Source organism: Isoptericola sp. GX10416, assembly GCF_056590155.1.
The window spans coordinates 1-103,971 of the sequence record NZ_JBWPVO010000013.1 but is presented as its reverse complement, the minus strand read 5'-3'; the positions used below and the strand labels follow the sequence as shown (position 1 = coordinate 103,971).

86 protein-coding genes, 3 tRNA genes and 1 pseudogene are annotated in these 103,971 nt (G+C 70.3%); 48 read left to right on the top strand and 42 right to left on the bottom strand.

Going from position 1 to position 103,971, the window contains the following annotated elements:
• Positions 1-217: 217 nt before the first annotated feature.
• Positions 218-3,841: a replicative DNA helicase gene (locus ACWAT2_RS16590; RefSeq protein WP_480049156.1), complete on the bottom strand. Its 3,624-nt coding sequence runs from the start codon at positions 3,839-3,841 to the stop codon at positions 218-220.
• A gap of 304 nt (positions 3,842-4,145) precedes the next feature.
• Between ACWAT2_RS16590 and ACWAT2_RS16585 the strand changes: the two genes are divergently transcribed.
• Both ACWAT2_RS16585 and ACWAT2_RS16580 read left to right on the top strand, forming a co-directional pair.
• On the top strand, positions 4,146-5,459 hold the full coding sequence (locus tag ACWAT2_RS16585) for an MATE family efflux transporter (protein ID WP_480049155.1): 1,314 nt from the start codon (positions 4,146-4,148) through the stop codon (positions 5,457-5,459).
• A 178-nt stretch (positions 5,460-5,637) separates the two neighbouring features.
• Complete coding sequence (locus tag ACWAT2_RS16580) at positions 5,638-6,657, top strand: type IV toxin-antitoxin system AbiEi family antitoxin domain-containing protein (protein WP_480049154.1); 1,020 nt, start codon at positions 5,638-5,640, stop codon at positions 6,655-6,657.
• Positions 6,658-6,882: 225 nt separating this feature from the next.
• On the opposite strand, the gene rplI is transcribed toward ACWAT2_RS16580, so the two are convergent.
• From rplI to ACWAT2_RS16555, 5 genes are all read right to left on the bottom strand, one after another.
• Complete coding sequence (rplI, locus tag ACWAT2_RS16575; RefSeq protein WP_480049153.1) at positions 6,883-7,332, bottom strand: 50S ribosomal protein L9; 450 nt, start codon at positions 7,330-7,332, stop codon at positions 6,883-6,885.
• Positions 7,333-7,349: 17 nt separating this feature from the next.
• On the bottom strand, positions 7,350-7,586 hold the full coding sequence (gene rpsR, locus ACWAT2_RS16570) for a 30S ribosomal protein S18 (RefSeq protein ID WP_068203247.1): 237 nt from the start codon (positions 7,584-7,586) through the stop codon (positions 7,350-7,352).
• Positions 7,587-7,656: 70 nt separating this feature from the next.
• On the bottom strand, positions 7,657-8,211 hold the full coding sequence (locus tag ACWAT2_RS16565) for a single-stranded DNA-binding protein (RefSeq protein WP_480049152.1): 555 nt from the start codon (positions 8,209-8,211) through the stop codon (positions 7,657-7,659).
• Positions 8,212-8,331: 120 nt separating this feature from the next.
• Entirely contained in the window at positions 8,332-8,622 is a 291-nt protein-coding gene (rpsF, locus tag ACWAT2_RS16560) for a 30S ribosomal protein S6 (protein ID WP_480049151.1), read from the bottom strand.
• Between the two features lie 189 nt (positions 8,623-8,811).
• Entirely contained in the window at positions 8,812-11,316 is a 2,505-nt protein-coding gene (locus ACWAT2_RS16555) for a transglycosylase domain-containing protein (RefSeq protein WP_480049150.1), read from the bottom strand.
• A gap of 331 nt (positions 11,317-11,647) precedes the next feature.
• On the opposite strand from ACWAT2_RS16555, the gene ACWAT2_RS16550 reads away from it, so the two are divergent.
• From ACWAT2_RS16550 to ACWAT2_RS16535, 4 genes are all read left to right on the top strand, one after another.
• Positions 11,648-12,307 (top strand): PadR family transcriptional regulator, encoded by a 660-nt coding sequence (locus ACWAT2_RS16550; RefSeq protein WP_480049149.1) that lies wholly within the window; start codon positions 11,648-11,650, stop codon positions 12,305-12,307.
• A complete protein-coding gene (locus ACWAT2_RS16545) occupies positions 12,304-13,395 on the top strand; it encodes an inositol-3-phosphate synthase (protein WP_480049148.1) in 1,092 nt (363 codons plus the stop codon). The genes ACWAT2_RS16550 and ACWAT2_RS16545 overlap by 4 nt, the downstream gene beginning before the upstream one ends.
• An 88-nt stretch (positions 13,396-13,483) precedes the next feature.
• Positions 13,484-14,830, top strand: a complete 1,347-nt coding sequence (locus tag ACWAT2_RS16540; RefSeq protein ID WP_480049147.1) for an MFS transporter — start codon at positions 13,484-13,486, stop codon at positions 14,828-14,830.
• 136 nt (positions 14,831-14,966) lie between these two features.
• Complete coding sequence (locus ACWAT2_RS16535) at positions 14,967-16,451, top strand: MDR family MFS transporter (RefSeq protein ID WP_480049146.1); 1,485 nt, start codon at positions 14,967-14,969, stop codon at positions 16,449-16,451.
• 96 nt (positions 16,452-16,547) lie between these two features.
• Here the strand turns inward: ACWAT2_RS16535 and ACWAT2_RS16530 are convergent, their stop codons facing one another.
• Both ACWAT2_RS16530 and ACWAT2_RS16525 read right to left on the bottom strand, forming a co-directional pair.
• The gene (locus ACWAT2_RS16530; RefSeq protein WP_480049145.1) at positions 16,548-17,786 is read right to left on the bottom strand and encodes an MFS transporter; all 1,239 of its coding nucleotides are present in this window, start codon (positions 17,784-17,786) and stop codon (positions 16,548-16,550) included.
• Positions 17,787-17,851: 65 nt separating this feature from the next.
• Entirely contained in the window at positions 17,852-19,324 is a 1,473-nt protein-coding gene (locus ACWAT2_RS16525; RefSeq protein WP_480049144.1) for a CCA tRNA nucleotidyltransferase, read from the bottom strand.
• Between the two features lie 134 nt (positions 19,325-19,458).
• Here ACWAT2_RS16525 and ACWAT2_RS16520 point away from each other — a divergent pair, with 134 nt between their 5' ends.
• From ACWAT2_RS16520 to trxA, 6 genes are all read left to right on the top strand, one after another.
• Positions 19,459-20,070 carry an NUDIX hydrolase gene (locus ACWAT2_RS16520; protein WP_480049143.1) on the top strand — a complete coding sequence of 204 codons (612 nt, stop codon included), beginning with the start codon at positions 19,459-19,461 and terminating at the stop codon, positions 20,068-20,070.
• A gap of 8 nt (positions 20,071-20,078) precedes the next feature.
• On the top strand, positions 20,079-22,199 hold the full coding sequence (locus tag ACWAT2_RS16515) for a DUF6049 family protein (RefSeq protein WP_480049142.1): 2,121 nt from the start codon (positions 20,079-20,081) through the stop codon (positions 22,197-22,199).
• On the top strand, positions 22,196-23,935 hold the full coding sequence (gene murJ, locus ACWAT2_RS16510; RefSeq protein ID WP_480049141.1) for a murein biosynthesis integral membrane protein MurJ: 1,740 nt from the start codon (positions 22,196-22,198) through the stop codon (positions 23,933-23,935). Before ACWAT2_RS16515 ends, murJ begins: the two co-directional genes overlap by 4 nt.
• A gap of 94 nt (positions 23,936-24,029) precedes the next feature.
• Complete coding sequence (locus tag ACWAT2_RS16505; RefSeq protein ID WP_480049140.1) at positions 24,030-25,943, top strand: protein kinase family protein; 1,914 nt, start codon at positions 24,030-24,032, stop codon at positions 25,941-25,943.
• A 97-nt stretch (positions 25,944-26,040) separates the two neighbouring features.
• Positions 26,041-27,054 carry a thioredoxin-disulfide reductase gene (trxB, locus tag ACWAT2_RS16500; protein ID WP_480049139.1) on the top strand — a complete coding sequence of 338 codons (1,014 nt, stop codon included), beginning with the start codon at positions 26,041-26,043 and terminating at the stop codon, positions 27,052-27,054.
• A 29-nt stretch (positions 27,055-27,083) separates the two neighbouring features.
• Positions 27,084-27,410: a thioredoxin gene (trxA, locus tag ACWAT2_RS16495; RefSeq protein WP_480049138.1), complete on the top strand. Its 327-nt coding sequence runs from the start codon at positions 27,084-27,086 to the stop codon at positions 27,408-27,410.
• A gap of 763 nt (positions 27,411-28,173) precedes the next feature.
• On the opposite strand, the gene ACWAT2_RS16490 is transcribed toward trxA, so the two are convergent.
• The 8 genes from ACWAT2_RS16490 to rpmH all read right to left on the bottom strand — a co-directional run bounded on the left by ACWAT2_RS16490 (position 28,174) and on the right by rpmH (position 34,093).
• Positions 28,174-29,535: a ParB/RepB/Spo0J family partition protein gene (locus tag ACWAT2_RS16490; protein ID WP_480049137.1), complete on the bottom strand. Its 1,362-nt coding sequence runs from the start codon at positions 29,533-29,535 to the stop codon at positions 28,174-28,176.
• Positions 29,536-29,645: 110 nt separating this feature from the next.
• Positions 29,646-30,563, bottom strand: coding sequence for a ParA family protein (locus ACWAT2_RS16485; protein WP_480049160.1), 918 nt, complete (start codon positions 30,561-30,563; stop codon positions 29,646-29,648).
• Between the two features lie 476 nt (positions 30,564-31,039).
• Positions 31,040-31,678, bottom strand: a complete 639-nt coding sequence (gene rsmG, locus ACWAT2_RS16480) for a 16S rRNA (guanine(527)-N(7))-methyltransferase RsmG (protein ID WP_480049136.1) — start codon at positions 31,676-31,678, stop codon at positions 31,040-31,042.
• A gap of 108 nt (positions 31,679-31,786) precedes the next feature.
• Positions 31,787-32,299, bottom strand: a complete 513-nt coding sequence (locus ACWAT2_RS16475; protein ID WP_480049135.1) for a Jag family protein — start codon at positions 32,297-32,299, stop codon at positions 31,787-31,789.
• Between the two features lie 10 nt (positions 32,300-32,309).
• Positions 32,310-33,200, bottom strand: a complete 891-nt coding sequence (yidC, locus tag ACWAT2_RS16470; protein WP_480049159.1) for a membrane protein insertase YidC — start codon at positions 33,198-33,200, stop codon at positions 32,310-32,312.
• 99 nt (positions 33,201-33,299) lie between these two features.
• Complete coding sequence (yidD, locus tag ACWAT2_RS16465) at positions 33,300-33,596, bottom strand: membrane protein insertion efficiency factor YidD (protein ID WP_480049134.1); 297 nt, start codon at positions 33,594-33,596, stop codon at positions 33,300-33,302.
• Positions 33,596-33,952 (bottom strand): ribonuclease P protein component, encoded by a 357-nt coding sequence (rnpA, locus tag ACWAT2_RS16460; protein WP_480049133.1) that lies wholly within the window; start codon positions 33,950-33,952, stop codon positions 33,596-33,598. Before rnpA ends, yidD begins: the two co-directional genes overlap by 1 nt.
• Before the next feature lie 3 nt (positions 33,953-33,955).
• Entirely contained in the window at positions 33,956-34,093 is a 138-nt protein-coding gene (gene rpmH / locus ACWAT2_RS16455) for a 50S ribosomal protein L34 (protein ID WP_480049132.1), read from the bottom strand.
• A 325-nt stretch (positions 34,094-34,418) separates the two neighbouring features.
• On the opposite strand from rpmH, the gene dnaA reads away from it, so the two are divergent.
• From dnaA to ACWAT2_RS16400, 11 genes are all read left to right on the top strand, one after another.
• A complete protein-coding gene (gene dnaA, locus ACWAT2_RS16450) occupies positions 34,419-35,834 on the top strand; it encodes a chromosomal replication initiator protein DnaA (RefSeq protein WP_480049158.1) in 1,416 nt (471 codons plus the stop codon).
• Between the two features lie 537 nt (positions 35,835-36,371).
• Positions 36,372-37,505, top strand: a complete 1,134-nt coding sequence (dnaN, locus tag ACWAT2_RS16445; RefSeq protein WP_480049131.1) for a DNA polymerase III subunit beta — start codon at positions 36,372-36,374, stop codon at positions 37,503-37,505.
• Between the two features lie 81 nt (positions 37,506-37,586).
• Positions 37,587-38,480, top strand: a complete 894-nt coding sequence (gene gnd / locus ACWAT2_RS16440; RefSeq protein ID WP_480049130.1) for a phosphogluconate dehydrogenase (NAD(+)-dependent, decarboxylating) — start codon at positions 37,587-37,589, stop codon at positions 38,478-38,480.
• 18 nt (positions 38,481-38,498) lie between these two features.
• Positions 38,499-39,698 carry a DNA replication/repair protein RecF gene (gene recF, locus ACWAT2_RS16435; RefSeq protein WP_480049129.1) on the top strand — a complete coding sequence of 400 codons (1,200 nt, stop codon included), beginning with the start codon at positions 38,499-38,501 and terminating at the stop codon, positions 39,696-39,698.
• Positions 39,691-40,332: a DciA family protein gene (locus ACWAT2_RS16430; RefSeq protein WP_480049128.1), complete on the top strand. Its 642-nt coding sequence runs from the start codon at positions 39,691-39,693 to the stop codon at positions 40,330-40,332. Before recF ends, ACWAT2_RS16430 begins: the two co-directional genes overlap by 8 nt.
• A 251-nt stretch (positions 40,333-40,583) precedes the next feature.
• Entirely contained in the window at positions 40,584-42,671 is a 2,088-nt protein-coding gene (gene gyrB, locus ACWAT2_RS16425) for a DNA topoisomerase (ATP-hydrolyzing) subunit B (RefSeq protein WP_480049127.1), read from the top strand.
• A gap of 97 nt (positions 42,672-42,768) precedes the next feature.
• Positions 42,769-45,402 (top strand): DNA gyrase subunit A, encoded by a 2,634-nt coding sequence (gyrA, locus tag ACWAT2_RS16420; protein ID WP_480049126.1) that lies wholly within the window; start codon positions 42,769-42,771, stop codon positions 45,400-45,402.
• A complete protein-coding gene (locus tag ACWAT2_RS16415; protein WP_480049125.1) occupies positions 45,402-46,328 on the top strand; it encodes a DUF3566 domain-containing protein in 927 nt (308 codons plus the stop codon). The genes gyrA and ACWAT2_RS16415 overlap by 1 nt, the downstream gene beginning before the upstream one ends.
• Positions 46,329-46,445: 117 nt before the next feature.
• Positions 46,446-46,519 (top strand) — tRNA-Ile (locus ACWAT2_RS16410).
• 21 nt (positions 46,520-46,540) lie between these two features.
• A complete protein-coding gene (locus tag ACWAT2_RS16405) occupies positions 46,541-46,660 on the top strand; it encodes a DLW-39 family protein (RefSeq protein WP_480049124.1) in 120 nt (39 codons plus the stop codon).
• Between the two features lie 5 nt (positions 46,661-46,665).
• Positions 46,666-46,741, top strand: a tRNA-Ala gene (locus tag ACWAT2_RS16400).
• A gap of 141 nt (positions 46,742-46,882) precedes the next feature.
• Here the strand turns inward: ACWAT2_RS16400 and ACWAT2_RS16395 are convergent.
• Positions 46,883-47,722, bottom strand: coding sequence for a hypothetical protein (locus ACWAT2_RS16395; protein WP_480049123.1), 840 nt, complete (start codon positions 47,720-47,722; stop codon positions 46,883-46,885).
• Positions 47,723-47,820: 98 nt separating this feature from the next.
• On the opposite strand from ACWAT2_RS16395, the gene ACWAT2_RS16390 reads away from it, so the two are divergent.
• Both ACWAT2_RS16390 and ACWAT2_RS16385 read left to right on the top strand, forming a co-directional pair.
• The gene (locus ACWAT2_RS16390) at positions 47,821-48,360 is read left to right on the top strand and encodes a peptidylprolyl isomerase (protein ID WP_480049122.1); all 540 of its coding nucleotides are present in this window, start codon (positions 47,821-47,823) and stop codon (positions 48,358-48,360) included.
• A gap of 208 nt (positions 48,361-48,568) precedes the next feature.
• A complete protein-coding gene (locus tag ACWAT2_RS16385) occupies positions 48,569-49,261 on the top strand; it encodes a rhomboid family intramembrane serine protease (RefSeq protein WP_480049121.1) in 693 nt (230 codons plus the stop codon).
• A 57-nt stretch (positions 49,262-49,318) separates the two neighbouring features.
• On the opposite strand, the gene ACWAT2_RS16380 is transcribed toward ACWAT2_RS16385, so the two are convergent.
• A complete protein-coding gene (locus ACWAT2_RS16380) occupies positions 49,319-49,582 on the bottom strand; it encodes a cell division protein CrgA (protein ID WP_480049120.1) in 264 nt (87 codons plus the stop codon).
• Positions 49,583-49,768: 186 nt separating this feature from the next.
• Here ACWAT2_RS16380 and ACWAT2_RS16375 point away from each other — a divergent pair, with 186 nt between their 5' ends.
• Genes ACWAT2_RS16375 through ACWAT2_RS16360 form a run of 4 tightly spaced genes read left to right on the top strand, consistent with a single transcriptional unit; the run spans position 49,769 to position 52,162 of the window.
• Entirely contained in the window at positions 49,769-50,500 is a 732-nt protein-coding gene (locus ACWAT2_RS16375) for a DUF881 domain-containing protein (protein ID WP_480049119.1), read from the top strand.
• Positions 50,497-51,348: a class E sortase gene (locus ACWAT2_RS16370; RefSeq protein WP_480049118.1), complete on the top strand. Its 852-nt coding sequence runs from the start codon at positions 50,497-50,499 to the stop codon at positions 51,346-51,348. The genes ACWAT2_RS16375 and ACWAT2_RS16370 overlap by 4 nt, the downstream gene beginning before the upstream one ends.
• A complete protein-coding gene (locus ACWAT2_RS16365; RefSeq protein WP_480049117.1) occupies positions 51,348-51,512 on the top strand; it encodes a hypothetical protein in 165 nt (54 codons plus the stop codon). Before ACWAT2_RS16370 ends, ACWAT2_RS16365 begins: the two co-directional genes overlap by 1 nt.
• Positions 51,509-52,162: an aminodeoxychorismate/anthranilate synthase component II gene (locus tag ACWAT2_RS16360; protein ID WP_480049116.1), complete on the top strand. Its 654-nt coding sequence runs from the start codon at positions 51,509-51,511 to the stop codon at positions 52,160-52,162. Before ACWAT2_RS16365 ends, ACWAT2_RS16360 begins: the two co-directional genes overlap by 4 nt.
• A 162-nt stretch (positions 52,163-52,324) precedes the next feature.
• Here ACWAT2_RS16360 and pknB read toward each other — a convergent pair whose 3' ends face one another.
• The 7 genes from pknB to ACWAT2_RS16325 are packed head-to-tail and all read right to left on the bottom strand — an operon-like array spanning position 52,325 to position 61,424.
• Positions 52,325-54,391, bottom strand: coding sequence for a Stk1 family PASTA domain-containing Ser/Thr kinase (pknB, locus tag ACWAT2_RS16355; protein WP_480049115.1), 2,067 nt, complete (start codon positions 54,389-54,391; stop codon positions 52,325-52,327).
• Complete coding sequence (locus ACWAT2_RS16350) at positions 54,392-55,816, bottom strand: serine/threonine-protein kinase (protein ID WP_480049114.1); 1,425 nt, start codon at positions 55,814-55,816, stop codon at positions 54,392-54,394.
• Positions 55,813-57,270: a peptidoglycan D,D-transpeptidase FtsI family protein gene (locus ACWAT2_RS16345; RefSeq protein WP_480049113.1), complete on the bottom strand. Its 1,458-nt coding sequence runs from the start codon at positions 57,268-57,270 to the stop codon at positions 55,813-55,815. The genes ACWAT2_RS16350 and ACWAT2_RS16345 overlap by 4 nt, the downstream gene beginning before the upstream one ends.
• Positions 57,267-58,847, bottom strand: coding sequence for an FtsW/RodA/SpoVE family cell cycle protein (locus tag ACWAT2_RS16340; protein WP_480049112.1), 1,581 nt, complete (start codon positions 58,845-58,847; stop codon positions 57,267-57,269). The genes ACWAT2_RS16345 and ACWAT2_RS16340 overlap by 4 nt, the downstream gene beginning before the upstream one ends.
• A 17-nt stretch (positions 58,848-58,864) precedes the next feature.
• Complete coding sequence (locus ACWAT2_RS16335; protein WP_480049111.1) at positions 58,865-60,202, bottom strand: PP2C family protein-serine/threonine phosphatase; 1,338 nt, start codon at positions 60,200-60,202, stop codon at positions 58,865-58,867.
• A gap of 6 nt (positions 60,203-60,208) precedes the next feature.
• The gene (locus tag ACWAT2_RS16330) at positions 60,209-60,694 is read right to left on the bottom strand and encodes an FHA domain-containing protein FhaB/FipA (protein ID WP_480049110.1); all 486 of its coding nucleotides are present in this window, start codon (positions 60,692-60,694) and stop codon (positions 60,209-60,211) included.
• Between the two features lie 10 nt (positions 60,695-60,704).
• The gene (locus tag ACWAT2_RS16325; RefSeq protein WP_480049109.1) at positions 60,705-61,424 is read right to left on the bottom strand and encodes an FhaA domain-containing protein; all 720 of its coding nucleotides are present in this window, start codon (positions 61,422-61,424) and stop codon (positions 60,705-60,707) included.
• Between the two features lie 289 nt (positions 61,425-61,713).
• On the opposite strand from ACWAT2_RS16325, the gene ACWAT2_RS16320 reads away from it, so the two are divergent.
• Positions 61,714-61,797 (top strand) — tRNA-Leu (locus tag ACWAT2_RS16320).
• A 251-nt stretch (positions 61,798-62,048) separates the two neighbouring features.
• Here the strand turns inward: ACWAT2_RS16320 and ACWAT2_RS16315 are convergent.
• The 3 genes from ACWAT2_RS16315 to ACWAT2_RS16305 all read right to left on the bottom strand — a co-directional run bounded on the left by ACWAT2_RS16315 (position 62,049) and on the right by ACWAT2_RS16305 (position 64,995).
• On the bottom strand, positions 62,049-63,749 hold the full coding sequence (locus tag ACWAT2_RS16315) for a hypothetical protein (RefSeq protein WP_480049108.1): 1,701 nt from the start codon (positions 63,747-63,749) through the stop codon (positions 62,049-62,051).
• Positions 63,668-64,558, bottom strand: coding sequence for a site-specific integrase (locus ACWAT2_RS16310; RefSeq protein WP_480049107.1), 891 nt, complete (start codon positions 64,556-64,558; stop codon positions 63,668-63,670). The genes ACWAT2_RS16315 and ACWAT2_RS16310 overlap by 82 nt, the downstream gene beginning before the upstream one ends.
• Positions 64,559-64,764: 206 nt before the next feature.
• Positions 64,765-64,995 (bottom strand): mechanosensitive ion channel protein MscS, encoded by a 231-nt coding sequence (locus ACWAT2_RS16305; RefSeq protein ID WP_480049106.1) that lies wholly within the window; start codon positions 64,993-64,995, stop codon positions 64,765-64,767.
• 958 nt (positions 64,996-65,953) lie between these two features.
• Between ACWAT2_RS16305 and ACWAT2_RS16300 the strand changes: the two genes are divergently transcribed.
• From ACWAT2_RS16300 to ACWAT2_RS16280, 5 genes and pseudogenes are all read left to right on the top strand, one after another.
• Positions 65,954-72,691 (top strand): DNRLRE domain-containing protein, encoded by a 6,738-nt coding sequence (locus ACWAT2_RS16300; RefSeq protein ID WP_480049105.1) that lies wholly within the window; start codon positions 65,954-65,956, stop codon positions 72,689-72,691.
• A 184-nt stretch (positions 72,692-72,875) separates the two neighbouring features.
• Entirely contained in the window at positions 72,876-73,238 is a 363-nt protein-coding gene (locus ACWAT2_RS16295) for a hypothetical protein (protein ID WP_480049104.1), read from the top strand.
• Between the two features lie 361 nt (positions 73,239-73,599).
• A pseudogene (locus tag ACWAT2_RS16290) lies at positions 73,600-73,914 on the top strand (integrase core domain-containing protein); the annotation flags it as partial.
• A gap of 164 nt (positions 73,915-74,078) precedes the next feature.
• Positions 74,079-74,573, top strand: a complete 495-nt coding sequence (locus ACWAT2_RS16285; protein ID WP_480049103.1) for an ankyrin repeat domain-containing protein — start codon at positions 74,079-74,081, stop codon at positions 74,571-74,573.
• 50 nt (positions 74,574-74,623) lie between these two features.
• Positions 74,624-75,100 (top strand): hypothetical protein, encoded by a 477-nt coding sequence (locus ACWAT2_RS16280; RefSeq protein WP_480049102.1) that lies wholly within the window; start codon positions 74,624-74,626, stop codon positions 75,098-75,100.
• A gap of 25 nt (positions 75,101-75,125) precedes the next feature.
• On the opposite strand, the gene ACWAT2_RS16275 is transcribed toward ACWAT2_RS16280, so the two are convergent.
• Positions 75,126-76,226 (bottom strand): epoxide hydrolase family protein, encoded by a 1,101-nt coding sequence (locus ACWAT2_RS16275; protein WP_480049101.1) that lies wholly within the window; start codon positions 76,224-76,226, stop codon positions 75,126-75,128.
• Positions 76,227-76,288: 62 nt separating this feature from the next.
• Positions 76,289-76,906 (bottom strand): TIGR03086 family metal-binding protein, encoded by a 618-nt coding sequence (locus ACWAT2_RS16270; RefSeq protein WP_480049100.1) that lies wholly within the window; start codon positions 76,904-76,906, stop codon positions 76,289-76,291.
• Positions 76,907-77,031: 125 nt separating this feature from the next.
• On the opposite strand from ACWAT2_RS16270, the gene ACWAT2_RS16265 reads away from it, so the two are divergent.
• The 4 genes from ACWAT2_RS16265 (at position 77,032) to sigJ (ending at position 81,925) form a co-directional block, all read left to right on the top strand.
• Positions 77,032-77,679, top strand: coding sequence for a TetR/AcrR family transcriptional regulator (locus ACWAT2_RS16265; RefSeq protein WP_480049099.1), 648 nt, complete (start codon positions 77,032-77,034; stop codon positions 77,677-77,679).
• A gap of 236 nt (positions 77,680-77,915) precedes the next feature.
• Positions 77,916-80,003 (top strand): purple acid phosphatase family protein, encoded by a 2,088-nt coding sequence (locus ACWAT2_RS16260; protein ID WP_480049098.1) that lies wholly within the window; start codon positions 77,916-77,918, stop codon positions 80,001-80,003.
• Between the two features lie 292 nt (positions 80,004-80,295).
• Entirely contained in the window at positions 80,296-81,054 is a 759-nt protein-coding gene (locus ACWAT2_RS16255; protein ID WP_480049097.1) for an SDR family oxidoreductase, read from the top strand.
• Complete coding sequence (sigJ, locus tag ACWAT2_RS16250; protein ID WP_480049096.1) at positions 81,044-81,925, top strand: RNA polymerase sigma factor SigJ; 882 nt, start codon at positions 81,044-81,046, stop codon at positions 81,923-81,925. The genes ACWAT2_RS16255 and sigJ overlap by 11 nt, the downstream gene beginning before the upstream one ends.
• Positions 81,926-81,964: 39 nt before the next feature.
• On the opposite strand, the gene ACWAT2_RS16245 is transcribed toward sigJ, so the two are convergent.
• The gene (locus ACWAT2_RS16245; RefSeq protein WP_480049095.1) at positions 81,965-82,864 is read right to left on the bottom strand and encodes an oxidoreductase; all 900 of its coding nucleotides are present in this window, start codon (positions 82,862-82,864) and stop codon (positions 81,965-81,967) included.
• Between the two features lie 53 nt (positions 82,865-82,917).
• Here ACWAT2_RS16245 and ACWAT2_RS16240 point away from each other — a divergent pair, with 53 nt between their 5' ends.
• Complete coding sequence (locus ACWAT2_RS16240) at positions 82,918-83,817, top strand: alpha/beta fold hydrolase (protein WP_480049094.1); 900 nt, start codon at positions 82,918-82,920, stop codon at positions 83,815-83,817.
• 4 nt (positions 83,818-83,821) lie between these two features.
• On the opposite strand, the gene ACWAT2_RS16235 is transcribed toward ACWAT2_RS16240, so the two are convergent.
• From ACWAT2_RS16235 to ACWAT2_RS16220, 4 genes are all read right to left on the bottom strand, one after another.
• A complete protein-coding gene (locus tag ACWAT2_RS16235) occupies positions 83,822-84,532 on the bottom strand; it encodes a Type 1 glutamine amidotransferase-like domain-containing protein (protein ID WP_480049093.1) in 711 nt (236 codons plus the stop codon).
• Between the two features lie 79 nt (positions 84,533-84,611).
• The gene (locus tag ACWAT2_RS16230; RefSeq protein ID WP_480049092.1) at positions 84,612-86,039 is read right to left on the bottom strand and encodes a pectate lyase family protein; all 1,428 of its coding nucleotides are present in this window, start codon (positions 86,037-86,039) and stop codon (positions 84,612-84,614) included.
• A 75-nt stretch (positions 86,040-86,114) separates the two neighbouring features.
• A complete protein-coding gene (locus ACWAT2_RS16225; protein ID WP_480049091.1) occupies positions 86,115-87,380 on the bottom strand; it encodes a threonine/serine exporter family protein in 1,266 nt (421 codons plus the stop codon).
• A 71-nt stretch (positions 87,381-87,451) separates the two neighbouring features.
• Complete coding sequence (locus ACWAT2_RS16220; RefSeq protein ID WP_480049090.1) at positions 87,452-88,267, bottom strand: GTP pyrophosphokinase; 816 nt, start codon at positions 88,265-88,267, stop codon at positions 87,452-87,454.
• A gap of 726 nt (positions 88,268-88,993) precedes the next feature.
• Between ACWAT2_RS16220 and ACWAT2_RS16215 the strand changes: the two genes are divergently transcribed.
• Positions 88,994-91,717, top strand: a complete 2,724-nt coding sequence (locus ACWAT2_RS16215) for a pectate lyase family protein (RefSeq protein WP_480049089.1) — start codon at positions 88,994-88,996, stop codon at positions 91,715-91,717.
• 101 nt (positions 91,718-91,818) lie between these two features.
• Here ACWAT2_RS16215 and ACWAT2_RS16210 read toward each other — a convergent pair whose 3' ends face one another.
• Positions 91,819-92,364, bottom strand: a complete 546-nt coding sequence (locus ACWAT2_RS16210) for a hypothetical protein (protein WP_480049088.1) — start codon at positions 92,362-92,364, stop codon at positions 91,819-91,821.
• A 155-nt stretch (positions 92,365-92,519) separates the two neighbouring features.
• On the opposite strand from ACWAT2_RS16210, the gene ACWAT2_RS16205 reads away from it, so the two are divergent.
• The 3 genes from ACWAT2_RS16205 to ACWAT2_RS16195 all read left to right on the top strand — a co-directional run bounded on the left by ACWAT2_RS16205 (position 92,520) and on the right by ACWAT2_RS16195 (position 95,126).
• Positions 92,520-93,161, top strand: coding sequence for a DUF3887 domain-containing protein (locus tag ACWAT2_RS16205; protein WP_480049087.1), 642 nt, complete (start codon positions 92,520-92,522; stop codon positions 93,159-93,161).
• 65 nt (positions 93,162-93,226) lie between these two features.
• Complete coding sequence (locus ACWAT2_RS16200; RefSeq protein WP_480049086.1) at positions 93,227-94,090, top strand: CPBP family intramembrane glutamic endopeptidase; 864 nt, start codon at positions 93,227-93,229, stop codon at positions 94,088-94,090.
• Positions 94,091-94,148: 58 nt separating this feature from the next.
• A complete protein-coding gene (locus ACWAT2_RS16195; protein ID WP_480049085.1) occupies positions 94,149-95,126 on the top strand; it encodes a hypothetical protein in 978 nt (325 codons plus the stop codon).
• A gap of 203 nt (positions 95,127-95,329) precedes the next feature.
• Here ACWAT2_RS16195 and ACWAT2_RS16190 read toward each other — a convergent pair whose 3' ends face one another.
• Genes ACWAT2_RS16190 through ACWAT2_RS16180 form a run of 3 tightly spaced genes read right to left on the bottom strand, consistent with a single transcriptional unit; the run spans position 95,330 to position 97,865 of the window.
• Positions 95,330-96,802 (bottom strand): NAD-dependent succinate-semialdehyde dehydrogenase, encoded by a 1,473-nt coding sequence (locus tag ACWAT2_RS16190; protein WP_480049084.1) that lies wholly within the window; start codon positions 96,800-96,802, stop codon positions 95,330-95,332.
• On the bottom strand, positions 96,802-97,065 hold the full coding sequence (locus tag ACWAT2_RS16185; protein WP_480049157.1) for a fumarylacetoacetate hydrolase family protein: 264 nt from the start codon (positions 97,063-97,065) through the stop codon (positions 96,802-96,804). Before ACWAT2_RS16185 ends, ACWAT2_RS16190 begins: the two co-directional genes overlap by 1 nt.
• Entirely contained in the window at positions 97,014-97,865 is an 852-nt protein-coding gene (locus ACWAT2_RS16180; RefSeq protein ID WP_480049083.1) for an ATP-binding protein, read from the bottom strand. The genes ACWAT2_RS16185 and ACWAT2_RS16180 overlap by 52 nt, the downstream gene beginning before the upstream one ends.
• 136 nt (positions 97,866-98,001) lie before the next feature.
• On the opposite strand from ACWAT2_RS16180, the gene ACWAT2_RS16175 reads away from it, so the two are divergent.
• From ACWAT2_RS16175 to ACWAT2_RS16165, 3 genes are all read left to right on the top strand, one after another.
• Entirely contained in the window at positions 98,002-98,325 is a 324-nt protein-coding gene (locus ACWAT2_RS16175; RefSeq protein ID WP_480049082.1) for a hypothetical protein, read from the top strand.
• Between the two features lies 1 nt (position 98,326).
• Positions 98,327-98,821 (top strand): DUF6328 family protein, encoded by a 495-nt coding sequence (locus ACWAT2_RS16170; protein WP_480049081.1) that lies wholly within the window; start codon positions 98,327-98,329, stop codon positions 98,819-98,821.
• A gap of 140 nt (positions 98,822-98,961) precedes the next feature.
• Positions 98,962-99,561, top strand: a complete 600-nt coding sequence (locus ACWAT2_RS16165; protein ID WP_480049080.1) for a hypothetical protein — start codon at positions 98,962-98,964, stop codon at positions 99,559-99,561.
• A gap of 203 nt (positions 99,562-99,764) precedes the next feature.
• On the opposite strand, the gene ACWAT2_RS16160 is transcribed toward ACWAT2_RS16165, so the two are convergent.
• The 3 genes from ACWAT2_RS16160 to ACWAT2_RS16150 are packed head-to-tail and all read right to left on the bottom strand — an operon-like array spanning position 99,765 to position 102,695.
• Positions 99,765-100,670, bottom strand: a complete 906-nt coding sequence (locus ACWAT2_RS16160; RefSeq protein WP_480049079.1) for an SDR family oxidoreductase — start codon at positions 100,668-100,670, stop codon at positions 99,765-99,767.
• Positions 100,671-100,714: 44 nt separating this feature from the next.
• On the bottom strand, positions 100,715-101,830 hold the full coding sequence (locus ACWAT2_RS16155; protein ID WP_480049078.1) for an alpha/beta hydrolase: 1,116 nt from the start codon (positions 101,828-101,830) through the stop codon (positions 100,715-100,717).
• Positions 101,831-101,885: 55 nt separating this feature from the next.
• On the bottom strand, positions 101,886-102,695 hold the full coding sequence (locus ACWAT2_RS16150; RefSeq protein ID WP_480049077.1) for a Nif3-like dinuclear metal center hexameric protein: 810 nt from the start codon (positions 102,693-102,695) through the stop codon (positions 101,886-101,888).
• 33 nt (positions 102,696-102,728) lie between these two features.
• Between ACWAT2_RS16150 and ACWAT2_RS16145 the strand changes: the two genes are divergently transcribed.
• Complete coding sequence (locus ACWAT2_RS16145; protein WP_480049076.1) at positions 102,729-103,898, top strand: pyridoxal phosphate-dependent aminotransferase; 1,170 nt, start codon at positions 102,729-102,731, stop codon at positions 103,896-103,898.
• The last annotated feature ends 73 nt before the right edge of the window (positions 103,899-103,971 follow it).

Here is a 103,971-nt window from a genome sequence, read left to right as displayed (position 1 = left end):
ACCTTCGAGGGGCGCATCAGCCCCTCGAGCAACTAAGGAACGCCGTGGCCCACCCACCGTTATTCGGACAGACCCGATCCCGACAGGGGTCGAGCCGTAGCCAGGCGCTTCCACGCGAAGGCAAGGTCACCACTCGGTCATGGAAGGGTGTCGGTTTTGCCATGCAGCATAGATGGAGGATTGTGCAATCTAGGCTGCATCTCGACAACAACAACGATCACATTTGCATGTCGGCAAACCGCTGATAGTGCCCCTGGAAAGCAACCGTGATCGTATCCGTCGGACCGTTACGGTGCTTCGCCACGATCAGGTCCGCCTCGCCAGCACGTGGCGATTCCTTCTCGTAGGCGTCCTCCCGATGGAGCAGGATCACGACGTCGGCATCCTGCTCGATGCTGTTGTGCGCCGCAATGCCGTTGGCGACGAGGTTGTGTCCGTCGAGCACGGTCGCGTCATAGACCTGCTTCTCCCCCATGGGCTCGATGGCGACGACCTCGTCCCACAAGAGGTCGTTGACCGCCATGATCTCCAGCTCTTCGCTCTCGAGGACCTTGGCGATCTTGCCAAGCCGATGCCTCGAGGGCGAGTTCTTCCACAACGCACTCCCGCAGAACTGTGTCCCGATCGCGGCAGCGAACTCCCGGTGCGTCATCTCCCGCTCGACGAGCAGGGCGCGAACGTCGTCCCACACCTGGCGCGGAACGGTGTCGACGTTGGTGTTCGACTTGGTCTCGCGGATGGTCTCCAGCAGCTTGTCTGCGATGTCGCCGCGGTCGCCGTGCACCCCGATCTCCTGGAGGAAGCGTCTCTGGTCGTCCACACCACTGATGTCGAGGGTGTACCCGGGCCGATAGGCGCCCTTGAGTGTCGCGCGATGAACTCGGGTCGAGATACCGAACCGGAGAAGCAGGCGCGACAGCCCATCGATGATCTCGCGAGACGTCGAGGCGTAGTAGATACGCCCGCTGCGCCCGTTCTTGTTGAGCGTGACGGACCCGTCGGTCGCCCAGATGTGCTTGATGAACAGGGCGATCTGCTGCTTCGGCAGGTGGAAGACGCCCGTCGGGATGAACTTCTCGTGGCTTCGGGCACCGAACAGTCCCAGGTCGTCGAGCCACTCCGCGATCGGGTTCCGACGGCCCCGCGCGAGGCGGTACGGAGCCGGCAACCGCAGCGTCGTCACCCGAGCAGCGGCGTACTCGTCACGGATGGGCGTGATCCCGAAGGCTGCGGCAGCCTCGGACACGACCGCCAGGTTCCGCTCGTCGATGGAGGCGTACCGGATGGGCTGCCGCTTGACGAACGACCCGTCGCCGAGCAGGTGCGCCAGCATGACGACCTTGCGGTCGTCCCACTCGGCGTTCTTCTCGGGGCCGGGGACGTGCCGCGGGACGCCGATGCGCGAACCGACCTCGAGCTCACCGAGCGGCGTCCAACCGTCATAGGTGAGGAACGGGTGGTTTGCCGTCGCCTCGATCTCCTTGCCGGACGAGAGCCTCATCTTGAAGACGGGCTTCACACCCGTGGGGAAGACGTGGGTGAGGTGACGGCGGACGTACTGAAGTCGCTCGTTGAGTGCCCAGACGGGAACGTCCTTGGCGTTGAGCGCGAACAGCTCACCCATCGTCGTCTCCGCGCCGGTGTCGGCGCGCAGGATCTTGGTGTCCTCGGTCAGGCAGCCCGATTCACGAAGGTCGCTCATCTGCGGCTTCTTGTCTCCGCGCTGTTCTGGTCCACGGTTCAGCTGCGAGATGGCGATCACGGGCACCTCGAGCTCCTTCGCGAGCAGCTTGAGTGCACGCGAGAACTCGGAGACCTCCTGCTGACGGGACTCGACACGCTTTCCGGACGACATGAGCTGGAGGTAGTCGATGACGACGAGCTTGAGGTCGTGACGCTGCTTGAGGCGCCGGCACTTGGCGCGGATCTCCATGAGCGACATGTTGGGTGAGTCGTCAATGAAGAGCGGCGCCTCGGACACCTTGCCCATGGTCCCGGCGAGCTTCTGCCAGTCGGCGTCGTCCATCTTGCCGGAACGCATGCGCGTGAGCGGAACCTTCGCCTCGGCGGCGAGGAGACGCATGGTGATCTCGTTGCGGCTCATCTCCAGGGAGAAGATGACGGACGCCATTCCATGGTGAACCGCCGCATGTGTGGCGACGTTGATGCCGAGCACGGAGTTGTGGGTAGGCACCAGGTTCCTGCTGGCCAGGTACAGGTGCGAGGGGTGATCGACCTCCACGCAGCGCACCGGGACCGACTCCACCGGACGAACGTCGACGACGAACCGCGAGGTCAGCTTGGCCGTCCCAGGACGCCGTCGATCCTTGTGGACAAGCCGCTTACGCTCGAGCTGGAACACGTCGTCGCTCGTCGTGAAGGTGATCGTGTGGGCCGTCGAGGTCGCCTCGCTACGCCCCTTGACGCGCCGCGTCGACCACCCTGTGCAGTAGCCGAGGGTGTGGATCAGCTCGCGGGTCTCGCGCGCCAGTCGCTCATCCGTCAGCGTGATCTGCACGCTGCCCTGAGGCGCGACCGTCCCGTCCGAGTCGAGCAGGCCCGCCAGCAGTTCCCGCCGTTGCGCCTCGCTCGCCCGAAGATAGGCCGTCGGGATGTGCTTGTTCTCCAGCACCCCGAGCGGCCCGAGCCGACATTCCGTCGGCTCGATGTCCTCGCCCAGTCCTTCGATCCGCATGGCGATCTCGGGATCGGCCGACGTGAACTCCGCACGCCGCGAGCTGCCGTCGCCCAGCCAGATGCCGAGCGCGTACGGGTGGATCGGGAGTTCCGCCTCGGGCAGGTCCAGCGGCTCCGCGGTGGCGATCGAGTGGTTCACGCGCCGGTCCGCCGTCGCACAGCGCACGGTGGCAGCCAGTTCCTCCGTCGTGCAGATCGACGACTCCGGCACCGCCCCACCACGCACCCGGCGGCGCTGCGCGCGGGTCGAGGTGACCCACTGGTGCTGAGCGTCCGCCACGATGACGGTGCCGTCGTCGAACTCGACCTCGTAGCAGGGCCGCCCGGTCATGACCTCGGTGGCCGCGACGACCCGCGTGGGGGTCCCGTCGGCGGAGACGAGCAGGTCGCCCACGGCGACCTCGCCCATCGTGGTCCAACCCGTCGGCGTGGGCAGCGGCGTGTCCAGAGCGAGGGCCTTGCCGATGGCCGGTCGCGCCGCCACGACGATCATCTGCCCGGCGTGCAGCCCGTTCGTCAGCCGGTCGAAGTCCGAGTACCCCGTGGGCACTCCGGTCATGCCCTCGCCGCGGCCCTGAGCGGCCTCGATCTCGTCGAACGTGGGCCCGATGATCTCGGCGAGCGGCAGGTAGTCCTCGGTGGTGCGCCGCTCGGTGACCGCGTAGATCTCCGCCTGGGCGTTGTTGACGACGGTGTCGACATCGCCACCGTCGGTCGCGTAGCCGAGCTGGACGATCTTGGTGCCGGCCTCGACGAGGCGGCGCAGCACGGACCGCTCGCGCACGATCCGCGCGTAGTAGCCCGCGTTGGCGGCGGTGGGGACGCCTGCCATGAGGTCATGGATGTAGGAGGCGCCGCCGATCCGCCCGATCTCGCCGCGCTTGGTCAGCTCGGCGACGACGGTGATCGCGTCGGCCGGCTCGCCACGCCCGTAGAGGTCGATGATCGACTCGTAGACGAGCTCGTGCGCGGGGCGGTAGAAGTCGGACCCGCGGATCTCCTCGATGACGTCGGCGATGGCGTCCTTGGACAGCAGCATGCCGCCGAGCACGCTCATCTCGGCCGCGACGTCCTGGGGCGGGGTGCGGTCGAACCCGGCTCCCGACGACGGCGTGTAGCCCGCCTCGAGCTCGTCGATCGACATGCGTTCCCCCTCTACCGGCTCCCGCCGGACTGCTGCGCCGGCCAGGCAGTTCATCTGCCGTCAAGCACTCGTTCTACCGTGCCCCACCGACACTCGGGACGACGCTAGGCGCGCCTGCCCGACTCCGCAATCGAGCCTGTGGACACAGGTGTGGACACACGTGTGGAAGACTGCCCACACCCTGTGCACGGGCGGTGGACAACTCTGTGCACAACTGGGGATATCTCCTGTGTACAACGGAAGAGTCCTGCCTGACCTGCACGAACGTTGTGCGCAGGATGTGGACCGAAGAAAGGTGAGTGACGTGCGTCGGCTCGACCGCGAGATCCTCGCGCTGGCGGTCCCCGCCCTCGGTGCCCTCGTCGCGGAGCCGCTCTTCGTGCTCGTCGACAGCGCCGTCGTCGGCCACCTCGGCACCGCCGAGCTCGCCGGCCTGTCGCTCGCCTCGACCCTCCTGGTCACCCTCGTCGGGTTGTGCGTCTTCCTCGCCTACGCCACCACCGCGGCGGTCGCTCGGCGCCTCGGCGCGGGCGCCGAGCGCGACGCTCTCCAGTCCGGCATCGACGGCCTGTGGCTCGCCCTCGGCCTCGGCGTCGTCCTCGCCGCCGCCCTCCTCGTCCTCGCCCCCGGGGCGGTGAGCGCCATGGGTGCCGACGACGACGTCGCGACGCACGCCGTCACGTACCTGCGGTGGTCGGCACCCGGCCTGCCCGGCATGCTGATCGTCCTCGCCGCGACCGGGGTGCTGCGCGGCCTTCAGGACACCCGTACGCCGCTGTGGGTCGCCGCCGGGGGCGCAGTCGCCAACGCGGTCGGCTCAGTCGCTCTCGTGTACGGCGTCGGGATGGGCATCGCCGGTTCGGCCCTCGCGACGGCGGCTGCGCAGCTCGCCATGGGCGTGGTGCTCGCCGTCGTCGTGGTCGCCGGGGCACGGGCCCGCGGCGCTTCGCTGCGCCCGCATCGCGCCGGCATCTGGGCGAACGCCGTCGCGGGCGCGCCGCTGTTCGTCCGGACGGCGTCCCTGCGCCTCGCGATCCTGATGACCGTGTGGGTCGCGACCGGCCTGGGGGCGGTCGCGCTCGCCGGGCACCAGGTCGTCAACAGCCTGTGGGGCCTGTCCGCGTTCGCGCTCGACGCGCTGGCCATCGCCGCGCAGGCGCTGGTCGGCCACGGCCTCGGAGCCGGTGACGTCGAGCGCGTGCGCGGGGTGCTGCGCCGCTGCCTCCAGTGGGGCGTCGGCGCGGGCGCCGTCCTGGGCGTCGTCCTGGCCGCGGCTGGCTGGTGGATCGCGCCGCTGTTCTCCGCCGACCCCGACGTCCGCGTCGCGGTCGCCGTCGCTCTCGCGGTCACGGGCCTGTTCATGCCGATGGCAGGCTGGGTGTTCGTGCTCGACGGCGTCCTCATCGGCGCCGGTGACGGCCGCTTCCTGGCGTGGGCCGGGATGCTGACGTTGGTGCTCTACCTGCCCTGCGCTCTGGCGGTGCGGGCGTGGGCGCCCGATGGCGCGGCGGGGCTCGCGTGGCTGTGGGCGGCGTTCGCGGGAGTGTTCATGCTGGCCCGCGCCCTGACCACCGGGCTGCGTGCCCGCGGCGAGCGCTGGATGACCACCGGCGCCTGAGGCACGGCATCCACCTGGTCGCTGTCCCCTTCCTCACCAGCCCCCCCAGCAGTCGACGGTTCTGATTCCCTTCACTCCGAGCGTCTTGCTGAAGGCGAGCCGGTCGCTCGGAGGCGCCGGCGCCGACATTTCCACAGGCCCGCAGCGGACACCCTCGCAGTTCTGGTGATATCGGTCCGTGCGGAGACCCGAACCCTTGCCGTCGACGGTCCTCGATGTCGCGCGCACGCAAGAGGGTCTCGTCGACACGCACCAGCTGCTCGGCTGCGGCCTGGCCTCGGCACGCATCACGCGCAACGTCCGGTACGGCACCCTCACCAGGGTGTTCAGGGGTGTGTACGACGTCGTGCCCGACCCCCCGTCGGCACGTCGCGAGGACCCGGACCCGGTCCGGGACGACGTCCACGAACATCGTCGCCGACGACGAGCGTGGCTGGGACTGCTCGCGCACGGTCCCCAGGCCGTCGCCGTCGGACAGACGGCGCTCGTCCTCCACGGCGTCCAGGGTCTACCCCTGCGTGCGCCCATCGAGGTGTCCCGGCTCGATCGTCGGCAACGCGTCTCACCGTCAGGCGTCACACTGCGCCGCTACGGGCCGCCTCGCTACGTGAGCACGGTCGGCGGTCGCATGCTCGCGCCGGTTCCGCTCGCGCTCGCGCAGGCACTTCCTACTCTGGCGCGGCGTGATGCCGTGGCCGTCCTGGACAGCTCGCTGCATCGTGGGATCGTCGACGCTGCAGGCCTGCGCGAGACACGAGAGCTTGCGCGCGGACGGCGGAACATCGCACGCACCCACCCCTGGTGGGAGCTGGTCGACGGACGTGCAGAATCTCCCGCGGAAACCTGGGCGCGTCTCGACTGCCTCGATCTCGGCGTCGCGCCCGACACCCTGCAGCGGGAGTTCGTCGACGTTCACGATCACCTGGTCGCACGGTGCGACCTTGCGTGGTGGCTCGGCGGAGGGCGATGGCTCGTCTGCGAGATCGACGGCAAGAAGTTCCACGAGGCACCCGAAGCGCTGTACCGCGACCGACGGCGTCAGAACCCCCTGGTCGCCGCAGGTCACGTCGTCGTGCGCTACTCAGGATCCGACGCCCGGAGCGGCATCGTGGGCGGCGAGATCCACGGACTGCTGCAGCGACTCGGATGGCGGCCCGGGCACTCGGTGCCGCCAGGCCCGACTCGGCTGCCGCACTGATCGTCCACCCCTGGACCCCCTCCCCACCGGTCTGTCTTCCTGAAGCGGCCGACGGTTCAGATTCCCTTCAGTATCCGCCTGGAAGTGAAGGCGATCAGAACCACCGGCACGACGGGGGGCGGGGGGCGGCGCGGGACGGGACGGGGCGGGGCGGGGCGGGGCGGGAACGCCGACGGCCCGGCCCCCCGAAGGGGGCCGGGCCGTGGCGTGCGAGACGAACCGGCGTCAGCCGGCGACGACCTCGAGCGCGATCTTCGCCGACACCTCGGGGTGCAGGCGGACCGACACGGTGTAAGCACCGGTCGACTTGATCGGCTGGCGGATCTCGATCTTGCGCTTGTCGACCTTCGGGCCACCAGCGGCGACGATCGCGTCAGCGATCTCCGCCGACGTGACGGCACCGAACAGACGGCCGGTGTCACCGGCGTGAGCGGCGACGGTGTAGGTCCGCGCCTGGATGGACTCGGCGGCGGCCTGGGCGTCGTCGCGCGAGGCGATCTCACGGGCCTTGCGAGCCTTGCGGATCGCAGAGACCTGCGACTCGGCGCCCTTGGTCCACGGCGTCGCCAGCGAACGCGGGACGAGGTAGTTACGGGCGTACCCGTCCTTCACCTCGACGACGTCGCCGGGCTCACCGAGGCCGGTCACCTCGTGGGTCAGGATCAGCTTTGCCATGATCTGGATCCTTCCGGTCAGCGGGCCGACGACGAGTACGGCAGCAGGGCCATCTCGCGGGCGTTCTTGACGGCCTTGGCGATCTGGCGCTGCTCCTGGACGGAGACGCCGGTCACGCGACGAGCGCGGATCTTGCCTCGGTCGGAGATGAACTTGCGCAGCAGAGCGGTGTCCTTGTAGTCCACCGACTCGATCTTGGCCGCCTTGAGGGGGTTGGCCTTCTTCTTGGGCTTGCGCACCACAGGCTTTGCCATGGTGGGTGCTCCTCTACAGGTGCAGTCCCTGCCGGGGCAGGGACGGGATGTACGTGGGTGTGGACGCCGATCAGAACGGGGGTTCGTCCGAGAACCCGCCGCCGGACGACGCGGGGCCAGCCGTGGCCCACGGGTCGTTCTGCTGACCGCCGCCGGAAGAACCGAAACCGCCGCCCTGTCCACCGCCGTTGCCGGGCCCGCCGGCGTTGCCGCCGCCGTAGCCTCCGCCACCACCGCCGAATCCGCCGCCGCCACCACTGCGCTGGGCGCGGGTGACCTTGGCCGAGGCGAACCTCAGCGACGGGCCGATCTCGTCGACCTGCAGCTCGACGACGGTGCGCTTCTCGCCTTCGCGGGTCTCGTACGAGCGCTGCGTCAGACGGCCCTGCGCGATGACGCGCATGCCCTTCGTCAGCGACTCGGCGATGTTCTCCGCAGCCTCGCGCCAGATGGAGCAGCGCAGGAACAGCGCTTCTCCGTCCTTCCACTCGTTCGACTGTCGGTCGAACGTGCGCGGGGTGGACGCGATCGTGAAGTTGGCGACGGCTGCACCCGACGGGGTGAAGCGCAGCTCCGGGTCCGCAGTCAGGTTTCCAACAACCGTGATGACGGTCTCTCCAGCCATGCCAAGCTCCTTCGTTCGTCCGCGAGAATCGGCTCTACTTGATGTCCAGGTGGCATCCCATCACGCGCTACCGACAGGTGTCGCGCCGGAAATGCCGGGTGTTCCGGTTCAGCAGGGTTCTCAGCGAGCGTTCGCGCGGAGGATCTTGGTACGCAGCACGGCCTCGTTCAGGCCGAGCTGGCGGTCCAGCTCCTTCGCGGTGTCCGACGTCGAGGTGAAGTCGACGACGGCGTAGATGCCCTCGGAACGCTTGTTGATGTCGAACGCCATCCGGCGACGACCCCAGATGTCCACGTTGTCCACAGAGCCACCCTCGGTCTTGATGACCGTGAGCAGCTTCTCGAGCGACGGGGCTACGGTGCGCTCCTCGACCTCCGGGTCCAGGATCACCATCAGTTCGTACTGACGCATGTGTTCAACCCACCTCCTCTGGTCTCAGCGGCCACGGTCGTTCCGTGGCAGGAGGGTTATTGCGTGCGTCGGCCGTGTCGTGGTTCGCCGCCCTGCGCTCGGTGAGCTGCGGGACGACGGCGACACGGCCAGTCGTCCAGGATACCCGCTGGGGGGTCCTGGGCGAAGTTCGTGGCCGGGTGGCGTCGCTCACCCCCAGCCGCCGGGCTCCTCGGTCGCCTCGTCGGTGGGTTGGTCGGTGGGCTCGTCGGTCGCGTCGGTCGGATCGGGCTCCGGTTCCTCGGTCTCCTCGGGCTCCGGTCCGAGCGACACGACGATCGTGACCGTCGAGTCGCGCTCGACCTCCGAGTTGACGCCCGGGTCGACGCCGATCACCGTCCCGGCGGGTGCCTGGTCGTGCTGTTCGGCGACGTTGACCTGGAGGCCGACCCGGCGCAGCTGCGCCTCGGCGCTGCCCTGCGGCTGCCCGACGACGTTCGGCACGACGACGCCCTGGGGCTCGTCCGACTCCCCGGTCGACACCCACAGGGTGATCGACGAGCCTGCCGGGACCCTGCCGGTGTTGCTGACGCTGATGACGGTGCCCTTCGGTGAATCGTCGTTCTGCGCCTGGGTGCTGACCGACAGACCGAGCCCGTCGAGCTGCGCGGTCGCCTGGGCGACGTCCATGCCGACGAGGTTGCCGGGGATCTCCACCCACTCGGGCGTCGACTCGCTCGGGGTCGGCGACGGGGAGTACGAGGGCTTCGGCGGGGTGTACTCAGGGAACTCCGCGACCTCCTGGCCGTCCAGCGCGACCTGCATGAACTCGGTCCACGCCTGGGCTGGCCAGGTGGAGCCGGTGATCTCTTTGCCGGCCCACTGTCCAAAGGGTTCGATCTTGCCCCAGCCCTTGAAGATTCCCTGCTCGGGGTCGATCTCGTCGTACTGCCGGATGTTGACGACCGTAGCGAGCTGCGGCGTGAAACCGGCGAACCACGCGGTCCTGTTCTCCGAGGCGGTTCCGGTCTTGCCTGCCACCGGACGGCGTTCGCCGTCAGGCCCGGTGAGCTCGAGCGCCGCTCGTCCCGAACCCTTCTCGACGACCTGCGTCATGGCGTACGTCGCCGGCGTGGTGACGTCCGACTCGAAGCGCCTCTCGGGGAGGACGTCGGGCTCGTAGAAGGTGCTGCCGTCGATGTTCTCGACGTGGTCGACCACGTGCGGCTTCACGTAGTAGCCGCCGCTGGCGATCGTCGCGTACGCGGACGCCATGTCGACCGGGTACACCCCGGCGTCGCCGAGCACATTGCCCCGGTTGTCCTGGAGCTCGTCGCTCTCACGGACGCCAAGCCGCTCGGCCACGTCGACGGTCCGCTCGGGGCCGATCTCCATGTTCAGCGCGACGTAGGCCGTGTTGATCGAGTCCTGCGTCGCCCTGACCAGATCCACCTGGCCGTAGGAGGCACCTCCGAAGTTCTTGGGCCACTCCTTCTCGGGGTCGTCGGGGTCGAGGTGGCCGGGCGAGTTGCCGTCGAACGTCTCGTTGAGCTCGTGACCGTCCTCGAGCGCCGCGATGAGAGTGAAGGGCTTGAACGTCGAACCGCCCTGGATCTTGTCCTGCCAGGCGGTGTTGAGGTTCTGGGTGACGTAGTCCTGCCCGCCGTACAGCGTGACGATCGCACCGTCCTCCGGGTCGATCGACACGATCGAGGGCCGGATGTTCTTGTTCGTGTCCTCGGGCATGTTCTTGACGATCTCGGCCGCCTCGCGCTGCAGCTTCGGCTTGATCGTCGTGTAGATCTGCAGGCCCCGGGACTCGATGTCCTCCGGCGAGACGTCGTTGGCCTCGAGCTCCTGGCGCACGGCAGCGAGGATGTAGCCCTTCTGGCCACCGAGGCTGTTGCCGGAGTTCTCCTCCTTCGGGACGAACTCGGGGAAGACGGCGCTGTCCGCCTGCTCGGCGGTGAGGTAGCCCTGCTCCTCCATGCGATTGATGCTGCGCTGCCAGCGGGCCTGCGCCTGCTCGAGGTTCACCGACGGGTCCCAGTTCACCGGGGACGGGATGATCCCCGACAGCATCGCGGCCTCGGAGTAGGTGAGGTCGGCGGCGTCCTTGGCGAAGTACGCCTGCGCAGCGGCCTGGATGCCGTTGGCCCCGCGACCCCAGTAGATCGTGTTGAGGTAGCGGCCGAGGATGAGCTTCTTGTCCTGGGTCTGCGTGATCTTCAGGGCGATGATCGCCTCTTTGGCCTTGCCGACCAGGTCCTTGGTGGTCCCCAGGTAGTACCGCTCGACGTACTGCTGGGTCAGCGTCGACCCGCCGCGCTGCGTGCCGCTGGTGAGGTTGCCGTACGCGGCGCTGGCGAGCGCCATGACGTCGATGCCGGGGTCGGTCCAGAAGGAGTCGTTCTCGGAGGCGACGACGGCGTTGCCGACGAACTTCGGCAGCGTCTCGAAATCGACGAGCTCGCGGGTCGTCTCCCCGTAGGTCCCGATCTCCTTGCCGTTGGCGTAGTAGACGGTGCTCGCCTGGTTGCGGACCTCGTCGAGGTCGTCAGGGACCTCGGTCGAGGTCCAGGCGGCGAAGAACACGCCCGCGCCGAGCGCGACGAAGCCCAGGAAGGTGCCGACGACGACGCGCCATGACGGCAGCCACCGCTGCACGAGGCCCTTGCCCCGTCGCGGATAGTTCCAGAAGCGACGTCTGCGCATGCTCGCCTCGCCCTGCCTTTCGAGAAGTTCTTGTCGACCGTGCTGTGGGGGTGCCGCCCGTGAGCGGACACGGCGAACCACCCCAGACACTAGGGGATCGACCTGGCGACCTGTCCAGGTCGGGGGCTCGCGACGGCGTTTCGAACCGGTTGTCCGCACACTTCTGGCGGCTGCTCCACGCGCTCTTCACAACTGGCCGAATCCCCCGGTGCCCGGGCGTGGACAGACGTGTCCCGTTGCTTGCCGCGGTCGACCGGGCCTATCCTCACGATGTATCGACTCGATACAACGAGTCGATCGCCCGTGGGTGACGAGAAGGAAGGGGGCCGGGGTGCGCAGTCGTTCGAACGTGCTGGAGACCGCCGTCCTCGGCCTGCTCAACTCGTCCCCGCTGCACGGCTACGAGCTGCGCAAGCGGCTCAACCTGCTCCTGGGATCGTTCCGTGCCTTCTCGTACGGCACCCTCTACCCCGCCCTGAAGTCCCTGGTGGCGCGCGGTCTCATCGAGACCACCGAGCCCGAGCCTCCCGTCGCCCGTGCGAGCGCGTCCGGGCGGACGGCGTCGGGCACCAAGCCGCTGGCAGGACGCCGCGGGCGCATCGTCTACCGCCTCACGGCGGACGGCAAGGAGCACCTCCAGACCACTCTCGCCTCCGCCGGGCCCGCGGCCTGGGAGGACGAGAGCTTCGACGTCCGGTTCGCGCTGTTCGCGCAGACGGACGCCGAGACCCGCCTCCGCATCCTCGAGGGCCGGCGCACCCGGCTGACCGAGCGCCTGGAGGCGGTCCGGGAATCCGCGGCCCGGACCCGCGTGCGGCTCGACGAGTACACGTTGGAGCTGCAGCGGCACGGGCTGGAGCAGGTCGAGCGCGAGGTGCGCTGGCTCGACGGCCTCATCACCACAGAGCGCGACCGCGCAAGCGGCCGCGAGAGCGACCGAAACGCCGAGGCGCACGACGCCCCGGCCCAAAGAAACAAGGAGCGAGGATGACCTCCGTCCGCGTTGCCATCGTCGGTGTCGGAAACTGCGCGTCTTCCCTGGTTCAGGGTGTGCAGTACTACCGCGACGCCGACCCGGCCAGCACCGTCCCGGGCCTCATGCACGTGCAGTTCGGCGACTACCACGTGAGCGACCTCGAGTTCGTGGCGGCGTTCGACGTCGACGCGAAGAAGGTCGGATTCGACCTCTCCGAGGCGATCAACGCCTCCGAGAACAACACGATCAAGATCGCCGACGTGCCCCCGACCGGTGTCATCGTCCAGCGCGGCCCCACGCTCGACGGCCTCGGCGACTACTACCAGGCCACGATCGACGAGGCGGCCGGCGACCCGGTCGACGTCGTCCAGGCGCTGCGCGACGCGAAGGTCGACGTCCTCGTCTGCTACCTCCCCGTGGGTTCCGAGGAGGCCGACAAGTTCTACGCGCAGTGCGCGATCGACGCGGGCGTCGGCTTCGTCAACGCCCTGCCCGTCTTCATCGCCTCCGACCCCGTCTGGGCGAAGAAGTTCGAGGACGCCGGTGTGCCGATCGTCGGCGACGACATCAAGTCGCAGGTCGGCGCGACGATCACGCACCGCGTGCTCGCCAAGCTGTTCGAGGACCGCGGCGTCGTGCTCGACCGCACGTACCAGCTGAACGTCGGCGGCAACATGGACTTCAAGAACATGCTGCAGCGCGACCGCCTGGAGTCCAAGAAGGTCTCCAAGACGCAGGCCGTCACCTCCAACCTCACCGGCCCGCTGGGCGGCAAGAAGGAGGACCGCAACGTCCACATCGGTCCGTCGGACTACGTGGCGTGGCTCGACGACCGCAAGTGGGCGTACGTGCGCCTCGAGGGCCGCGCGTTCGGCGAGGTGCCCCTGAACCTGGAGTACAAGCTCGAGGTCTGGGACTCCCCCAACTCGGCGGGCATCATCATCGACGCGATCCGCGCCGCGAAGATCGCCCTGGACCGTGGCATCGGCGGCCCGATCCTGTCGGCGTCGACGTACTTCATGAAGTCCCCGCCGGTCCAGATGGAGGACACCGAGGGCCGGGCGCAGCTCGAGGCCTTCATCCGCGGCGACAACCAGCGGTAGTCGATCCTGAAGGAGGCGCTGGGGAACGCGAGGACTCTCGCGGGCCCCGGCGCCTCCGTCGTCGCACCGGAGAGGGGAAGGTTGGTCGGTGGGGGCACTGCACGAGACCGTTCGCGACCTGCGTGACCTGCTCCGCCTGCCCAGATTCCGACGGCTCTTCGCCGTCCGGCTGGTCTCCCAGGCGGGCGACGGCATGTTCCAGGTCGGCCTCGCGTCGCTCCTGTTCTTCTCCCCCGAGCGCGCCGGGACGGCGGCGGGGGTCGCCGGGGCGTTCGCGATCATGCTGGCCCCGTTCACGATCGTCGGCCCGTTCGCGGGCGTGTTCCTCGACCGGTGGCGTCGCCGCCAGGTGCTCGCCGTCGGCAACGCCGTCCGGCTCCTGCTCACCGCCGCGATGGCCGCCGTCATGCTCACCGTCGGTCTCGACGGCGCCGGGAACGTCTGGGTCGTCGTCCTCGGACTCGCCGCCCTGAGCGTCAACCGCTTCCTCCTGGCCGCGCTGAGCGCCGGCCTGCCGCGCGTCGTCGACGGCCCGCTGCTGCTGACCGCCAACTCCCTGACGCCCACGCTCGGCGCGGGTGCCGTGTTCCTCGGGGGCGGGATCGGCTTCCTGCTCGGCCTCGGCATCCCGCCCGGTGGGGTGCACGACGCCGCGGCCCTGGTCTGCGCGTCCGTCGTCTTCGGTGCCGGGGCCCTGCTGGCCCTGCGGCTGCGACCCGACGAGCTCGGCCCGGAGCGGATCGCGCGCGGTCGGCTGCGCTCCGAGCTGTCCGCCGTCGCGCACGGCCTGGTCGACGGCGCCCGCTACCTCGTGGCGCGCCGCACTCCCGGCCAGGGCCTGCTCGTCATGGCCGCGCACCGGTTCCTGTACGGCGTCGTGTTCATCGCGGCGATCCTCATCTCGCGCAACCTGCTCGCGGAGCCCGGGGACACGAGCACGGGCCTGGCGAACTTCGCCCTCGTCATCGCGATGACGGGCGTCGGCGGCGCGTGCGCCGTCGTCGTCACGCCGGTGCTGTCGCGGCGCACGGGACCGCAGGGCTGGATCGTCGTCATGCTGCTGCTCGCGGCCGCGTCCCAGCTCCTGCTCGCGACCAGCCCGGCGCGGGCCGTCGTCCTGCTCGGAGCGGGCCTCCTCGGGCTGGCGGCGCAGAGCGCCAAGATCGCCGTCGACACCATCGTCCAGCGCGACACCCTGGACGCCTACCGCGGCCGGGCCTTCGCCTTCTACGACGTCCTCTACAACGCGGCGTTCGTCGGCGCCGCCGTCCTGGCCGCGTTCGTCGTGCCCGACGACGGCTGGTCGCGCGGGCTCTTCGTCCTCCTCGCCGTGGCGTACGTCGCCGTCGCCGCGCTGCTGTGGTTCCGCGGGGCGCGCACGCCCGTCGAGGTCGAGGAGACCGTGACGCCGTCGTCCCGCGAGGCCACCGCCTGACCGATGATTCCCGACCGATTATTCGGTCGACCCCCGCAGCGGGAATACCGCACCCTGGAACAGCACTTGAGTGGGCAGGTCTTCCGTGCGCAGCGTCGCCCGCGGCTCAGACAATCGATGAGTACCGGAGGGGCACATGACTGCACGCACGACGACGGACGCGCCACCTGGCCCGGTGGTGCCGCCCGCACGCGACGAGGGCAAGCTGTCCCGAGAGCACTTCAGCGTCATCGCGCTGCTGCTGGTCTCCGGGTTCGTGGTCATCCTCAACGAGACGACGATGGGGATCGCCCTGCCGTCCATCATGGACGACATCGGCATCACCGCCGCCGTCGGCCAGTGGCTGACGACGGCGTTCCTCCTGACGATGGCGATCGTCATCCCGACGACGGGGTGGCTGCTCCAGCGGCTCGGCACGCGGGGTGCGTTCATCCTCGCCATGTCGCTGTTCAGCGCCGGGACGCTGCTCGCCGCGCTCGCCCCGGCCTTCGGCCTGCTGGTCACCGCACGCGTGGTGCAGGCCACCGGTACCGCGATCATGATGCCGCTGCTCATGACGACCGTCATGACGCTCGTGCCGCCGCACCACCGCGGACGCGTCATGGGCAACGTGTCCCTCGTCATCGCGGTCGCGCCCGCGCTCGGCCCGACCATGTCCGGGGCCGTGACGGAGTCGCTCGGCTGGCGCGCCGTCTTCTGGGTGGTCCTGCCGATCGCCCTGATCGCGCTGGTCCTCGGCGGCGTCCTGGTCCGTGACGTCGCCACGCGGGCCCGCACCAGGCTCGACCCGCTCTCCCTGCTGCTGTCCGTCGGCGCCTTCGGCGGCCTGGTCTACGGCCTGTCCGCCCTCGGCGAGTCGGCACAGCACGAGATGCCGGTGAACCCGCTCGTCCCGGTCGCGATCGGCGCGGTGTCGCTCGCCCTGTTCGTCTGGCGCCAGCTCGTGCTCCAGCGCACCGACTCGGCGCTGCTGGACCTGCGGGTGTTCCGCGCTCCGGGTTTCGCTCCGGGCCTGGCGGTCCTCGCGGTCGCGATGATCGCCATGTTCGGCATGATCATCGGCCTGCCGCTGGTCCTGCAGGACGCGATGGGCCTCAAGTCCCTGACCGCCGGGCTCATCATGCTGCCGGGTGGCCTGCTGATGGGTGTCCTCGGGCCGGTCGTCGGGCGGATGTACGACCGCGTCGGTCCCCGCCCGCTCGTGCTGCCCGGCGCGGCCGCCGTCGGCGTCTCGATGCTGATGTTCTCGACCCTCGGCCCTGGTTCCGCCCTGTGGTGGGTGCTGGTCGGTCACCTCGTGCTGAGCCTGGGTCTGGCGTGCATCTTCACGCCGGCGTTCACCTCCGCGCTCGGCGGTCTCGTGCCGTCGCTGTACTCGCACGGGTCGGCGGCGATCAACACGGTGCAGCAGCTCGCGGGCGCCGCGGGCACGGCGCTCTTCGTCGCGCTGCTGACGATCCGCTCCGTGTCCCTGGCCGACGGCGGGGCCTCCGAGGCGGAGGCCACGGCCGGTGGCGCGCAGCTCGGCTTCCTCGTGGGTGCCGTCGTGATGGTCGGCGCCGTCGCGCTCGCCTTCCGGCTGCGCAAGGCCGACGCGGTCGAGGGCGCCGTCGCCCACTGAGCAGGAGCGGCCCGGTCGCGCGGACGCGCGACCGGGCCGTCCGCTGTTCCTCGCGCGCGACCGGGCCGTCCGCTGTTCCTCGGCGCGAGCGGGGCTCTACCTCGCGGCCGAGGTGTCCGCCTCGGAGGTCGGGGTCGTGGTGTCGGTCGGGGTCGTGGCGCCGCGACCGGCAGCCCGGAACGCCGGAGCGATCGCGACGACCCCGAGCGCCAGCACGGCCGGCACGAGGAACGCCCAGCGCAGGCTCGCCAGCTCGGCCACGCCGCCGATGACGGCGGCCCCCAGCACGAAGCCCACGTAGTTGAAGAGGTTCACGCGGGCGACCGCGACCCCGGACGTGTCCAGCGTCCCCGCCACGGAGAACGACAGCGGCACGACGACGCTGAGACCCAGGCCGGTAGCGCCGAAACCGAGGATCGCGGCCCACGGGGCCGGGGCCACGGCCGCCAGGGTGAGCCCGGCGGCGCCGACCAGGCCGCCGACGACGACCGGTCGCACGGCGCCGAACCGGTTGACCTGCGCATCGGCGGCAAGGCGTCCGACGAGCTGGCAGGCGAGGTAGGCGGCGAGCCCCAGCGGTGCCACGGCGTCGGCGCTGTCCAGCACGTCGGCGATGTACTTGGTGGACCAGCTGGAGACGGCAGAGTCCGCCAGGTAGACGATGGCGACGGCGGTGCCGACCAGCAGGATCGGGCGCCACGGCACGTGCCGGGCAGACCCAGCGACCCCGGGTGCGCCGTCCGACCCGGACGACCCCTCCGCGCCGGACGCCGCCTCGTCTCCGCGGCCCAGCAGCAACGGGGCGCCACCCAGGTCGACGAGGACCGCCACCGTCGCCACCAGTCCGAGGCCGCCCGCGAGGCTCCAGTCGAGCGAGTGCGCCAGCACGGCGGCCAGCGACCCGAGGATCCCGCCGACGCTCCAGGCGCCGTGGAACCCGTTGAGCAGGCTGCGTCCGTACCGTCGCTCGACGGCGACGCCCTGCATGTTCATCGTCGCGTCCACCAGGCCGAGCAGCAGTCCCGCGACCGCCACCAGCGGGTAGAGGACCGCCGTCGACGGCGCGAGCCCGACGGCGAGGATCGCCACGCCCACGAGCGGCCCGGCGACCCGCAGCAGGACGGCGCTGCCCGTCCGGGGCGCCACGGCCCCGGCGAGCACGCTGCCCAGCCCGGCCAGCACCGGCACGACGAGCAGGACGAGCGTCAGCTCGGCGTCCGAGATCCCCAGACCGCGCTGCAGGGTCGGCACCTGGGCCAGCAGCCCGGCGAAGCACAGGCCCTGCACGAAGTAGAAGGCGCTCGCACCCGCGCGTGCCCTGCGATCCGTTCCCATCCGGGCCTCCTCGCCGTGGTCCCGCCTGCCGGCGGCAACCCTGGCGACACCCTAGGGCCTGAGGGTCAGCCCTGGCGAGAGTCCCACCAAGTGCGCAGCTCCGCCGTCGCGCGCTCCTCGCCGAGCGGTCCGTGCTCCATGCGCAGCGCCAGCAGGTGCTGGTAGGCGGCGCCGACGTCGCGGCTCGGCCCGATGTCCAGGATCGCCATGATCTGCGTGCCGTCGAGGTCCGGCCGGATGGCGTCGATCTCCTCCTGCTCGCGCAGGGTCTCGATCCGCGCCTCCAGGTCGGTGTACGCGTCCGCGAGCCGCTTCGCCTTGCGCCGGTTGCGGGTCGTGCAGTCGGCCCGGGTGAGCCGGTGCAGGCGCTCCAGCAGCGGACCGGCGTCCGTCACGTACCGCCGCACGGCGGAGTCCGTCCAGGCGCCGTCGCCGTAGCCGTGGAAGCGCAGGTGCAGCTCGACGAGGCGCGCGACGTCCTTGACGACCTGCTTCTCGTACTTCAGCGCGCGCAGCCGCTTGGCCACGAGCTTCGCGCCCACGAGCTCGTGGTGGTGGAAGCTCACTCCCCCGCCGGACTCGAAGCGCCGCGTCGCCGGCTTGCCGATGTCGTGGAGCAGCGCCGCGAGCCGCAGCACCAGGTCGGGCGCGGGGACCGCACCGTCGGGCCCGGTCTCCTGGGCGATCGCCTGGTCGAGAACGATGAGCGAGTGCTCGTAGACGTCCTTGTGGCGGTGGTGCTCGTCGATCTCCAGGCGCAGGGCGGGCAGCTCGGGCAGCACCTGGTCGGCCATGCCCGTGTCGACCAGCACCTCCAGGCCGGCGCGGGGCGACGGCGAGCACAGCAGCTTGGACAGCTCGGCCTGGACCCGCTCCGCGGAGACGATGTCGAGTCGCGGCGCCATCGCCACGATCGCCTCACGCGTGGCGGCCTCGACGGCGAACCCGAGCTGACCGGCGAAGCGTGCGGCACGCAGCATCCGCAACGGGTCGTCGTCGAACGAGCGCTCCGGCTCGATGGGCGTGCGCAGCACGCCCGCCGCGAGGTCCGTGAGCCCCCCGAACGGGTCGACGAACGTCAGGTCCGGCAGGCGCACCGCCATCGCGTTGACGGTGAAGTCCCGCCGCGACAGGTCGCCGTCGAGCGAGTCACCGAACGCGACCACGGGCTTGCGCGACGTCGGGTCGTACTCGTCGGTGCGGTACGTCGTGACCTCGACGACGACGTCGTCCGCTCCGCCCTTGCCGTACCGGCGCGCGCCGATGGTGCCGAACTCCTTGCCGATGTCCCAGTGCGCGTCGCCCCAGCGCGCCAGCAGGCGCTGCGTGGTGTCGGGGTCGGCCGACGTCGTGAAGTCGAGGTCGTTGCTCGCCCGGCCCAGGAAGGCGTCGCGAACAGGGCCTCCGACGAGGGAGAGCTCGTGGCCCGCGGCAGAGAAGATCTCACCGAGCTCGACGGCGGCAGGCGCCATCGCGGTGAGGACGCTCAGCGCGCGACGAAGCAGCACGGCGGAGGCAGGAGGCTCAGGGGTCGGCACGACGTCCCATCCTCCCAGATCGACGGCGTCCCCGCGCACCCGCGTGGCGCGGCGCGCACCACCGACGCCGTCAGGAGCGGTCCCGGCCGTCGAGGCACGTCAGTCGGGGCGGGTGAACTCGGTAGGGTGGGCCCATGTCTTTCGTGGTACCGGCACCTGGGGCCCCCGACGGGCGTCCCTCCGTGCCGGTGCCCGTGCCACCCGGCGGGCACCCCCTGAAGGTCGACCCCGCCCGTCTGCACGGCGGCGCGCGCTCAGCGGCGAACGCGCCCGCGCTCCCGACGGGTCACCTCCCCGTCGTCGACGAGACGTCGGCGGGCGGCCTCGTCGTCGAACCACACTTCGGCGGGCCCCGTGCCGCCGTCATCCTGCGCCGCAACCGCGCCGGACGGCTGGAGATGTGCCTGCCCAAGGGGCACCTGGAGGGCCGCGAGACACCTGCCGAGGCGGCGGTCCGCGAGATCCACGAGGAGACCGGGATCATCGGGTCGGTCCGCACCACCCTCGGCGTCATCGACTACTGGTTCAGCGGCGAGGACCGTCGCGTCCACAAGGTCGTCCACCACTTCCTGCTCCGCGCCGAGGGCGGGGAGCTCACCGTCGAGGGCGACCCCGACCACGAGGCGGAGGACGCCCGCTGGGTACCGCTCGACGAGCTCCCGGACCGGCTCGCCTACCCGAACGAGCAGCGCCTCGCCACGGCAGCGCTGCAGGTGCTGAGCCGGACGCCGGACCTCGTCGAGTGAGCACCAGCGTGACGACCCCCCGCCTCGCCGGGCCGATGCTGCGTGCCCTGGCCGTGCTGCTGAGCCTCCTCGTGCTGTCCGGGCTGCTCGTCCTCGCGCCCACCGGCGAAGCGCTCGCCGCGGGCACCGACGAGCAGGACGCGGGCGTCTCCGCCGAGCTCGTCCAGGTCGCTCCTGCCGTCGTCGGGCCCGGACAGACCCAGACCGTCACGGTCCGCGTCACCAACAGAGGCACGACGGCGCTCACGGATCTCGGTGCGGAGCTCGGCGTGGGCTGGGCCATCGTCACCACCCGGTCCGCGGTGGCCTCCTGGGCGGACGCCGACAGCGCGCGCAGCGCGGCCGGCCAGCTCGACGCCCCCGTCGACGACCTGGCACCCGGGGCGTCCACGGACGTCACCTTCGAGCTGGACGTCCGCTCGCTCCAGCTCGGCGACGACGCGGAGTGGGGTCCCCGGCAGATGTCGGTGACGATCGGCGACGCCACCGGCACGCTGGCCATGCTGCACACCTTCATGATCTACGACCCCGACGGCGGGACGAAGGCCGCGGGACGCACCGCCCCCGCGCCGGTGGGTCTGACCGTCGCGGCCCCCCTGACCGGGCCGCCCCTCGACCCCGCCGACCCGGAGGGCTTCGACGACGTCGTCGCGGAGCGCGCGGCAGCCGGCGGGGAGTACGACCGACTCCTCGGCGCCGCCACCGCAGGAGCGCGCGGGCTCTCCCTGGTCGTCGATCCTGCGGTGGTCGCCTCGGCTGCGACCAGCACCGACGAGGTGGCCGGCACGTGGGCAGCGAGCCTCCAGCGCGAAGGCGCGGCCGACGTCGTCCAGCTCGCCCCGTACGACCCCGACCTCGGCGCCCTCGCCCACGCGGACGTCCGCCCGAGCGACGTCGTCGCCGTCACGGACGGCTCGGCGATCGTCGACGACTGGACCGCTCCGACCGCCTGGTCGACCAGGGTCGCCTGGCCCGCCGGCAGCACCGACCTGGCGACCCTCGCCACGGCCGCCGCCGCGGACCTGCGTCCCGTGGTCACGACGGACGGCCTGAAGACCCCCGACACCGACGTCCCGGTCACCTCCGGACAGGTCGCGACCGCCGCGGGAGACGTTCCCGTCCTCGTGTCCGACGACGCGGTCGGGGCAGCCCTGGCGACCACCCAGACGGCCGGCGGCACGTCGGCGACCGTCCAGCAGCTCCTGGCGGACACCGCCGTGCTCGCCGCCGACGCCGCCGACGCCGGGACCTCCGCGAACCTCCTGGCCGCCCTCCCCCGCGGATGGTCGCCCGACGTCGCGACCTTCGAGGCCGTGGTCTCCGCCGTCGTCGCCCAGGGTTGGGTCGAGGTCATCCCGCTGACCACCCTCGCCGCCGGCGAGGGCAGCACCGCGGTCCGGGCCGACGACGTCGTCCGGGACGACGCCGAGCTCCGGCCGTCCGCCGTCCGCGGGATCACCTCGATGCTCGACGACCTCGCGTCCTTCGCGACCGTCGCCAGCTCCCCCGAGGTGCTCACCGCCGACATCGACCGCGCCCTCGTCGCGCCGCTGTCCATCGCCTACCGGGCCGCACCGGAGGCGCGCGACGGCGCGATCCGGCTCGCGCAGGAACAGGCCCGCCAGGTGCAGTCCGGCATCTCCGTCGTGGACCGGGCCGACGTCACGCTGATCAGCGACTCGGGCAACCTGCCGGTGCGCATCCGCAACGACCTGCCGACCGACGCCACCGTCACCGTCACCCTGTCGCCCGACGACCCCCGCCTCGTCGTCGAGACGGCACCCACCCTCGTGATCCCGGCCGGAGAGTCCCGCGACGCGGAGGTCCGTGTCCGGGCGATCGGCTCCGGCGACGTCACGCTCGACGTCGCCGTCACCGCACCGAGCGGCGTCCCGGTGACGGACCCCGCCGAGTTCACGGTGAAGGTCCGCGCCGGCTGGGAGACGGTCGGCACGGCCGTCATGGCCGCGGGCGTCGGGCTGCTGTTCGTCGCCGGGATCTGGCGTACCGTGCGGCGCGGACGCTCCACCAGCCGCACCACCGGGGAGCAGGTGTCCGACGCCGCGGTCCCGACCGGGGCGCAGCACACCGCCCCGTACCCGGAAGACCCGGAGGACCCCGCACCATGACCGTCGAACCGCCCGCACCGAACGCCGCGGGCCCCTCCCCCGACGACTCGGGAGCACCCGCTGTCCCGGCGTCGTCCGGCGACCAGCCTGCGGTGCGGCGCACGAGCCTCGGCCGGGGCTCGCTCGCGATGTCCCTGGGGACGACGGCGTCGCGCGCCTCCGGGCTGGTCCGCACGATGCTGCTGGTCGCCTGCGTGGGTGCCACCGGTACCGTCGCCGACGCCTTCGACATCGGCAACAAGCTGCCGAACATCCTGTTCGCCCTGATCTCGGCGGGCGTCCTGCAGTCGGTCCTGGTGCCGCAGATCCTCAAGTCGATGCAGGCCACGAACGCCCGGGAGCGCCTCGACAAGCTCCTGACGATCTCCGGGCTCGGCCTGCTGTCCGGCACGATCGTCCTCGTCGCCTGCGCACCCGTCGTCGTGCACCTGTTCACCCTGAGCGGGAACTGGTCACCCGAGGCCCGCGAGCTCGCGACCGTCTTCGCCTACTGGTGCCTGCCGCAGGTCTTCTTCTACGGCCTGTACACGCTGCTCGGCCAGGTGCTCAGCGCGCACGGTCGGTTCGCGGCGTACGGCTGGGCCCCGGTCGCGAACAACGTCGTCTCCCTCATCGGGTTCGGCGTCTTCCTCGTCCTGTTCGGCTCCGCCCCGGACACGGGCATCATGGACCTGTCCGGCTGGACGTCGACGCAGTCGATCCTGCTCGCCGGGACCGCGACGCTGGGCATCGCCGTCCAGTCCCTGCTACTGGTGTGGCCGCTGCGCCGCGCCGGGTTCCGCTGGGGGTTCCGGCTCGGGCTGCGCGGCATCGGCCTGCGTTCCGCCGGCAAGGTCGTCGGCTGGACGATCGGCGCCGTCGTCCTGGAGCAGGTCGGCGTCCTGTACCTCACCAACGTGCTCGGTGCGGCCGGGCAGGCCGGCGCCGACGCCGGGGAGGCCGTCGCCGGTAACGCCGCCTACACCAACGCCATGACGATCTACCTGCTGCCGCACTCCCTCGTCGTGGTCTCGATCGTCACCGTGCTCTTCCCCCGGATGAGCGCGGCCGTGACCGCCGGTGACCTCGCGGGCGTCCGCAGCGACATGTCGCTCGGCCTGCGCTCGGCGGGCGTGTTCTCCGTCTTCTCGGCCACCGCGCTCATCACGCTGGCGCACCCGCTCGTCAAGACGCTCGTCCCCACGGCCTCCGACGTCGCCGTCGACGCCATCGCCCCGATCCTCCAGGCCATGGCGATCGGCTGCATCGCGCTCGGCGCCACCGTGCTCGTGCGCCGCATGTACTTCGCGTTCGAGGACGGGCGCGGCGTCTTCGTCATCCAGATCTTCGCCACCGTGTCGATGGTCGCCGCCCTGTGGATCGCCGTCGAGACGCTCCCCGTCGAGTGGTGGGCCGTCGCCGCCGGCGGCGCTTTCGCCCTCTCTACCTGGATCTCCCTGCTCCTGCGCGTGCGCGGCATGAACCGCAAGCTCCAGGGCATGGACGGCGCCCGCATCCTCGGGATGTACGGCCGGGCCGCGGTGTCGGCCCTGGTCGCCGGTGGGCTCGGCTGGCTGGTCCTGCACCTCATGGACTCCTCCGCCTCGTCGTCCTGGCCTTGGGCGGTGCTGGTGACCGCGACCGCGGGGACCGTCATGGGTGCGGCCTACCTCGCGATGCTCAAGCTGCTGCGGGTGCGCGAGGTCGACGACGCGCTCGCCCCGATCGTGCGGCGCGTCCGCAGGAGGTCCTCATGACCGACCCGTCCACCTACCATGGTCGGATGGAACGGAGCATCGGCAAGCCCCGCCGCGCTCCCCACCACCACCACACCACCACGGAGGCGTCCAGGTGAGCAACGTCCAGGCTGGGACCGTCATGGTCGACCGCTACCGGCTGACCCAGCCTGCGCCGACCGACCTCGCCGAGGCGGAGGCATGGCAGGCGCAGGACCAGATCCTCGACCGTGCCGTGCGCGTCACGTTCGTTGCCGGAGAACACGCTGCGTCGGCCCTCGACGCCGCGCGACGCGCAGCCCTCGTCGCCGATCCGCGGCTGTGCCGGGTGCTCGACGTGGGCACGACGAACCTGGGCGACGGCGACCGCTCGTACGTCATCACCGAGCCGTACACCGGTGAGTCGCTGACGCAGATCGTGTCCCGCGGCCTCGTGGACGCCCAGCAGGCCAAGGCGCTCATGGGTGAAGCAGCCTCCGCGCTCGAGGCCGCGCGTCAGCGCGGCGTCCACCACCTCGCGCTACGCCCGGAGGCCGTCCGCGTCGACGGGCACCGCGTCGTCGTCACCGGCCTGGGCATCGACGCCGGTCTGGCGGGCATCGAGGCCGCCCAGGTCGACGCCGGCGCGACGGACGCCCGTGGGCTCGTCGCCCTGGGGTACTACGCCCTGACCGCCCGCTGGCCCGCCGAGAACCTCGAGGCCCCCTGGATTGCCGCGGACGCCGTCCGTCCGCTCCCCGCCCAGGCCGGCGCAGACGGCGTCGTCCCGGTCTCTGCGCTGGTCCCGCACGTCGACGAGCAGGTCGACGAGATCGTGCGCCGCACGTTCGGTACCGGGGACGACGTCCCCTCGTCGCCGTCCGACGTCATCGCCGCGATCGAGCCCTGGGGGCAGGTGTCCGTGATGGCCGCCCTGCCCCAGTTCGTCCAGCCTGCGGCGCCGGAGCGCCCGGTCCGGGCCTCGGTGCTCGGTGCGGGATCGGCGTCCACCGTCGAGAGCCGACCCGGTACCCCGCCCCCGGCCCCGCCGGTCCGGCGTCCCAGCACCGGGCGGATCGCGCGGGCGGGCGCCGTCGGTGCCGGTGCGGCCGCCGGTTCTGCGTACGCGGCCCAGCAGACCCAGGCGTACGGCCAGCCCCCCGCGGGCGCGTACGGCCAGCAGCCCCCGGCCCAGACCGCTGTCCAGGCCTCGCCCGCGTACGCGGCCCAGCAGACCCAGGCGTACGGCCAGCCCCCCGCGGGCGCGTACGGCCAGCAGCCGCCGGCACCGCCCCAGCAGCAGGCCTTCGGCCACGGTGCGGCCGCTCCGGCGCCCGCACCGGCACCGGCCGGTGGTCAGGGCGGCTCCGGCAGCCCGACGACGGGCTCCTTCGCCTCGACCGCCGCGCCCCGACGTCGCGGGGTGAACCCGACCCCGATCGTGCTCGGCCTCATCCTGGTCGCCGTCGTGCTCGCTGCGGTGTGGGCCGTGACGCAGGCCATCCAGCCATACGACGACGCACCGCCCGTCGCCGAAGCGTCCCAGAGCCCGGCCGGTGAGAGCACGGACGGCGCCACCGGTGGCGAGGAGTCGGCTCCGGCCGAGGAGGAGACTCCCGACGTCCGCCCGATCATCGAGTCGGGCAGCGAGGCCGTGCTGTCCGGTGAGGGCGACAAGCCCGACAAGGTCGAGCTCGCCTACGACTCCGACCCGTCGACGTTCTGGTTCACCTACACGTACAACAACAACCCCGTGTTCGGCGGGCTCAAGGAAGGGCTCGGCTTCGCCGTCGAGCTCCGCGAGTCCGCGCCGGTCACCGAGGTCAACCTGGACACCAACAGCTCCGGCGGCGCCTGGGAGCTGCGCGACACCACGGCCGACGCGCCGAACGGCGGCACGGTCCTCGCCTCCGGAACCTTCGCCGACGAGACCGTCATCCCGCTCGACGAGCCCGTCATCCTGGACGGCTTCGTCCTGTGGATCACCGAGCTGCCGCCTGTCGGCAACGACCAGTTCCGGGTCGAGATCAACGAGATCACGCTCTCCTGACCGCTGGAACACACTGACCCTCCGAGGTGTTGGCACCTCGTGCCGGCGCTCCTCGGACCGTTCGAGACGCCGCACCCGACCAACTCCTGGAGCGAATGTGACCGACCAGTCGACCTCGACCCCGACGACGACCCACGACATCGTCATCGTCGGTTCCGGACCTGCCGGGTACACGGCGGCCATCTACGCCGCGCGCGCCGGGCTCGCTCCCGTCGTCATCGCCGGGTCCGTCACGGCCGGCGGCGCGCTCATGAACACCACGGAGGTCGAGAACTTCCCGGGCTTCCCCACGGGCATCCAGGGGCCTGACTTCATGGAGTCCCTGCGTGAGCAGGCCGAGAAGTTCGGCGCCCAGGTCCTCTGGGACGACGCCGAGTCGCTGGACCTGCGTGGAGACGTCAAGACGATCGTCACCGGCGGCGGCGAAACCTTCCGCTCCCGTGCCGTGATCCTCGCGACCGGGTCCGCCTACCGCGAGCTCGGGATCGACGACGAGAAGCGGCTCTCCGGACGCGGTGTCTCGTGGTGCGCTACCTGCGACGGGTTCTTCTTCCGCGACCAGCACGTCGTCGTGGTCGGCGGCGGCGACTCCGCGATGGAGGAGGCCACCTTCCTCACCCGTTTTGCCTCGAAGGTGACCGTCGTGCACCGCCGGGACGCCCTGCGAGCCTCGAAGATCATGGCCGACCGCGCCCAGTCAGACCAGAAGATCTCGTTCGCCTGGAACAGTGAGGTGATCGGCATCGACGGCGAGGACAAGGTCTCCGGGGTCCGCCTGCGCGACACCGAGACCGGCGCCGAGTCCACCCTCGACGCCACGGGCATCTTCGTGGCCATCGGCCACGACCCCCGCAGCGAGCTGATCAGGGACCAGATCGACCTCGACCCCGAGGGATACGTCGTGGTCCAGGGCCGTTCGACCCGGACCAACCTCGACGGGGTCTTCGCCTGCGGCGACCTGGTCGACCACACCTATCGTCAGGCGATCACGGCGGCCGGCTCCGGCTGCTCCGCCGCGCTCGACGCCCAGTCCTACCTCGCCGACCTCGCCGACATGGACGAGGCCAACCCCGAGGAACTCCCGCCCGCGCTCGACTCGATCGCCGGCTGAGCGCTCACCGCACATCCAAGGAGCTGAACATGCCCACCATCGCCGTCACCGACGACACGTTCAAGACCGAGGTCCTCGAGTCCGACGTCCCTGTTCTCGTGGACTTCTGGGCGACGTGGTGCGGTCCGTGCCGGATGGTCGCCCCCATCCTGGAGGAGCTGGCTGCCGAGTACGACGGCAAGGTCAAGATCGTCAAGCTCGACACCGACGCCAACCAGGCGACGACCATGGCCTACGGCATCACGTCGATCCCGACCCTCAACGTCTACTCCGGTGGCGAGGTCGTGAAGTCGATCATCGGGGCACGCCCGAAGCGTGCGCTCGCCGAGGAGATCGACGGCGTGCTCGCCTCCTGACCAGTTCGTTCGCCTGACGAGGGCCGCACTCCGCGACGGGGTGCGGCCCTCGTCGTGTGACCACACAGGGCAGCAGATCGTCCGCCCGAGTCCGACATGTCAGGGTCGTCCAGGCTCTCGGCTGCGCCGGGGTCCGGCGCCGAAGCCCACACGCGTGTCGCCTGGCGGCTCTCTGTGGGTCGGGCTCCGCCTGGCGGCTCTCTGCGGGTCGGGATAGCAGTGCGCACGGCGCAACGTTCTGCCCCGTTTTCGGCGTGAACGTCCCGACGGAGCGGAGGTCAGTCAGTGCCACCCATCTGACGTGGTGCGCGTGCGTCACCTACGACGCCGAGCCCCGGGCCCTCGAACCGCCTGATGCCCCTCGGTGAGCCTTCGGTGAGCCTCGACGAGCTCGACCCGTGGCGCCCTTGTCGGCCCGGGGACCCCGCACCAACTGGATTCGTTTCACGTGAAACGGCGCTCCATCTCTCCTTCCCGTCCCGCGAGCCGGTGGCTCTCGACGACGCCCCACATGGGCTCCGTAGCGGAGGAGGTCCAGACCCGTGGCACGCACAGGTGTCAATGCTCTCCGGCGATCGCCCGCTCCTGTTTCACGTGAAACACGCCGGTAGCGGCGTGATCGGCCCCGACCTGCCGCGATCCCCGTCCAAGAGGCACAGGACGATGCACGCGAAGCCACAGACCGCGGCTCGTCACGGAGGCAACACAAAGGCCCCTGGCGGGTGTTTCACGTGAAACACCCGCCAGGGGCCTTTGCGGGAGGTCAGGGCCGGAGCAACCCTGGGTCCTCCGGTGCGATCACACCCAGAATGCGGTTCAAGTCGTCGACAGAGGCGAACTCGACCGTCATGCGTCCCTTGGTCTTGCCGAGGTTCACCTTGACCCTCGTCTCCAGCCGGTCAGACAGTCGCGTCGCGAGCTCGTCCATCGCCTCGCTGCGCTGACCTGCCCGCGGTACGCGACGCTGGACCTTCTCCGGAGCACCATCGGCGAGGATCGTCACGATCTCCTCCGTTGCGCGGACCGAGAGCCCTTCGGACACGATCCGCTGCGCGAGCCTCTCGATCTCAGCGCCGTCCGAGAGCCCGAGCAACGCCCGGGCGTGCCCGGCCGACAGGACACCAGCCGCAACTCGCCGCTGGACGAGCGGCGGAAGCTTGAGCAACCGCAGCGTGTTCGAGATCTGCGGCCTTGACCTGGCAATACGAGTCGCCAGCTCCTCGTGGGTGCACCCGAAGTCGTCGAGCAGCTGCCGGTAGGCCGCCGCCTCTTCCAGAGGGTTCAGTGCAGATCGGTGGAGGTTCTCCAGGAGGGCGTCCCGGAGCATCTGGGAGTCTTCGGTCTCTCGCACGATCGCAGGTATGGCCTCCAGGCCAGCCTGCTGAGCGGCGCGCCAGCGACGCTCGCCCATGATCAGCTCGTACCCATCACCGCCCGGATACGGGCGGACGATGATCGGCTGGAGGATCCCGATCTCCGCGATGGAGTCGACGAGCTCGTCGAGGTCCGACTCGTCGAAGACCGTGCGAGGCTGCTTGGCGTTCGGTCGGATGTCGTGGATCGGGATCTCGGCGAAGTGTGCCCCGGGTACCGGGACGAGCTCGTCGTCGCGCGGCGACGCCTCCGGGGTAACCGCCTCGGTCGGGACGACCACGTCGACCACGGGATCGGCTGCCCGTTCGGTTCCCAGCACACGTTCGTCCACGGTGACGACCTCGATCGTCCCGAGCTCCGCGATCGTGTCGATCTCGACCGCCTCGGTCTCGAGCTGGGTCGCAAAGTCTGCCAACTCGCTCAGGGGGTCGACCACCGGGGTGGGGGCGTCGGCCTCCGACTCAGTGCCGGCCTCGGCACTCCCCCGCACCGCACCGGTGTTGATCGCCAACCGACCGCCGGCGATCGCAGAGTCCCACGACGCTGAGCGGCGATCGGACTTGGAGGCGCTGCTGGCGGACTCGTCCGGGTCGACGGCGTCGCGCTCGTCCGCCGGAGCGGTCAGGACGGAGCCGACGTCCTCCCGAGCTTCGCCACCGGCGAAGAACACGTCCACAGGCTTCTCCTGCGGCGGACCTTGAGGGATCAGAGCGCCCAATCCACGCCCGAGTCCTCGCTTCTTCTGGCTCATGCTCCACCAGCCTCCTGGTTCCGGACGGGGTCTCCGCGCCGAACCATGTCAGATCCTCGGTGCGTCGGCGACGCTACCTGCTGCCGTCCTCACAACTGATGCTACGCGCGTCACTGCAGGTCAGCGCGTTGAACTGCATACTCAGCCACCTCGCGTGCCGCCTCGAGATAGGCCAGTGCACCTGTCGAACCAGGATCGTACGTCATGACCGTCTGCCCATGGGAGGGCGCCTCGGAGATCCTGACGGAACGTGGAACCGTCGTTCGCAGCGTCTGCTGGGGGAAGTGGGTCCGCACCTCGTCTGCGACCTGCTGGGCAAGGTTTGTCCGGCCGTCGTACATCGTCAACAGAATGGTCGAGACGATGAGGTCCGGGTTGAGGTGCGCCTTGATGAGCTCGATCGTCTTCAGGAGCTGGCTCAGTCCTTCGAGCGCGTAGTACTCGCACTGGATCGGGATGAGCACCTCCCGGCCCGTGACGAACGCGTTGACCGTCAGCAGACCGAGGCTCGGCGGGCAGTCGACGAACACGTAGTCGATCCGCTCCTCTCCCCGTTCGACCCGCTCGCGGAGGTAGACGTCGAGAGCCTTGCGCAGCCTCGTCTCGCGGGACACCAGTGACACCAGTTCGATCTCGGCACCAGAGAGATCGATCGTTGCCGGCACGCCCCACAGGCCCTCAACGTCGGGGCAAGCCTGGACGGCCGAGGCAAGCGGCGCGTCCTCCACGAGGACCTCGTAGATGGACGGCGTGCCTGCCCGGTGCTCCAGGCCGAGAGCCGTCGACGCATTCCCCTGAGGGTCGTTGTCCAGGACCAGCACCTTGAGACCGGCCCGGGCGAGCCCGGCCGCGACGTTCACCGTCGTCGTCGTCTTCCCGACGCCGCCCTTCTGGTTGGCCACGGTGATGATCCGCGTCGACTCCGGTCGGGGGAATCGTCGACCGTCGAGCTCGATGCGCCGTCGAGCATCCTCGGCGAGCTGAGCCGCCAGCGGGGTGGACTCATCCATCTCCGGCAATGACTGCATCAGCGCCGCGCGATGCTGGTCGTTGTGCGGCGCCGCTACCTGCGCCGACCAGCGGTCCGAGCCCGTTTCACGTGAAACATCGGTCGCCACCGACTCCGACCACGAGGAGTCGTCGGACGAAGCGTCCGGGCGTTCGGTACTCATGCTCACGGTCGTCCTCCACGTCGCGACTTCATGCCGCGATCACTCTACGGCGTCACAGCGTGAGTACGCAGGTGACACCCACAGGTATCCGCGAATGCTGAGTTCGTTCCGGTCTGCTCGCGACCCACAGCGGACGGCGCGAAGGAACGTGTTTCACGTGAAACACGCGTCGCCAACCCTGGGTACTCCCGGTCGATGCGCGCCGATCCCCTCTCCGCCAGGAGTGGCGGTGCGGTCGCTCCCACGCGAGCAGCAATGCGTCGCGCCCTGTTTCACGTGAAACAGGTCATCGCGTTGAATCAGGTGGCTCGGAGCCGAGCGGCGCCCACGCCTCAGCCGCGACGAAGGCGGAGGATGGTCGTGGACTCGACGCCGGGCACCGTCGTCCCCTGAAGGATCTCGGGTTCCATCGCTTTGAACGACCGCAGCACCTTTCGCGCCGGGTCGATCTCCTGCTCGACGTTACGACCCTTGAGGATCACCATCTGCCCGCCCTTGCGGACGAGCGGCAGGCTCAACCGTGCCAGCTTCTGCAGTGCGGCCACTGCCCGCGACGTGACGGCGTCCACCTCGAACGCACCATGGAACTCTTCGGCCCGTCCGTGCTTGACCTGCACGTTCTGCAGTCCGAGGGCGTCGGAGACCTCCGTCAACCAAGCCACCCGCCGCTCCATCGGTTCCACCAGATAGACCTCGGCCGTCGGCCTCATCGCCGCGATGACGATTCCGGGCAGGCCGGCGCCTGACCCGACATCCGCGACGGACGCCGCATCGTCCAGGAACGGCACCACGGCGGCAGAGTTGAGCACGTGACGCTCCCAGAGGCGATCGACCTCTCTCGGCCCGATCAGTCCGCGCAGCTCCCCCTGCTCGCGGAGCAAGCCGTGAAACCGCGCCACGGTGTCGTAGGCGTCACCGAGGTACTCGCGCACCTCTGCGCTGGTGCCGATCGCGTCGTCCGTCGTGGTCATGGGCACATCCTGTCATCGTTGGTCACACGGTTCAGCGTTTCGCCGCTGCCGCCACAGAAACGAAGGACCCGCTATTTCACGTGAAACAGCGGGTCCTTCGTGCTTCGTTCAGTCGACGCTGGCAGCAGCAGGGTGCACGACGACGTGGCGGTTCGGCTCGGTGCCCGCGGAGTCGCTCACGAGGCCCTGACCCGCGACGACGTCATGGACCACCTTGCGCTCGAAGGCGTTCATGGGACGCATCGCCACCACGGCTGACGTCTCCTTGACGCGTTCGATCGCGCCGTTCGCCTCGTGCTCCAGCTCCGTACGACGCGACGCCCGGAATCCCGCGACATCCAGCATGAGCCGGCTGCGCTCGCCCGTGCGCGCCATCACGGCGAGGCGAGTCAGGTCCTGCAGAGCCTCAAGCACCTCGCCGTCGTGGCCGACCAGTGCCTTCAGCGAGTCCGGTGACTCCTCCGACACCACCTCGACCGCTGCGCGGTCGTGGTGGATGTCCAGGTCGATGTCCCCGTCGAGGTCGACGATGTCGAGCAGCTCCTCCAGGTAGTCCGCGGCGATCTCGCCCTCCTCCTCGAGGCGCTTGACCTGCGACTTCTCGGGTGATGCGTTCGTCATGACAACGACCTCACTTCTTCTTCTTGCGGTTCTTGCGCACAGGCTGCTGGCGCTGACCGGCGGGCTTCGGCGGCTCGATCTCGGTCTTCTCCTCGAGCACGAGGCCGTTCTTCGCTGCCTTGGCGGCCTTCCGCTCGTTGAGCAGACGCTCGGCCTCGGAACCCGGCGCGGGCATGCGCTTGATCGTGTAGAACTGCTGGCCCATCGTCCACAGGTTCGACGTCGTCCAGTAGATGAGGACACCGACGGGGAAGTTGACGCCGGAGATCAGGAAGATGACCGGCAGCGCGTAGAGCATGATCTTCTGCGTGTTGGCCATCGGGCCCTCGAGAGCGGCCTTCGGCATGTTCTTCATCGTCAGCTGGCGCTGCGTGAAGAACATCGTGGCGCTCATCGCCAGGATCAGAGCCAGGATGACGATCCGGACGCTCCAGTCGTCCGTCTGCATGAAGACGTCCGAGAGGTTCGCACCGAACAGGTCGGAGCTCTCGATGTCGGCCGCCACCGCCTGGTCGATCGGACCGATCGGCTCCTTGGCGCCCTCGGAGATCGGCTGCAGGTTGTTGAGAACCCGGAAGAGCGCGAAGAAGATCGGTGACTGCAGCAGCACAGGAAGGCACGAAGCAAACGGGTTGGTCCCGTGCTTGCGGTAGAGCTCCATCGTCTCGCGGCCCATGGCTTCACGGGACGAGGGATCCGTCTTGCCCTTGTACTTCTTCTGGATCGCCTGCAGCTCGGGCTGCATGATCTGCATCCCGCGGGACGCCCGGATCTGACGGAAGAACAGCGGGATCAGCACGATGCGGATCGCGATCGTCAGCATGACGATCGACAGGACCCAGGCCAGGCCCGGACCGTCGTCCATCCCGAGTGCCGTGAGGATCTGGTGCGACCCGTACATGATCCAGGCCACGACCCATTGGATCGGGTAGAGCAGTGTGTCGATCACGAATTGTCTCCTGTGTCGGAATACCTGGGTCCCGGTGGCGCGACCGGGAGGTCAGTGGGAATCGGCGCCGCGGTGCTCGTGCGAACGAGCAGCGGGGACGTCGTCCACTCCACCCAGGCTCCACGGGTTGCAGCGCAGGATCCGCCAGAGTGCGAGGCCGGTGCCCCGCAGGGGTCCGTGCGTCCGGATGGCGATCAGTGCGTAGTGGGAGCACGACGGGTAGTACCGACAGGTCGGGCCGGTCATCGGTGACACGACCGCCTGGTAGGCCCTGATGGCCCCGACCAGGACCATCGTCGGCAAGAGCCTGAAGATCTCGCGTCCGCGACCGAGCACGCCGGCGCTCATCACTGAGACCCTGCAGCCCGGAGCACGACCTTGGCGAAGCCGCGCGAGACGTCCCCGTCCAGCTGGGAGAAGTCGGCCTGCGCGGAACCCGGCAGTGCGCGCAGCACGACGAGCGCATCGCTCGGCAGCACGTCGAGATGACGTGCTGCGGCGGTACGCAGTCGGCGCTTCACGAGGTTCCGGTGCACGGCATTACCCACGGCCTTGGATACGACAAGACCGACCAGTGGTCCGTCCACCTCACCGGTGCTCCGGTTGAGGTGGACGACCACGGTCGATCGGCCTGCACGCGTGCCGCGGCGCACCGCCCGTTCGAAATCGATCGAGCGGCGCATTCGGTGCGCCGCGGGCAGCACGGCTCAGGCAGAGAGCTCGACGCGACCCTTGCGGCGGCGGTTGGCCAGGATGGCGCGGCCGGCGCGGGTGCGCATGCGCAGCCGGAAGCCGTGGGTCTTGGCACGACGGCGGTTGTTCGGCTGGAAGGTCCGCTTGCTCACGAGGTACTCCAAGAAACGTCGGGGAGGTACACCGTCTAAGTCCTCGACGATGTCGGTCAGGTTGCAGGCCGCTCCGTGCAGGTACAAGGTGGCGACCGGGCCGACCCGAGGTTCGCGTCCGGACGAGGGCGCGCAGAAGTACCTGGAACGGCTGTCCGACGTTACGTCGTCGGAGGCCTTCCGGTCAACTGCGGGCGACGTGACGACGGTGACACGGCGGGCCTCCGTCCACCGCTGTCCACATGGATGTCCACAGCCTCCACAGGGTGTGGAAAACTATGTGGACATCGCAACCGAGCACGCATGGAGGAACCCCGTGGCCCAGATGGACGTGAACATCGCAGACGTCTGGTCACAGACGTTGGCGGCGCTCGAGGCCCGTTCGGACATGTCTGCGCGGCAGCTCGCGTTCATCAAGCTCGCCAAGCCGATGGCGATCCTCGACGACACCGTCTTCATCGCCGTCCCCCACGAGCAGACCCGCGCGTACCTGGAGACGAGCGTGCGGGACCAGCTCGTCTCGGCCATGTCGTCGGCGCTCGGCCGCGACGTCCGCTTCGGCATCACCGTCGACCCGGAGCTCAGCCACGAGGCCCTCACCGGCCCGACGCAGGACTACGCCCCGCCCGCGGACCCCGTCCCGGAACCGATGGCGCCCACCAACGTGGCCCCTCCCCTGCCGGACCGCAAGGACCGCCCCGAGCCGACCCGGCTGAACCCGAAGTACATCTTCGAGACGTTCGTCATCGGCTCGTCCAACCGGTTCGCCCACGCGGCGGCCGTCGCCGTGGCCGAGGCGCCGGCCAAGGCGTACAACCCCCTCTTCATCTACGGCGACTCCGGGCTGGGCAAGACCCACCTGCTGCACGCCATCGGGCACTACGCCCACAACCTCTATCCCCACGTGCGCGTGCGGTACGTGAACTCGGAGGAGTTCACCAACGACTTCATCAACAGCATCGGCGACGGGCGCACGGGCGCGTTCCAACGGCGCTACCGCGACGTCGACGTCCTCCTCATCGACGACATCCAGTTCCTGCAGGGCAAGGAACAGACGATGGAGGAGTTCTTCCACACCTTCAACGCGCTGCACAACGCCGACAAGCAGGTCGTCATCACGTCCGACGTCCCGCCCAAGCAGCTGGACGGCTTCGAGGACCGGCTGCGCTCGCGCTTCGAGTGGGGCCTCATCACGGACGTCCAGCCGCCGGACCTCGAGACGCGGATCGCGATCCTCCGCAAGAAGGCGGCGAGCGACCGTCTCGACGTGCCGACCGAGGTGCTCAGCTACATCGGCTCGCGGATCTCCACCAACATCCGTGAGCTCGAGGGCGCTCTGATCCGCGTCACCGCGTTCGCCAACCTCAACAAGCAGCAGGTCGACCTGGCCCTGGCCGAGATCGTGCTCAAGGACCTCATCACGGACGACGACCAGGCCACCGAGATCACCCCGGCCGTCGTCATCGCCCAGACCGCCGCCTACTTCGGCCTGACGATCGACGACCTCTGCGGGTCGTCCCGCTCACGCGTGCTGGTCACCGCCCGGCAGATCGCCATGTACCTGTGCCGCGAGCTCACGGACCTCTCGCTGCCCAAGATCGGCCAGCAGTTCGGTGGCCGTGACCACACCACCGTCATGCACGCCAACAAGAAGATCGCCGGCCAGATGGCGGAGCGACGGTCGACGTACAACCAGGTCACCGAGCTGACGAGCCGCATCAAGCAGCAGCACCGCGGATGATCCACATATCCACATCTCTGTGGATATGTCCCCTTTCACAGGTTTACGCACAGGCGTATCCGCAGGATCCTGCGGGTACGCCTGTCGTCGTCCCCACCATGTGGATCTCCACGGTGGAAAACTGCAGGTCAGCCCTGGGTTCGCGGATTCACACCTGTGGATTCTCCTGTGGACGCCTGTGGAACACGCCCGAGAACCGGTGGACAGAGGACGGTCGATCGGTGGACGCCTGTGGGGACAGCCGACGTCGCCCACAGGCGGGCAGTGTTGCCCACAGGTTGTCCCCTGCCTGCGTCCACACCCAGAAATCACCGCTGACCAGCGAAGACACTCGATTTCCCCAGAATCCACAAGCCCTACGACGACGATGAACGTGTTTTCTCCGAGGGAATGATGACCCGCCTTCATGGCGTGGAGGAGCCGTTCGAGCCAACCCCTCCCCGGAGGACCTGGCGCGGTAGGGTTTGCACGGTGCAGCGCGTCGCTCGATGTACGCCGTCGCACGTGAGAGGTCGCACAAGGACACTGAGGAGTGGGATGAAGTTCCGGGTTGAGCGTGACGTCCTGGCGGAGGCCGTGACCTGGACGGCCCGCACCCTTCCCACCCGGCCCCCGGCACCCGTGCTGGCCGGCGTGCGGATCGAGGCAGACGCCTCGGGCTCGATCGTCCTGGCGAGCTTCGACTACGAGGTCTCCGCGCGGTCCGAGATCGCGGCCGAGGTCTCCGAGCCGGGCACCGTGCTCGTCTCCGGCCGTCTGCTCGCCGAGATCTCGCGTGCCCTGCCCAACAAGCCTGTGGACGTGTCCGTCGAGGGCAACAAGGTTGTCCTGACCTGCGGCGCGTCCCGCTTCACGCTGCTGACCATGCCGGTCGAGGAGTACCCGTCGCTGCCCGCGATGCCGGAGCTCTCCGGCACGGTCACCGGCGACGCCCTGACCCTTGCCGTCGCGCAGGTCAGCGTGGCCGCGAGCCGAGACGACACGCTGCCGCTGCTCACGGGCGTGCGCATGGAGATCGAGGGCGAGCGCATCACGCTGCTGGCCACCGACCGGTACCGGCTGGCGCTGCGCGAGCTCACCTGGACCCCCGCGACGCCGGGCTACTCCGCCGTCGCGCTCGTGCGTGCCCGCACCCTCAACGACGTCGCGAAGTCGCTCGGCTCCGGTGGTGGGCCGGTCAACATCGCGTTGTCCACCGGTGACGGTGTGGAGCTCATCGGTTTCGAGGCCGGCGGGCGGCACACCACGTCCCAGCTGGTCGACGGCGACTACCCGGCCGTGCGCCGCCTGTTCCCTGACGCGACGCCGATCCACGCCGTCGTCCCCACCCAGGCGCTCATCGACGCGGCCAAGCGCGTCTCGCTCGTGGCGGAGCGCAACACCCCGATCCGGCTCGCGTTCTCCGAGGGACAGGTCGTGCTCGACGCCGGTCAGGGCGACGACGCGCAGGCCTCCGAGGCGCTGGAGGCCGTGCTCGTCGGCGAGGACATCCAGGTCGCGTTCAATCCCCAGTTCCTGCTGGACGGTCTTGGCGCCCTCGGCACGGACTTCGTCCGCATGTCGTTCACGCACCCCAACAAGCCGGTGGAGTTCACGGGGCAGGGCTCGCTCGACGGCGAGGACTCCTCCGACTACCGCTACCTGCTGGTTCCCATCCGCTTCTCGTCCTGAGCACTCCGGACCGTCCCTGCCCGCGCGGGACGACCCGCCCTCGGCTTACGCTCGCTCCGACGCTCTCCAGGAGGTTTCCACATGGTCACCCACATGGGTCTGGTCGGACTGGGCAAGATGGGCAACAACATGCGCGAGCGGCTGCGCCGCGCGGGCATCGAGGTGGTCGGCTACGACCCGCGCCCGGACGTGTCCGACGTCGTGTCGCTGGCCGACCTCGTCGCCGCGCTCCCCAGCCCGCGCCGCATCGTCTGGGTGATGGTCCCCGCCGGTGACCCGACCCGCGGCGTCGTGCGCGAGCTCGGCACCCTGCTCGGGGACGGCGACATCGTCGTCGAGGGCGGCAACTCCCACTACCCGGAGGACCAGGCCCGCGCGGCCGAGCTCGCCACGAGCGGCATCGGTTACGTCGACGTCGGTGTCTCGGGCGGCGTGTGGGGCCTGGAGAACGGCTACGGACTGATGTGCGGCGGCACCGACGACGACGTCGCGCACCTCATGCCGGTCTTCGACGCGCTGCGTCCTGAGGGACCGCGGGAGGAAGGCTTCGTCCACGCGGGCGGCGTCGGGGCCGGGCACTACGCCAAGATGGTCCACAACGGCATCGAGTACGGCCTCATGCAGGCGTACGCCGAGGGTTACGAGCTTCTCGCGGCCAAGGACGTCGTCACGGACGTGCACGGGACGATGAAGGCCTGGATGCGCGGCACCGTCGTGCGCTCATGGCTGCTGGACCTCATGGTCAAGGCCCTGGAGGAGGACCCGAGCCTCGCGGCGATCGACGACTGGGTCGACGACTCGGGCGAGGGCCGGTGGACCGTGGACGAGGCGATCGACAACGCCGTGCCGCTCCCGGTGATCTCCGCGGCGCTGTTCGCCCGGTTCTCCTCGCGGCAGACCGAGTCGCCGGCCATGAAGGCCGTGGCGGCGCTGCGTCAGCAGTTCGGCGGTCACGCGGTCAAGCCCGCCACGTAGTCGCGCGAGACTGGGGTCATGTACGTCTCGCACCTGTCGCTGAAGGACTTCCGGTCCTACGAGACCGCCGACGTCGAGCTGGAGCCAGGGCCGAACGCCTTCGTGGGTCGCAACGGGCGGGGCAAGACGAATCTCGTGGAGGCGATCGGGTACGTCGCGACGCTCGGCAGCCACCGGGTCGCGAACGACGCACCGCTGATCCGTGCCGGTGCCGAACGGGCGGTGGTGCGCACACGCGTCGTCCGCGGCGAGCGGGCCTCGACGATCGAGCTGGAGATCACCGCGGGCAAGGCGAACCGTGCGCGCGTCAATCGCGGCCAGCTCGGCCGGGCGCGTGACGTGCTGGGGATTCTGCGCACGGTGCTGTTCGCCCCGGAGGACCTGGCTCTGGTGAAGGGCGACCCTGACGGTCGCCGACGCTTCCTGGACCAGCTCGTGGTGCAGCTCCTCCCCCGGGCCGCAGGGGTGATGGCGGACTACGAGCGGGTCGTGCGCCAGCGGTCGGCACTGCTCAAGTCGTTGCGGGGTCATCGTGCGGCGGGTCGCTCCCCGGACCTGTCCACCCTCGAGGTCTGGGACGGTCGTGCCGCCCAGCTCGGGTCGCAGATCTTGGCGTGGCGGACGGCGCTGGTGCGGTCGGCCCAGCCGCTGGTCGCCGCGGCGTACGAGCAGGTCAGCGAGGCGGACGGGCACGCGGAGATCACCTACCGCTCGGCGGTGCTGCCGGCCGGCGCGGACGGCGGCGCGGACGGCCCGACGTCGTCGGCCCTGGACCAGGCGGACCTGGAGAAGCTCCTGCTGGCGCAGATCGCAGAACAGCGAGGTGCGGAGATGGACCGAGGCCAGAGCCTCGTCGGCCCGCACCGTGACGACCTGGTGCTCACCCTGGGCGGGCTGCCGGCCAAGGGATACGCCAGTCACGGGGAGTCATGGTCGTTCGCGCTGGCCCTGCGGCTGGCGGCCTTCCGGTTGCTCGGCGGGTCGCAGGAACCTGTGGACACCATGTTCTGGGACCCTGACCACGGTTCGGACGCGGACCCGGTGCTGATCCTCGACGACGTCTTCGCCGAGCTGGACGTGCGGCGTCGGGAACGGCTGGCCGAGCTGGTGCTGCCCGCCCGCCAGGTGCTGGTGACCGCCGCGGTGCCGCAGGACGTCCCCGAGCAGCTTGCCGGGGTGCGGTTCGAGGTCACCCCGGGCCAGGTCCGTCGTGTCTGACGCGTACGGAGGCCGGGACGGAGCGGGCATCGGTCCGGACGGCGTGCCCGGAGAACCACGGCCGGCCGCCTTCGGCGCGGACGACGGGGAGGCGAGCGTCGCCCGCGACCCTCGGCCGATCTCGGAGCGTTCGGCGCTGACACCGCCCGCCGAGGTAGCCCGCGAGGCGCTGAACCGCGCGAAGGCGGCGGCCCGCGCGAAGGGCCTGCGTCCGGGTGCCCCGTCACGCCGGTCGCCGCTGGCCGAGCCGCGCAAGGACCCGGGCAAGGGTCCCGCTGCGCGGGACCCGCGGTTGCTCTCTGAGGTGGTGTCGCGACTGCTGCGCGACAAGGGGTGGACGCAGGACGTCTCGGTCGGCGGTGTCATCGGCCGGTGGCGCGAGGTCGTAGGCGACCAGGTGGCCGAGCACTGCACCCCGGAGACGTTCGAGGACAAGGTGCTCGTGGTGCGAGCGAGCTCGACGGCGTGGGCGACGCAGGTGCGCCTCCTGGTGCCGACGCTGCTGCGACGGCTGGCCGAGGAGGTCGGTGAGGGCGTCGTCGAGCAGGTCCAGGTGCTCGGTCCGGCCGGGCCGAGCTTCCGTCGCGGTCGGCGTTCGGTGCGCGGTCCGGGCCCTGGGGACACGTACGGCTGACCTCCGCGGCACGGGATGTGGAGAACCCTGTGGACAACGTGTGAGAACGCACACGCGCAGGGCCGCAGAACCCGCGGTTTCCTGCCGTTACGCGGTAGACTTGCACGGTGTTCCGGGGGGCGTCCCGGGGCCGATTCGAGCACCGACGAGCAGCCGGCACGCAACCCCCCGTGTGCCAACCCGTGCGCTGCAGCCCGGACGACGTCCGGGAGCCCTGTCGCGTGCGTGGAAGACGAGGAGTGCTCCAGCCTGTGGCTCAGCGATCCGACAGCGGCTACGACGCCGGGAACATCACCGTCCTCGAGGGTCTCGAGGCCGTCCGTAAGCGACCCGGCATGTACATCGGGTCCACGGGCGCCCGAGGGCTCCACCACCTTGTCTACGAGGTTGTGGACAACTCTGTGGACGAGGCCCTGGCCGGGCACGCCGACACGATCGACGTGACCCTCCTCGCCGATGGCGGCGTCCGGGTGAGCGACAACGGCCGCGGCATCCCCGTCGCCATCCACCCGACCGAGGGCCGGCCGACCGTCGAGGTCGTCATGACGATCCTGCACGCGGGCGGCAAGTTCGGCGGCGGCGGCTACGCGGTCTCCGGCGGTCTGCACGGCGTGGGAATCTCCGTGGTGAACGCGCTCTCGACGCGCGTCGTGACGGAGGTCGAGCGCGACGGCTTCGGGTGGCGCCAGGAGTTCGCCGACGGCGGCGCCCCTGCGGGCGAGCTCCAGAAGCTGGGGGCCACGGACTCCACGGGCACGACCCAGACGTTCTGGGCCGACCCGGAGATCTTCGAGACCACCGAGTACGACTTCGAGACGCTTCGGTCCCGCTTCCAGCAGATGGCTTTCCTCAACAAGGGTCTGCGGATCACGCTGACGGACGAGCGCGCCGAGCACGTCTCCGGGCCGGACGAGGTGACCGGTGCCCTCGACGCTCGCGAGGTCATCGCCGCGCTCGCCGCGCAGGACAACGATTCCGACGCCGCGGGCTCCCCGGACGACCAGGTGCACGACGCCGAGATCGTCGGCGGCGCGGTGCGGACGGTGACGTTCAAGTACGACGGCGGCCTCATCGACTACGTCAAGCACATCGTCTCGGCGAAGAAGTCGGACATCATCCACCCGGAGATCATCGACATCGAGGCCGAGGACACGGCGGCGACGATCTCGGTGGAGATCGCGATGCAGTGGACGACGTCGTTCAGCGAGTCCGTGCACACCTTCGCCAACACGATCTCGACGACGGAGGGCGGCACGCACGAGGAGGGTTTCCGTGCGGCGATGACCACCCTGGTCAACTCCTACGCCCGGGAGAAGGGGATCCTCAAGGAGAAGGAGGAGAACCTCACGGGTGACGACATCCGCGAGGGGCTGACGGCGGTGCTGAGCATCAAGCTCGGCGAGCCGCAGTTCGAGGGCCAGACGAAGACGAAGCTCGGCAACACCGAGGCCAAGACGTTCGTGCAGCGGGTCGTGCGCGAGCGCATGATCGACTGGTTCGACTCGCACCCCAACGAGGCGCGCGACATCATCCGCAAGGCGATCTCGGCGTCGCAGGCCCGCATCGCGGCCCGCAAGGCGCGCGAGGCGACGCGTCGCAAGGGGATCCTCAGCTCGGGCGGGATGCCCGGCAAGCTCAAGGACTGCCAGTCGACGCGACCGGACGAGTGCGAGGTCTACATCGTCGAGGGTGACTCGGCCGGTGGCTCCGCGGTCCGTGGTCGGGACCCGCACAACCAGGCGATCCTCCCGCTGCGCGGCAAGATCCTCAACGTCGAGCGTGCGCGCCTGGACAAGGCACTGTCGAACGCCGAGGTGCAGGCGCTGATCACGGCCTTCGGCACCGGCATCGGCGAGGACTTCGACATCGCCAAGCTGCGGTACCACAAGATCGTGCTCATGGCCGACGCCGACGTCGACGGCCAGCACATCTGCACGCTGCTGCTCACGCTGCTGTTCCGGTACATGCGTCCGCTCATCGAGCACGGCCACGTGTACCTGGCCCAGCCGCCGCTGTACCGGCTCAAGTGGTCCAACGCCCCGCACGACTACGTGTACTCGGACCGGGAGCGGGACGCGTTCCTCAAGCAGGGGCTCGCGGCCGGCAAGCGGATCCCGAAGGACAACGGGATCCAGCGGTACAAGGGTCTGGGCGAGATGGACTACACGGAGCTGTGGGACACCACGATGGACCCGGAGCACCGCACGTTGCTGCAGGTCACGATGGACGACGCGGCCGCCGCGGACGAGATCTTCTCGGTGCTCATGGGCGAGGACGTCGAGTCCCGCCGCAGCTTCATCCAGCGCAACGCCAAGGACGTCCGGTTCCTCGACATCTGATCTGTACGAGCGTGTACACAACGTGCGCGCGCAGATGTACAGATCTTGACGAGGCAGGATCCGCGCCCCCGGCGGCGCAGGAAGGAACGATGACACGGTGACGGACGAGACTCCTGGACCCGAGAGCACGGACGGCCCGGAGGGCGACGAGATGACCGCCCCCGTGGCGGTGCATCACGGCCGCATCGAGCAGGTCGACCTCCAGCTGGAGATGCAGCGCAGCTACCTCGACTACGCGATGAGCGTCATCGTCGGACGGGCGCTGCCCGACGTGCGCGACGGCCTCAAGCCGGTCCACCGGCGCGTGCTGTACGCGATGTACGACGGCGGCTACCGGCCCGACCGCGCGTTCTCCAAGTGCTCGCGCGTCGTCGGCGACGTGATGGGCAAGTTCCACCCCCACGGCGACACGGCGATCTACGACACGCTGGTGCGCCTCGTCCAGGACTGGGTGCTGCGCTACCCGCTGGTCGCGGGCCAGGGGAACTTCGGCTCCCCCGGCAACGACCCCGCCGCCGCCCCGCGGTACACCGAGTGCCGCATGGCGCCGCTGGCCCTCGAGATGGTCCGGGACATCGACAAGGACACCGTCGACTTCCAGGACAACTACGACGGCCGCACCCAGGAGCCGACGGTCCTCCCGTCGCGCATCCCCAACCTGCTGGTCAACGGGTCCGCGGGCATCGCCGTCGGCATGGCCACGAACATCCCGCCGCACAACCTGCGCGAGGTCGCCGAGGGCGTCCGCTGGCACCTGGCGAACCCGGACGCCACCAAGGAAGAGCTGCTGGCCGCGCTGCTCAAGCGCATCAAGGGCCCGGACTTCCCCACCGGAGCGCAGATCCTCGGGACCAAGGGCATCGAGGACGCCTACCGCACCGGTCGCGGCTCCATCACGATGCGCGCCGTGGTGAACATCGAGGAGATCCAGAACCGGATCTGCCTCGTCATCACCGAGCTGCCGTACATGGTGAACCCGGACAACCTCGCGACCAAGATCGCCGACCTCGTCAACGACGGACGCATCCAGGGCATCGCGAACATCCGCGACGAGACGTCGGGCCGCACGGGCCAGCGCCTGGTCATCGTGCTCAAGCGCGACGCCGTCGCCAAGGTCGTCCTCAACAACCTGTACAAGCACACGCCGCTGCAGGACAACTTCAGCGCCAACATGCTGGCCCTGGTCGACGAGGTGCCGCGCACGCTCAGCCTCGACGCGTTCGTCCGGCACTGGACGACGCACCAGATCGAGGTCGTGCGTCGTCGGACGGCGTTCCTGCTGCGCGAGGCCGAGGAGAAGATCCACATCTACGTGGGCTACCTCAAGGCCCTCGACGCGCTGGACGAGGTCATCGCCCTCATCCGTCGGTCCCCCAACGCGGACGAGGCCCGCGCCGGCCTCATGGAGCTGCTCGGTATCGACGAGGTGCAGGCGAACGCCATCCTCGCGCTGCAGCTGCGCCGTCTGGCCGCGCTCGAGCGCCAGAAGATCCTGGACGACCACGCCGTGCTCGAGGCCGAGATCCTCGACTACCGCGACATCCTCGCCCGGCCCGAGCGCCAGCGCGAGATCGTCCGCACGGAGCTCGACGAGGTCACCGAGAAGTGGGGCGACGAGCGTCGGACCACGATCCTGCCCTACGACGGCGACATGTCGGTCGAGGACCTCATCCCCGAGGAGGACGTGGTCGTCACGATCACGCGCGGCGGGTACGCGAAGCGCACCCGCAGCGACAACTACCGCGCCCAGCGGCGCGGTGGCAAGGGCGTGACGGGGACGAAGCTGCGCGAGGACGACATCGTCGACCACTTCTTCGTCACGACGACGCACAACTGGCTGCTGTTCTTCACCGACGCCGGCCGCGTCTACCGGGTCAAGGGCTACGAGCTGCCCGAGGGCGGACGGGACGCCAAGGGCCAGCACGTGGCGAACCTGCTGGCGTTCCAGCCGGGCGAGAAGATCGCCCAGGTGCTCGCGATCCGGGGCTACGAGGACGCCGAGTACCTGGTGCTCGCGACCCGTCGCGGCCTGATGAAGAAGACGCGCCTGGGCGACTACGACTCTCCGCGCAGCGGCGGGCTCATCGCCATCAACCTGCGCGAGGACGACGACGGCACCCCCGACGAGCTGGTCGCGGCGCGCCTGGTGAACGCCGACGACGAGCTCATCCTCGTGTCGCGCAAGGGCCAGTCGATCCGCTTCCCCGCCGACGACGAGACGCTGCGGCCGATGGGTCGGGCGACGTCGGGCGTCACGGGCATGAAGTTCCGCCAGGACGACGAGCTGCTCGCAGCGGACGTCGTGCGCCCCGGCACGGACCTGTTCGTCGTCACCGAGGGCGGCTTCGCGAAGCGCACCCGGATCGACGAGTATCGCGTCCAGGGCCGCAACGGCTACGGGATCAAGGTGGCCAACCTCGTGGAGGCACGCGGCGACCTCGTGGGAGCTCTCGTGACCGAGGACGACACCGAGGTGCTGGTCATCATGCAGCAGGGCAAGATCGTGAGATCGCGCGTCGACGAGGTGAATCTCACGGGCCGCACGACCCAGGGCGTCACGTTCGCGAAGCCGGGCAAGAACGACCGCATCATCGCGGTCGCCCGGAACGTCGAGCGTCGCGAGGAAGAGGAGTCGGCTAGCGTGGAGGAGCAGGCCGCCGATGGTGAGCCTGTGGACAACGTGCCGGTGGCGACGCCGGAGCAGGACGAGACCGGAGACGGGGACAGCTGATGCCCAGCGAGAACACCTCGCCGCAGGCGGGAACGAAGACGGCGGAGGCCGCGGACAGCACGCAGCCTCTCGCGCCGGTTCGTGCGCCCGGAACGGGCGACGCGAAGGGCGCGGCAGCGCCGAAGACGAGCTCTGCACCGACGAAGGCAGCCACGGCGCCGGCCGAGGCGCAGGCACCTGTCGACACGGACGACGACATCACGCATGTGCGCACCGTGGACAAGAAGGACCTCCCCGACGTCGCCGAGCCGACGACTGCGTCCACGACGTCGTCCGTCAAGGACAGCGCGGTGAAGGCGGCCGCCGCAGCGCTGGCAGCGGCGCGCACCGCGGCCAAGAAGGTGCAGTCGACCGCGTCGACGGCCTCGGCAGGCGTCCAGAACGGGTCGCAGACGTCGGGGACGCCGTCGAGCACCCCCCCGCCGCCGCCCGAGGCCGGGAGCAGCGCTCCCCGTCCGGAGATGCACTACACGGCCGGCGGCGTCCACGGTTCGGCGACCAACGCCTCCCCGGACCAGGGCGCCTACGCGCAGCAGCCCCAGGCGGCTCCTGCGGAGTCGCTGGGCAGCCCGCGGCGCGTCCGGCTGTCGGTCTCGCGGATCGACCCGTGGTCGATCATGAAGCTCGCGTTCCTGCTGTCGGTCGCCATCGCCGTCATGACGGTGGTCGCCACGATCGTCGTCTGGTACTCGCTGAACTCGTTGGAGACCTTCGCGACCATCCAGGAGTTCATGGTCGACACACTCGGTCCGCAGGCCGCGAACCTCACCCAGTTCGTCGAGTTCGAGCGTGTCGTGTCGCTCGCCACCCTGATCGCTCTGGTGAACATCGTGCTGATGACCGCCATCGCGACGATCATCGCGATGCTCTACAACATCACGGCGGCCCTGGTCGGCGGCGTGCACCTCACGCTGACCGACGAGTGAGTCGCTGACGCCCGGCGCGACGGACGTCACACCGGCTCCGCCCCCATGCGGTTTGGGGGCGGAGCACCCGGTACGGTAATGTTCCGTGCTGCACGCGCGTTCACGCGCTGCGTGCAAGGGGCTATAGCTCAGACGGTTAGAGCGCTTCCCTGATAAGGAAGAGGTCGGAGGTTCAAGTCCTCCTAGCCCCACCCCCGACGAGGAGGTCCAGCATGAAGAAGCTGATGGTCGTTCTGCTTGCCGTTGCGGCGGGCTACCTCGTATGGCGTCGAGTTTCCTCCGACGCGGCGGATCGTGACCTGTGGACCGAGGTCACCGACACCCTCGACTGATCCTCGGGGCCATGGCGCAATTGGTAGCGCACCTGCTTTGCAAGCAGGGGGTTGGGGGTTCGAGTCCCCCTGGCTCCACCACCGAAGACCCGGGCTGAACAGCCCGGGTCTTTCTCGTTCCCCGACCCTCGCGGGCTCTTCCCCGACCACGACGCACGAGTGCCCCCGACCCGCCGGGTCGGGGGCACTCGTCGGTCTCTCGGCCGGGAGCCGGCCGCGCACCTACTTCGTGTCGTCCTTGGCCTGCTCGGCGGCATCGACGACGGCGTCCTTCGCGTCGTCGGCCGCCGCTGCGACGTCGTCCGCCGCGTTCTCGGCGGCGTCGCCCGTCTTCTTGCGAGCACGCGACGCGCGGGCGGTGACGTCGTCCTTCACCTCGGCGGCCTTCTCGGAGAGCTTCTCGGTCGCCTCCCTGCCCTTCGCGACGGCGGCACCGGCGGCCTGGCCGACGGCCTCGGCCGCGTCCCCGGCGACGTGCCGGGCGTCCCGGGCCACGTGGTCGAGGTCCGGGCCACCGGACGTCTGCTCCCAGGGTTCGGCCCACGGGTCGGTCTGCGGCTGGGCGCGGCGGTAGAACGCGTAGCCGACGGCGGCCGTACCACCGAGGACGGCGGTCCACACGAGCGCCTTGCGTCGTCGACCCTTGCGCTGCGCCTTCTTGGCAGCCTTCTCGGCATGCTTGGCGGCCTTCTTGGCCGCCTCGGCGGCCTCCTCGGCCGTCATGGCGGCACGCTGGGCCGCTGCGTTGAACGCGGCCACGAGCTTGGGCAGGTAGTCGTCGACGACCTTCTCGTGGGCGGTGTCGACGAGCGGCCCCGCCTTCTTGGCGGCGTCCTCGATCTTGGGGGCGGCGACCTGGATGCTGTCGTTCCACGCCTTCTCCGCGCGCGGCCTGAGCCAGTCGACGAAGGCGTCCACGCGGGGAGACGCCCAGTCGATGGCCTGACCGGCGGCATCACGCGCGCCGTCGGCGGCACGGGAGCCCGCGCCGACCAGTGCGGCCGCGACCTCGGCGGCCGAGTCCTTCACCTTGTCTGTGTCGATCTTCGGGGTCTGCACCATGTGCCCACTCTGCCACCGGCGCCCTGGGAGCGCACCGTCACACGCCCGATTCGTTCCATGTGGACGCCACCCGAGGGACGGGTGCGAGAATGGGCGGCATGTTCGCAACCCTGCACACCTCCGCCGGTGACATCCGCATCGAGCTCCTGCCGAACCACGCGCCGAAGACCGTCGCGAACTTCGTCGGTCTGGCCACGGGCTCCAAGACCTGGACCGACCCCCGCACGGGCGAGGAGCGCAACGAGCCGCTCTACGACGGCGTGATCTTCCACCGCGTCATCCCGGACTTCATGATCCAGGGCGGCGACCCGCTCGGCACGGGCACGGGCGGCCCGGGCTACACGTTCGACGACGAGATCCACCCCGAGCTGGTCTTCGACCAGAAGTACCTGCTGGCGATGGCCAACGCGGGCAAGCGGCGCAACCCGGTCACGGGCGCCGTCGAGGGCACCAACGGCTCGCAGTTCTTCATCACCACGGCCGCGACGTCGTGGCTCAACGGCAAGCACTCGATCTTCGGCAAGGTCGCGGACGACGCCTCGCGCGCCGTCGTCGACACCATCGGCACGACGCAGACCCGCCCGGGTGACCGCCCGGTCGAGGACATCGTCATCAACTCGGTGACCGTCGAGGACTGATCCGCACCGACGCCCGGAGGGCTGAACCATCTCCACCCCCCAGCCCGCCGGGCAGCCGGCCGGTGCGCCGCCCGTGTGCCCCCGCCACCCGGACCGGGTGGCGTACGTCCGCTGCCAGCGGTGCGGACGTCCCACCTGCCCCGAGTGTCAGCGTCCTGCCGCGGTCGGGGTGCAGTGCGTCGACTGCGTCGCCCAGGCGGCGCGGTCGGTGCCGAGCACCCGCACCGTGTTCGGGGCCACCGTGCGCCAGGGGCGCCCGGTCGTCACGCTGACGATCATGGGGCTCTGCGTGGTGAGCTGGGTGCTCCAGCTGGCCACCGGCGGCGCGTGGACCGATCAGTGGGCGTTCTCCCCGGACGCGGGCCAGGAGGAGCCGTGGCGCTTCCTCACCGCCGCGTTCCTGCACTCCACGAACCCGCTGCACATCCTGTTCAACCTGTACGCGCTCTGGCTGGTGGGCCCGTTCCTGGAGCAGGCGCTGGGGCGCGGACGGTTCCTGGCGCTCTACCTGCTGGCCGCCTTCGGCGGGTCGGTGGGCGTGCTGCTCCTGGCCGATCCGCTGACGTGGAGCTGGGTGCAGGGTGTCGTCGGCGCCTCGGGTGCGGTGTTCGGCCTCTTCGGTGCGATCATCCCGGTCCTGCGCAGGCTCGGGCGCAACGCGGGGCAGATCGTGGCACTGATCGCGATCAACATGGCGCTGCCGTTCTTCGTCGGCGGCATCGCGTGGCAGGCGCACGTAGGTGGCCTGGTGGTGGGCCTGGCGATCGGTGCAGGGTTCGCCTTCGCGCCGCGTGAGCGGCAGAAACTCGTCGGCTGGGTCCTGCCCGTCGTCGTCGGGATCGTGCTGGTGGGCCTGTCCGTCTGGAAGTACTCGACGGTGCCCGTCCTGCCCCTGTTCTGAAGTTGTCCCCAGGGATGTACACAGGTGTGGAATCACACCGGTGTGACTTGTACAGGTCTACTTCCAGCGCGTGGTCAGCGAGAAGCCGGCGATGATGAGCACGAAGCCCACGAGCAGGTTCCAGTTGCCCAGCGCCGGGATCGGCAGGCCGAGGTTCTGGCTCGTGAGGTAGTACGTCACGATCCAGGCGAGGCCGGCGATCATCAGCGTCAGCATGGTGGGGACCAGCCAGCTCGGGTTGACCGCGGCCTTTCCCGGGGTCGGGACCGACTGGTCCTCGCGCTTCTTCTTCCCGGGCTTCGGCGACTTCGACTCGGTCACGGGTCTGCTCCTGTCAACAAGGTGCGACGCCGGAGCTGAGGGACCCGGACGCCGACGACGGTTTGTCGTCTAGCGTAGTGGCCAGGACAACCGTCTCGTGCACGCGTGCGCGAGACGCAGCAGAGAGTTGTCCACAGGTTGCTGTGGACAACGGTTGTGGACAGAGCGAAACGCAGGAGGCCCCAGGTGTCACCCAGGATCAGGTCCGGGCTGTCCGTCGCGCTCGTTCTCGCGCTGTCCGGAGTCCTGTTCACCGTGAGCGCGCAGCTCGCCCAGGGTGACGAGTCGCGCCACACCGAGGACCTGTCCTCCGTGGTGGCCGACGAGTCCGACCGGGTCGATTCCCTCACCGACCAGGCCGCCGCCCTCAACGACGAGGTCCAGGACCTCAGTGCGGCGATCGATCTCGACGTCCCGACCCGGGGGGCCGGCCTGCGGTCCGACGAGAGCGTCGTGACCGGGGCCTGGCCTGTGTCCGGCACCGGGCTCAGCGTCGCGCTCGAGGACGCACCGACGTCGTCGCTCGACATCCCCGGCGTCGTCGCGGACGACCTGGTCGTGCACCAGCAGGACCTCCAGCACGTCATCAACGCCCTGTGGGCGGGCGGCGCCGAGTCGATGACGCTCCAGGGCGAGCGCGTGACCTCGACGAGTGCGTTCCGCTGCTCCGGCAACATCCTGCTGCTGCACGGCAAGGTCTTCTCCCCGCCGTACGTGGTCGAGGCCATCGGTGAGCCGGACCGCCTGCAGGCCGCGCTCGACGCCTCGGCCGGGGTCGCCGTGTACCGGCAGTACGTGGACTGGGTCGGCATCGGCTACGACGTCGAGCGCCACGACGAGATCGACATGCCGGCGTACGCGGGCAGCAGCGAGCTCCGTTACGCCGAGGTGCCGGCCGGCACGGACGTGTTCTCGTGAGGCACGTCCGAGAGCCGGGCACGGTGAGCCCACCGGCCGGGTCTCCGGCCCCGCCTCTGCACGGGCGCGTCCGACGGCGTGGCGGACTGGTCAGCTCGCTGGTGGGGTTCGTCGGCGAGCTGCTGATCACCGCCGGGGTGTTCCTCGGGCTGTTCGTCGTCTGGCAGCTCTGGTGGACCGACGTCCAGGCGGAACGCATCCACACCGAGGTGCTGGCCGAGCTGGAGTGGACCCCGCCGCCCGTGCCTGTGGACGACGGCCCGCTGGTGTCCCCGGAGTACCGCGACGACCCCCCGGTGATGGCGGAGCCTCCGATCGGCGAGGTGTTCGCCCAGTTCTACGTCCCGAGCTGGGGAGCGGACTACATCTCCCCCATCGCCCAGGGTGTGGACAAGGCGACCATCCTCGACCGCCTGGGCATCGGCCACTACCCCGGCACCGCGATGCCCGGCGATCTCGGCAACTTCGCGGTGGCCGGTCACCGCACCACCTACGGCAAGCCGTTCCACCTGGTCGCCGACCTGCGCGAGGGGGACGCCCTCGTCGTCCGCACGGAGGACACGTGGTACGTGTACCGCATGACGTCGCACGAGATCGTCTGGCCGAGCCAGGTCGAGGTCGTCTCACCGGTGCCCGGGGTCAAGCCCGGTGAACCGCTGCCCGAGCTCACCCAGCGGTTCATCACGATGACCGCCTGCCACCCGATGTACTCCGCCGCGCAGCGCTACATCGTGCACGGCGAGCTCGACTACTGGTCCCCGGTCGACGAGGGGACTCCGGCCGAGCTGCTCGACGCCGGCGTCCAGGTCCAGACGCTCGGCACGTCGGCGCCGGCGGGGGTGAGATGATGTACGGCCTGCTGTGGAACACGCTCCCGGGTCCCGTCTGGGTCCGGATCCTCATCGTCCTGGTCCTCTTCGTGGCGGCCGTCTGGGTCTGCTTCGAGTGGGTCTTCCCCTGGTTCTCCGAGTACGTCCCCATCAACGACAACACCGTCGAGGCGCACCCATGACCTCCATCCTCGTCGTCGACAACTACGACTCCTTCGTCTACACGATCGTCGGCTACCTCGACCAGCTCGGCGCGCGCACCACCGTGGTGCGCAACGACGCCGTCCCTGAGCCCGATGCCGACGGACGGTTCTGGCACGACGACGGCACCCCCTTCGACGGCGTCCTCGTCTCCCCCGGTCCGGGCACGCCCAAGGAGGCGGGATCGTCCGAGGACGTGATCCGTGCCTGTGCGCGATCGGCGACGCCGATGCTCGGGGTCTGCCTCGGCCACCAGGCTCTCGCGGAGGTCTACGGCGCGACGGTGTCGCACGCCCCCGAGCTCATGCACGGCAAGACGAGCGAGATCCAGCACGAGGGCGACGGTGTGCTGGACGGTCTCAAGGCGCCGTTCACGGCGACGCGTTACCACTCGCTCGCCGTCGAGCCGCACACGGTCCCCGCCGAGCTGGAGGTCACCTGCACGACGGCGTCCGGCGTCGTCATGGGGGTGCGGCACCGCGACCTGCCGCTGCACGGCGTGCAGTTCCACCCGGAGTCGGTGCTCACCGAGGGTGGTCACCGCCTGCTGGCGAACTGGCTCGCCGAGTGCGGCGACGCGGGCGCGGTCGAGCGCTCCGCGGGGATGGCCCCGCTCGTCCACGTCCCCTGAGCCACGGCGCCTCCGGTTCGCCCGGGAGGCCCGGCCGCACGTCAGAGGCCCCGGGAGCCAGCACACGTGCTGACTCCCGGGGCCTCTGCGCGTCTGCGGTGAGGCCCCGGGAGTCAGCACGTGTGCTGGCTCCCGGGGCCTCTGCGCGTCTGCGGTGAGCGCCTAGCCCTCGCCGTCGTCGCCGGAGTCGTCGCCGGGGAGGGTCGGGACACCGACGTCGGGAGTCGCCGCAGGCGTCGGGCCGCCGGCCGAGCAGTCCTGCCCGGGAGCACCCGTCGATACCGACAGCTGGACGTCCGAGCCCATCTCGACCTCGGTGCCCGCCGGCGGGTTCGTGTCGAAGACGAAGCCCGGGCAGTACTGCTCGTTGCCGGCGGTCGTCTCGACGCCCTGCAGGTTGGCCTGGCTGCCGAGGGTCGCCTTGGCGTCCTCCGCGCTCTGCCCGACGACGTCGGGCACCTGGACCATCTCGGCCTCGGGCTCGGTGCCGATGGTCAGGGTGACGCGGGTGTCCTGGTCGACGGTGCCCTCGCCCGGGGACTGGTCCACGACCTTGCCGACGTCGTTCTCGTCGTCGACGGGGGTCGTCTCGATCGTGGAGTCCAGGTTCAGGTCGGCCAGTGCGGCCTCAGCGTCCTTCTGCGTCTGGCCGATGAGGTTGGGCAGATCGACCTGGCCGCTGGCGATCACCAGGTTCACGGCGTCGCCCGGCTCGACGGCCTCGCGGGCCGCAGGGTCGCTGGAGATGACGTGGCCCTCGTCCACCGAGCCGCTGGCCGCCTGGGTGACCTCACCGAGCGTGAGCTCGTTCTCCTCGAGTGCCTGCTCGGCCGCGTCCTGCGACATGCCGGCGAGGTCGGGCATCGCGAACGTGTTGGGCCCGCCCGAGAAGTAGACCTGGACGGTGCTGCCCACCTCGACCGTCTCCCCCGTGGCCGGCGTCGATCTGGTGAGCGTGTTCGCCGGCTCGTCGGACTCCTCGTCGATGAGCTGCGAGAAGACGAGTCCGACCTCGTCGAGCGCGGCCTTGGCGTCCACCGGGCTCATGTCCGCGGTGAGCGCCGGCACGGCGACCGTCTGGGGTTCTTCGGCGCGATCGACGTTGACGAACCAGATGATCGCCACGAGAGCCACCACAGCGACGCCGATGAGCGTCCACATCAGCGCCTTGCGGTTCGGCTTCGACTCGTCGGGCTCCACCGGGCTGCCGGAACCGGTCTGGTCCGGCGGCAGCGCCGTCGTCCCCCACGGGGAGGCCTGGTTCGGGTTCATGACCTGCGTGGACATCGGGTCGCCGTACACCTGGGTGGCGGCGTAGCCTGCCGCCGCTCCGGCCGCGGCCGCGCCGACGGCGGGAGCACCGACGGCGCCGCCCCGGATGGCGGCCTCGAGGTCGGCCCGGAACTCGGCGGCCGAGGAGTACCGCTGGTCGCGGTTCTTGGTCAGCGCCTTGAGCGTGATGCGGTCCAGGACGTCGGGGACGTCGTTGGCGATCTCGCTCGGGCGCTGGGCCTCCTGGCCGACGTGCTGGTAGGCCAGCGCGACGGGCGAGTCCCCGACGAACGGGGGCCGGCCGGTGAGCAGCTCGAAGAGCACGCAGCCGGTCGAGTAGAGGTCGGAGCGCGCGTCGACCTGCTCGCCGCGGGCCTGCTCCGGCGAGAGGTACTGCGCGGTCCCGATGACGGCCTGGCCCTGCGTCATCGTCGCCGCGGAGTCCGCGATCGCCCGCGCGATGCCGAAGTCCATCACCTTCACGGCCCCGGTGGGCGTGATCATGACGTTGGCCGGCTTGATGTCGCGGTGCACGATGCCCGCGTGGTGGGAGTACTCGAGAGCGCTGAGGATGCCGACGGTGATCTCCACGGCCTCCTCGATCGGCACCGCGGCGCCGTCGGCGAGGATGTCGCGGACCGTGTGGCCCTCGACGTACTCCATGACGATGAACGGGATGTGGATCGACTGACCTGTCGCGTCGGTCGCCGTGTCCTCGCCGGTGTCGTACACCGAGACGATGGCCGGGTGGTTCAGCGCGGCGGCCGACTGGGCCTCGCGACGGAACCGGGCGAGGAACGACGGGTCGCGCGCCAGGTCGGAACGCAGCACCTTGATCGCGACCGTGCGGCCGAGGCGTGCGTCGTGACCGATGTGTACCTCGGCCATGCCGCCGCGGCCGATGAGCTCACCGACCTCGTACCGGCCAGCGAGTACTCGGGGTGTGTTCTCCACCACTCAGTCGTCCTTCTCGGTCGTGGTCGCGCCCAGCGGGCACGACCGGTCTGGGAGCATCATCCCAGAGACGGGAACGGTCAACGCCCGCAACGCCGCAGGCCTCGTCGTGAATGCACCGGCCGCGACGAGTGCCGCGGCGTCGGCAGGGTCGTCGCCCCCGAACAGCGCGCTCAGCAGCGACGCGATCGCCAGGACGGCGAGCAGACCCAGCAGGGCCAGCAGCGGCCACGAGAACCGGCCGAGCGGACCGAGCCGCTGCCCGGTGGTCGTCGACGCCCGGGTCGGCTTGACCGGCTCGTCGGCGCGTGGGGGCGTCGTGCTGCGGCTCCGTGTCCCCTGCGGCGGGGTCGGACGCGACATCGACGAGCCGGCACGCAGGTCGCGGCGGGCGGGATAGGTGCGCTGGGAGGGTGCGGCGGACGCTGTTGGTGCGGGTCGACGAGGTGCCGGGACCTCGGGCGCGTCCGGCGTCGCGGTCGAGGCGTCGTCGGCGGGCTCGACGCCGCGCGCGTCGTCGGGCCGGGCGTGGCGCACGGGTGCGGGCTTGCCGGTCCGCGCCGCGCGCCGCGCGGCCCGGGAGCGAGCGCCCAGCGGGTCCTCGGCGATCTCCAGGGCGAGCTGGTCGAGCTCCTCGGCCAGGGCCTGGCCCGACGCCGGTCGGCGGCTCGGGTCCTTGGCGAGCATCCGCATGACGACGTCGACGAGCCCGGGGTGGACCGTCGAGGGCAGCGGCGGCACGGCAGCGTTCACGTGCGCGACGGCGATGTCCACCGGCGTCGAACCGGTGAACGGGCGTCGTCCTGCCGTGCCTTCGTACGCGACGATCCCCAGGGCGTAGATGTCGGACGCCGGGGTGGCGGCCTGACCGACGGCCTGCTCCGGGGAGAGGTACTGAGCCGTGCCCATGACCATGCCGGTGGCCGTCATCGTGACCTGGTTCGCCGCGAGGGAGACGCCGAAGTCGGTGATCTTCACGCCACGTCCGTTGTGCTCCAGCAGGATGTTGCCCGGCTTGACGTCACGGTGCACCACCTTGGCCAGGTGGGCGTGGTGGAGGCCGCGAGACGTGGCCGCCAGGATCGGCAGGAGCTTGCGGGGCGCGACGACGGGCTCGCGCTCCAGGAGGTCGGCGAGCGGCTCACCGAGGACGAGCTCCATGATGAGGAAGCCCGCACCGTCCTGCTCGCCGTAGTCGTACATCTGGGCGATGTTCGGGTGCGAGAGTGCGGCGCTGTTGCGCGCCTCGGTCCGCAGGCGCTTGAGGAAGTCCTCGTTGCCCGTGTACTCCTCGCGCAGCACCTTCACGGCGACGTCGCGGCCCAGGTAGCTGTCGTCGGCGACCCAGACCTCACCCATGCCGCCGATGGCGATCCGTCGCGTCAGTCGGTAGCGGCCGCCGAGCGAGATGCCCACTGCCGGTCTCATCCGTTGAGCACCGCCTCGATGACCGCCTTGGCGATCGGTGCGGCAACGCGGCCACCGGTGGCCTCAGAACCCATCGACCCGCCCTGCTCGACGACGACAGCGACGGCGACCTGCGGGTCGTCCGCCGGGGCGAAGCCGGTGAACCAGGCGTGCGGGGGGACATCGGTGCTGGTCTGTGCGGTGCCCGTCTTCCCGGCCACCGACACGCCGGAGATCTGAGCGGCCGTCCCGGAACCGTCCTCGACGACACCGATCATCATGTCGGTGAGCTGGGCGGCGGTCTCGCTGGAGATGGCGTCACCAAGTCCGGAGGGCCGTGTCTCGTCCACGACCTCGAGCTGCGGGTCCCGGATGCGTTCCACGGAGTACGGCGCCATGAGCTCGCCGCCGTTCGCGATGGCCGCGGTCGTCATCGCGACCTGCAAGGGCGTGACCTTCACGTCGCCCTGTCCGATGGCCGAGAGCGCGACCCGGTCCGGCGTGAGCGTGTCTGGGTCCGGGTACACGCTGGCCGCCGTGGCGAACGGGATCGCCGGCGCCTCGCCGAAGCCGAAGTCCGCCGACTGCTCGGACAGTGCCTCCGCACCCAGATCGACGCCCAGCTCGGCGAAGGCGGTGTTGCACGAGATCCGCAGGGCGTCGGCCAGGCTCTGCTCGTTGGTCGGCGAGCAGGCCTCTCCGCCGTAGTTGGGCAGGTCCGTCGAGGTTCCGGGCAGGGTGTAGGTGACGGGTGCGGGGATCTGGGTGTCGGGCTGGTAGTCACCGCTCTCGAGGGCGGCGGCCGTGGTGATGAGCTTGAACGTCGATCCCGGCGGGTACAGCCAGTTCGACGCGCGGCTGAGCAGCGGGTCGTCCTCGTCGTTGAGCAGGTCGAGGTAGGCCTGGTTCGCGGCGCCGGTGTCGTGCGTAGCGAGGTCGTTGGGGTCGTACGTCGGCTTGGACACCAGCGCCAGCACCCGACCGGTGGACGGTTCGAGGGCGACGACGGCGCCGCGCTGGTCCCCCAGCGCGTCCCAGGCGGCCTGCTGCGCCTCGGGGTCGATCGTGAGCTCGACCGAGGAGCCCTGGGGGTCCGTCCCGGTGAGGAGGTTCTGCAGGCGGTCCACCCACAGGGCGTCGGCGGAGCCCGCGAGGAAGTCGTTCTCGGACTTCTCGATCGCTGACGTGCCGCTCACCAGCGAGTAGTAGCCGGTCAGCGGCGCGTAGAGCCGCGGGTGGGCGTACTCGCGCTGGTAGTTCCACTCGTCGTCCACCGGGACCGAGCTCGCGATGGCCTCGTCCCCCACCACGATGGGGCCGCGGTTGGTGCCGAACTGCGCGTAGAGCGAGCGCGCGTTGCGAGGGTCGTCGTTGAGGGCCTCGGCCCGGAAGAACTGGATCCACGTCGTGGAGACCAGCAGCGCCAGGAACATCACCATGACGATGCCGGCGAGACGGCGGGTGGTCGTGTTCACGCGCTGTCACCTCCTCGGCGGTCGTCTGGGTTCGCGGGGTCGATCCGTTCGGTGGGCGGCGCCGGGGGCGCCGTCGGGGTCCCGGTGGACCCCCCGCTCGCGTCGCGGTCCGCGACGCTGCGCCGCGGCAGGGGCAGGCCTGCGGCCGGGGTCCCGGCGTCCGGCGTGCCGGTGGAATCCTCTGCACCGCCGACCAGCACGGGCGCGGCGTCGCGGGCACCACCGGCACCCACCTGACCGCGGACGGGCAGGTCGGACGGGCGTCGGGCGCTGTCGGAGATGCGCAGCAGCAGAGCGATCACGATCCAGTTGGCCAGCAGGGAGGAGCCACCCTGGGCCATGAAGGGCAGGGTCAGGCCGGTCAGCGGGATGATGCGCGTGATCCCGCCGACGACGACGAAGATCTGCAGCGCCATGACGAACGCGAGGCCGCCCGCCAGGAGCTTGCCGAACCCGTCGCGCACGGACAGCGCCGACTTCAGTCCGCGCTGCACGATGAGCAGGTAGGTCAGCAGGATGGCGGCGAGCCCCGTCAGGCCCAGCTCCTCGCCCAGCGCCGCGTAGATGAAGTCGGAGAACGCGTAGGGGATCTGGAACGGTCGGCCCGCGCCCCAGCCGGTGCCGAACAGCCCGCCGTTCGCCATGGAGAACTGGCCTTGCACGAGCTGGTACGAACCGCCCACCTTCTGGTCGTACTGCGAGGCGTCGAACGGGTGCAGCCACACGTCGACGCGCGCCCCGACGTGCGGGAAGAGGCGCGCGGCCGCCACGGCGCCGACGGCGAACAGCGTCAGGCCCAGCACGATCCAGCTCGACCTCGCCGTCGCCTGGTAGAGCATCGCCACGAACAGGCCGAAGAACAGCAGCGACGTACCGAGGTCGCGCTGCATCACCAGGACCACCAGCGAGGCGGCCCACACGAGCAGGATCGGTCCGAGGTCGCGCAGCCGCGGCAGGTGCAGACCGAGGAACTTCGGCCCGGCGAGCGCGAGCGTGTCCCGGTTCACGACGAGGTACCCCGCGAAGAACACGGCGAAGGCGATCTTCGCGAACTCCGCGGGCTGCAGCGAGAAGCCGCCGACGGTGATCCAGATCCGGGCGCCGTTGATCTCCGTGCCGATCCCGGGGATCAGCGGGAGCGCGACCAGCACCAGGCCGACCAGCATCGCCGTGTACGTGTAGCGGCGCAGCCAGCGGTGGTCCTTGAGCAGCCACAGCAGCGAGAAGGCGACGACGGCGCCGATGAGGGACGCGGTGAGGTTGCCCTGGGCGTCGGCGGGCCCCATGTTCGCGGCCCCGGAGATCTCCAGGCGCCAGATCATCGCCAGGCCGATGCCGTTGAGCAGGACGACGGCGGGCAGGATCACCTGGTCCGCCCAGGGTGCGCGGAACCGCAGCACCAGGTGGGCCACGAGCGCGGTGCCGGCGAGCAGGAGGCTGCTGGTCCAGAAGCCCTCGGGCAGCTCGCCGCGGATCGACAGCCCCACCATCGCGAAGCCGCCGATGCCGCCGGCCAGCGCCAGGATCAGCAGGTAGATCTCGGCGATCCGGAGCGGTCGACGCTGTCGCGGCGCCACCGTGGGATTCTCGGAGGTCACGCGCTGGCCCCCTCGGCAGCGGCCTCCGAGGCCGCGGGGTCGGACGCCGTCGCCGGGCTGCTCGCGCCGGGCGAGGGCGAGACCGCGGGCGACGGGGAGACGGACGGGCTGGGCGTCGGCGTGGGTGTGGGTGTCGGGAGCGCGTCGGCGATGAGCCGGTCGGCGCGCTCGACGGCCTCGTCCTTGGACGACGCCGTGATGGTGCCGTCCAGCTGGTCGACCCAGTACTCCGGCAGGTCGTCGACGGACGTCCCGGTGAGCTCCACGGGCCGGGACAGCGTGATCGGACCGGCATCCTGCGGGATGCCCTGGAAGACCGCGACCTGGCCGTCGGCCACCCCGACGTAGTACTGCTGCTGGGTCCAGCCGTACGCCCACCAGCCGGCGTAACCCACGGCACCGAGGACGACCAGGATCACGAGGACGCCGATCCAGGGACGGCGCTTCGGCCGTGCGTCCTCGTCATCCTCGTCCTCGTCGTCGTCCGTACCGCCCTGCTCAGACGACGCGTCGGCCGGGGCGTCCGTCGTCGGGCGGGCCAGCGCGGGAGTGACGCCCGAGGCGGCGGCGCCCACGACCTGGGTGCCGGCGGTCGGCGCGGTCTCGGTGTCATCGACGATCTCGGCGACCACGACGGTGATGTTGTCGGTGCTGCCCGCCGCCATGGCGAGCGTGATGAGCATGTCGGCGGCTTCGTCGGGTGACTCCGAGTCGACCAGCACCTCGGTGATCTGGTCCACGGGGACGAACCCGGACAGGCCGTCGGAGCAGAGCATCCAGCGGTCCCCGGCGCGGGCCTCGCGGATCGACATGTCCGGCGTGAGGTCGACGTCGAAATCGCCGAGGACCCGCATGACGACGTTGCGCTGCGGGTGCGTCTCGGCCTCGTCCGGCGAGATGCGGCCGGTGTCGACGAGGTGCTGGACGAAGGTGTGGTCGATGGTGACCTGGGCGAGCGTCTCGTCACGCAGCAGGTAGGCGCGCGAGTCGCCGAGGTGCGCCATCGCGAGCGTGTTCCCCGAGCGCAGCAGGGCCGTGACGGTGGTGCCCATGCCGGCGAGGTCGGGTTCGACCTCGGAGGCGTGCACCAGGTCCTGACGGGCCTGCTCGACCGTGCGTTCCAGGTCGGCCAGAGCCTGCTCGGGTCCGTGGTCGGCGGTGTCGAGCGGGGCCAGGGCCGCGATGGCCAGGCTCGAGGCGACGTCGCCGCCCGCATGGCCGCCCATGCCGTCCGCGACGACGAGGAGGTTGGGTCCGGCGTAGGCCGAGTCCTGGTTGTCGCTACGGACGAGCCCGACGTCGGACCGCGCCGCATAGCGCAGGGCGAGGGTCATCCCGGGTCACCCCTGCAGCTCGACGACAGAACGACCGATCTGCACGCTGACGCCGGCCGGCAGATGCACGGGCGAGGTGACCTTCTGGTCCCCGATGTAGGTGCCGTTGGTGGACCCGAGGTCCTCCACGTACCACTGGTCACCCTGGGGGAAGATGCGCGCGTGACGCGACGAGGAGAAGTCGTCGTCGAGCACGAGCGTGCAGCTCGGCGCGCGACCGATGAGGATCGACGACGTCGTCAGCGGCAGGGTGGTCCCCGTGAGCGGACCGGCCACCACGACCAGGCGCGAGGGTCCCGAGCGCGACGGGGCGGGCGGGCCGACGGGCTGGGCGGACGAGGCGCTCGCGTCGGCGGACCCCTTGTCCTTGCGCCGTCCGCGCGGTGTGCGCAGAGCCAGGTCGCGGCGCAGCACGGCGACCGCGGAGAGCACGAACACCCAGAGCAGCACCAGGTAGCCCAGCCGCAGCAGGGTGAACGTCAGCTCGTTCATCCTCGGTCGATCACCAGTCCTCGGTCTGCCGGCCGGCGGAGGTGCCGGTCCAGAACATGATGCGGGTGCGACCGATGGTCAGCGTGTTGCCGTCCAGCAGGGTCGCCGCCGGGACCTGGTGGCCCTCGACGAAGAGTCCGTTCGTCGAGCCCAGGTCGGTGGCGACGACACCCTCGGGGGCGACGCGGATCTCGAGATGGCGGCGGGACACGCCGGGGTCGTCGACCACGATGTCTGCCTCGGCGTCACGGCCAATGACGGTGACGGGCCCGGTGAGCAGGTAGCGCTGCCCGTCGATGTCGATCAGCGGGTGACGGGTGCTCGGGGCCGAGCTCGTCGCCGGTGCGACGTTGCCGCGCACCGTGGCGGAGCGGAGCTGGAAGCGCCCGCCCGTCAGCTCCTCGTGGTCCTCGAAGGAGACGCTCACCGGGCCGACGAACGCATAGTGCTGCGACGCGGCGTACTCGGTGAGGTTGGAGGCGAGCTCGTCGGCGAGAGTCTCCGCGCCCCAGCTCTGCACCTGGTCGAAGTCGGCGGGCGAGAGCTCGATGGTGAACTCGTTCGGCGCGACCGTGCGGTCGTGCCCGACGACGGCGGCACGGTCGTCGATCTCGCGCCGCAACCGGCTCGCGAGCTCCACTGCTTTGACCTCGCCACCACGCCCGACCTTCGCGAACGCGTTGTTCATCACCCGCTCGACGCTCTTCTCGAAGCGATCCAGCGCTCCCATGCCACCTCCTCTCGTCGACCCGCAACCGTTTGCGGGCAGACTATCCAGATCGTAGGCAGCGGCGCACCACCCTCGCCCGGGAACCTGTGGATTTCGTGCGAATCCCTCGCGCAGAGTCGGGCGCGCAGGTCACGGGGCGGTCACGGGGGTGTCGTGCGAACGGCGGCCGGGTCGCGCACCCGGTCCACCGCGCCGTCCGCCCGGCACGTTCGTGTGACGCACGTCCCGGCGTCGGGCCGCGGAACGGGTTGGGATCTGAGGGCGTCGCCGTGCTAATCTCCTACGGCACGCGCGAGTGGCGGAATAGGCAGACGCGCACGGTTCAGGTCCGTGTGCCCGAAAGGGCGTGGGGGTTCAACTCCCCCCTCGCGCACGTGAGGGCCGTTTCTTTGGAACGGCTCAGGTGTGAACGAATCTCCCGTCCGGAGTGATCCGGGCGGGAGATTTGTCGTTTCTGGGTGGTTCGTGGCCGGTCGTGAGGCGCTCGTGGCACGTCGCGAGTGCTGGTTCTGGCTGCCAAGGCTGGTCGGTGGCGTCATCGGGGCGGTTCCGGGCGTGCGGGGTCCCGATGGTCTTTCGTGGTGGTGACGGCGGGTGCGCCGTGGGCTGTGGTGCTCGGTGGGGTCAGGGGCCGCGGGTGCGGTAGATCGGATCGGGTGTGATCGCTTCGGGTTCTTCGTCGAGCTCGATCTGCCAGGGGTCGGGGCGGTCTCGCTCGAGGTGCCACTGGTGGAGGCGCTTGGCGTTGTAGCCCAGCATCGCCAGGGCCAGGAGGAAGGCAGTGCCGAAGAATCCGCGGACGCGTAGGTAGCCGCGGTTGATGTTGCTGGCGTTGTAGCGCACGTTGCCGAAGAGGCCTTCGACGAGGGTGCGGCGGTCGTAGGAGCGTCCCCACTCGCTGGTCTGCCACAGGTGGCGCTCGCGGTCGCGCTCGAGATCGGTGTCGGCGACGGTGACCGTCAGGCCGCAGCCGCAGGGCACGTCCGGGGTGCAGTTGGTGGTCGGGATTTCGGGGCCCCGCCGCATCGAGGCGGGGTTGTTGGGGCAGCGGACGTGGCCGGCGAGGGCGGGGCCTTTGAGTCGCTGGGTTCCTCGGCGGTCGTCGTGGCGCGAGTGAGCGACGAAGAAGTGGCATCGGCGAGCGTCGAAGAGCTCCCGGCTGCGGCTGACGTCCCCGGAGCTGTCTCGGGGGTTGGGTGCCACGAGGTCACGCTGGGTTTGTGGCAGTGAGTTGGACGCGAGGTGGCCGTCTTGCCAGATGGTTCCGGCCACAGGGCCGGGGCGGGTGCCGCGTTGGCTGGCGTGGAGGTCCATGACGACGGAGATGCCGCGCTGACGCAGCTTGCGAGCGAACCGCTCGGGCTTGGCGGTGCTGTAGCCGCGGTCGACGATGACCTCGGTGATGCGTTGTCGGGTGTTGCTGAGGGCGTCGAGAAGGTTGATCGCCGCCGAAGGTACGTCTCGTGAACCGGGGCGCAGTGCGATCCCTAGGCACAGTTGTGGGATGGGGTCACCTCCGACCGGTGGGGCGCCGACGATCATGTGGACGGAGTACCCGAGAAACCTCGTGATCTGGCGACGGTCGGTCGCTGTGCGGTGACCCCAGCCGGCGGTGTGGTCGGGGGACCAGTAGGTCCGTCCTGCAGCGTCGATCATCGGCACGTGGGGGTGGGCATGGATCTCAAAGTCGGTGCTGTCGACGGCGGCAGTGCTGGGCAGTGGGACGGACTCGGGGATGCCGGCGAGCACGAGGAAGCTGATCAGCGAGTCGAGGTTGTCGGCGATATAGGTGCAGCCTTCCGGGCACGGAGCCACTTCCCCGGTGCGGGGATCCGCGACGACGTCGTGCGTGTGCTGCGAGAACGCACCGGTCTCGATCTCGCGGACGATGGCGCGGTAGCCGCTGTAGAGGCGGCGGTACGTGATGTCGGTCTTGATCGGGAACCCGAGCTGGAGCCTCTCCGACCTGGACAGCGTCTTGAGGCCGGCGTTGACGTTGGTGAGCGTGAAGCGATCCGGGGTGTTCAGGGTGTGGAAGACCAGGGCGGCCAAGACAGCATGGACGGGATAGGTACGCCGGCGGCCCTGGGACCGGTAAGTCGCCGCCACGAGTCGGCGACCAAGGGCGCTGTTCGCGACGGCCGCTGATCGACGCAACCTTTGGCTGACCGTGTAGGGAACGGTGTGCCACGAGATGGTGCTGGCCAGCTGCTTGTTCGCCTCCGCCTTGCCCCCGGGTGTCGTCATCGCCCGATGACCTCCGCGACGAGCTCGTTCTGGTCCAACGGTGGCATGTACTTCATGACATGACTGAACGTCTTCCACGATGTCAGGCCGGCCATCTGCGCCAGGGCGTTGAGGTGGACGCGGTTGTTGAGGTGGTCCAGCATCCAAGTGGCGCGCAGCCGGTGCGTCTTGATGTCGGGGCAGTCGGCGGGGCGTTCGATGTGCTCCATCAGGTGGCCCAAGGGCGAGCGTTCCCAGTCCTTGGCGACGAAGCCCAGGATCGTTGAGCCGGGATCCTCCGCGGCGATCTGGGCGAGGATCGCGTCGTAGGGCGGGGTGATCGGGATGATGCGCGCCCGCTCGCCGTGGACGACCAAGCAGAGATGACCGGCGTGCTCCACCAGGTCGTCCGTCATCGCTGCGCGGGCCTCCCGCGGGTAGACGCCGGTGCCGAGCCCGAGGGCGAGCAGCGCCGTGAAGCGGCGCCGCTGCAAGGCAGTGCGCTGGTGGGCCGCGACGTCAAGTAGGCGCGTGATCTCGACCGGGGTGTAGGGGGCAACGGTGTAGTCGGCGCGCATCTGTCGCGGCAGGGGTGCCCAGGGCGCTCGGCGGGTCAGGGTGGTGGAGAAGCGTCGCAGGTCGGCGCGGCGCGTGGCCCGTGAGGACTCGGCCAGGCGGGTACATCCCACGGCGATGTATCGCTCGACGACGTCGGGGTGGAAGATCGCCTCGCGGTCCAGGGGGTGGCCCTGGCGATGTGCCCACACGATGAACTGACTCAAAGTCCTCATGGACTCCGTGGCCCGGCGTGCGTCGGTGGGGTGCAGGTCGAGGGCAGCCTGCCGCGTGAATTCCGCGACGGGTTCCCAGAAGTCGGAGCGCAGGGCGTTCGGGACGTAGGCACGCACCCGTTCGGCAGCAAGCGCAGCGGCGTCGTCGGCGTGGCGGTTGACGGAGTGGGTTCCAGAAGAGCACGCTGAAGGCATAGAAGAGCCCCAATCGAGGTGGGAACTTCCTGCAGCGGGAGTAGCGTCCCGCTGATGCAAGGCGATCGGGCTCGGGAGTTGCAGCTCCTGGGCCTTTTTCGCGCCTCGGCGCCCTGCGCCGATCCGGCTCAGACCATCGCGGCTCCGGCATCGTCGTCGAGTGCCTTGGCAAGAAGGTCCGCATGGACGGCCGTCACTGGCCGTCCCGTCCGGTGCGCGACTTCATACAGCCGTTGCGCGGTGCGGGCGGGAATGCGCGCGTCGAAGCGGACGAGTTCGTCAGGCTGATAGACGCGCGGGCGCGACGACCGGCGTCCGGTCCTCGCAGATCGGACCTCGACCCTGTCCCTCGGCTCCATCGCTGCGTCCTCTCGTCTGCCTCGTCCACTCCCACAAACACCGGATCCGTGGATCCGTCGTGTCGGGTGGTTGGGCCGACTCAGAGGACGGTGGTCAGCCGCACCTCGAGTGCCGCGGTCTGGAGCCGCAAGCCAGCTCCCGCACCTTGTACGGGTAGCAGTTCCAGAATAGGCGCCCGCCCCCCGATGTCACGAGGACGCGCGGGGCCACCCGACGCCCAGCGCGGGTGCTCGGTCCGAGCGGAGGGTCGAGGGCGTGAGACGGATCCGATGGACCAAAGTTGTGCAGCACGCTGCTGCACAATTGCTCCCGGGGCCACCGAGCTCCCCCGGGCTCCACTCGATCTTCAAGTAGCAGAGGGCCTCGAGCTGCGAGGATTCGGGTCCCACGCCCCAGACGCGCAACTACGCTGGCTGACGAGCTGGGGCGAGAGCGTCCGCAGCGACGTCGTCCCGGTCGACGGACTCGTCGACATCCCCGTGCTCGGCGAACTGACGAGCAGGGACGGCCGGCGTGCGTGGTCAAAGCTGAGCGTCGTCCAGCACAGTTTTCCTCCGGGGTCCAGGTTCGCGTTGATCGAAGGCGACGTGACTCAGGCGCAACGGCGCCGTGTCACTCGAGAGTATGGAGCCAATGTCCTGGTCGTGAGTCCAGACCCGGGCGTGGGACTCATAGTGAGCGAGCTCAACGAGGGGCGGGCGGGGACCGCAGAACGGGTAGGTGAAACCTGATCCTCCCTTGGAGGCGTCGCGGGTGAATAAAGGTGCTCGAACTGGACATATGGCGTCGTGATCTTCGTCTGCTGGACGGCTGTCGTAGACAGGCTCGATGGGATGCTCTAGTTTTCGCGTCACCAGACGCGGCGCGTGTATCCGCAGTCACTGGGGCCAGCGTCACGGGCGGCTGGTTGGTCTGCTGGGCGTTGTGGCTCGGCTCGTGTCGGGGAGTTGGGCCGGTATGGCTGCTCTGGTGTCGTTCGCTGGTGTCCCGGAGGCGTGGTTCCGCAGGATCGCGGTGACCGCAGCGGTGACCGCCGTGTCGGTGGGTGTCACGGGGACGTATCTGCCGAACCCTGCTGCCGCGGTGGTAAACGCTCCCGCGCAGGCGGTGGCGCCGGCTTCGGTGGCGACGGGTAAGCCGCTGCGGGGTTCGCATGGCGCGTTGGTGGCGCCGGACGGTGTGTCGGCGCAGGTGAACGCGCGGCTCGCGGGGGAGCGGGTGGAGGACCTGTCGCAGCGTACGGAGTCCTCGTCGACGTTCGCGATGCCGGATGGGTCGTGGCAGTCGGCGTTGTCGTTGTCGCCGGTGTGGGTGCGTACGGGCGGCGATGGCACGGTCGAGGATGACTGGGAGCAGTTCGACGCCACTTTGGAGCCGGGAGACGGCGGGTTCCGTCCGGTGGCTCACCCGGGGGGTGTGGTGGTCTCGGGGGCGCAGGACGCGGGTAAGGATGGCGTCAGTGTGGTGGCGTCGTTGACGGACCCGGCCACGGGTGTGACCTCGGAGCTGACGTTCCCGGGTGATCTGCCGGCCCCGGACGTGACGGGTGAGCGGGCCGTGTTCGCGGGCGTCGAGGCCGGCGTGGACATGGTCGTGGACGTCACGGGCGGTGGTGTGGAGCAGTACTTCGTCATCCACGAGGCCCCGGCCGACCCGGCTGCGGTGGAGCTGGACCTGGGGTTGAGCGCTGAGGGTGCCACGGTCAAGCAGCCGAAGAAGGCTCTGGTGGATCTGGTGGTGGGCGGGCAGGTGGCGGCGCGTGCCGCGAGCCCGGTGATGTGGGACGCGACGGCCGATGCCCAGCTGGCCAACCCGGTGACCGAGCAGTGGTCGGCCGAGCAGCCCCCGCTGTGGGCGGGCACCCCGGCGGACCTGGACGACCTGACCGACTCCGACGCCGCCTCGAGCAAGGACGACTCGAGCGATGCGGAGTCGGACGTGGCTGCCGCGGGTGAGGCGCCGGTGTTGGATGCGGGTGTCACTGAGGTGGTGCCGGTCGAGGTGACCGTCGAGGGCGACTCCGCGGCGGTGACGATGTCGCCGGGGGAGGAGTTCTTGACCGACCCGGACGTGCAGTATCCGGTGGTGGTGGATCCGTCGGTGAGTCTGGGGCTGCCGCGGGACACGTTCGTGCAGACCGACTGGTCTGATGATGCGTCGTTGCAGACGGATCTGCGGGTGGGGACGTACAACGGGTCGGACAGGGCGCGTTCGTTCCTCAACGTCGATGTGAGCAAGATCAAGGGCAAGAAGATCCTCTCGGCGAAGTTGAACCTGTGGCAGTTCCACTCATGGTCGTGCACGGCGAAGTCGTGGGAGGTGTGGTCGGCGAACCTTGCCGAGACGGGCACGGTGTGGGGTAACCAGCCGGCGATGATCAACAAGTGGGCGACCAGCACGGACACCAAGGGTCACAGCTCGGGGTGCGCGGACGGCTGGTCGAACGTGACGATCACGGACCTGGTCCAGGCGTGGGCGGACCAGTCGCCGACGACGCGCGGGCTGGCGCTCAAGGCGACCTCGGAGACCGACACCTACGGCTGGAAGCGGTTCAACTCGACGAACGCCGCCTCGGGCAAGCCGACGATCACGGTGTCGTACAACTCGTACCCGAACACCCCGGCCAGCGCGTCGTTGAACTCCAGCCAGTACAACTGGTACCCGTCGAGCACGGATGCGAACAAGCAGTTGTTCGTCAAGACGACGAAGCCGACGTTCTCGGCCGTGGTGTCCGACCCGGACGGTGGGAACGTGTTCGCGTGGTTCGACGTGCTGCAGGGTTCCACGCAGGTGTGGGACAACCTGGCCGGTAAGACGGTCGCTTCGGGTGGCACGTCGACGTTCACCCCGACCACCTCGACGCCGGCGTTGAGCAACGGCACGACGTATTCCTCGCGGGTGTTTTCCCATGACGGGTCGCTGTACTCCAAGGCGTACAAGTCGTTGTGGACGTTCACGGTCGACACGACCAAGCCCACCACCCCGAGCATCACGGCGTCGGGGTACGACCCCGGGCAGTGGAAGGACACCGCGCCGACGTCGAACACGTTCACCTTGAAGTCGACCTCGACGGACGTGGTGCGGTTCGAGTACTCCCGCGACGGCGGAGCGTGGACGTCCGTGGCGGCATCAGGGTCGACCCCGACCGCGAGCGTGCCGTGGAATCCGGGCGCCGGCGCCCACACGCTGAAGGTCCGCGCGATCGACAAGGCGGCGTGGGCGTCGCCTGAGGTCACGTTCTCGTTCGGTTCGGGTGGGGCGGCGCTGTCCGCGCCCGCCTCGGACACCAAGTCGACTGACACGTTCTTGGTCAAGGCGACCGCGCCGACGGCGGGGTCGGGCACCGTGACGCGGTCGATCTGGTGGCGAGCCTCGGGGGTCAGTCCTACCGGGGATGCGACGAGCAACGGCTCGACGGCAGGGTGGACCAAGGACATCGACCTGCCGGCGGTGCCGGCGGGGGCCGCGGTGAGCGTGTCGGAGCCGTGGTCGGCGGCGGCCGCGGCGGCGTCGCTGGGTAAGGAGCGTGTCCCGGTGCTGTTGGACGTGCAGGTGTGCTTCACCTACTCGGCCACCGGCACGGTGCGGTGCACGTGGAACAGCGCCAAGTCGCATCGTTCGACGGTGGTGCGGGTGCCGCACGCCTTCGGTGACAACTACCCCACCGCGGACGCGGGCCCGGGGCAGGTCGCGTTGTGGACGGGTGAGTTCAACACCTCCGCCACCGACGTGTCGGTGCCCGGCTACGTCGGGGACCTGTCGATCTCGCGGTCGTACTCATCCCAGGCCGGCATCGAGGAATCGTCGGTGTTCGGGCCGGGCTGGTCGGCGTCCTTCGACGGCACCGATGTCGGTGTCGCGGGCTGGCAGGTCGTGGACAACACCGGGATCGACGGCACGATGGCGTTCATCGACGACGAGGGCGGCGCGCTGGTCTTCCGTCAGCCCGACGGCGGGCGCGAGTTGGGCAAGACCGGCACGTACACGCCGGTGGACTCCGAGACCGCCGAGACCGGTGCCACGTTCCGCAAGGACGGGTCGGTCGTCATCTTCACCGACCCGTCGGGCGCGGTCACTCGCTTCGGCTTCGCAGGCGCTACTACCAGCGACCGCGTGTGGCGCGCGACCTCCGTCAGCGAGCCGGGGTCAGCGCGCACGACGTCGTTCGTCTGGGACGCGCAGACCAAGCAGATCACGCGGATCCTCGCGCCGGTCCCGGACGGGGTCACCTGCCCCAGCACCGGTGCGCTCAACGCGGGTTGCCGCGCGGTGGACATCACCTACGGCACCACGACCTCGGCCGGTGAGGTGGTCGGTCAGGTCAAGGAGATCTCCTACACCGCCTTCGACCCCGACCGTACGGGCGGGGCGGGCATGACCACGGTGGTGGTCGCGAAGTACACCTACGACACCGATGGTCGCTTGACGAAGGTCACCGACCCGCGCACGAACCTGTCCACCTCCTACGGCTACGGGACGGCCACGTCGTCGTCCGGGCAGCCGCTGCTCACCTCCGTCACCGAGTCCGGGCTCGAGCCCTGGAGGCTCGCCTACGGCAACTCGTCGCAGGACGCCAAGTCGTCGCTGTTGACGGTGCACCGCGGCAACCCCACCGGTTCGGGTGCGGACGTGCAGGTTGCGAGGTTCGTGTATGGCATCGCCCGTGACGGCAGCAGCGGGCTCCCCGCAGTTGCTGACGAGGTCGCCGCGTGGGGCGAGGCGACCGCGCCGGCTTACGGTGCGGCGGTGTTCGGGCAGGATCGTGCCGTCTCGGCGACGCCCGGGGTCGCGGACTGGCCGTTCGCGGAGCTGCAGTACACCGACGCGCAGGGTCGCCTCACCGCCTCGGCGTCGCACGGGGCCGGGCAGTGGCAGTTCGCTGCGACGCGGTTCGACGATGCCGGGCGGGTCACCCACGCGTGGGACGAGCACGCGACCAGCCAGCTGCGCGCGCAGCGTGCCGAGCAGGGTGATCTTCCCGCTGAGGTGATCGATTCTCATGCGACGATTACGCGGTACAACGCGCCGGTGACTGCTGCGTCGGCGATCACGTGGAAGCCGCCGGGCGGCAGCGCCCAGACCATCGCTGCCGGCACGGTGCTGCTCGCCGCCGGGAGTCTGGTTACCGACACGTGGGAGCCGGCTCGTGAGGTCGACGGGGAGTTGGTGCGTACCCACACCCACATCGACTACGACCAGGGCGCACCGAACGGCCGGGTCAATCCGGTCACGGGGATCGCGTACGGGCTGGCGACCACGACCACGGTCACCCAGGCTGACGGGCTGTCCGGGTCGGCGGACCTCGCCGTGCCCGTCGCCTCGGGCGAGCCGGTCCTGTCTCGTCAGGTGAGCGGGTACATCCCGATCGACGGCAAGTCCGCCATCGACCCCACCTCGGGGTGGAGTCTCGGGCAGGCCACCACGACCACGACCCGCATGGGCGCGGGCGGGGCCTCCTCGGGTGCGGACATCACCACGAAGTTCCGCTACGACGTCGAAGGGCGGCTGCTCGAGGAGCGGCGCCCGGGCTCGGACGGCACCGACGCCGCCACGATCAAGACCGGCTACTACACGACCGGCGTGAACGATGACTTCCCCGCCTGTGGCGGCAAGCCGCAGTGGGCGGGCCTGACCTGCCTGACCACCACCGGCGAGGAGAACCCGACCCTGCCGGTCGAGGCCACCACGAAGTACTCGCTGTACCTCGGGGCCGCGACCGCCACGGAAACCGCAGGCAGCACCGTGCGCACCACCACGACCACGTTCGACACCGCTGGTCGCACGGTGCGCACCGGCACGACGATCACCGGGCTCCCCGGATCTCAGCCCGTCCCGGACACCACAGCCCTCTACGACCCGGCCACCGGCCTGGCGACCGCGACCGTCAGCCTGAACGTGGACGGCTCGGAGAAGGACCGGATCTCGGTCGGGTTCGACGGGTGGGGCCGCCAGGTGTCCTACACCGATACCGATGGCGCCACCACGGCCACGACCTACGACCCGGCCGGACGGGTCCACACCGTCACCGACCCCCAGCGCATGGTCACCTACACCTACAACGGCGCCGGTGAGCATCGTGGGCTGCCCACCACGGCCGAGATCCAGGGCGTGGGTGCGTTCACCGCAACCTACGACGCCGCGGGGAACATCACCCGACAGGCCCTGCCCGGCAACACGGTCGCCCAGCAGCTGACCTACGACCGGGCCGGTGACCTGGCCGAGCAGTCCTACGCCACGATCCCCGCCAGCGGGCAGGACGCCCAGGAGATCCTGGCGTGGACGATGGCCACCGACGTCCAGGGCCGCACCACCCAAATCACCTCCGGTGCCGCGGCCAGCGAGACGGGTGTGGGCCGGGTTCAGCGGTTCGGCTACGACGCGGCCCAGCGGCTCGTCACCGCGAAGGACGTGATCGGGCAGGACTGTGCCACCCGCACCTACGCCTTCGACGTGCGCGGCAACCGTACCGGCCTCACTGCGACGACGGGCACCGACCCCGAGAACCCGTGCGCTACGACCGGGGACACGGTCACCAAGACGTGGACCTACGACACCGCCGACCGCGTGCAGCACGGCGCCAGCGTCAACGGCGCCACTTCGACGCCGTATGCCACCGACAAGTTGGGCCGGCAAACCACTCTGCCTGCCGTCGACACCCCCAGCGCCGCCGGCGGGGACGTGCGCCTCGGCTACTACGACACCGACGCCGCCCACCAGATCGTCCGTGGCGACGTCACCACCACCTACACCCTCGACCCCGCCGGACGCCGCTCCAGCGAGGCCACCACCGGCGGCGACACCGACAGGGCCATCGTCCGTCACTACACCGACACCAGCGACAACCCCGGCTGGGCCGTCAACACCACGGGCACAAAGACCACCACCAGCTGGTACGGCGCATCCATCGGCGGCGACCTCGGCATCGAGACCATCCACACCACCGACACCGCCGATAGCAGTGAGGGCACGGTCGCCAACCTCACCCTCGCCGACCCCCTCGGCTCCGCCGTCACCAGCATCACCATCCCCGCCGCCGGCACCGCGGTCCAACTCGGCGCTGTGGGCTCCTGGGACGAATACGGCAACACCCTCACCACACCGGCCGACGACGGCGCCATCAACTACGCCTGGCTCGGCGCCAAAGAACGCGCCACCAACACCCTCACCGGCCTCGTCCTCATGGGCGCACGCCTCTACAGCTCCACCACCGGCCTGTTCACCAGCGTGGATCCCGTCACGGGCGGCAATACCACGGCTTACGCTTATCCCCAGGATCCCGCGACTAGTCATGACTTGGACGGCCTAAGCCGTAAATGCATGTGCGGCGGATCTTGGATTCTCGCACTCGGCGGTAGCCGAGTAAACTTGTTTAAGTCGTCGGCAAAACCTCCCTACAAGAAGCCCAAGAAGCACACCGTGCAGACGAACCGCAACCGCGGATTGGCTGCGGAAAACTACGTCGCCAGTCAACTCCGCAAGGCAGGATGGACGGTATATACTGGTCGGGGGTATAGGACGGAGCATGGGATGAGGTACCCGGACTTGGTGGTCTTCGACCGCCAGGGGCGTAAACTCATCGTCGAAGTAAAGGTCGGAAATGCGCGGTACTCCAAGACGCAACGGAAAAAGGATCAATGGCTCATGAAGAACGCCGGATTCGACGGGGTGCTTCTGTTCCGGTTCCCCAACTACTAGGAGGCGACACGAAATGATCCTCGCCCCGGAAAGTGCGAGACGAAAAGCGAGGAGCGAGCTCGGTCGAAGACTACGGGCCCTTGGCTACAAGAAATCACCGACAGATAGAGCATGGGTGCGACCGCTGCTAAATGCCCCGAGGTGGATCCACACGGTGCACATAGAGATCTATGCCCTCTATCGAATGGCGTACATACTGGAGGATAATCCAGTGGTTAAGTCGCCCACAGTTCGAGTATGGGCTGGTCCGGTCTCTATCGACAAGCTATACCCCGGGAATGAGGACACCTTTCCAACACCGATGGTGAGCGCTTTTCTCAACGAATCCGAGTTCATCGCTGCCTCCATTGCAGCGGTCGCCCGAGAGTATGCGGCCGCCGGGCTGGACTATGACGGCGAGACAAAAGAGCGCGTCCGCGTTATGCATCACCAGGCCCCTTCAATGCCATTCGCGCTTTTCACCGACGAGGATATCATCCAGTGGCTCGATTGGGTGCTACCGGCGATCGAAGCCAGCTACGAGTACGCGAACACTCACCCCTTCTGAGCAAGATGCATGTCGATCCCGGCAACTGTGGGACGAAGTTTGCGGATCCCGAGAAAAGGGTGACAGCTCAGGACGGGCACGGGGGTCGGCCCGTCTGCGCGGACTGCGGTGGTCGCCGAGCCGCACGGCGCGCGGGTCATGGGTGTGCCTAGAAGGGCGTCAAGGATGTGCCTGACGCCGAGGCCCTCCCCGCGGAGCCGCTGGTCAGCGAGTTTCGGGAACCACCCACGTGAGGGCTGTTTCTTTGGAACGGCTCAGGTGTGAACGAATCTCCCGTCCGGAGTGATCCGGGCGGGAGATTTGTCGTTTCTGGGTGGTTCGTGGCCGGTCGTGAGGCGCTCGTGGCACGTCGCGAGTGCTGGTTCTGGCTGCCAAGGCTGGTCGGTGGCGTCGAAGCCAGCGATTTCTGGCCGCGCTGCGCCGTCACGACCTGCGCGGATCCATGGGGCAGGTCGCCTCCGCGGGCGACAACGCCGCCATGGAGTCCTTCTTCGCGCTGCTGCAGAAGAACGTCCTGGACCGGCACCGCTGGACCACCCGCGAGGACCTGCGGATCGCGATCATCACCTGGATCGAACGCACCTACCACCGACGCCGCCGCCAGGCCCGCCTCGGACGATTGACCCCCATCGAGTACGAAGCCATCATGACCACTCAGGTCGCACTCGCCGCCTGACAACCGCTGTCACCTATCCGTGCAGCAGTCCCAGGCGACCTTGGGATGTGTTTGAAGCGCGACGAGGTGGAAGGTTCTTGCTGGGTGGTTCGTTGCGCCGATGGTAGGAGTGGGACCAGGCGGTGACGGCGGTTGAGACTCTCGAACCCATGGAGGATGAGGGGATGTCACGAGAGATTCTTCGGGCGATCCTAAAGAACGACCCGGAGACCTTGGACGCCCTCGTCCGCGACGGCGGAGATCTCCGGGCGCGCACGGACGCGGAGAGGTGGAACTACCTGCACCGGGCCCTGCTCTCCCCCGTCGTGACGCCGTCCGCGGCCATGCTGCGACAGCTCGTCGCGAGCGGCGTCGACGCCGACGCCGTCGACGTCTACGGGAACACGCCGATCCACTACGCGGTACGAGCGAAGCGGCCGGAGCTGGTGCAGGTTCTGGTCGATGCCGGCGCGAACGTCGACGTGGTGAACCGGGAGGGCGCGAGCCCCCTGCGGCAGGCCCTCGCTTCGAGGCCCTTCGACCATGAGTCCCTGAGGATCCTGGTGCACGCCGGTGCCGACGTCCACCAGAGGGCTCCTGATGGTTCGTCCGTGCGAGAGCAGGCCGAGCTCGTCGCCGACGGGGACACCGAGCTGCTGTCGGTCTTCGGGATCCGATGATCCCGGGACGTGGTGGTCGTGCAGCGCTGCGTGCGGTGGCGTGCGGCGTCGTGCTCGTGCCCCTTGTCGCCTGCGGGCCGCCTCGTGTCGAGGCCGACCTCACGACGAACTACACGACGTTGGAGGAGCTGGCGGCCCACAGCGTCGACGTCGTGACGCTGAGAGCCGAGGGATCGCGTGTCGAGGGCAGCCCGGAGACCGGCTTCGTGATGACGGAGGCGGTCGTGCTGAGCTCGGCGGAGCAGCAGATCGGGGTGGGTGAACGCATCGAGATCAGGCAGTGGGCGATGCAGTTCTCGAACACGGCGCCCCCGCTGTCGGTCGGCGAGACCTACGCCGTCTATCTCGTCCCTGCGGATCCTCCGGGAATGGAGGCGACGGCGGCCTACGACGTCGCCGGCTCGGTGGGCGTCTGGGTGGTCGAGGACGGTTCCGGCGAGCTGATCGTCCGCAAGAGCGACCTGCCCGACCACATCGAGGTGTCGGTCGACGATGCCGGACTCCTCGACGTGCGAGCGTCCGGATAGCCGGGCCGCTCGGGCAGCACGCACGTCAGAGCGCCGCGAAGAACTCCAGGATGTCGGCGACGGTCTGCTGCGGCTCGAGGTGCGCGGCGTAGTGGCTGCCGCGCTCGTAGGTGGTCCACCGGCGGATGTCCGCGTGGTCCCGCTCGGCGAACCGGCGGATGGAGGCGAAGTCCCCCTTGCCCTGGGCGAGCGCGATCGGCACCGTCGTCGGCCCGGGCCGCTCCCCCGCCTCCTGGGCGCGCCGGGCAGCCAGGGCGTTCTCCCGATAGAGCCGCAGGGCAGAGCCCTGCGTCCCGGTGAACCAGTACACGGCGGCGTTGGCGACCACGAACTCCGGCTCGACGTCGCCCATCAGCTGGGCGTTCCACCCGAGCAGGCCCGACGGCGAGTCGGCGAGCGCGTGCGCGAGGGTCTGCGGCTGCTGGGACTGCAGCACGTTGAACCCGCCCATGTTCTCCCAGAACCAGCCGAGGTGGGCGATCGCTGCCTGCTCCTCCTCGCTGAGGTCGGCCATCTCGGCGGGGTCGCCGGACGGGAAGGAGAAGAGCTGGGTCACGTGCACCCCGACGACGCGCTCGGGGTCGAGGCGGCCGACCTCCGGAGAGATCATCGACCCGGCGTCGTTGCCCACCGCGCCGTACCGCTCGTACCCGAGCCGGTGCATGAGCTCGACCCAGGCGCGGGCGATGCGTGCGTTGTCCCAGCCGCGCTCGGTGGTCGGGCCGGAGAAGCCGTAGCCGGGCAGCGACGGCAGGACGACGTCGTAGCCCGCGGCGGTGAGCGGTTCGATCACGTCGAGGTACTCCACGACGGACCCCGGCCACCCGTGGGTCAGGATCAGCCCGACGGCGTCGGGTCGTCCGGAGCGGACATGGATCGCGTGGATCCGCTGACCGTCGATGACGGTCTCGACCTGGGGGTAGGCGTTGATCCGCGCCTCGAGCGCCCGCCAGTCGAAGTCCTCGAGCCAGCACCGCACGAGCTCACGGAGCCGGTCGACGCCGGTGCCGTCCTCGCCCTCCTCGCCGATCTGGTCGGTGAACCGGGTGCGAGCGAGGCGCTCGCGGACGTCGTCGAGCTCGGTCTGGGGAATGTCGATCCGGGTGGGGGTGATCTGGGTGCTCATGGTGTGCCTCCGTGTCGTGCTGGATCGTGCTCTTGTCGTGCGGCCCGGGACGAGGTCCGCCGTCAGCGGGACGGCGTCCAGTGCGGGTCGCGGCCGAGGTAGCGCAGCAGCTCGTTGACGGCTACGCCCGGCGCGTCGTCGGCGCCATGGGCCGGGCGCTCGACGACGGCCGCGTATACGCCGTACTCGCGCAGCGGCTCGACGATCTGGCGGGCGACGGCGAGGAGCTCGGCGGCGACGTCGTCGTCCAGCGGGCACGCCTGGCCGGTGGCGACGGCGACGTCCCAGGCGTGGACACCGGCGTCGAGCGCGGCGGCACCTGCCGCGACGGCGGCCGGGAGCTCGCCGTGCGGCAGCGGGGTCGGGGCGGAGCCGTCGGGGTCGACGCCCGCGAAGGCTCCGGACGCGGCGGCGACGGCCGTGCCGACCAGCGCCACCGCCGTCCCGGCCAGCGTCCCGGACGGGGCGAACGGGTTCTCGGTGGGCCCGCCCTGGCCGGTGAGTGCGGCGACGTAGGCGAGCTGGTCGCCGGCGGCGTGCTGGAGCACCTGCGCCACCGTCCAGTCGGAGCAGGGCGTCTGTCGGTCGAAGTCCTCAGGAGCGAGCCCTTCGGCCACCGCGACCAAGGCTGCGTGCGCGCGATCGAGGGTGGTCCAGCGGGTGCTCGGCGTGGCGGTCATGGCGTCTCCTCCGGGTCGAACGGAACGGAATGTTCCGCTACCCAAGAGCGTAGCGGAACGTTCCGTTCCGCACAAGTGGTATCGTCGAGCTCGTTCCCACCGGACATCAAGAAGCGGAGCACGGCATGAGCACCCCGAGGATCGAGGCCGTTCCCAGCGGACGGCGCGCCCAGGCAGCACGGAACGACGAGACGATCCTCGCCGCCGCCCGCGAGGTCTTCATGAGGGCGCCCGACGCTCCCGTCGCGGCCGTCGCCCAGGCAGCGGGCGTGGGCATCAGTGCCCTGTACCGGCGGTACCCGAGCAAGGAGGAGCTGCTGGCCACGCTCTGCCTGGACGGACTGCGGCGGTTCGTCGAGGTCGCGCGGTCCGCCCTGGACGTGGCGGACCCGTGGGACGCCTTCGAGGCCTTCCTGCGCGGCATCGTCGAGGCGGACGTGCACTCGCTCACCGTCCACCTCGCCGGGCGCTTCACGCCGACGCCCGACCACCTCGCTCTCACCGAGGAGTCCGGGCGGCTCGCGACAGAGATCCTGCGCCGCGCGCAGGACGCCGGCGTGGTGCGCCCGGACGTCGTCGACGCCGACCTGCCGATGGTCTACGAGCAGCTCGCCGGGATCCGGATCGCGAGCGGCGAGCGGCTCACCGAGCTGCGCCGACGGTACCTCCAGGTCCACCTGGCCGGCCTGCGCGCCGGCGCCCTGGCGTCGGGGACGCTCCCGGGCGAGGCGCCGACGTCGGCCGAGCTCGGCGCCCGCTGGCAACGGGCCTGAACCCCACGTCGCCCGCGAGCCCCCGCTCGACCCCGGCGGACGCGCGGACCTCGACCGGCTCCCGGTCCCGCAGCCAGCCGAGCACCCACCCGGCGTCGGGGAGTTCATCAGCGGTGAACTCTCCGGCCACCGCTCGTCCATGATTCCCCGCTTCAATCGGGGCGAACCCGCTGACGGAACCCGGTCGCGGACCGGGCCGTCGGCGTGCGTTCGTCCGCATTGACGAAGGGGAGACGATGACGAACTCGACAGGGCGGTGGGGCCGCAGGGCCGCCGTCGGCGCAACGATCACGGGCCTGGTCGCCGGTGCCCTCGCGGCGCCCGCGGCGGCGGCCACCGAGGTCCCGGGCACCACGGCGATCCAGGCGAGCGAGGTCGACCCGACCGCGCCGTCGCGCGTGATCCTCACGCCCACCGAGACGCCCGAGACGAGCCAGTCCTTCTCGTGGCTCGCCGGGCACGTGTCGCAGACCGCCGGGCAGGTGCAGATCCGCCCGGTGGCCGGGGGCGACGTCCGTACGGTCGACGCGTACGCCGCGGGGACCGTGAACGGCAACCCGCTGCAGCACTTCTCCGCCACGGTGGACGGCCTGGCCGCGGGCACCGACTACACCTACCGCGTCGGCGCCGAGGGTGCCTGGAGCGGCTGGAACGAGTTCACCACCGCCGACCCGACGGACACGGACTTCCAGTTCGTCTACTACGGCGACGCCCAGATCGGCCTCGACTCGACGTGGCCGAAGGTGGTCGACATGGCCGAGGCGTCCGCGCCCGACTCCATCGGGTCCGTGCACGCGGGAGACCTGATCGACACCGGCGGCAACGAGACGCAGTGGACGAGCTGGTTCACCGGCATGGAGACCTCCGCCGCGACGACGAACGTCATGGCGGCGCCGGGCAACCACGAGTACTCGGGCGACAAGTTCCTGACGTCGTGGAAGGCCAACTTCGAGTACCCGCACAACAACCCGACCACCGAGACCATCGGCGACCTCGCCGACCTCGCCGTCGGCGACACCGACGTGGCCAAGCAGTACGCGGCGTACTTCGCGCACTGGACCCAGTTCGCCACGGAGACGGTGTACTTCACGGACTACCAGGGCGTCCGCTTCATCACGATCAACGCCACCCGCGACACCACGTTCCTCACGCCCGACGGCCTGCCCGCCTGCACGGGCGCCGAGTGCCCGTCCACGAAGGTCGCGGCCCTGTGGACGCAGTTCCAGGCGGCCTGGCTCGACCACGTGCTCACGCAGAGCCCGTCGAAGTGGAACGTCGTGACGTTCCACCAGCCCGTCTACTCGACGTCGGCCGGCCGCAACGAGCCGATCCTGCGCGAGTACTGGGTGCCGGTGTTCCAGGAGCACGACATCGACCTCGTGATGATGGGCCACGACCACACCTACGCCCGCGGGTACAACAACGACGACGTCACCGGCACGCCGGGCATCACCGACGGCCCGGTCTACATCGTGTCGAACTCGGGCGCCAAGCACTACGCGCTGGAGACCGACGAGAAGAACGTCTGGACCAACAACGGCGCGACCCAGGTGCTGCGCGGCGCCGGGGTCACCACCTACCAGGTGATCGACGTGACGGCTGACTCGCTGCACTACCGGTCCTACCTCGCCGAGAAGACCGCGACCGCGACCACGGACCTGCCGGTCGGCGCCGTCTACGACGAGTTCACCGTCACCAAGACGGACGACGGCGAGAAGTGGGTCACCGAGGCCGGCGTCACCCCGCCCGTCACCGAGCCGGACACGACGCGCCCCGAGGTCACGCTCGTGACGCCGACGTCGTCGGGCCCGGTGCGCGAGCTGGCCGTGCAGGTCGACGCGACCGACGACCGCGGCCTGGCCAAGATCGTCGCCAACGTCTACTCCGGCGGCACGCTCGTCAAGAGCACGCAGTCGGCCGTGGCCGACGGCGCGAAGGCCGGCACGCACACGGCGACGCTCTCGCTCCCGTCGGGCGCGTACACGGTGCGGTACAACGCCCACGACGTCGCCGGGAACGTGTCCCGGACCAGCACGGTCGACGTGACCGTCGACGCGACCGCGCCGACGGCGACGGTCAAGGAGGGGGCGGCGTTCACCACCCGCACCGGGGACGGGTACGGCCAGGTCAGCTTCAAGCTGCACGACGCCGGCAAGATCGACAAGGTCGTGCTGAACGGCGTCACGAAGGACCTGACGAACAACGCCTGGTCGGACCTCAACTTCGTCAAGCCCGGCACCTTCGGCGCGAAGGCCGGGGTCAACACCCTCGTCGTGCACGACGTCGCGGGCAACACGAGCACTGTCGAGTTCACGCTCCGCTGACGCCACCCCCGCCCCACCCCCCGGCCGGCCCCCCCGGCCGGCCCCCCCCGGCCGGCCCCCACCTCCCGCTCCCCCCCGGCCTGCCGGTGGTTCTGATCGCTTTCACTATGAGCCTGAGAGTGAAAGCGATCAGAACCACCGGCGGGGGTCGCGTGGCCGGGGGCCGGGGGCCGGGGGCCGGGGGGCGGGGTCGCGGGGCCGGGGGGCCGGGGGCCCCTGGGGGATGTCACATCGGCGGGCGCTGCCTCGTCCACCCTGCATGGACACGAACATGCACGAGAAGATGAGTCCTATGCGGATCGCTGTCGCGGGAGCGACGGGCACCGTCGGGCGTCACGTCGTCGACGTGGCGGGCGAGCGGGGCCACGACGTCGTGCCGTTGACGCGGTCGTCGGGGGTGGACCTCACGACGGGCGGCGGGCTCGCCGAGCGGCTGACCGGCGTCGACGCCGTGATCGACGTCGCCAACGCCCCCGCCACGAAGCAGGAGGACTCGGAGGCGTTCTTCGGCACGGTGACCCGGACGCTGCTGGCGGCCGAGCGCAACGTCGGGGTGGGGCACCATGTGGCGCTGTCGATCATCGGCATCGACCACGTCCCGTGGGGCTACTACCTCGGCAAGGTGCTGCAGGAGCGGGTCCTCGCCGAGTCAGACCAGCCGTGGAGCCTGCTGCGGGCCGCACAGTTCCACGAGTTCTCCGAGCAGGCGCTGAGCTTCGCCCGGGTCGGGCCGTTCTCGGTGGTCCCCCGGATGCGGTCGCAGCCGGTCGCGGCCAGAGAGGTCGCCGAGGCCCTGGTCTCGTTGGCCGAGCAGGGCCCGTCGGGCCGGGTCGCGGACCTCGCCGGCCCGGAGGTGCACCTGATGCACGACCTCGCGCGGCAGCTCTCCCAGGCTCGCGGCCTCGGACGTCGCGTCGTCCCCGTCCCGCTGCCGGGTGCGGCCGGGCGCGGCATGCGGGACGGATCGTTGACCGCGTCGGGCGACCCGACCGCCGTCCTGGGCCGGACGACGTTCGCGGACTGGTTGGACGGCGGCGCGGATGAGCGCTGAGGACCTCGCGGTGCAGTTCGACGCGCACCGACCCCGGCTCGTGCGCGTCGCGTACGCGATCCTGGGCAGCCGCGTCGAGGCCGAGGACGTCGTCGCCGACACCTGGTTGCGACTCGTCGACGCGGACGCCCGCGATCCAGTGCGTGACGTCCTCGGGTGGTCGACGGTGGCGGTGTCGCGCGCCGCGATCGACGTCCTGCGATCGGCGCGCGTGCGCCGCGAGGCGTACGTGGGCCCGTGGCTGCCGGAGCCGCAGGTGCAGGAGCCCGGCCCGGCTGACCGGGCGACCCTCGACGACACGGTGCGCTACGCGCTGCTGGTCGTGCTCGAACAGCTCACCCCGGCCGAGCGCACGTCGTGGGTGCTGCACGACCTCTTCGACTTCCCCTTCGACGACGTCGGTCGTGTCGTGGGGCGGTCGCCCGCGGCAGTGCGACAGCTCGCGAGCAGGGCACGGCGTCAGATCGCCGAGGACAGGCCGCGCATCGAGGTCGACCAGGACACGCACGACCGGGTCGTCACGGCCTTCGTGACAGCCGTGGCGGGCGGCGACCTCGCGGGTCTGGTCGCGGTCCTCGACCCGGACGTCGTCCTGACCAGCGACGGGGGCGGCGTGGTCAGCGCGGCCCGTCGGCCGGTGTTCGGCCCCGACCACGTCGGGCGGTTCATGGTGGGGCTCGGCCGCAAGCAGGGCTCGATCGTGTTCGACCTTGCTCCCGTGAACGGCGACCTGGGGCTGGTCGGCCGCGCGGACGGGCAGTGCGTGTTCGTCATCGCCTTCACCGTCGACGCCGGCCTGGTCGCGCGGGTCGACATCGTGCTGGCGCCCGACAAGCTCAGCGACTGGGCGTCGCCGCCTCAGCGACTGTGAGCGTCGCCGCGAGGCGGCCGAGCGCCGCCGTCGGGCCGCTCAGGCCGCGGCGATCCGTTCGCGCGGGAACGTCGCACCGGTCAGCTGCTCGGAGACGTCCCACAGGCGTGCGGCCACGTCCGCGTCCCGCGCCTGCGGCGCCCGGTCGACGAGACCCGGTGCCCCACGGAACTCCTGGAAGCCCTTCGGGCCGACATAGCTGTCGCCGGGGACGTCGGCCACGGCGGCATAGAGCGTCGGCAGGGCGCCCGCGGCGTCGTCCTGGGCGAACAGGGCCACGACCGCCGACGCCGCACGCTGGACCAGCGGGTGCCTCCCGTCCGCGCGGAACAGGTTCGTCGCCGCCAGGCCGGGGTGCGCGGCGAGGGCCCTGACCGGGGAACCGGCGTCGTCCAGGCGGCGCTGCAGCTCGCTGGTGAACAGCAGGTTGGCGAGCTTGGACTGCGCGTACGCCGGCATCGCCCGGTACGCCTTGCGTTCCCAGGACAGGTCGTCGAAGTCGATGACCCCGCTCCGGTGCGCGTTGGACGACACGGTGACGACACGGTCGCGGACCTGCGGCAGGAGCAGGTTCGTCAGCGCGAAGTGCCCCAGGTGGTTGGTACCGAGCTGGAGCTCGAAGCCGTCGGCGGTGCGGGTCGGGGGCGGGATCATGACGCCGGCGTTGTTGACGAGGAGGTCGACGGGCTCGGTGAGGTCCTGGGCGAAGGCGCGCACGGAGGCGAGGTCCGCCAGGTCGAGCGCACGGACGTCGACGTCACCGGTCATGGCGGCGGCAGCGTCGCGCCCCTTGTCGACGTCGCGCACGGCGAGCACGACGCGCGCGCCCTTCGCGGCAAGAGCGTGTGCGGTGACACGGCCGAGGCCGCTGTTGGCGCCGGTCACCACCGCCGTGCGGCCGGTCAGGGACGGGATGTCGGACGTGGTGAAGGCTGCCATCGCCCCAACGTAACCGCTGGGCGCCGGGAAGCCGGTACGCCTAACCTGGCCCTATGACTGGCGGCCGTCCCGGGCCCGCTGACGGCGAGGCGCTCGGACCCGAGCGCTTCACGACGTCGGACGGCGTCCGGCTGTGCTTCCAGGCGGTCGGGCCCGACGACGCCCCGGTGGTGCTGCTGCTCGCCGGAGCGGCGTCGTCGATGGACTGGTGGCCCGTGGACCTGTGCCTGGCCCTGGCCGCCCAGGGGCGGCAGGTGGTGCGCTACGACCACCGCGACACGGGGCGCTCGACGACGTCGCCGCGCGGTGCGCCCGACTACACCGGTCGTGACCTCACCCAGGACCCGCTGCGGGTCCTGGACGCCCTCGGCGTCACCGCGGCGCACCTCGTCGGCCTCTCGATGGGCGGAGGGATCGCCCAGGAGCTCGCGATCGACCACCCGCACCACGTCGCGTCCCTGACCCTCGTCGCCACGACCCGCGCCGTCGCCGCGCCCGACGCCGCTCCGCTGGCCCCGCCGTCGGACGAGCTGAGCGGACTGTGGTCGGGCGACGGACCGGACCCTGACGACCCGGACGCGCTGGTCGAGTCCCTCGTCGCCGCGGACCGCGCCCTGACCGGCCGCGGGTGGTTCGACGTCGAGCGCACCCGGGCGGTCGCGCGCCGGGCCGTGGCCCGGTCGAGGGACGCCGGCGCCGGGGACAACCACCTCCAGGCGCCCGCGGGCGAGCCGCTCCGGGGCACGCTGGACGACGTCGGCGCACCGACCCTCGTCGTGCACGGCGCGCACGACCCGCTGTTTCCTGGGCACGGCACGGCGCTCGCCGAGGCGATCCCGGGCGCGAGGCTGCTCGTCCTCGACGGCGTCGGGCACCAGGTGCCCCCGCCGGAGTCGTGGGACGTGCTGCTCCCGGCGCTCGACCGGCACCTGGCGTCCGCCGACGGCCGTTGACGCCTCAGGCCATGAGCAGCCGCACCGGCAGCGCGCGCTCGACGGCGCCGCCGTCCGGCAGTCGTTCGACATGGAACACCGGCCGGTCCGGTCGCTCGGCGACCGCCTCCACGAGCTCGCCGTCACGCAGCACGACGGCGGTGAAGTCGTCGGCGGCGTACCCGGCGTCGAGCACGCCCTCGCCCACCCAGCGTTGGTAGAGCTCACGCCGTCCCGGCTCGCCCAGGTAGTGGGGGCAGGCGCTGGCAGCGACGAAGCCGAGGCCGTCGCGCAGCGGGGCCAGCGGGCCGAAGGAGTCGGTGGACGACCCGGTGAACCAGCAGTTCATGCCGGCGCTGATCCCCGCCAGCACCGTCCCCGCAGCGGCGGCCTCGCGCAGCAGGTCGGGCACCCCGTGCAGACGCCACAGTGCGAGCAGGTTCGCCGTCGACCCTCCCCCGACGTAGACGACGTCCTGGTCGAGCAGCATCGCCGGGTCGGTCCAGCCGCCCTCCTCGTTGCCGAAGAGGGACAGCACCGAGGTGGTGGCGCGGCCGTCGAACGCGGCACGGAACCGCTCGCCGTAGCCGACGGCGTCGCCGCTCGCGGTCGGGACGAAGCACACCCGCGGGGCGTCCTTGCCGGTCAGCGACAGGATGTGGTCGTCGATCGCCGACGAGCCGTCGTCGGACATGGAGAAACCGCCACCGCCGAGTGCCACGACCGTTCCGATCATGGTCGGCATCCTCGCACGCGAGCAGGGACGCCGATGGCACGGCCGGCCGGGGGGGAGCGGACCCGGCCGGCCGCAGCGCTCACCCGACCGGCGTCACCGCACCCCGTGGTGCCCGGACGGGCAGGATGCCCGGACCGGTGAGGTGCGCGCCGTAGGCCTTGACCGTCCACGGCGTGCGCAGCGCCCGGTAGTCGTAGACGTCCGCCGGGTCCCAGGACACGCCCCAGGTGATGTCGGCGGGCAGCGTCGCGCTCAGGTCGACGGGTCGGGTGCCGAACCAGGAACCCTCGTCGACGAAGGCGCCGCCGAATCCCGAGACCGCGATCGACGCGTCGGCACCTGGGCCGACGTACTCGAAGACGTTCCGTTCGGAGACCACCTGCGACTCGACGCCGACACCGATGAAGTACCCGGCACCGGGGCGGATCGGCGAGACCGCGTCCTCGACGTCGGCCCGGAAGTAGTTGTTGACGACGTGCACCTGCCCGAAGCGCACGCGCGGGGAGCGCTGGGTGACGCCGTCGAAGTAGTTGCGCACGATCGTGGCGCGCAGCTTGCCGCGGTCGGTGTCCCAGTTGCCGTCGCCGGAACCGAAGAGCATGGCTTTGTCGTGGTTCTCGACGCGGCTGTTCGACAGCGTCACGAAGTCGGTGCCGTCCTTGATGTCGAACAGGCCGTCGTGGAAGTTGACGGGCTTGTCGCTCGGGCCGATCGGTGCGGAGCTGTCGGGGAAGCGGCCGTCGGTGAGACGCACGTGGTCGAGCCAGATGTTCGTGCTGGTCACGGACGAGACGGCGTCGAACCGGGCGTTCCAGGCGCCCTTCTCGCCGTCCCAGGGGTCCCAGCTCGTGAAGAAGTCGCGCGGCGCCTCCACGGTGAGGTTGCGGATCACGACGTCGTGCGCGAGGTGCAGCATGACGGTGGCGCCGCGGATCTCGGCGTTCTTCCCGAGGCCGAGGATCGTCGTCTCGCTGGGCACCGAGAGCTCGATCTGGCGCTTCATGTTGTTGCTGCCGGTCTGGCGCTTGCGACGCTGGTCGCCGCAGTAGTCGTGGGTCTGGTCGCTCCAGCCCGCCTCGGTGAAGCAGCTCAGGTACTTCTGGATGTCGTAGCCGGGCGCGTAGTCCTGCTCCCCCATCAGGGTGCCGTCGGCGCGCTCGTTGCCGTCGATGACGCCGTCGACGTAGATGATCTTGGGGGCGGTGCGCTGGCCGCCGTTGTCGAGCGCGGCCAGCAGCTCGGCGCGGGTGCTCACGACGTAGGTGCTCGACGCCGGGGCGCCGGCGCCGCCGTCGGTCCCGCCGTTCGCCGTCGCCCAGCCGGTGGGTGCGGCCTGGGAGGCGATACCCGGCAGGCCGGTGAACAGGCCGGTCGTCGAGGGGGTCGCGTCGGCGGCCTGCGCCGAACCGAGCGGGGCGACCAGGGCGGCAAGCGTCAGGGCGGTGGTGGCGACGGCCAGACGACGACGTCGGGAGCCGCGGTATGAATCGGTTCGAACCAGGGTCACGAACATTCTCCTCATCATTGAGAAAGCGGTTTCCCGACCTTACGACATGCCTCCGCGGTGTCAAGGCGGCGCCCGTCAGCGCTCGAAGCCCCACTCCCGGTCGGTGAGCATGCGCGCCACCGCGAGACCGATGGCCAGCGCCGCCACGACCAGCCCGGCCTCCACGGCATAGGCGAGAGCCTGCGTCGTCTCCCCGTTCGACAGGTAGTAGATCGACCGGAACGCCGTCGCGCCCGGCACCATGATGACGACGGCGGGCACCGAGACGGTCACCCGTGGCACGTTCATCCGCGGGGCGACGACGGCGGCGAGCAGGCCGACGACCAGCGCGGCCGCCGCGGCGGCAACCTGCGGTGCGACGTCGGCGTCGACGAGCCACAGGCGTCCCCCGTTCGCGACCATGCCGATCGCGGCCGCCGTCAACGCCATCGACCACGGGCTGTTGAACATGAGCGCGAAGCCGAGCACCCCGAGGAAGCTTGCGAGCAGCCGCAACCCCAGCAGCAACCCAGGGTCCAGCTCGGCGGGAGACTCCGGCACCGGCGTCAGGCCGACCGCCATCGACACGGCCCACAGCGCCAGCGCCGCCGACGTGAGGATCATCAGCGCGTACGACAGGCGGGCCAGACCGGCCGAGAAGTCGAGCTTGGCGAGGTCGAGCGCGCCCGTGACCAACGGGAACCCCGGCACCAGGAACAGCACGGCCGACACGTAGCCGGCCTCGTGGCTCGTGGCCGCTCCCCCGAACGCCCCGAGCAGCTCCAGGAACAGCACGTAGGTGAGGCTCGCGAGCGCGGCGGCGAGCATCGTCACCCCGAACTGGTTCCAGCCCCGGTGCACGAGCGTGCGACGCAGGAGCTGGCCGGCGCCCGCCGCGAAGAAGACCCCGACGAGCTCCACCACACCGCCGTTGTTGAGGAACGCGAAGGCCGCGCAGGCGATCGCCGCCCACAGCGCGTTCAACGGCGTCGGGTACAGCGGAGGCGTGGCCTGGATCCGGTCGAGCTCGCGCGTGGCGTCCTCGACGGTCACCGGCGCGCGGGCCTCGACGTCCTGCGCGAACCGCTCCAGGGCGCACAGCCGGTTCGCGTCGATCCCGACCGAGCGCACCTCCGTCACCTCGGTGCGGAAGCTGTTCTGCTGGTGCGACGTCGCGGTGATCTCGGTCAGCGTGACGTGCGCCCGGTGCGCGTCGATCCCCAGGGCGCGGGCCGTGCGGGCCATCGACGCCTTGACCCGGTACGAGCCGGTCCCCGCGGACAGCGACAGCGTGCCGACACGCAGCGCGACGCCGGAGCGTCGGATGAGCTCTGTCTCGGCGTCGTCGGGGGCCGTGGGCACGGGTCCATCCTCGCGGCGCGCGCACCGGAGCGCGCGGCGGCGCGGGCCGGCGCGCCGAGGGGGGGTGGGCGTCAGGCCTTGCCCGACGACGTCCCGCTCCCCTCCGTGCCGTGCTGCGGGGACGGCCGCACCTCGTCACGCAGGCGTCCCATCCGCTCGTCGAGCTCGGCCGCGACCCGCGCGGCGTCGTCGATCTCCGCGGCGATGTGGGGCGGGATCTCCGTGCGGTACTTGTAGTGGAGCTTGTGCTCCATGCTGGCCCAGAAGTCCATCGCGATCGTGCGGATCTGGAGCTCGACGGGCACGTGCTCGACGGTGCGGGACAGGAACACCGGCACCTCGACGATGAGGTGCAGCGACCGGTAGCCGCTGGGCTTGGGGCTTTCGATGTAGTCCTTGGTGGTGAGCAGCCGCAGGTCGGCCTGCGTGCTGAGCATCTCCGCGATCCAGTACGCGTCGGAGACGAAGCTGCAGGTGATGCGGATGCCCGCGATGTCGCGGATCTCGGCCCGGATCGCCGGGACGGTGAGCTCGGTGCCCTGGCGCAGCGCCTTGGTGACCAGGCTCTCGGGAGACTTCAGCCGGCTCCGCACGTGCTCGATCGGGCTGTAGTCGTAGACGCTCTCGAACTCCTGGCGCAGGATGTCGATCTTGGTCGACACCTCGGCGATGCCGAACTCGTACAGCATCTTCAGGTGCTGGAACTGGTCGCGCAGGTCGCGGAACCGGGCGAGGAACTCGGCGTTGCCCGCGACCGACGCCGGCAGCATGTCGCGGCCCGCGTCGGTGCGCAGCCAGGCGACGAGCTCCTGCTCGCTGTCGACCGGGTCCGCGTCCGTCGGGTCGTGCGCCGTGCCGTCGTCCACCGGGGCCCCCTGACTGCTCATGCCTCGTCAAACGCTACGCCGGTCGACGTCGTTCCGGGGGGTGATCGCGCGTGCCGGGCCGGGCCGCACCTGGGACGGAGGAGACCACCCGACTGAATGGTTTCGTATGTGGAGATGGCGTGATGGTGACGTGTCTGCTGCGTGAAGTCTGCGGAGAGCCGTTTCCTGTTCGTGACCTGAGCGCCACCAGTTCAAGGGCAGCCCATCCATCGTCCTTGACGAAGCGCGACGGCGTTGCCACCGGACGGTTCTGTGCCGCCTCCGCATGCACCCTGACCTGCGAGAACCGCCAGCCGGTGCCGACCTCGGGCGGACCCTGCGGCAAGGCCGGCGAGCGCTTGGCGTGAAGCGATGGTCGATGAACAATCTGGCAGAGGTCAAGGTATCCCCATCAGAGAATCACCAAACTGGGTCTTGCTTTACCGGGAAACCGCTCTCTAGGATCGAGAAACCGGTATCTCACGGTGATGGGTCCATCTGGGTGCCTGCTCCAACGTCGGAGCGGGACATGCTCGGGGCGACGTCGTCGGTGACGCGGTGCGGGCGTGGCCCGTGCCGTTGAATCGACGGCACGGATGCGACCGACCGCGAACCGGAGCGTGCACGACGACGTGGACGCCCGCACCCAGCGGGCCGCCGCCGAGCCGGGCGGGGAACCCACCGTCACGCACCTTCGGATCGCATCGAAGCTATGACCCGAAGTTCAACGACGAAGGTGAGACGACGATGAAACGTCCAGTCGCAGCCAAGCTCTTCGCGGCAGGTGCCTCCGTGGCCGTCGCGGGCGCGATCGGCATCACGGCCCTCATGCCGGCCTCGGCCAGCGTGACGGGAGACGCCACGGGGTTCGCCACCCAGAACGGCGGCACCACCGGTGGCGAGGGCGGCCAGACGGTGCGCGCCACGACCGGCACGCAGATCCACGAGGCGCTGTGCAACCGCGCCGCCGACGACACCCCGATCATCATCGAGGTCTCGGGCACCATCAACCACGGCAACACCTCCAAGGTGTCCGGAGACTCGTGCAACACCGCTGACGGTGTCATCGAGCTCAAGCAGGTCAGCAACGTCTCGATCGTCGGCGTCGGCAGCGGTGCCACGTTCGACCAGCTCGGCATCCACATCCGTGAGGCCGAGAACATCATCATCCAGAACGTGACGGTCAAGAACGTCAAGAAGTCGGGTTCCCCGACCTCCAACGGCGGCGACGCGATCGGCATGGAGTCCGGCGTCCGCAACGTGTGGGTCGACCACGTGTCGCTCGAGGCCTCGGGTGGCGAGTCGGCAGGCTTCGACGGCCTCTTCGACATGAAGGCCGACGTCAAGTACGTGACCCTGTCGTACTCGACGCTGAAGAACTCGGGCCGTGGTGGCCTCATCGGCTCCAGCGAGTCGGACCGCGCCAACGGGTTCGTCACGTTCCACCACAACCTGTACTCGAACCTCGACTCGCGCACCCCGCTGCTCCGCGGCGGCGTCGCGCACATGTACAACAACCACTACGTGAACCTCAACGAGTCGGGCATCAACTCCCGCGCCGGGGCCAAGGCCAAGGTCGAGGACAACTACTTCGAGGACTCGAAGGACGTGCTCGGCACGTTCTACACCGACCAGGCGGGCACCTGGGAGGTCGACGGCAACATCTTCGACAACATCACCTGGTCGGCGAAGAGCGGCGACAACCAGCCCGCAGGCCCCAACCCGGTCTCGACGACGTCCGTCTCCATCCCCTACTCGTACTCGCCCGACGCCGCGAACTGCGTCCCGTCGGTCGTGGCCGCCACGGCCGGTGCGAACAAGGGCATGAAGGTGTCGGACGGCTCGTGCACGCCGACGACGCCGGACCCGACCACCGGGCCCACGGAGGAGCCGACCGAGGAGCCTACGGAGGAGCCGACCGAGGAGCCGACGCCGGACCCGACGGGCCAGCCCAGCGGGACCAACCTGTCGCTCGGCGCGGGCGCTGACGGCTCGGGCAAGGCCAGCGGGACCGGCTACGGCAACGTCATCGACGGCAACGCGAGCACCTACTGGTCGCCCAGCAGCTCGACGGGCCGCGTGTCCGTCAAGTGGAGCTCCGCCACCACGGTGTCGTCCGTCGTCATCCGTGAGGCCTCCGGCGCGGTCGGCAACATCCGCGGCTGGAAGCTCACGAACAACGACACCGGGGCCACCCTGGCCACCGGCACCACGGCGGGCACGGCGTCGTTCGCCGCCACCTCGCTGAAGAAGATCAACTTCGAGATCACGAGCTCGTCCGGCACCCCGCGCGTCGCCGAGTTCGAGACCTACGCCGGTGGCTCGACCACCAACCCCACCCCGACGCCGGAGCCGACGGAGGAGCCCACCGAGGAGCCGACGCCGGACCCGACCGAGCAGCCCTCCGCTGACACGCTCTACGTCGCGACGAACGGCTCCGCCAGCGCGGCCGGCACCGAGGCCGCTCCCACGACGCTCGCCTCGGCGATCACCCGCGTCAAGCCGGGCGGCCAGATCCTGCTCAAGAGCGGCACGTACAACCTGTCGAGCACCATCACCATCCAGCCGGGCAACAACGGCTTGTCGAGCAAGCGCACGCTGCTCGCCGCGGCGTCGCCCAGCCAGAAGCCCGTGCTCAACTTCTCGGCCCAGGCCGAGAACTCCGCCAACCGTGGTCTCGCCATCGGCGGTGACTGGTGGCACGTCCGCGACATCATCGTCGAGCACGCTGGTGACAACGGCATCCTGCTGGGTGGCGACAACAACATCATCGAGCGGGTCGTGACCCGGCACAACGCGGACACCGGTCTGCAGATCGCGCGTCTCGTCGCCGGGGCTCCGTCCAGCGAGTGGCCGTCGAACAACCTCGTCGTCTCCTCCGAGTCGCACGACAACGTCGACTCGGACGGCGAAGACGCTGACGGCTTCGCCGCGAAGCTCACCGTCGGGCCGGGGAACGTGTTCCGCAACACCGTCTCGCACAACAACATCGACGACGGCTGGGACCTGTACACGAAGTCCGACACCGGTGCCATCGGCCCGGTGACGATCGAGAACTCGCTCGCCTACGAGAACGGCACGCTGTCGAACGGCGGCCAGGCCGGCAACGGTGACAAGAACGGGTTCAAGCTCGGTGGCGAGGACATCAAGGTCAACCACGTCGTGAAGAACTCCTACGCGGTGGACAACGGCAAGCACGGGTTCACGTTCAACTCGAACCCCGGCTCGATCACGATGTCCGGCAACGTCTCCGTCCGCAACGAGGAGCGCAACTTCTCGTTCGACGAGGGCACGCACGTCTTCACCAACAACACCTCGTGCGACTCCGGCTCGAACGACAAGACCGTCGGTACCGTCGGCAGCGGTAACCAGTTCGACACCGGGACCAACGGTTCGCGCTGCTCGAGCTACTCGGGCGACCTCTCCTGGTCGTTCGCCTCGGACGGCACGCTGCAGGTCAACTTCGGCTGACAGGCACCGGCTGATCCGATAGCAACACCCACGGGCGGAGCCCCGGACGACCTGGTTGGAGGTCGTCCGGGGCTCTGCCTCGTCGTGGGCGGTCCGGCGGCTCAGGAGATCGTGAAGGCGGACGTCTCCGCACCGTCGTGGACCCGCGCCTCGCGGTGCAGCCATCCGGAGTCAGGCCCGTCCGTCCCCAGGTACTCCTGGCGCAGGCGGACGTCGCACCGGTGGAACGTGTCGACCGAGCCCACACCGTCCAGGATCGTCGCCAGCGGGCCGCCGAGGTCCCCGCTGCCCTCGTCGTCGTACGTCCTCGGGGTGCAGCCGGAGACGTCGCCCTCGAGATGCACGACGACGCGTGGACCGCCGTAGAACGGCTCGGCGTAGAGCACGGCGACGACGATCCCCTCGACCGGGGGCTCGAAGGACACGCAGCCCGCGTGACCGGGACGCACGGTGCAGTGCCGTTCGGCGGGGCCCGCGGTCAACGAGCTGACCGGCACCGGGTCGGGCATCTGATGGGACCACGGCTCCGCGGCCTCGCGCGCCGACACCGGTGCGGGCAGGGCTGCCACCCCCAGTGCGGAGCCGACGACGATCGCTGCGACGGTGCGGACGTTGTTCGCCTGCTTCCGCGCCTGCCTCGTGTGCATGGGGGCCTCCTGTCCAGGAAAGAGCGTCGATGGTCTGCCCTGAAGGAGGCGGTGGTCGTCGGCAGCGATACCGGCTCGTTCCGGAATCACCCGGGCGGCAGGGCGACGTCAAGGTGTGCTTGACATGGGGAGCCGTGTTAACCCATGGTTGACACATGGACGAGTCTCGATCGGCGTACTCCGTCGCCACGGCACTGCTCGCGCGCGCGCAGGCGCTCGCCGGTGTCCTCCACCGCGAGGACAGCCAGGCCAACGCGTTGCAGCTCGTCGAGGCTGCGGCCGCCGTCAAGGCCGATGCGGACCGCCTGCTCGTGGCGAGCGTCGACGACGCGCGTCGCGTCGGCGCGACCTGGCAGGCGATCGGCACGACGCTGGGGATCTCCCGGCAGGCGGCGTACCAGAGATTCGGTCAGGCGGTGGATCCGAGAACGGGGAGGCCAGTGGTGAAGAGTGTTCCTGTCGAGATGGTGGACCGTGCGAGGTCTGTCTTCTCCCAGATCGCGCAGGGCGACGTCGAGGCCGTGTGCGACGAGTTCGACGAGCAGATGAGCGCGGCGATGACCCCGGCGGCCCTCGGTGACACCTGGGCGAGCGTGCTGGCAGCGGTCGGGCAGCTCGAGTCGACGGGTGATGCATCCGCCCACAGGGTCAACGGGATGTACGTCATCGACATACCGTTGGATTTCGAGGCGGGCTCGATGGTGGGCAAGGTGACGTTCCGCGAGTCCGGCGAGATCGCGGGACTGTTCATCCTGAACGCTCCTGCGTCGACCGAGGGCCCGGCGGGGGCCGCATGATGACGGCGCTCCGCACCGCTCCCCAGACGAGGGCCGCGCGCTGGGCCCTCCCTTCGTTCCTGATCGTGTCCTTCGTGCTGGCCTGGCTGTTCGCGCTGCCGCTGTACTTCGACGGCGGCCTGTCGAACCCTCTGACGCCGCTGCTGCTGATCGCGATCATGATCACCCCCGCCGCCGGTGTGCTGGTGGCGCGGCTCGTCGAAAGGGCTCCGGACAGCCTGTGGCGATCCGTCGCTATCGTCCCGCTGCGCCCGTGGCGCAGGGTGCTCGGAATGAGCCTGCTCGGTCTCGTCGGTGGGGCTGCGGTCGTCGTCGCCGGGGTGTTCGTCGCCGCGCTGTTCGGGCAGATCCAGCTCGATCTCACCCATTTCAGCGGCTACCAGGAGTCGGTGCGGGCCTTGGGCGTGGAGAGCCTGGCGCTCCCGGTGGGCACCCTGGTGGCGATCCAGCTGGCGGCGATCCCGTTGAACGCGCTGCTGAGCGCTCCTGCCGCGCTCGGCGAGGAGGTGGGTTGGCGTGGATGGCTGCTGCCGCGCCTGATGCCGCTCGGGCCGTGGCCGGCCCTCCTGATCACTGGCGTCGTCTGGGGCCTCTGGCATGCCCCGCTCATCCTTCTCGGGTACAACTTCGAGCGGCCTGGTGTCGACGGCCTCCTGATGATGGTCGTGGCGTGCGTGCTGCTGGGGGTCCTCCTGGGTTGGCTGCGGCTGCGGTCGGGGTCGATCTGGCCCCCGGTCCTCGCGCACGCCTCGTTCAACTCTGCAGCCTCCGTCTCCACCCTGCTGGCGGCTGCGGGCCAGGATGTCGACCTGGCCGGCGCAGGTCCTCTGGGCTGGCCGACCTGGATCGTGATGGGGATCCTGGTGCTCGTCCTCGCAGCAACGGGACAACTTCGCAAGAGTTCATTGACGGCGTTCCGGAGTTCATGACAGGCTGGCGCTCGTGGCAAGCAACGTGCAACCTCCCCCTCGGCGTGAGGAGTCGGATGTGACCGGCTCGAAGCCCGGTGTCCAGAAGACCAGCCGCGGGCAGGACCGTGCCAACAGCTCACCCTGGCTCTGGTGGGGTCTGCTGATCCCGATCGCCGGTGCGCTCGTGGCGATGGTCGCCGTCACCCTGTCCTGGGCGCCGAGGCTGCCGGGCGAGGTCGCGAACCAGTGGGCGGACGGACAGGTGACCACCGTGCGGTCGCTGCCCGCAACGATCGCCTCCCTGGCGCTGCCGGCCGCTGCCTTCTGGGCCGTCCTCGCCGGCTACGTCGCAGTGGGACGCCCCGCGACGGCCTGGGTCCGGCGAACGACGATCGGTGTTCTCGCGGCGCTGGTCGTCACCGTGACCTTGGCGCTGCCGATCGTCGTCGTGGCATCCCTGGGGGTCGCCGACCCGTGGCTTGCACCCGACCCAGGGCTGGCCTCGTTCGGCTCGGCCGCACTGATCGGTGCCGTCGTCGGGACGACGACCGGACTGCTGACCCGTCCTGCACCGACCACCGCACACGCTGGCACGCCACCGCAGGTGACGTCGAGCGCCACGACGGAGCACGTCTTCGTCGCTCCCCTGGCCGCCGCGGTGGCAGCGACCAGTGGAGTCCTGGTCGTGCTCGGCGCGACCGGGGTCGTCTGGTGGCCGGTGGCTTTCCTCGGAGGCGCCGGCGCAGCCGTCGCGCTGGTGGGGCTGCGATGGCGCGTCGCGGTCACCGGGACCGAGTTCGCCCTGGGACCCGTGGTGGGCCCCGGGGCCGTCACCGTGCGGCGAGAACCCGGTGCCAGCGCGCAGGTCGATGCCACGCGCCCCGCGTGGGGGCCGCTGGGGTGGGGCATCCACCTCAGCCGCGGAGGCTCCTCGCAGGTGCTCCTGGGCGGCGGGGACGTCCTCGTCCTGCGTCGCTCCGACGGCACGGAGCTCCGCGTGACCGTTCCCCGTGCCGCCGAGCTCGCCGCCGAGTTCCACCGGGATCGCGACTAGGCCGCACCACCTTCCCGTGACCATCCTCCGGGAGATCCGACTTCGCGACACACACTGACGTCTCGCGACCGCTGGGAACGGCTCCGACCCCCACGGAACTGCCGGGGCCAGCAGCTCAGCGGGAACCGGAACTGGAACCGGAGTCGGAGCCTGAGCCGGAGACCCGATCGACGATGGCGGGCAGCAGCACGGCGAGGTGACCGTCAGGCGAACGGGTCCGGCGTCAACGTGTACTTCGTCTGCAGGTACTCACCGATGCCCTCGGCACCGCCCTCGCGGCCGAGGCCGGACATCTTCCAGCCGCCGAAGGGTGCCGCGGCGTTCGACACGACGCCCATGTTGAGCCCCATCATGCCGGTGGCGAGCCGCTCGATCATGCGCTGTCCGCGCGACAGGCTCTCCGTGTAGACGTAGGACACGAGGCCGTACTCGGTGTCGTTCGCCAGGCGCACGGCCTCGTCCTCGTCGTCGAACGGGACGATCGCCAGGACCGGACCGAAGATCTCTTCGCGCAGGATCTCGCTGCCCGGCCGGACGTCGTCGAGCACCGTCGCGGCGAAGAACGAGCCGGGCCGGTCGAGCGCCTCGCCGCCGGTGCGCAGCGTGGCGCCGCGCTCGACGGCGTCGGCCACCAGGGAGGTCGCCTTGGCGACCGCGCGGTCGTCGATGAGCGGGCCGATGGTCACGCCGTCCTCGGTGCCGCGGCCGGTGGCGAACGACTCGACGCGCTCGGTGACGCGCCGCGTGAACTCCTCGACGACGGACCGGTGCACGATGAACCGGTTGGCCGCCGTGCAGGCCTGGCCGATGTTGCGGAACTTGGCGGCGATGGCGCCGTCGACGGCCTTGTCCAGGTCGGCGTCGTCGAAGACGACGAACGGGGCGTTGCCGCCGAGCTCCATCGAGGTGCGCAGCACGCCGTCAGCAGCCTGCTTCAGCAGCTTCTGCCCCACCGGCGTGGAGCCGGTGAACGACACCTTGCGCAGCCGCGGGTCGCTGAGGATCGCCTCGGAGACCGGCCCGGTCGAGGTCGTCGTGACGACGTTGAGCACGCCGTCCGGGAGCCCGGCGTCGGCGAGGATCTGTGCGAGGAACAGCGTGGTCAGCGGCGTGAGCGACGCGGGCTTGATCACCACGGTGCAGCCGGCGGCCAGCGCCGGCGCGATCTTGCGGGTCGCCATCGCCAGCGGGAAGTTCCACGGCGTGATGAGGAAGCACGGGCCCACCGGGTGCTGGGTGACGACCATGCGCCCTGTGCCCTCAGGGTTGGCGCCGTAGCGGCCCTGGATGCGCGGCGCCTCCTCGGCGAACCAGCGCAGGAACTCTCCGCCGTAGGTCACCTCGCCGCGTGCCTCCGTCAGCGGCTTGCCCATCTCGATCGTCATGAGCAGCGCGACGTCGTCGGCCCGCTCCTGCAGCAGGTCGAACGCCCGGCGCAGGATCTCGCCGCGCTTCCGGGCCGGGGTGGCGGCCCAGGCGTCGGCCGCGTCGCACGCCGCGTCCAGGGCGGCGACGCCGTCGGCCACCGAGGCGTCGGCGATCCGCTTGACGGTCTCGCCGGTTGACGGGTCGGCGACGCCGAGCGTCCTGCCGTCCGTGGCCGCGCGCCAGGCACCCCCGACGAACAGGCCGTCCGGCACCGAGGCCAGCAGGGCGGTCTCACGGGTCTCGCTCATCAGAACTCCTTCGTTCGTCGCGTTCGTCGCGTCCGCGGCGACACGCACCAGACTAGGCACGTCGGTCGGTCAGCACGGCCAGCAGGTCCCACTGGATCAGGCAGTCGCCGTCGAGGACGGCGGCCATCGCCTGGCGGGCCGGGCGGCACATAGAGCATGTCGCCGGTGGTCCAGCCCTGGCGAGGCTCGCCGGTCACCGTGAGACGCATCCTCAGATCGAGGGGGTCCGCGATCTCGTCGCCTGTGGTGAGCCACGGCCCGATCGGCCCGTGGGTGTCGAACGGCGTGCCGAAGGTGCACGGGCGGTCTTGTCGTTGACGCCGGTGGCGTCCGCCATCCGTGCGGTGTTGAGCACCTGGGCGGTCTGGCCCGCCGCGCGTTCGAGGATGAGTGGCAGAGCGTGGGCCTGGCGGACCCTTGACAGTTCTTGGACGTCGCGTTCCAGGGTGATGCGCACGTAGTCATCGATCCATCGTCCTCGGGCGCGGTCGTTCGTCGCGGCGAGCGCGAGCGGGAATCCGCCGAGAGCTACCTTGGTGGCGTACTCCTCGCGCGTCGTCTGTGAGGAGATCGTGGCAGCGGACTCGACGAGGGAGGCCGGGTCGGCCAGAAGCCTTGAGAGCAGGTCGGGGCGGGTTCGTGCGAGCTCGGACTGTGCCAGTGGCAGAAGCGGGAGCCGCTGGAGCCGGCCGGTGAGTGCCTGCGCCGCCCGGGGCAATGCTTCGTGCCGTGCGGAGCCGGTCAGGACGAACTGTCCGGGACGCCCGGAGATGTTGAGCCTCGCCTTGATGGCGTCGAGCACGATCGGGGCGTGCTGGTACTCGTCGATGAGGATGACCTGGTCGCCACCGATCATCGTGGCTGGGTCGCGGGCGACAGCTTCGCGGGTGTCGAGGTCGTCAAGGTCCAGGATCCGCCCGTCGACCGCGGTGGCCAGCTGGCGCAGCAGCGTCGACTTGCCCACGGCGCGCGGACCCTCCAGCAGGAGCACGGGGCTCTCGCGGTGGCGTTCGAGGGCGACCTCAAGGATCCGACGTGGTACCAGCTGGTCCGAGCCGCTCATCAGGCCAGATGAGGCGAAATCCGAAACTGCCGGGAGGTGAACTCCGAAACTGCCGACGCCCGAGCTGCGAGAGTGCCAGGAATCTGAACTCCGAAACTGCCATGGAGTGCTGTACTGAGGTCGCTAGGCTCGACGCATGGAGAACAGCCCGGCGTCGAACGCGCGCAACCCGCTCACCACCGGATTCCTCACCGTCGCGGTGATCGAGGGCGCGATCCTCGTCGCCGCCGTCGTGCTGCTGACCCTCGACGTCATCTCCATGCCCGTGTTCTTCGTGATCATCGTGGTCTGCATGGTCGTCTCGGCCGCTGCGATCCTCGCCATCGTGAAGAGGGTGCACCGGCAGGGCGCCGCCTCGACGACGGCGGGCGGCTCGGTGGAGCTGCCGTCCTCGGACGGTGCGGTCGAGCGACCGACGTCGGGCTCTACGATCGACCCCGACAAGCCGTTCAGCAGCTGACGTGAGCGACGACTCGACCGGTGCGCTCGCGGGTGCCTCGCACGGGCGCCCGGAGACCCCGGAGCAGCGCTCGGACCGCAACTGGAACGAGCTGCTGCAGGAGCTTCGCGTCCTGCAGACCGGGGTACAGATCCTCACGGGTTTCCTGCTGATCCTGCCGTTCCAGTCCCGCTTCGCGGAGCTGGACGACCTCCAGCGGGCCGTCTACCTGGTCGACGTGCTGCTGTGCATCGCGGCCACCGGGGTGTTCATCGCCCCGGTCGCGCTGCACCGAGCCCTGTTCCGCAAGCACCTGAAGACGTCGGTGGTCACGGGCGGTGACCGGTTCACCCGGGTGGGTCTGGTGCTGCTGGCGGTGGCGCTGTCCGCGACGACGATGCTGGTCTTCGACGTCGTGCTCGGCCGGGTCGAAGGGATCGTGGTGGGCGGTGCGGTCGCGTTCGTGCTGCTGGTCCTGTGGGCGGTGCTTCCGGTGGTGGTCGGACGTCGGCACTGACGTCGGCGCCGTCGGCGGAACGTTGCACGATCGTTGCCAGGAAAACCGCGGCAACCCCTGGATTGAAGCGCTTTCCATCCGGTAGGTTGCGGCGCGTGAGACGCAATGAAGCGAGCTGCCCCCGATTCGTCCGTACGCTCATGACCGCAGGTGCGGTCGTGCTGCTCGCCGCGGGCTGCGCGGGTGCCGACGAACCCGGTTCCGCCGGGAGTGAGTCGCCCTCGGCGCAGAGCAGCGCCAGCACCGCTCCGGCCGTCGCCAGCGCCTGCGAGGGTTCGGTGATGGTGGTTCCGGACGGCGAGCCGACCAAGGACGACAAGTACACGGCGATCGTCGTGTCCCGCGTCGGCGACGACGGCACCATCGAGGTGCGGGACCAGTGGGACCGCCAGGAGGACGCCGGGGTCAAGGCCGCCAAGGGCACCACCGCGGAGCAGCAGGCGATCATCGACGACGCCACCTCCGCCGGTCTGATCGGCTCGACCTCCGCTCCCCGTCTGGCGGACCCTCAGGAGCTCCTCGTCGGCAAGGCGAAGGGCAAGTACATCCAGTTCTCCTACACGACGCGGACGGTCGAGACGCTCGTGGTGTCGTGCGGAGACGGCAGCTCGCCGGTGGACGCCACGGCGACGAGCTTCAAGGTCGTCGAGACCGGGCTCGTGAACTGCAAGGACACGCCCGACCCGGTGAGCGAGTACATCGCGTCGAACGCGATCGCCACGTTCTGCGAGCGGGGCTGAGGAAGACCCGCGGGCCGGAGGCGGTCGCCTCCCGCCGTGCTGGACGATGGCACGGCAACCCGCGGGTCCCCGGTGGTCGCAGGCTTCAGCCCGCGACCACCTCACTGGTCCGAAGAGTCTTCACTTCTCGGATCACCTCCTTTCGGTTCGTCGGCGACGCTACGCCCGACGGCGGTGCGGTTCCAGGGAATTAGCCGCGCCGGTCAGTCGATCAGGTCCTGCCACTCCCCCGGGTAGTCGTCGAGCCACTGCTCGAACGACCGGGCCGGCCGCCCGACCAGCCGGGCGACGTCCGACGACACCCCGGCGAGCCGACCGGCGGCGATCGCCTCGTACGACGACACCCAGCCGGCGAGCTCCACGGCCGACGCACCGGACGACTTCCGGGAGGCGTAGGCCTCCTCGACGGTCTCCGCGTGGTACGTGATGGTGCGGCCGCCCGCCGTCGTGAGCAGGGCGGCGACCTCCTCCAGCGTGAGGGCCTGCGGGCCTGTCACGTCGTAGACGACGCCGTCGTGACGGGTGGGGCGCTCGTCCAGCAGGACGGCCGTCGCGACGTCGGCGACGTCGTCGTGCGAGACCGAGGCGACCCTGCCCCGCCCGGCCGGGCCGCGGATGACGCCGTCCGGACCGACGAACGACGCGACCGCCCGGTGGTAGAGGTTGTCCCGCAGCACCGTCCACCGCAGGCCGGAGGCCCGCAGGTGCTCCTCGGTGTGGAAGTGGTCCCGGGCGAACGTGAACACGGCGTCGGGTGCGGCGCCCACGAACGACACGTACACGAGCCGCTGGACTCCCGCGTCGACGGCCGCGTCGATGGCGGCGACGTGCTCCGTCACGCGGTCCGCGGACTCTCGGGCGCTCACGAGGAACACGGTGCCGACGCCGTCGAAGGCGGCGCGCATCCCGGCGGCGTCTGTGTAGCCGTCGCAGACGGCGACCTCGCACTCGGGCAGCGGCCTGCCGTCGCCCAGACCGGGCGCGCGCGCCGCGTCCCGGACGACGAGGCGTTGCCGTGCGCCCTCGGCGGCGAGGCGGAACGCCAACCGGGTGCCGAGGCGCCCGGAAGCACCGGTCACGGCGATGCGGTCGTCACCGATGAGTCCCATGCACCCACGCTACGCGCGGGGTGGTGCCGGCGCCCGGGATGCCCTCAGCGTCCCGTGAGGCGGCGCCACCAGGGGCGCCGCGGGCGCTGCGCCTCCGGCTCCGGTTCCGGTTCTGGCGGGGGGACGTACGCCAGGAACCACCGGCCGATCTCCCGCCAGACGACGTCGCGCACCTCGGGTGCCGAGAGGGTGACGTCGTGCAGGGCGTCCTCGACGCGGCACAGCGTGAGGACCCGGCCGAGGTCGACGGCACGACGGGCCACGCCCTCGACGTCGAGCACGCTGTCGGCGCGCAGCATGTCGGGGTTCCAGCGCACCGGTGCGATGGACCGCGTGGAGAGCAGCATCAGGACCGGCAGGTCGAGGTGCAGCCCGCGCGCCACGCGATCGTGGCCCGTGAAGATCGCCGAGAGCCAGGCCGGGGTGGCGCGCCAGCCGTCGTCGGGCCGCCAGGCCGGGTCGATGTCCCACGCGCCCTCGTACCGCGACGAGATCGACCGCGCGTAGAAGCCGAGGTCGACGTTGACGAGGTGGCGGCGCGGGGCGAGCGCCGCCTGCGCCCGGACCGTGGGCTCCAGCATCATGCGGCCCACGCGGCGGGTCTGGAACTCCAGCCACGGGCTGTTGAGCACGAGACCGTCGGCGCGTCCGGGGTTGTCGGCGGTCCACAGGCTGAGGACGAGCCCGCCCGTGGAGTGGCCCATGAGGATCAGGCGCCGGGCCGTCGTCGACCCCTCGCCGTGGCCGAGGACGGCGAGCGCGGCCTCGATGTCCTCGCCGTAGGTGTGCAGGTCGGTGACGAAGCCCGGCGTGTGGTGCTCGCGCAGGCTCCGGCCGTACTTGCGCAGGTCGAGGGCGTGGAAACGGACGCCGAGGCTCTCCCAGAAGTCCGCGAGGTGGGTCTGGAAGAAGTAGTCGACCCAGCCGTGCACGTACAGCAGGTCGACCCCGGCGTCGGGGCGCAGCGTGTCCGGGGCCGGGCGCACCAGGGTCGCGACGACGGAGCCCTCGAAGTCCGACGCCAGCTCCAGGGTCTGCTGCTCGTAGCCGGGCAGCACGTCCTGCACCCAGCGGCCCGGCGGCCCGGGCGCCTGCGGCTCGGTGGGTGGGACCGGTGGCGTCGGCGTGGCGGGCTGCGCGCCGGGGTGCACCTCGTCCATGCACGTGAACCTAGGTCGATCGCGGCGTCGCCGCGACCTGGGCGGCGGTGACCTCTCAGACGCCGCGCAGCAGGTCGGGGGTGGCCAGGAACGTCACGGGCACCTCGTCGACGACGTCGGCGAGCCGTTCGGCGAACAGGCGCATCCCCGCCTGCTCGCTGGGGAGGTGGCCGGCCACGACGAGGCCGGTACCCAGCACGCGGGCCGCGTCCGTCGCGTACGACGCCGTCTCCCACTCGTGCGCCTCCCCCACGACGACGGCGTCGACGTCGTCGCGCCGCAGCAGCGCGCGGTTGCGCGCGAACCCTCGGAACCCCAGGTCGAGGCCGACGCGCCGCACCGTGCGGTCCGGGTCGCCGGCGAACCGGGCCTGCGTGGAGCCGAGGCCGTGCGCGACGTGCGCGGCCAGGGCGTGCAGCGTCGTCGGGCCGATGTCGCACAGGGCGACGCCGTCCGCCGCAGCCTCGGGATCGAGCGTCCAGCCGAGCGCGCGGGCCGTGCCCGCGTCGACGCCGTCGGGCCGGACGTCGTGCCATGCGTCGTGCAGCCGCCACACGACGAGGTCGTGATCGGCGACGAACGCCGCCTTGGCGGCGTGCACCGGGTCGCGCTCGGCGACGAGGTCGGCGATCGAGTCGCCCTGGTGGTCGTAGTAGAGGGGTTCGTGGGTGACGACGACGTCGGCCCCGACGGCGACCGCGCGCTCCAGCACGTCCATGGTCGCCAGCGTGGTGACGACGACGCCGTGGACGACGGCGGCAGGGTCGCCCGCGACGATGCCGTCCACCCCGCCGGTGCGTGGTGGCGCGTCCAGGAGGGTCGCGGTGGCGCGGGTGACGAGGTCGGCGGCCGTCAGGGAGGTCACCGGCACACGCTACCGAAGCGGCATGATGGGGACATGAAGGTGTCGCGCCGCAGCCACGTGCCCCCGTTCGCCGTCATGGAGGTCCTGGCGGCCGCGAACGCGCGCCGAGCGGCGGGCCACGACGTCCTCAACCTGTGCGCCGGGGAGCCGTCGACCGGGGCTTCCGACGTGGTGCGCGAGCGGGCGGCCGACCTGCTGCGCAGCGCAGACCTCGGGTACACCGAGGCGATGGGCGTGCCCGCCCTGCGCACCCAGATCGCCGGCCACTACGAGCGCTGGTACGACGTCGAGGTCGACCCGGGGCGGATCGCCGTGACGACGGGGTCGAGCGGCGGCTTCGTGCTGGCGTTCCTGGCCTCGTTCGACGTCGGCGACCGGGTGGCGCTCGCCCGGCCGGGCTACCCGGCGTACAAGAACATCCTGGCCGCGCTGGGCTGCGAGGTCGTGGAGCTCGACTGCGGGCCCGAGACGCGCTACCAGCCGACCGTCTCGCAGCTCATGGGCGCCTACTACGACGGCGGGCTGGACGGGCTGATCGTGGCGTCGCCCGCGAACCCGACCGGGACGATGATCGCGCCGTCCGAGCTGGCGGCGGTGGCCGGCTGGTGCGCCGAGCACGACGTGCGGCTGATCAGCGACGAGATCTACCACGGCATCGCCTACAGCCAGGACGTCCAGCAGGCGACGGCGGCGAAGTACCTCGACTCCGGGGCGGTCGTCGTGAACTCGTTCTCGAAGTACTGGGCGATGACGGGCTGGCGGCTCGGCTGGCTCGTGCTGCCGGACGAGCTCGTCGCGCCGGTCGACGCCCTGGCCGGGAACGTCGCCCTCTCTCCCCCGGCCCTCGCGCAGCACGCCGGCGTCGCCGCCTTCACCACCGAGGGGTACGCGGCCGCGAGCGAGAACGTCGCCGCCTACGCGGCGTCGCGCGCGGCGCTGCTCGACCGCGTCGACGAGCTCGGATGGCGCCCCGTCGCCCCGGCCGACGGCGCCTTCTACCTCTACGGGAACATCGCCCGGTTCGGCATGGACTCCGTCACCTACTGCGCGCGGCTCCTCGCCGAGGCCGACGTCGCGATCACACCCGGTACCGACTTCGACGGGGAGCGCGGCCGCGACTGGGTGCGGCTCTCGTTCGCGGCGTCGCCGGACGTCGTCGCGCGCGCGGTGGACCGGATCGTGGCCTGGCAGGGCGGGCTCTAGGGCCTGTTTCGGAATGGGCTAGCGGCGGCTGATCCAGGCGAGGATGTCGTCAGCGATGGTCTTGGGATCAGCG

Bases quoted from the DNA above. Each gene is read 5' to 3' on its own strand.
- ACWAT2_RS16590 (WP_480049156.1), bottom strand. From the start codon at position 3,841: ATGTCGATCGACGAGCTCGAGGCGGGCTACACGCCGTCGTCGGGAGCC.
- rplI (WP_480049153.1), bottom strand. From the start codon at position 7,332: ATGGCAAAGCTGATCCTGACCCACGAGGTGACCGGCCTCGGTGAGCCC.
- rpsR (WP_068203247.1), bottom strand. From the start codon at position 7,586: ATGGCAAAGCCTGTGGTGCGCAAGCCCAAGAAGAAGGCCAACCCCCTC.
- ACWAT2_RS16565 (WP_480049152.1), bottom strand. From the start codon at position 8,211: ATGGCTGGAGAGACCGTCATCACGGTTGTTGGAAACCTGACTGCGGAC.
- rpsF (WP_480049151.1), bottom strand. From the start codon at position 8,622: ATGCGTCAGTACGAACTGATGGTGATCCTGGACCCGGAGGTCGAGGAG.
- ACWAT2_RS16555 (WP_480049150.1), bottom strand. From the start codon at position 11,316: ATGCGCAGACGTCGCTTCTGGAACTATCCGCGACGGGGCAAGGGCCTC.
- ACWAT2_RS16545 (WP_480049148.1), top strand. From the start codon at position 12,304: ATGACCTCCGTCCGCGTTGCCATCGTCGGTGTCGGAAACTGCGCGTCT.
- ACWAT2_RS16535 (WP_480049146.1), top strand. From the start codon at position 14,967: ATGACTGCACGCACGACGACGGACGCGCCACCTGGCCCGGTGGTGCCG.
- ACWAT2_RS16530 (WP_480049145.1), bottom strand. From the start codon at position 17,786: ATGGGAACGGATCGCAGGGCACGCGCGGGTGCGAGCGCCTTCTACTTC.
- ACWAT2_RS16520 (WP_480049143.1), top strand. From the start codon at position 19,459: ATGTCTTTCGTGGTACCGGCACCTGGGGCCCCCGACGGGCGTCCCTCC.
- murJ (WP_480049141.1), top strand. From the start codon at position 22,196: ATGACCGTCGAACCGCCCGCACCGAACGCCGCGGGCCCCTCCCCCGAC.
- trxA (WP_480049138.1), top strand. From the start codon at position 27,084: ATGCCCACCATCGCCGTCACCGACGACACGTTCAAGACCGAGGTCCTC.
- ACWAT2_RS16490 (WP_480049137.1), bottom strand. From the start codon at position 29,535: ATGAGCCAGAAGAAGCGAGGACTCGGGCGTGGATTGGGCGCTCTGATC.
- ACWAT2_RS16485 (WP_480049160.1), bottom strand. From the start codon at position 30,563: ATGCAGTCATTGCCGGAGATGGATGAGTCCACCCCGCTGGCGGCTCAG.
- rsmG (WP_480049136.1), bottom strand. From the start codon at position 31,678: ATGACCACGACGGACGACGCGATCGGCACCAGCGCAGAGGTGCGCGAG.
- ACWAT2_RS16475 (WP_480049135.1), bottom strand. From the start codon at position 32,299: ATGACGAACGCATCACCCGAGAAGTCGCAGGTCAAGCGCCTCGAGGAG.
- yidC (WP_480049159.1), bottom strand. From the start codon at position 33,200: ATGTACGGGTCGCACCAGATCCTCACGGCACTCGGGATGGACGACGGT.
- yidD (WP_480049134.1), bottom strand. From the start codon at position 33,596: ATGAGCGCCGGCGTGCTCGGTCGCGGACGCGAGATCTTCAGGCTCTTG.
- dnaA (WP_480049158.1), top strand. From the start codon at position 34,419: ATGGACGTGAACATCGCAGACGTCTGGTCACAGACGTTGGCGGCGCTC.
- dnaN (WP_480049131.1), top strand. From the start codon at position 36,372: ATGAAGTTCCGGGTTGAGCGTGACGTCCTGGCGGAGGCCGTGACCTGG.
- gnd (WP_480049130.1), top strand. From the start codon at position 37,587: ATGGTCACCCACATGGGTCTGGTCGGACTGGGCAAGATGGGCAACAAC.
- recF (WP_480049129.1), top strand. From the start codon at position 38,499: ATGTACGTCTCGCACCTGTCGCTGAAGGACTTCCGGTCCTACGAGACC.
- ACWAT2_RS16415 (WP_480049125.1), top strand. From the start codon at position 45,402: ATGCCCAGCGAGAACACCTCGCCGCAGGCGGGAACGAAGACGGCGGAG.
- ACWAT2_RS16405 (WP_480049124.1), top strand. From the start codon at position 46,541: ATGAAGAAGCTGATGGTCGTTCTGCTTGCCGTTGCGGCGGGCTACCTC.
- ACWAT2_RS16395 (WP_480049123.1), bottom strand. From the start codon at position 47,722: ATGGTGCAGACCCCGAAGATCGACACAGACAAGGTGAAGGACTCGGCC.
- ACWAT2_RS16390 (WP_480049122.1), top strand. From the start codon at position 47,821: ATGTTCGCAACCCTGCACACCTCCGCCGGTGACATCCGCATCGAGCTC.
- ACWAT2_RS16365 (WP_480049117.1), top strand. From the start codon at position 51,348: ATGTACGGCCTGCTGTGGAACACGCTCCCGGGTCCCGTCTGGGTCCGG.
- ACWAT2_RS16360 (WP_480049116.1), top strand. From the start codon at position 51,509: ATGACCTCCATCCTCGTCGTCGACAACTACGACTCCTTCGTCTACACG.
- ACWAT2_RS16350 (WP_480049114.1), bottom strand. From the start codon at position 55,816: ATGAGACCGGCAGTGGGCATCTCGCTCGGCGGCCGCTACCGACTGACG.
- ACWAT2_RS16335 (WP_480049111.1), bottom strand. From the start codon at position 60,202: ATGACCCTCGCCCTGCGCTATGCGGCGCGGTCCGACGTCGGGCTCGTC.
- ACWAT2_RS16330 (WP_480049110.1), bottom strand. From the start codon at position 60,694: ATGAACGAGCTGACGTTCACCCTGCTGCGGCTGGGCTACCTGGTGCTG.
- ACWAT2_RS16325 (WP_480049109.1), bottom strand. From the start codon at position 61,424: ATGGGAGCGCTGGATCGCTTCGAGAAGAGCGTCGAGCGGGTGATGAAC.
- ACWAT2_RS16305 (WP_480049106.1), bottom strand. From the start codon at position 64,995: ATGGAGCCGAGGGACAGGGTCGAGGTCCGATCTGCGAGGACCGGACGC.
- ACWAT2_RS16300 (WP_480049105.1), top strand. From the start codon at position 65,954: ATGGCTGCTCTGGTGTCGTTCGCTGGTGTCCCGGAGGCGTGGTTCCGC.
- ACWAT2_RS16295 (WP_480049104.1), top strand. From the start codon at position 72,876: ATGGCGTACATACTGGAGGATAATCCAGTGGTTAAGTCGCCCACAGTT.
- ACWAT2_RS16285 (WP_480049103.1), top strand. From the start codon at position 74,079: ATGTCACGAGAGATTCTTCGGGCGATCCTAAAGAACGACCCGGAGACC.
- ACWAT2_RS16275 (WP_480049101.1), bottom strand. From the start codon at position 76,226: ATGAGCACCCAGATCACCCCCACCCGGATCGACATTCCCCAGACCGAG.
- ACWAT2_RS16270 (WP_480049100.1), bottom strand. From the start codon at position 76,906: ATGACCGCCACGCCGAGCACCCGCTGGACCACCCTCGATCGCGCGCAC.
- ACWAT2_RS16265 (WP_480049099.1), top strand. From the start codon at position 77,032: ATGAGCACCCCGAGGATCGAGGCCGTTCCCAGCGGACGGCGCGCCCAG.
- ACWAT2_RS16260 (WP_480049098.1), top strand. From the start codon at position 77,916: ATGACGAACTCGACAGGGCGGTGGGGCCGCAGGGCCGCCGTCGGCGCA.
- ACWAT2_RS16255 (WP_480049097.1), top strand. From the start codon at position 80,296: ATGCGGATCGCTGTCGCGGGAGCGACGGGCACCGTCGGGCGTCACGTC.
- sigJ (WP_480049096.1), top strand. From the start codon at position 81,044: ATGAGCGCTGAGGACCTCGCGGTGCAGTTCGACGCGCACCGACCCCGG.
- ACWAT2_RS16245 (WP_480049095.1), bottom strand. From the start codon at position 82,864: ATGGCAGCCTTCACCACGTCCGACATCCCGTCCCTGACCGGCCGCACG.
- ACWAT2_RS16240 (WP_480049094.1), top strand. From the start codon at position 82,918: ATGACTGGCGGCCGTCCCGGGCCCGCTGACGGCGAGGCGCTCGGACCC.
- ACWAT2_RS16235 (WP_480049093.1), bottom strand. From the start codon at position 84,532: ATGATCGGAACGGTCGTGGCACTCGGCGGTGGCGGTTTCTCCATGTCC.
- ACWAT2_RS16220 (WP_480049090.1), bottom strand. From the start codon at position 88,267: ATGAGCAGTCAGGGGGCCCCGGTGGACGACGGCACGGCGCACGACCCG.
- ACWAT2_RS16215 (WP_480049089.1), top strand. From the start codon at position 88,994: ATGAAACGTCCAGTCGCAGCCAAGCTCTTCGCGGCAGGTGCCTCCGTG.
- ACWAT2_RS16210 (WP_480049088.1), bottom strand. From the start codon at position 92,364: ATGCACACGAGGCAGGCGCGGAAGCAGGCGAACAACGTCCGCACCGTC.
- ACWAT2_RS16205 (WP_480049087.1), top strand. From the start codon at position 92,520: ATGGACGAGTCTCGATCGGCGTACTCCGTCGCCACGGCACTGCTCGCG.
- ACWAT2_RS16190 (WP_480049084.1), bottom strand. From the start codon at position 96,802: ATGAGCGAGACCCGTGAGACCGCCCTGCTGGCCTCGGTGCCGGACGGC.
- ACWAT2_RS16180 (WP_480049083.1), bottom strand. From the start codon at position 97,865: ATGAGCGGCTCGGACCAGCTGGTACCACGTCGGATCCTTGAGGTCGCC.
- ACWAT2_RS16175 (WP_480049082.1), top strand. From the start codon at position 98,002: ATGGAGAACAGCCCGGCGTCGAACGCGCGCAACCCGCTCACCACCGGA.
- ACWAT2_RS16165 (WP_480049080.1), top strand. From the start codon at position 98,962: ATGACCGCAGGTGCGGTCGTGCTGCTCGCCGCGGGCTGCGCGGGTGCC.
- ACWAT2_RS16160 (WP_480049079.1), bottom strand. From the start codon at position 100,670: ATGGGACTCATCGGTGACGACCGCATCGCCGTGACCGGTGCTTCCGGG.
- ACWAT2_RS16155 (WP_480049078.1), bottom strand. From the start codon at position 101,830: ATGGACGAGGTGCACCCCGGCGCGCAGCCCGCCACGCCGACGCCACCG.
- ACWAT2_RS16145 (WP_480049076.1), top strand. From the start codon at position 102,729: ATGAAGGTGTCGCGCCGCAGCCACGTGCCCCCGTTCGCCGTCATGGAG.